Source organism: Arthrobacter sp. G119Y2 (genome assembly GCF_038069765.1).
Taxonomy (GTDB): domain Bacteria; phylum Actinomycetota; class Actinomycetes; order Actinomycetales; family Micrococcaceae; genus Arthrobacter_B.
In genome coordinates this window covers 115,344-228,756 of the sequence record NZ_JBBPFS010000005.1, presented here as the reverse complement: position 1 = coordinate 228,756, position 113,413 = coordinate 115,344, and the positions used below count along the sequence as shown (strand labels likewise).

The 113,413-nt window shown below is 65.7% G+C and carries 106 protein-coding genes, 6 tRNA genes and 1 other RNA gene (2 of these 113 only partly in view); 48 read left to right on the top strand and 65 right to left on the bottom strand.

Going from position 1 to position 113,413, the window contains the following annotated elements; genetic code table 11:
* Positions 1–285 carry the 5' portion of a DUF2087 domain-containing protein gene (locus WKB88_RS12840; RefSeq protein ID WP_341394934.1) on the bottom strand. Its footprint begins 282 nt before the window's first position, so only the first 285 of its 567 coding nucleotides appear in the window; its start codon is at positions 283–285; its stop codon lies off the left edge, out of view.
* A gap of 192 nt (positions 286–477) precedes the next feature.
* Here WKB88_RS12840 and WKB88_RS12835 point away from each other — a divergent pair, with 192 nt between their 5' ends.
* Positions 478–1,791, top strand: a complete 1,314-nt coding sequence (locus tag WKB88_RS12835) for a CoA transferase (protein WP_341394933.1) — start codon at positions 478–480, stop codon at positions 1,789–1,791.
* Positions 1,792–1,833: 42 nt separating this feature from the next.
* On the opposite strand, the gene WKB88_RS12830 is transcribed toward WKB88_RS12835, so the two are convergent.
* Together WKB88_RS12830 and WKB88_RS12825 are read right to left on the bottom strand one after the other, a co-directional pair.
* Complete coding sequence (locus WKB88_RS12830; protein WP_341394932.1) at positions 1,834–2,175, bottom strand: chorismate mutase; 342 nt, start codon at positions 2,173–2,175, stop codon at positions 1,834–1,836.
* 27 nt (positions 2,176–2,202) lie between these two features.
* Positions 2,203–4,530, bottom strand: a complete 2,328-nt coding sequence (locus WKB88_RS12825; RefSeq protein WP_341394931.1) for an MMPL family transporter — start codon at positions 4,528–4,530, stop codon at positions 2,203–2,205.
* A gap of 236 nt (positions 4,531–4,766) precedes the next feature.
* On the opposite strand from WKB88_RS12825, the gene WKB88_RS12820 reads away from it, so the two are divergent.
* Positions 4,767–5,276 (top strand): VOC family protein, encoded by a 510-nt coding sequence (locus WKB88_RS12820; RefSeq protein WP_341394930.1) that lies wholly within the window; start codon positions 4,767–4,769, stop codon positions 5,274–5,276.
* 12 nt (positions 5,277–5,288) lie between these two features.
* Here the strand turns inward: WKB88_RS12820 and WKB88_RS12815 are convergent, their stop codons facing one another.
* On the bottom strand, positions 5,289–6,098 hold the full coding sequence (locus tag WKB88_RS12815) for an SOS response-associated peptidase (protein ID WP_341394929.1): 810 nt from the start codon (positions 6,096–6,098) through the stop codon (positions 5,289–5,291).
* Positions 6,099–6,215: 117 nt separating this feature from the next.
* Between WKB88_RS12815 and WKB88_RS12810 the strand changes: the two genes are divergently transcribed.
* The 6 genes from WKB88_RS12810 to WKB88_RS12785 all read left to right on the top strand — a co-directional run bounded on the left by WKB88_RS12810 (position 6,216) and on the right by WKB88_RS12785 (position 11,773).
* The gene (locus WKB88_RS12810) at positions 6,216–6,488 is read left to right on the top strand and encodes a mycoredoxin (RefSeq protein WP_341394928.1); all 273 of its coding nucleotides are present in this window, start codon (positions 6,216–6,218) and stop codon (positions 6,486–6,488) included.
* 133 nt (positions 6,489–6,621) lie between these two features.
* A complete protein-coding gene (locus WKB88_RS12805; RefSeq protein WP_341394927.1) occupies positions 6,622–7,707 on the top strand; it encodes an S-(hydroxymethyl)mycothiol dehydrogenase in 1,086 nt (361 codons plus the stop codon).
* Positions 7,708–8,355 (top strand): MBL fold metallo-hydrolase, encoded by a 648-nt coding sequence (locus tag WKB88_RS12800; protein ID WP_341394926.1) that lies wholly within the window; start codon positions 7,708–7,710, stop codon positions 8,353–8,355.
* Positions 8,356–8,526: 171 nt separating this feature from the next.
* Positions 8,527–9,351 (top strand): DUF427 domain-containing protein, encoded by an 825-nt coding sequence (locus WKB88_RS12795; RefSeq protein ID WP_341394925.1) that lies wholly within the window; start codon positions 8,527–8,529, stop codon positions 9,349–9,351.
* Positions 9,352–9,445: 94 nt separating this feature from the next.
* Positions 9,446–10,876, top strand: a complete 1,431-nt coding sequence (locus WKB88_RS12790) for a lipase maturation factor family protein (protein WP_341394924.1) — start codon at positions 9,446–9,448, stop codon at positions 10,874–10,876.
* A gap of 93 nt (positions 10,877–10,969) precedes the next feature.
* Positions 10,970–11,773 carry an alpha/beta hydrolase gene (locus WKB88_RS12785; protein WP_341394923.1) on the top strand — a complete coding sequence of 268 codons (804 nt, stop codon included), beginning with the start codon at positions 10,970–10,972 and terminating at the stop codon, positions 11,771–11,773.
* 111 nt (positions 11,774–11,884) lie between these two features.
* Here the strand turns inward: WKB88_RS12785 and WKB88_RS12780 are convergent, their stop codons facing one another.
* From WKB88_RS12780 to WKB88_RS12770, 3 genes are all read right to left on the bottom strand, one after another.
* Positions 11,885–12,703 carry a pullulanase X25 domain-containing protein gene (locus WKB88_RS12780; protein WP_341394922.1) on the bottom strand — a complete coding sequence of 273 codons (819 nt, stop codon included), beginning with the start codon at positions 12,701–12,703 and terminating at the stop codon, positions 11,885–11,887.
* Positions 12,704–12,811: 108 nt separating this feature from the next.
* Positions 12,812–13,633 carry a lipoate--protein ligase family protein gene (locus WKB88_RS12775; protein ID WP_341394921.1) on the bottom strand — a complete coding sequence of 274 codons (822 nt, stop codon included), beginning with the start codon at positions 13,631–13,633 and terminating at the stop codon, positions 12,812–12,814.
* 11 nt (positions 13,634–13,644) lie between these two features.
* Positions 13,645–14,433, bottom strand: a complete 789-nt coding sequence (locus WKB88_RS12770) for a thioesterase family protein (RefSeq protein ID WP_341394920.1) — start codon at positions 14,431–14,433, stop codon at positions 13,645–13,647.
* 221 nt (positions 14,434–14,654) lie between these two features.
* Between WKB88_RS12770 and WKB88_RS12765 the strand changes: the two genes are divergently transcribed.
* Complete coding sequence (locus tag WKB88_RS12765; RefSeq protein ID WP_341394919.1) at positions 14,655–15,626, top strand: aldo/keto reductase; 972 nt, start codon at positions 14,655–14,657, stop codon at positions 15,624–15,626.
* Positions 15,627–15,633: 7 nt separating this feature from the next.
* On the opposite strand, the gene WKB88_RS12760 is transcribed toward WKB88_RS12765, so the two are convergent.
* Complete coding sequence (locus WKB88_RS12760) at positions 15,634–16,431, bottom strand: SOS response-associated peptidase (protein WP_341394918.1); 798 nt, start codon at positions 16,429–16,431, stop codon at positions 15,634–15,636.
* 73 nt (positions 16,432–16,504) lie between these two features.
* Between WKB88_RS12760 and WKB88_RS12755 the strand changes: the two genes are divergently transcribed.
* Together WKB88_RS12755 and WKB88_RS12750 are read left to right on the top strand one after the other, a co-directional pair.
* Positions 16,505–16,861 carry a hypothetical protein gene (locus WKB88_RS12755; protein ID WP_341394917.1) on the top strand — a complete coding sequence of 119 codons (357 nt, stop codon included), beginning with the start codon at positions 16,505–16,507 and terminating at the stop codon, positions 16,859–16,861.
* Between the two features lie 103 nt (positions 16,862–16,964).
* Entirely contained in the window at positions 16,965–17,942 is a 978-nt protein-coding gene (locus tag WKB88_RS12750) for an NAD-dependent epimerase/dehydratase family protein (RefSeq protein WP_341394916.1), read from the top strand.
* Between the two features lie 80 nt (positions 17,943–18,022).
* Here WKB88_RS12750 and WKB88_RS12745 read toward each other — a convergent pair whose 3' ends face one another.
* The 3 genes from WKB88_RS12745 to WKB88_RS12735 form a co-directional block, all read right to left on the bottom strand.
* The gene (locus WKB88_RS12745) at positions 18,023–19,411 is read right to left on the bottom strand and encodes a CAP and S-layer homology domain-containing protein (RefSeq protein ID WP_341394915.1); all 1,389 of its coding nucleotides are present in this window, start codon (positions 19,409–19,411) and stop codon (positions 18,023–18,025) included.
* 155 nt (positions 19,412–19,566) lie between these two features.
* Positions 19,567–19,713 carry a toxin-antitoxin system HicB family antitoxin gene (locus tag WKB88_RS12740; protein WP_268911418.1) on the bottom strand — a complete coding sequence of 49 codons (147 nt, stop codon included), beginning with the start codon at positions 19,711–19,713 and terminating at the stop codon, positions 19,567–19,569.
* Positions 19,714–19,861: 148 nt separating this feature from the next.
* A complete protein-coding gene (locus tag WKB88_RS12735; RefSeq protein ID WP_341394914.1) occupies positions 19,862–21,484 on the bottom strand; it encodes a GH25 family lysozyme in 1,623 nt (540 codons plus the stop codon).
* 425 nt (positions 21,485–21,909) lie between these two features.
* Here WKB88_RS12735 and WKB88_RS12730 point away from each other — a divergent pair, with 425 nt between their 5' ends.
* From WKB88_RS12730 to WKB88_RS12715, 4 genes are all read left to right on the top strand, one after another.
* The gene (locus WKB88_RS12730; RefSeq protein WP_341394913.1) at positions 21,910–22,743 is read left to right on the top strand and encodes an SDR family oxidoreductase; all 834 of its coding nucleotides are present in this window, start codon (positions 21,910–21,912) and stop codon (positions 22,741–22,743) included.
* 3 nt (positions 22,744–22,746) lie between these two features.
* Complete coding sequence (locus tag WKB88_RS12725; protein ID WP_341394912.1) at positions 22,747–23,133, top strand: serine/threonine protein phosphatase; 387 nt, start codon at positions 22,747–22,749, stop codon at positions 23,131–23,133.
* Entirely contained in the window at positions 23,130–23,417 is a 288-nt protein-coding gene (locus WKB88_RS12720) for a hypothetical protein (RefSeq protein WP_341394911.1), read from the top strand. Before WKB88_RS12725 ends, WKB88_RS12720 begins: the two co-directional genes overlap by 4 nt.
* 80 nt (positions 23,418–23,497) lie before the next feature.
* A complete protein-coding gene (locus WKB88_RS12715) occupies positions 23,498–24,049 on the top strand; it encodes a DUF1697 domain-containing protein (protein ID WP_341394910.1) in 552 nt (183 codons plus the stop codon).
* On the opposite strand, the gene WKB88_RS12710 is transcribed toward WKB88_RS12715, so the two are convergent.
* The 7 genes from WKB88_RS12710 to nrdH all read right to left on the bottom strand — a co-directional run bounded on the left by WKB88_RS12710 (position 24,046) and on the right by nrdH (position 30,278).
* Positions 24,046–24,633: a DivIVA domain-containing protein gene (locus tag WKB88_RS12710; RefSeq protein WP_341394909.1), complete on the bottom strand. Its 588-nt coding sequence runs from the start codon at positions 24,631–24,633 to the stop codon at positions 24,046–24,048. The genes WKB88_RS12715 and WKB88_RS12710 overlap by 4 nt on opposite strands.
* A gap of 138 nt (positions 24,634–24,771) precedes the next feature.
* Positions 24,772–25,377 carry a mycothiol transferase gene (locus WKB88_RS12705; protein ID WP_341394908.1) on the bottom strand — a complete coding sequence of 202 codons (606 nt, stop codon included), beginning with the start codon at positions 25,375–25,377 and terminating at the stop codon, positions 24,772–24,774.
* A 164-nt stretch (positions 25,378–25,541) separates the two neighbouring features.
* Complete coding sequence (gene nrdF, locus WKB88_RS12700) at positions 25,542–26,516, bottom strand: class 1b ribonucleoside-diphosphate reductase subunit beta (protein ID WP_341394907.1); 975 nt, start codon at positions 26,514–26,516, stop codon at positions 25,542–25,544.
* A complete protein-coding gene (locus WKB88_RS12695; protein ID WP_341394906.1) occupies positions 26,513–27,229 on the bottom strand; it encodes an NUMOD3 domain-containing DNA-binding protein in 717 nt (238 codons plus the stop codon). The genes nrdF and WKB88_RS12695 overlap by 4 nt, the downstream gene beginning before the upstream one ends.
* 97 nt (positions 27,230–27,326) lie before the next feature.
* Positions 27,327–29,465 (bottom strand): class 1b ribonucleoside-diphosphate reductase subunit alpha, encoded by a 2,139-nt coding sequence (nrdE, locus tag WKB88_RS12690; protein ID WP_341395091.1) that lies wholly within the window; start codon positions 29,463–29,465, stop codon positions 27,327–27,329.
* Positions 29,462–29,971, bottom strand: coding sequence for a class Ib ribonucleoside-diphosphate reductase assembly flavoprotein NrdI (gene nrdI, locus WKB88_RS12685; protein WP_445818917.1), 510 nt, complete (start codon positions 29,969–29,971; stop codon positions 29,462–29,464). The genes nrdE and nrdI overlap by 4 nt, the downstream gene beginning before the upstream one ends.
* 61 nt (positions 29,972–30,032) lie before the next feature.
* Positions 30,033–30,278 (bottom strand): glutaredoxin-like protein NrdH, encoded by a 246-nt coding sequence (gene nrdH / locus WKB88_RS12680; RefSeq protein WP_229965442.1) that lies wholly within the window; start codon positions 30,276–30,278, stop codon positions 30,033–30,035.
* Positions 30,279–30,650: 372 nt separating this feature from the next.
* On the opposite strand from nrdH, the gene WKB88_RS12675 reads away from it, so the two are divergent.
* From WKB88_RS12675 to WKB88_RS12660, 4 genes are all read left to right on the top strand, one after another.
* Positions 30,651–31,007 (top strand): GntR family transcriptional regulator, encoded by a 357-nt coding sequence (locus tag WKB88_RS12675; protein WP_341394905.1) that lies wholly within the window; start codon positions 30,651–30,653, stop codon positions 31,005–31,007.
* On the top strand, positions 30,997–31,992 hold the full coding sequence (locus WKB88_RS12670) for a DUF1648 domain-containing protein (protein ID WP_341394904.1): 996 nt from the start codon (positions 30,997–30,999) through the stop codon (positions 31,990–31,992). Before WKB88_RS12675 ends, WKB88_RS12670 begins: the two co-directional genes overlap by 11 nt.
* 134 nt (positions 31,993–32,126) lie before the next feature.
* The gene (locus tag WKB88_RS12665) at positions 32,127–33,059 is read left to right on the top strand and encodes a LysR family transcriptional regulator (RefSeq protein WP_341394903.1); all 933 of its coding nucleotides are present in this window, start codon (positions 32,127–32,129) and stop codon (positions 33,057–33,059) included.
* 104 nt (positions 33,060–33,163) lie between these two features.
* Positions 33,164–34,279: an FUSC family protein gene (locus tag WKB88_RS12660; RefSeq protein WP_341394902.1), complete on the top strand. Its 1,116-nt coding sequence runs from the start codon at positions 33,164–33,166 to the stop codon at positions 34,277–34,279.
* On the opposite strand, the gene WKB88_RS12655 is transcribed toward WKB88_RS12660, so the two are convergent.
* Positions 34,280–35,383, bottom strand: coding sequence for an App1 family protein (locus WKB88_RS12655; protein ID WP_445818916.1), 1,104 nt, complete (start codon positions 35,381–35,383; stop codon positions 34,280–34,282).
* A gap of 95 nt (positions 35,384–35,478) precedes the next feature.
* Complete coding sequence (locus WKB88_RS12650; protein WP_341394901.1) at positions 35,479–36,552, bottom strand: fatty acid desaturase family protein; 1,074 nt, start codon at positions 36,550–36,552, stop codon at positions 35,479–35,481.
* A gap of 229 nt (positions 36,553–36,781) precedes the next feature.
* On the opposite strand from WKB88_RS12650, the gene WKB88_RS12645 reads away from it, so the two are divergent.
* From WKB88_RS12645 to WKB88_RS12635, 3 genes are all read left to right on the top strand, one after another.
* Positions 36,782–38,050: an alanine racemase gene (locus WKB88_RS12645; RefSeq protein ID WP_341394900.1), complete on the top strand. Its 1,269-nt coding sequence runs from the start codon at positions 36,782–36,784 to the stop codon at positions 38,048–38,050.
* Positions 38,047–39,354 (top strand): D-arabinono-1,4-lactone oxidase, encoded by a 1,308-nt coding sequence (locus WKB88_RS12640; RefSeq protein ID WP_341394899.1) that lies wholly within the window; start codon positions 38,047–38,049, stop codon positions 39,352–39,354. Before WKB88_RS12645 ends, WKB88_RS12640 begins: the two co-directional genes overlap by 4 nt.
* Before the next feature lie 135 nt (positions 39,355–39,489).
* On the top strand, positions 39,490–40,191 hold the full coding sequence (locus WKB88_RS12635; protein ID WP_341394898.1) for a lysoplasmalogenase: 702 nt from the start codon (positions 39,490–39,492) through the stop codon (positions 40,189–40,191).
* Here the strand turns inward: WKB88_RS12635 and nhaA are convergent.
* The 14 genes from nhaA to WKB88_RS12565 all read right to left on the bottom strand — a co-directional run bounded on the left by nhaA (position 40,188) and on the right by WKB88_RS12565 (position 55,388).
* A complete protein-coding gene (nhaA, locus tag WKB88_RS12630) occupies positions 40,188–41,951 on the bottom strand; it encodes a Na+/H+ antiporter NhaA (protein ID WP_341394897.1) in 1,764 nt (587 codons plus the stop codon). The two genes, WKB88_RS12635 and nhaA, sit on opposite strands and share 4 nt — an antisense overlap.
* Before the next feature lie 479 nt (positions 41,952–42,430).
* A tRNA-Ala gene (locus WKB88_RS12625) sits at positions 42,431–42,503 on the bottom strand.
* Positions 42,504–42,589: 86 nt separating this feature from the next.
* Positions 42,590–42,665 (bottom strand) — tRNA-Ala (locus WKB88_RS12620).
* A 149-nt stretch (positions 42,666–42,814) separates the two neighbouring features.
* On the bottom strand, positions 42,815–43,498 hold the full coding sequence (locus WKB88_RS12615) for a histidine phosphatase family protein (protein WP_341394896.1): 684 nt from the start codon (positions 43,496–43,498) through the stop codon (positions 42,815–42,817).
* Between the two features lie 12 nt (positions 43,499–43,510).
* On the bottom strand, positions 43,511–43,927 hold the full coding sequence (gene rsfS / locus WKB88_RS12610; protein WP_341394895.1) for a ribosome silencing factor: 417 nt from the start codon (positions 43,925–43,927) through the stop codon (positions 43,511–43,513).
* A gap of 19 nt (positions 43,928–43,946) precedes the next feature.
* Complete coding sequence (locus WKB88_RS12605; protein ID WP_341394894.1) at positions 43,947–45,275, bottom strand: hypothetical protein; 1,329 nt, start codon at positions 45,273–45,275, stop codon at positions 43,947–43,949.
* Between the two features lie 25 nt (positions 45,276–45,300).
* The gene (nadD, locus tag WKB88_RS12600) at positions 45,301–45,969 is read right to left on the bottom strand and encodes a nicotinate-nucleotide adenylyltransferase (protein WP_341395088.1); all 669 of its coding nucleotides are present in this window, start codon (positions 45,967–45,969) and stop codon (positions 45,301–45,303) included.
* Between the two features lie 28 nt (positions 45,970–45,997).
* The gene (locus WKB88_RS12595) at positions 45,998–46,237 is read right to left on the bottom strand and encodes a hypothetical protein (protein ID WP_341394893.1); all 240 of its coding nucleotides are present in this window, start codon (positions 46,235–46,237) and stop codon (positions 45,998–46,000) included.
* A 138-nt stretch (positions 46,238–46,375) separates the two neighbouring features.
* On the bottom strand, positions 46,376–47,704 hold the full coding sequence (locus tag WKB88_RS12590; protein WP_341394892.1) for a glutamate-5-semialdehyde dehydrogenase: 1,329 nt from the start codon (positions 47,702–47,704) through the stop codon (positions 46,376–46,378).
* Positions 47,701–48,954, bottom strand: a complete 1,254-nt coding sequence (gene proB / locus WKB88_RS12585; protein ID WP_341394891.1) for a glutamate 5-kinase — start codon at positions 48,952–48,954, stop codon at positions 47,701–47,703. The genes WKB88_RS12590 and proB overlap by 4 nt, the downstream gene beginning before the upstream one ends.
* A 52-nt stretch (positions 48,955–49,006) precedes the next feature.
* Positions 49,007–50,581, bottom strand: coding sequence for a GTPase ObgE (gene obgE / locus WKB88_RS12580; protein WP_341394890.1), 1,575 nt, complete (start codon positions 50,579–50,581; stop codon positions 49,007–49,009).
* 105 nt (positions 50,582–50,686) lie between these two features.
* Positions 50,687–50,950: a 50S ribosomal protein L27 gene (rpmA, locus tag WKB88_RS12575; protein WP_104053918.1), complete on the bottom strand. Its 264-nt coding sequence runs from the start codon at positions 50,948–50,950 to the stop codon at positions 50,687–50,689.
* 90 nt (positions 50,951–51,040) lie between these two features.
* Positions 51,041–51,352, bottom strand: coding sequence for a 50S ribosomal protein L21 (rplU, locus tag WKB88_RS12570; protein ID WP_104053917.1), 312 nt, complete (start codon positions 51,350–51,352; stop codon positions 51,041–51,043).
* Positions 51,353–51,683: 331 nt separating this feature from the next.
* On the bottom strand, positions 51,684–55,388 hold the full coding sequence (locus WKB88_RS12565; protein ID WP_341394889.1) for an Rne/Rng family ribonuclease: 3,705 nt from the start codon (positions 55,386–55,388) through the stop codon (positions 51,684–51,686).
* 427 nt (positions 55,389–55,815) lie between these two features.
* Here WKB88_RS12565 and WKB88_RS12560 point away from each other — a divergent pair, with 427 nt between their 5' ends.
* Positions 55,816–56,439 carry a vitamin K epoxide reductase family protein gene (locus tag WKB88_RS12560; RefSeq protein ID WP_341394888.1) on the top strand — a complete coding sequence of 208 codons (624 nt, stop codon included), beginning with the start codon at positions 55,816–55,818 and terminating at the stop codon, positions 56,437–56,439.
* 67 nt (positions 56,440–56,506) lie between these two features.
* On the opposite strand, the gene WKB88_RS12555 is transcribed toward WKB88_RS12560, so the two are convergent.
* Complete coding sequence (locus WKB88_RS12555) at positions 56,507–57,142, bottom strand: CG0192-related protein (RefSeq protein WP_341394887.1); 636 nt, start codon at positions 57,140–57,142, stop codon at positions 56,507–56,509.
* 121 nt (positions 57,143–57,263) lie between these two features.
* Between WKB88_RS12555 and WKB88_RS12550 the strand changes: the two genes are divergently transcribed.
* Entirely contained in the window at positions 57,264–58,421 is a 1,158-nt protein-coding gene (locus WKB88_RS12550; protein ID WP_341394886.1) for an SDR family oxidoreductase, read from the top strand.
* Between the two features lie 331 nt (positions 58,422–58,752).
* Positions 58,753–60,111 (top strand): magnesium transporter, encoded by a 1,359-nt coding sequence (gene mgtE, locus WKB88_RS12545; RefSeq protein WP_341394885.1) that lies wholly within the window; start codon positions 58,753–58,755, stop codon positions 60,109–60,111.
* 85 nt (positions 60,112–60,196) lie between these two features.
* On the opposite strand, the gene ndk is transcribed toward mgtE, so the two are convergent.
* The 7 genes from ndk to WKB88_RS12510 all read right to left on the bottom strand — a co-directional run bounded on the left by ndk (position 60,197) and on the right by WKB88_RS12510 (position 69,000).
* Positions 60,197–60,613 carry a nucleoside-diphosphate kinase gene (gene ndk / locus WKB88_RS12540; RefSeq protein WP_341394884.1) on the bottom strand — a complete coding sequence of 139 codons (417 nt, stop codon included), beginning with the start codon at positions 60,611–60,613 and terminating at the stop codon, positions 60,197–60,199.
* A gap of 39 nt (positions 60,614–60,652) precedes the next feature.
* Positions 60,653–61,135 (bottom strand): DUF4233 domain-containing protein, encoded by a 483-nt coding sequence (locus WKB88_RS12535; RefSeq protein ID WP_341394883.1) that lies wholly within the window; start codon positions 61,133–61,135, stop codon positions 60,653–60,655.
* 5 nt (positions 61,136–61,140) lie between these two features.
* Entirely contained in the window at positions 61,141–62,520 is a 1,380-nt protein-coding gene (locus WKB88_RS12530) for a bifunctional folylpolyglutamate synthase/dihydrofolate synthase (RefSeq protein WP_341394882.1), read from the bottom strand.
* Entirely contained in the window at positions 62,520–65,828 is a 3,309-nt protein-coding gene (ileS, locus tag WKB88_RS12525) for an isoleucine--tRNA ligase (protein WP_341394881.1), read from the bottom strand. Before ileS ends, WKB88_RS12530 begins: the two co-directional genes overlap by 1 nt.
* A 334-nt stretch (positions 65,829–66,162) precedes the next feature.
* On the bottom strand, positions 66,163–66,975 hold the full coding sequence (locus tag WKB88_RS12520; protein WP_341394880.1) for an SDR family oxidoreductase: 813 nt from the start codon (positions 66,973–66,975) through the stop codon (positions 66,163–66,165).
* 550 nt (positions 66,976–67,525) lie between these two features.
* Positions 67,526–68,368, bottom strand: coding sequence for an endonuclease domain-containing protein (locus WKB88_RS12515; protein WP_341394879.1), 843 nt, complete (start codon positions 68,366–68,368; stop codon positions 67,526–67,528).
* A 248-nt stretch (positions 68,369–68,616) separates the two neighbouring features.
* Positions 68,617–69,000, bottom strand: coding sequence for a DUF488 domain-containing protein (locus WKB88_RS12510; protein ID WP_341394878.1), 384 nt, complete (start codon positions 68,998–69,000; stop codon positions 68,617–68,619).
* 80 nt (positions 69,001–69,080) lie between these two features.
* On the opposite strand from WKB88_RS12510, the gene valS reads away from it, so the two are divergent.
* On the top strand, positions 69,081–71,723 hold the full coding sequence (valS, locus tag WKB88_RS12505; RefSeq protein WP_341394877.1) for a valine--tRNA ligase: 2,643 nt from the start codon (positions 69,081–69,083) through the stop codon (positions 71,721–71,723).
* A gap of 107 nt (positions 71,724–71,830) precedes the next feature.
* On the opposite strand, the gene WKB88_RS12500 is transcribed toward valS, so the two are convergent.
* The 6 genes from WKB88_RS12500 to WKB88_RS12475 form a co-directional block, all read right to left on the bottom strand.
* Entirely contained in the window at positions 71,831–72,445 is a 615-nt protein-coding gene (locus tag WKB88_RS12500; RefSeq protein ID WP_341394876.1) for a mycothiol-dependent nitroreductase Rv2466c family protein, read from the bottom strand.
* An 84-nt stretch (positions 72,446–72,529) separates the two neighbouring features.
* Positions 72,530–73,822, bottom strand: a complete 1,293-nt coding sequence (clpX, locus tag WKB88_RS12495; protein WP_341394875.1) for an ATP-dependent Clp protease ATP-binding subunit ClpX — start codon at positions 73,820–73,822, stop codon at positions 72,530–72,532.
* A gap of 168 nt (positions 73,823–73,990) precedes the next feature.
* Complete coding sequence (locus WKB88_RS12490; RefSeq protein ID WP_341394874.1) at positions 73,991–74,662, bottom strand: ATP-dependent Clp protease proteolytic subunit; 672 nt, start codon at positions 74,660–74,662, stop codon at positions 73,991–73,993.
* Between the two features lie 47 nt (positions 74,663–74,709).
* Positions 74,710–75,330, bottom strand: a complete 621-nt coding sequence (locus WKB88_RS12485) for an ATP-dependent Clp protease proteolytic subunit (RefSeq protein WP_152218864.1) — start codon at positions 75,328–75,330, stop codon at positions 74,710–74,712.
* 320 nt (positions 75,331–75,650) lie between these two features.
* Entirely contained in the window at positions 75,651–77,021 is a 1,371-nt protein-coding gene (tig, locus tag WKB88_RS12480; protein WP_341394873.1) for a trigger factor, read from the bottom strand.
* 55 nt (positions 77,022–77,076) lie between these two features.
* Positions 77,077–77,150, bottom strand: a tRNA-Pro gene (locus WKB88_RS12475).
* Between the two features lie 140 nt (positions 77,151–77,290).
* Here WKB88_RS12475 and WKB88_RS12470 point away from each other — a divergent pair.
* From WKB88_RS12470 to WKB88_RS12460, 3 genes are all read left to right on the top strand, one after another.
* Positions 77,291–77,361 (top strand) — tRNA-Gly (locus WKB88_RS12470).
* Between the two features lie 145 nt (positions 77,362–77,506).
* Complete coding sequence (locus WKB88_RS12465; RefSeq protein WP_341394872.1) at positions 77,507–78,007, top strand: Fur family transcriptional regulator; 501 nt, start codon at positions 77,507–77,509, stop codon at positions 78,005–78,007.
* 401 nt (positions 78,008–78,408) lie between these two features.
* Positions 78,409–80,139 carry an HNH endonuclease gene (locus WKB88_RS12460; protein WP_341394871.1) on the top strand — a complete coding sequence of 577 codons (1,731 nt, stop codon included), beginning with the start codon at positions 78,409–78,411 and terminating at the stop codon, positions 80,137–80,139.
* 11 nt (positions 80,140–80,150) lie between these two features.
* Here the strand turns inward: WKB88_RS12460 and WKB88_RS12455 are convergent, their stop codons facing one another.
* On the bottom strand, positions 80,151–81,038 hold the full coding sequence (locus tag WKB88_RS12455; RefSeq protein WP_341394870.1) for an Fpg/Nei family DNA glycosylase: 888 nt from the start codon (positions 81,036–81,038) through the stop codon (positions 80,151–80,153).
* Between the two features lie 16 nt (positions 81,039–81,054).
* Complete coding sequence (locus tag WKB88_RS12450; protein WP_341394869.1) at positions 81,055–81,531, bottom strand: ribose-5-phosphate isomerase; 477 nt, start codon at positions 81,529–81,531, stop codon at positions 81,055–81,057.
* 262 nt (positions 81,532–81,793) lie between these two features.
* Here WKB88_RS12450 and pepN point away from each other — a divergent pair, with 262 nt between their 5' ends.
* Both pepN and WKB88_RS12440 read left to right on the top strand, forming a co-directional pair.
* On the top strand, positions 81,794–84,346 hold the full coding sequence (gene pepN / locus WKB88_RS12445; protein ID WP_341394868.1) for an aminopeptidase N: 2,553 nt from the start codon (positions 81,794–81,796) through the stop codon (positions 84,344–84,346).
* Between the two features lie 167 nt (positions 84,347–84,513).
* The gene (locus WKB88_RS12440) at positions 84,514–84,993 is read left to right on the top strand and encodes an OsmC family protein (protein ID WP_341394867.1); all 480 of its coding nucleotides are present in this window, start codon (positions 84,514–84,516) and stop codon (positions 84,991–84,993) included.
* 12 nt (positions 84,994–85,005) lie between these two features.
* Here WKB88_RS12440 and WKB88_RS12435 read toward each other — a convergent pair whose 3' ends face one another.
* Entirely contained in the window at positions 85,006–86,010 is a 1,005-nt protein-coding gene (locus tag WKB88_RS12435; protein WP_341394866.1) for an NAD-dependent epimerase/dehydratase family protein, read from the bottom strand.
* 96 nt (positions 86,011–86,106) lie between these two features.
* Between WKB88_RS12435 and WKB88_RS12430 the strand changes: the two genes are divergently transcribed.
* Both WKB88_RS12430 and WKB88_RS12425 read left to right on the top strand, forming a co-directional pair.
* Complete coding sequence (locus tag WKB88_RS12430) at positions 86,107–86,847, top strand: mechanosensitive ion channel family protein (protein WP_341394865.1); 741 nt, start codon at positions 86,107–86,109, stop codon at positions 86,845–86,847.
* A gap of 35 nt (positions 86,848–86,882) precedes the next feature.
* Positions 86,883–87,332 carry a globin gene (locus WKB88_RS12425; protein WP_445818924.1) on the top strand — a complete coding sequence of 150 codons (450 nt, stop codon included), beginning with the start codon at positions 86,883–86,885 and terminating at the stop codon, positions 87,330–87,332.
* 44 nt (positions 87,333–87,376) lie between these two features.
* Here the strand turns inward: WKB88_RS12425 and WKB88_RS12420 are convergent, their stop codons facing one another.
* The gene (locus WKB88_RS12420; RefSeq protein WP_341394864.1) at positions 87,377–88,084 is read right to left on the bottom strand and encodes a hypothetical protein; all 708 of its coding nucleotides are present in this window, start codon (positions 88,082–88,084) and stop codon (positions 87,377–87,379) included.
* Positions 88,081–88,620: an acyl-CoA thioesterase gene (locus WKB88_RS12415; protein ID WP_341394863.1), complete on the bottom strand. Its 540-nt coding sequence runs from the start codon at positions 88,618–88,620 to the stop codon at positions 88,081–88,083. Before WKB88_RS12415 ends, WKB88_RS12420 begins: the two co-directional genes overlap by 4 nt.
* Before the next feature lie 146 nt (positions 88,621–88,766).
* On the opposite strand from WKB88_RS12415, the gene WKB88_RS12410 reads away from it, so the two are divergent.
* Positions 88,767–89,657, top strand: a complete 891-nt coding sequence (locus tag WKB88_RS12410) for an acyl-CoA thioesterase (protein WP_341394862.1) — start codon at positions 88,767–88,769, stop codon at positions 89,655–89,657.
* Between the two features lie 118 nt (positions 89,658–89,775).
* On the opposite strand, the gene ettA is transcribed toward WKB88_RS12410, so the two are convergent.
* The 4 genes from ettA to WKB88_RS12390 all read right to left on the bottom strand — a co-directional run bounded on the left by ettA (position 89,776) and on the right by WKB88_RS12390 (position 92,937).
* Positions 89,776–91,458 (bottom strand): energy-dependent translational throttle protein EttA, encoded by a 1,683-nt coding sequence (gene ettA, locus WKB88_RS12405; protein WP_341394861.1) that lies wholly within the window; start codon positions 91,456–91,458, stop codon positions 89,776–89,778.
* 67 nt (positions 91,459–91,525) lie between these two features.
* Complete coding sequence (locus tag WKB88_RS12400; RefSeq protein WP_341394860.1) at positions 91,526–91,984, bottom strand: DUF6993 domain-containing protein; 459 nt, start codon at positions 91,982–91,984, stop codon at positions 91,526–91,528.
* Positions 91,981–92,550: a single-stranded DNA-binding protein gene (gene ssb, locus WKB88_RS12395; protein ID WP_341394859.1), complete on the bottom strand. Its 570-nt coding sequence runs from the start codon at positions 92,548–92,550 to the stop codon at positions 91,981–91,983. The genes WKB88_RS12400 and ssb overlap by 4 nt, the downstream gene beginning before the upstream one ends.
* A 314-nt stretch (positions 92,551–92,864) precedes the next feature.
* Positions 92,865–92,937, bottom strand: a tRNA-Arg gene (locus WKB88_RS12390).
* 220 nt (positions 92,938–93,157) lie between these two features.
* Between WKB88_RS12390 and WKB88_RS12385 the strand changes: the two genes are divergently transcribed.
* From WKB88_RS12385 to WKB88_RS12365, 5 genes are all read left to right on the top strand, one after another.
* The gene (locus WKB88_RS12385; RefSeq protein WP_341394858.1) at positions 93,158–93,979 is read left to right on the top strand and encodes a DUF4397 domain-containing protein; all 822 of its coding nucleotides are present in this window, start codon (positions 93,158–93,160) and stop codon (positions 93,977–93,979) included.
* Between the two features lie 135 nt (positions 93,980–94,114).
* Positions 94,115–94,801: a class F sortase gene (locus tag WKB88_RS12380; RefSeq protein ID WP_341394857.1), complete on the top strand. Its 687-nt coding sequence runs from the start codon at positions 94,115–94,117 to the stop codon at positions 94,799–94,801.
* An 80-nt stretch (positions 94,802–94,881) separates the two neighbouring features.
* On the top strand, positions 94,882–95,451 hold the full coding sequence (locus WKB88_RS12375; protein WP_341394856.1) for an RNA polymerase sigma factor: 570 nt from the start codon (positions 94,882–94,884) through the stop codon (positions 95,449–95,451).
* Positions 95,435–96,268 (top strand): anti-sigma factor domain-containing protein, encoded by an 834-nt coding sequence (locus tag WKB88_RS12370; RefSeq protein WP_341395086.1) that lies wholly within the window; start codon positions 95,435–95,437, stop codon positions 96,266–96,268. Before WKB88_RS12375 ends, WKB88_RS12370 begins: the two co-directional genes overlap by 17 nt.
* A gap of 102 nt (positions 96,269–96,370) precedes the next feature.
* Positions 96,371–97,126, top strand: a complete 756-nt coding sequence (locus tag WKB88_RS12365) for a M50 family metallopeptidase (protein WP_341394855.1) — start codon at positions 96,371–96,373, stop codon at positions 97,124–97,126.
* Positions 97,127–97,151: 25 nt separating this feature from the next.
* On the opposite strand, the gene WKB88_RS12360 is transcribed toward WKB88_RS12365, so the two are convergent.
* Positions 97,152–97,565 (bottom strand): DUF3224 domain-containing protein, encoded by a 414-nt coding sequence (locus tag WKB88_RS12360; protein ID WP_341394854.1) that lies wholly within the window; start codon positions 97,563–97,565, stop codon positions 97,152–97,154.
* A 117-nt stretch (positions 97,566–97,682) separates the two neighbouring features.
* Here WKB88_RS12360 and WKB88_RS12355 point away from each other — a divergent pair, with 117 nt between their 5' ends.
* On the top strand, positions 97,683–98,951 hold the full coding sequence (locus WKB88_RS12355) for a glycosyltransferase 87 family protein (protein WP_341394853.1): 1,269 nt from the start codon (positions 97,683–97,685) through the stop codon (positions 98,949–98,951).
* Here the strand turns inward: WKB88_RS12355 and mptB are convergent.
* The gene (gene mptB, locus WKB88_RS12350) at positions 98,914–100,452 is read right to left on the bottom strand and encodes a polyprenol phosphomannose-dependent alpha 1,6 mannosyltransferase MptB (protein ID WP_341394852.1); all 1,539 of its coding nucleotides are present in this window, start codon (positions 100,450–100,452) and stop codon (positions 98,914–98,916) included. The genes WKB88_RS12355 and mptB overlap by 38 nt on opposite strands.
* Before the next feature lie 462 nt (positions 100,453–100,914).
* On the opposite strand from mptB, the gene WKB88_RS12345 reads away from it, so the two are divergent.
* From WKB88_RS12345 to WKB88_RS12325, 5 genes are all read left to right on the top strand, one after another.
* The gene (locus WKB88_RS12345) at positions 100,915–101,715 is read left to right on the top strand and encodes a hypothetical protein (protein WP_341394851.1); all 801 of its coding nucleotides are present in this window, start codon (positions 100,915–100,917) and stop codon (positions 101,713–101,715) included.
* 27 nt (positions 101,716–101,742) lie between these two features.
* Positions 101,743–102,345: an oligoribonuclease gene (orn, locus tag WKB88_RS12340; protein ID WP_341394850.1), complete on the top strand. Its 603-nt coding sequence runs from the start codon at positions 101,743–101,745 to the stop codon at positions 102,343–102,345.
* A 142-nt stretch (positions 102,346–102,487) separates the two neighbouring features.
* Positions 102,488–102,563: transfer RNA gene (locus WKB88_RS12335), tRNA-His, on the top strand.
* Positions 102,564–102,742: 179 nt separating this feature from the next.
* Positions 102,743–103,900: an acyl-CoA dehydrogenase family protein gene (locus WKB88_RS12330; RefSeq protein WP_341394849.1), complete on the top strand. Its 1,158-nt coding sequence runs from the start codon at positions 102,743–102,745 to the stop codon at positions 103,898–103,900.
* A gap of 42 nt (positions 103,901–103,942) precedes the next feature.
* Complete coding sequence (locus WKB88_RS12325) at positions 103,943–104,515, top strand: peptide deformylase (RefSeq protein WP_341394848.1); 573 nt, start codon at positions 103,943–103,945, stop codon at positions 104,513–104,515.
* A 107-nt stretch (positions 104,516–104,622) separates the two neighbouring features.
* On the opposite strand, the gene WKB88_RS12320 is transcribed toward WKB88_RS12325, so the two are convergent.
* The 3 genes from WKB88_RS12320 to rnpB all read right to left on the bottom strand — a co-directional run bounded on the left by WKB88_RS12320 (position 104,623) and on the right by rnpB (position 108,203).
* A complete protein-coding gene (locus WKB88_RS12320; protein ID WP_341394847.1) occupies positions 104,623–106,089 on the bottom strand; it encodes a glyceraldehyde-3-phosphate dehydrogenase in 1,467 nt (488 codons plus the stop codon).
* Between the two features lie 205 nt (positions 106,090–106,294).
* Positions 106,295–107,575: an MFS transporter gene (locus WKB88_RS12315; protein ID WP_341394846.1), complete on the bottom strand. Its 1,281-nt coding sequence runs from the start codon at positions 107,573–107,575 to the stop codon at positions 106,295–106,297.
* Positions 107,576–107,795: 220 nt separating this feature from the next.
* Positions 107,796–108,203: RNase P RNA component class A (gene rnpB / locus WKB88_RS12310), an RNA gene on the bottom strand.
* A gap of 89 nt (positions 108,204–108,292) precedes the next feature.
* On the opposite strand from rnpB, the gene WKB88_RS12305 reads away from it, so the two are divergent.
* Positions 108,293–109,054 (top strand): YaaA family protein, encoded by a 762-nt coding sequence (locus WKB88_RS12305; RefSeq protein WP_341394845.1) that lies wholly within the window; start codon positions 108,293–108,295, stop codon positions 109,052–109,054.
* Here the strand turns inward: WKB88_RS12305 and WKB88_RS12300 are convergent.
* The 3 genes from WKB88_RS12300 to WKB88_RS12290 form a co-directional block, all read right to left on the bottom strand.
* Positions 109,051–110,076, bottom strand: a complete 1,026-nt coding sequence (locus WKB88_RS12300; RefSeq protein ID WP_341394844.1) for a reverse transcriptase-like protein — start codon at positions 110,074–110,076, stop codon at positions 109,051–109,053. The genes WKB88_RS12305 and WKB88_RS12300 overlap by 4 nt on opposite strands.
* A gap of 3 nt (positions 110,077–110,079) precedes the next feature.
* Positions 110,080–110,820, bottom strand: coding sequence for a zinc ribbon domain-containing protein (locus WKB88_RS12295; protein ID WP_341394843.1), 741 nt, complete (start codon positions 110,818–110,820; stop codon positions 110,080–110,082).
* 70 nt (positions 110,821–110,890) lie between these two features.
* A complete protein-coding gene (locus WKB88_RS12290) occupies positions 110,891–111,868 on the bottom strand; it encodes a Nif3-like dinuclear metal center hexameric protein (protein WP_341394842.1) in 978 nt (325 codons plus the stop codon).
* 208 nt (positions 111,869–112,076) lie between these two features.
* On the opposite strand from WKB88_RS12290, the gene msrA reads away from it, so the two are divergent.
* Together msrA and cysK are read left to right on the top strand one after the other, a co-directional pair.
* On the top strand, positions 112,077–112,601 hold the full coding sequence (msrA, locus tag WKB88_RS12285) for a peptide-methionine (S)-S-oxide reductase MsrA (protein ID WP_341394841.1): 525 nt from the start codon (positions 112,077–112,079) through the stop codon (positions 112,599–112,601).
* A gap of 108 nt (positions 112,602–112,709) precedes the next feature.
* Positions 112,710–113,413, top strand: the 5' portion of a protein-coding gene (gene cysK / locus WKB88_RS12280) for a cysteine synthase A (protein WP_341394840.1). It continues 232 nt past the right edge of the window; the window shows 704 of its 936 coding nt (coding positions 1–704); the start codon lies at positions 112,710–112,712; its stop codon lies off the right edge, out of view.

Below are 113,413 nucleotides of genomic sequence, written 5' to 3'. Positions count from 1 at the left end.
GAACCTCCCCGCCGAAGTCTCCGGCGGCTCCTTGCCGCTCGCCAGCAGCCTGGCAAACACGCCGCCCACCGGCTGCACGTCGCAGGCCCCGGAGGAGACCAGCCCGGCCTTCTGCAGGGCCGCCAGCGATTTGCGTTCCTTGGGCTCCAAATCCTGCCCGTCCAGCGGAGTGCCGCGCTCGGCGGCGGTGATCACCCGGGCGTACAGCCGCAGCCTGCGTTCGTCGGCGAGCGCCGCAGCAACGGCCCGCCACTGTTCCTGCGGCACCGGCTGTTCCTGCTCCATTTGCATACCTTGCTCTCCCCCGCACCTGTCTGCCCCGCACTCCGGGTCCGGCAGCGGCCACTGCTGTGCGAAGTCCGCCCCGGACCGTCTTCCCGTTCCTGTTCCCGTTGTTGTCCGCAGGGACAGCAGCCCCTTAGCGTGTGAGTACCGTACCCCACCGGTGCCCCGGTGGCACGCAGAAAGGAGCCGAATATGAGCATCGAGTCCGCCTTCCCCGTGCGCGCCTTTGCCGGGTGGGCGGTGGAGCAGGCAGGCGGAGCCGCCGCCGACCTGTCCCGCCGGCTGGGCGGAAGCACGGCGTCGGTGGTTGACCAGGACCTGTCCCTGGCCTGGTTCGCGGAGTCTTTCACCCCGCAGGGATGGACCGTCCCGCCGCCCTGGGATGCGCTGGCCGGAGACTACCCGTGCGCCGACGGCTGGATCCGCCTGCACACCAACGCGCCGCATCACCGGCGTGCGGCCCTGGCTGTTCTCGGGCTTCCGGCAGATATGGCGCCCAACCGCGGGACTGTGCCTAGCCGCGGGACCGTGGCGGCCGCCGTCGCCCGTTGGGAGGGCCAGGCATTGGAGACGGCCGTCATCTCCGCCGGAGGATGTGCGGCGCGGATGCGGAGTCCCGAAGAATGGGCGGAGCACCCCGCGGGAGCGGCAGTGGGGAAAGAGCCCCTGATCGGCTGGACCAATCCGGTCTCGGCGCCTCCGCTGAGCCCGCGGTCCCCGCCGGAGCGCCCGCTGGCCGGAGTCCGGGTGCTGGATCTGACCCGGATTATCGCCGGACCGGTGGCCACTCGGTTTTTGGCCGGGCTGGGGGCCGCAGTCCTGCGCATTGACCCGCCCGGCTGGGCTGAACCCGCGGCGGAGGCGGAGCTGACTCCGGGCAAGCGCTGCGCCAGGCTGGACCTGAAGTCGGCGTCCGGTGCGCAGCGCATCCGGGAACTGATCGCCGGCGCCGACATCCTCGTTTCCGGCTACCGGGCCGGGGCGCTCGCCGGGTTGGGGCTTGATTCTCCCGTGCTGCAGCAGATCCGTCCGGGCCTCGTGGAGGTTTCACTCAATGCCTACGGGTGGTCCGGGCCCTGGGCGGGCAGGCGCGGGTTCGATTCCCTCGTGCAGATGAGCACCGGGATCGCCCATGCCGGCATGGCGCATTTCGGAGCTGACATTCCCCGGCCGCTGCCGGTGCAGGCCCTGGACCATGCAACCGGATACCTCACGGCTGCGGCTGCCCTGCGGGGCTGGCAGCAGCGGCTCGACGGAAGGGTGTCCTCGGCCCGGCTCTCGCTGGCACGCGTGGCCGCTGAGCTGCAGGGCGCGGCCCCGGGCAGGACAGACCCGGGCAGGACAGCGCCGGGCAGGACACAATTTGCCCGGACAGTGGAAGAGACGTTCTGGGGTCCCGGGCTGCGCCTGGCACCTCCCGTGCGGTTCGAAGGCACGGGTCCGCAGCCGCGCCTGTACTGGGACATTCCCGCGGGCCCCCTGGGTTCAGCCGCCGCCGAGTGGTGACCGGCGCGGCAGCTGTCCCGGTACGGAATGCTCCCGGTACGGCTAACTGCGGGCGAAGGCGTCCAGCTTGGCCTGCGTTTCGGCGTCGTGCCGTACCTTGAGCTCGTACTCGATGAAGGCGTCGATCATGGCGCGGTACGTAGCCTCCACTACCGTGGGGTCCCCGTCCTGCGCTTCGGCGGCAGTGCGGACGTGCTCCAGGACCTCTTCCACCCGCTCCGGAGCCTTGACCTGGGCATCGTTGTCCTTCAGCGGCCCGGCCAGGCGCACCAGGCGCTCACGACGCCAGATCAGCGCCACAATTTCCTCGTCAATCTCGTCTATGGCGGTGCGTACGTCATCGAGCTGACAGGTCGTGGATCGTTGGTGATCATGGGTTTCCATGCCACTAGACTAGCGTCCGCGGCGCTGTCAGCCCCGCTCGCTGCGCCCGCCGCCTCCCCCGCCGTCCCGAGCGGTGAAGCCCGCACCGGCATGAGCCGGCGCACCCGGCCGGTGCTGTCCCGGCTGCGGCCGGGACAGTTTTGAAGGCCACCAGATCCTGCGGCCAATGTCATAGGAGAGGGCCGGAACCAGCAGTGAGCGCACCACGAGGGTATCCAGCAGGACGCCGAAGGCCACGATGAACGCCAGCTGCGCCAGGAACAGCACCGGAATCACCCCCAGTGCCGCGAAGGTGGCAGCCAGGACAATTCCGGCGCTGGTAATAACACTGCCGGTGATCATCAGCCCCCGGATAACTCCCTCATGGGTGCCGTGCACCAGGCTCTCCTCGCGCACGCGGGTCATGAGGAAGATGTTGTAGTCCACGCCCAGGGCCACCAGGAAGATGAATCCGTACAGCGGCACAGCCGGATCCGCCCCGGGAAAGTCGAAGACGTGGTTGAACATCAGGGCCGAGACTCCAAGGGTGGCGCCGAAGGACAGCAGCACGGTCAGGATCAGCAGCACCGGCGCCAGAACCGACCGGAGCAGGAGCATCAGCAGCAACAGGATTACTGCCAGCACCACGGGGATGATCAGGTCCCGGTCGTGGACGGCTGCGGCGTTGGTATCAATGGTGGTGGCCGTGACTCCTCCAATCAGCACGCCGTCGATGCCGGACACGTCATCGCGCATGGTCTGCACTGTCCGTTCAGCGGCGTCCGACTCCGCTGATTCATTCAGCGTGGCCTCCAGCAGGACTTTTCCCTCCACCACCTTCGGCGCGGCCGAGGAACTTCCCGGTATGGGCGGGGACTGGACGCCCCCGGCCGTGACCGGCAGGGTGCCTGCGGGGGTTCCCGTGGCGTCCACTGCCAGCGACTGAACGCCGGAGACGTTCAGGACGGCGCGCGCGACGTCGTCAAGCTCGCCTTCCGGAGCCACAATCAGCGCCGGGCTGCCTGATCCGGAGGGAAAGTGCTCCCCCAGGACCTGCTGCCCCTCCTTCGTGGACGTCTCGCCCAGGACAAAGTCGCTCTGCGGCACGCCGGAAGCGCGCAGCTGCAGCATTCCCGCCGCTGCCGCCAGCAGGATCACCGAGGGGATGACCCATACCCGCCGCGGATGGGCCTTGATGGTCCGCGCCACCCGCGGCCAGATGCCCTTGGGTGAATTGCCGTCGCGGTCCGGGTGGGGAGACCCGAACTGCGGGCGCCGGGGCCAGAACGCGGCACGTCCGGTGAGCAGCAGGAGCGCCGGCAGCAGGGTCATCGCTGCCAGGAAGGCAAAGCCGATGCCGATGGCCGCCACCGGGCCCAGCGCCTTGTTGGAGTTCAGGTCGCTGAGCAGCAGGCACAGCAAACCGGCGGTCACGGTTGCGGCCGAGGCAAGCACGGGTTCGAAGGTGCCTTTCAGAGCTGCCCGGGTGGCATCCCACCTGCCCTCGTGGTCCCGCAGCGATTCCCGGTAGCGGGAGACGTACAACAGCGAATAATCGGTGGCCGCGCCGATCCCGAGAATGAACAGGATGCCCTGCACCTGCCCGTTAAGGGTGAGGGTGCCCGCCCTGGCGAGGAAGAAAACCACCAGGATTGCAGCGGAAAGCGCCAGGATCGAGGTCAGCAGCACCAGGATCGGCAGCAGCGGGGACCGGTAGACAACCACCAGGATCACAAAAACCGCCAGCGCCGCCACCAGCAGCAGCGACGTGTCGATGCCGCCAAAGGCCTCACTGATATCCGCAAGCTGTCCGGCCGGCCCCGTGACGTATCCCGAGAGCCCGGGCGGCAGTCCCTCCACACTGACGGTACGGAGGCTGTCCACGGTGGCTGACGCGCCGTCGTCGTCCCTGACCGGAACGAAAATCTCTGCCGCTTTGCCGTCGGAGGAGGTCTGCGGGGGTGAAATCCCGCCGGCGACGCCGGCGACGTCCGAGAGCGCCGAGACGCGGCCGTCGATGAAGCTTCGGTCCTGCTGGGTGAGCCCGCCGTCGTTCACGTAGACAATCACCGCGGGAATGGCATTGCTGTCAGTAAATTTTTCCTGCAGGTTGGCCACCTGGGTGGAGGCGGAACTGGACGGCAGGTAGGACGTCTGGTCGTTGTCGGCCACTTCGCTGATTTTGCCGAAGTAGGGGCCGCCGATACCGCCGACGCCGAGCCAGAGCACAACCAGCACCACCGGAATCAGGATTCGTGCCCATCCGGTGCGCTTAGCGCTGCCCCCGCGTTCCTGCTGCCCGCCGGAAGCACCGGTCCGCCGGGGTCCCCGGTGGCTGCCGGCGGGAGGGCGGGGTGTCGAATCCGAATCGTTCATGGGCAGCTGGGCCTCTCGCCTTGAAGCCTGGCCGCAGCGCAGAGCGCCGCGGTCTCTGGCATCGGGCTCTGCGGGAACCGGCCGCGTGTGCGGCAGGAATCGTGCCCGGTGATACGTCCATGACAGCCCGCCCCGTTCAGCCGCGTCAACCGTCCGGCCGCTGCCGGGAAGCACGACGTGCGGATCACTTGCGTAAAACAAGAGCTTTTAGCTCCGTCAGTGGCAGGATCAGGAGGGTGAAGCCTTCCCTTTCCGTGATGACCGTCGGCGTGCGGGATCTCGAAGTAACCTACGCGTTCTATTCCTCCCGGCTGGGCTGGAAAGCGGCACAGTACGTGCCCGAAGAAGTCATTTTTTACCAGGTGGGCCCGGGGTTGCTGCTGGCCTTCTTCCGGCGCGACCATCTGGCCGCCGAAGCCGGGCCCATGGGCGAAGCACAGGCAGCTCCGGTGACCCTGGGACACAACGTGGGATCGCCCGCGGAGGTGGAGGAAGTCCTGGCCGAGGCCGCCGCGGCCGGAGGATCCATCTCGGCACCCGGCACGCAGATGAGCTGGGGCGGCTATTCCGGCTACTTCACCGATCCCGACGGCTACCGCTGGGAAGTTTGCTACAACCCCGGCCTGCGCATTGATGAACACGGCAACGTCGCCATTGAAGTGATTGAGTCCGTCGGCGACGGGCCGGAACCCGAAGCAGGCAGGCCCGAATCAGCCAGGCCCGAAGCAGAGAGCCAATCCCGCTAAAAAGCCGGTCCGCTAGAAAAGTGCGGGTTCGGCAACTGTTTCCGGGCCCGCTGCAGCCAGCAGCTGCGGTCCGTCGTTGCGGACGCTGCCCACTGCCGGCCCCACTTCGGCCAGGGTCCAGCAAGACGCGGCACGGTAGGCTTCGTCGACAACCCGGCGCACCAGGGCTGCAGGGTCCGGCGCTGACGGATTCAGCCAGTCCGCCATTGACTCCGGGGCCAGCGGTACCGGCATCCGGTCATGCAGCTCGCCCAGCTCCGCCAGCACCGGCGGCTGTCCGGCACCGCGGGTGTCGGCGGGATCGGGTGCGGCGGCGGTCAGGATCGTCGTGGACAGCAGCCAGCTTCCGGGATCCCCCGGTGCTTTGGCCGGGTCCCGCCACCACTCGTACAAGCCCGCAAAGAAGGTCAGTGCGCCGTCGGCCCGGCTGACATAAAACGGCCGCTTGGCCCGGCCCGGCCCGGTTTTCCACTCGTAGTAGCCCTGCACCGGAACCGCGCAGCGGCGGGCGGCGACGGCGTCTCGGAATGTCGGCTTCTCCAGGACCGTCTCACTGCGCGCGTTAAAGGCACGCGCTCCGGCGGAGGCGTCCTTTGCCCAGCCGGGTACCAGCCCCCACCTCGCCGTATGCACCTGGCGCACGGTGTGCCTGCCTGCGCCGGCCCGCGCAGATCCGCCGACGAAGCGTTCGAGCACCACCGGAACGTCCGACGTCGGCGCCACGTTCCAGGACCGGCGCAGCTCGAGGTTCGCGTCGGCCTCCGCTTCGGCCTCCGCCACCAGGTCCGCCGTCGTCTTCGCCATTACGTAACGTCCGCACATGGTTCCAGTCTGCCTTGTTCCGACCGCGGACGCTTGGGAGGCACCCGGGGAATTGAACCGTGCCGGCCGTGGTTGTACCGCACAGTCCCTGCAGTCCAGAACGATAAGGAGCCTTCCATGGCCGCCACAACAGAAGCCTTTACCCCCGACGCCGGTTCCATCACCATGTTCTCCACCACGTGGTGCGGCTACTGCCGCCGCTTGAAGTCCCAGCTGGACGCCGCCGGCATCGGCTACACCGAGGTCAATATCGAAGACGTGGACGGCACTGCGGAACTGGTCGCCGAGATCAACGGCGGAAACCAGACAGTGCCCACCGTGATCTTCCCGGACGGCTCCTCCGCCACCAATCCGTCCGCCGCCGAGGTAAAGTCCCGTCTGGGCCTCTAGCCCGCAGCAGGCGTCCGGGGTACCCTCCCCGGGACACGTCAACTTCGCGCACGGCCATCCTGCTTCATAGGATGGAACGCGGGGCGCCGGGCATCGGCGTCCCGCCCGGACATTCGAGAGGCAGCACACGCACATGGTTCACAAGGTTCAGGCAGTAGTCGTCAAGGAAAAGGACGCACCCGTTTCACTCGAAACCATTCTGGTTCCGGACCCCGGTCCCGGAGAGGCCCTGGTGGACATCCTCACCTGCGGTGTCTGCCACACCGACCTGCATTACAAGCAGGGTGCAATCAACGACGATTACCCGTTCCTGCTCGGCCACGAAGCCACGGGCGTGGTCTCCGCCGTTGGCCCCGACGTCACCGAGGTGGCCCCGGGCGACCGGGTGGTCCTGAACTGGCGTGCCGTCTGCGGCGAATGCCGGGCCTGCCGCAAGGGCGAGCCGCAGTACTGCTTCAACACGCACAACGCCACGCAGAAGATGACCCTGGAAGACGGCACCGAGCTGACGGCCGCCCTGGGCATCGGCGCCTTTGCCGAGAAGACGCTGGTGGCCGCGGGCCAGTGCACCAAGGTGGACGACGACGTCGACGCCGCCGCTGTTGGCCTGCTCGGCTGCGGCGTCATGGCCGGCATCGGTGCCGCCATTAACACCGGCGAAGTCAAGCGCGGAGAGTCCGTGGCCGTTATCGGCTGCGGCGGCGTGGGCATTGCCGCCGTCGCCGGTGCTGTGCTGGCCGGAGCCACCACCATCATTGCCGTGGACATCGACTCCAAGAAGCTGGAACTGGCCAAGGCCCAGGGCGCCACCCACGTCATCAATTCCAAGGATGAGGATCCGGTGGAAGCCATCCGCGCCCTCACCGGCGGCAACGGCGCAGACGTGGTGATTGACGCCGTCGGGCGCCCCGAAACCTACAAGCAGGCTTTTTACGCACGCGACCTCGCCGGCCGCGTGGTCCTGGTGGGCGTACCCAACCCGGAAATGAAGATCGAGCTTCCGCTGGCTGACGTTTTCGGCCGCGGCGGTTCGCTGAAGTCCTCCTGGTACGGCGACTGCCTGCCCTCGCGTGACTTCCCCATGCTGGTGGAACAGTACAAGCTCGGACGCCTGGACCTGGATGCGTTTGTGTCCGAGCGCATTGGCCTGGGCGACATTGAAGAAGCCTTCAAGAAGATGCATGACGGCTCAGTCCTGCGTTCCGTGGTGGTGCTCTAAATGGGCGTGCACATCGACAACGTCATCACTTCCGGAACGTTCTCGCTCGACGGCGAAACCTGGGATGTGGACAACAACGTCTGGATCGTCGGCGACGACGCCCAGGTCATCATCATCGACCCGGCCCACGACATTGATGCCGTGGCCGCCGCCGTCGGAGACCGCGAAGTCCAGGGGATCCTGCTCACGCACGGACACGATGATCACATCCGCGCGGTCGGAGAGGCCCGGGACCGCTTCAGCGCCCCGGTATTCCTGCATCCGGCGGACCGGATGCTCTGGGACGCCGTGTTCCCGGAGGACGGCCCCGACGACGAGATCGAGGACGGAGACATCTTTGAGGTGGCCGGCATCACCCTGCAGGCACTGCATACTCCGGGGCACTCCCCCGGATCGGTATGCTTCCTGCTGGCGTCCGGTGCGCCCGGCGACGGCGCCCCGGTTCTCTTCAGCGGTGACACGCTGTTCGCCGGCGGCCCGGGCGCCACGGGCCGCTCCTACAGCGATTTTCCGACCATCATCAAGTCCATCCGGGAACGGCTGCTGACCCTGCCGTCGGAGACCCGGGTTTACACCGGGCACGGTGACTCCACCACCATCGGCGCCGAAGCCCCGCAGCTGGAGGAATGGATCGCCCGGGGCCACTAGACCCCGCCGGCGGGAACGCCCCTTCCGCGCTGCTTTGCCGGGTTCGCCCGGCACGATAGTTGGATCTGCTCATGCGCGCCGGCTCTCCGGCGCGCATGAGCCCTTTCCGGCAGCGGAGAGCGCCGGCGCGAAAGCCTTGAATCCGGCCGGAAGCAGCCGGACACTGGTCATATGGCCCAACAGATCAGCCCTGCTTTCTGGGAATTGCTGCCCCAGCTGCGGTTTGAACCAACGCCGCGCCGGATCCGCGCCCAGCTCGGGAACAACACCGTGGTCGATTCCGACCATGCGTACCTGGTGTACGAGCCCCGGCGGGTGACACCGGTTTATGCGGTGCCGGCGCGGGACATCAGCGCCGAATTGAAGGCGCACGACGCCGGCCCGTACCCGGAAGATCCGCTGGCCCACGTACCGCCGAATGCCCTGATGGACCCGCGTTATCCGTTTACGGCCCACACGGCGCCCGGGCAGCCCCTGGACCTCCAGGCGGGGTCGCACGGGCTGCCGGGGGCCGGCTTCCGGCCCGATGATCCCGATCTGGCGGACTACGTGGTGCTGGACTTCGACGCCTTTGACCGGTGGCTGGAAGAGGACGAGGAAATCCGGGGGCACCCCCGGGATCCCTTCCACCGGGTCGACGCGCGGCAGTCCTCGCGGGCCGTGCGGGTGCATCTGGGCGGCCGGCTGCTGGCGGAGACCCGCCAGCCGCTGTTCGTTTATGAAACGATGCTCCCTCCCCGCACGTATTTTCCCCGGGAGGACGTGGACTGGGATGCCCTTGGTGCTTCCCTGACCCGGTCGGAATGCCCGTACAAGGGAACGGCAAACTACTGGTCCGTGTCCGGGCATCCGGCGGGAGCGGACCTGGCCTGGTCCTACGAGTCGGTGCTGCCCGATTCGGCGCAGCTGAAGGACCGGGTTTCATTCTTCGACGAGCGCACCGAGGTTTATGTGGATGACGCCAAACAGGAGATCAATTCCCTGTTCCGGTTTTAGTTCAATCCCTCGACAACACCGAGCGGTTCATTGACCGGAAGGTTCCTGCAGCGGGGGCAGCGCGCGCCACCGGCTTTGGCTAGTCTGATGTCCCATGGAGTGGTTCAGCGCCGAGGGGTATGAATTTGGGCGGCAGGTGCTGCAGCGCGGCATTGCCGCCGTGTATCTGCTCGCCTTTATCTCCGCCGCCAACCAGTTTCCTGCGCTGCTGGGGGAAAACGGGCTGCTGCCCGCACCGCGGTTCCTGGCCCGCATCCGGGGCCGGGGCATTCCCACCCTCTTCCGCTGGCATTACTCCGACCGGTTCCTGCTCGCCGTGGCCTGGACCGGTGCCGCCGTCGCGGCATTGCTGGTGGCCTGCGTGCCGCAGTCCGGCCCGCCCTGGCTGCCGATGGCCGCTTTTTTGCTGATCTGGTTCCTGTATCTGTCGATCGTCAACATCGGCCAGACGTTCTACGGTTTCGGCTGGGAATCCCTGCTGCTGGAGGCGGGCTTCCTCGCCGCCTTCCTGGGGTCCAACGACGTCGCGCCCCCGATCACGGTCCTGTTCCTTTTCCGCTGGCTGGTTTTCCGGCTGGAGTTCGGGGCGGGGCTGATCAAGATGCGCGGGGACCCGGTGTGGCGGGACCTCACCGCCCTGTACTACCACCACGAAACCCAGCCCATGCCCAACCCCGCCAGCTGGTACTTCCACCACCTGCCCAAACCGCTTCACAAGGCGGAAGTCCTGGGCAACCACGTCGCCCAGCTGGTGGTGCCGTTCTTCCTGTTTTTTCCGCAGCCCGTGGCCGGGATTGCCGCCGCGGTGGTCATCATCACCCAGGGCTGGCTGGTGCTCTCCGGCAACTTTGCCTGGTTGAATGTGCTCACCATCCTGATCGCCTTCAGCGCGGTGCCGGACTCCCTGGTGCAGGCGCTGCTGCCCGGGGCCGCCTTTGCCTCGCCGGAGCCCCCGGCCACCCCGCTGTGGTTCGCCGTCGTCGTCCTGGCCGTCACTGCACTGATGCTGTACTGGGCGTGGGCGCCGCTGCGGAACCTGTTCAGCAGAAACCAGCTGATGAATGCCAGCTTCAACCGCTGGCACCTGTCCAATGCCTACGGAGCCTTTGGCAGCATTACCCGGTCCCGGAACGAGGTGGTGATCGAGGGAACGCTGGATGATCCGGGTCCCGACGCTCAATGGCTGGAGTACGGGTTCAGGGGCAAGCCCGGTGATCCAGCGCGGATGCCGCGGCAGTTCGCGCCGTACCACCTGCGGCTGGACTGGATGATGTGGTTCCTGGCCCTGGGCGCGGGCGGCAGCACCTGGTTTGAGGTCCTGCTGCAAAAACTGCTCACCGGCGACCGCCGGACCCTTGCCCTGCTGCGCGATGATCCCTTCAAGGGCACGCCGCCGCGCTGGGTGCGGGCCCGGGTGTACCGGTACCGGTTTTCCACTCCGGCGGAACGCCGTGCCGACGGCGTGTGGTGGATCCGGGAACCCGCCGGGTTCCTCACACATCCGGTTCGCCTGATCGGGTCATGACATCTACCGCGCCAAGAGCCTCCAATGGCAGACTGGCCAGCAGATCCGGCCGGCGCGGATACCGGGTCCTTTCCGATGCGAGGAGCACTGACCATGACCCCTGTCGGGACCCTGCGGATTCCCTATCCCTCCACGGATTCGGATTCGGTGCGTCCCGGGGACCGGACACCCGTGGTGTTTATCCACGGACTGTGGCTGCACGCCGGCAGCTGGGATGCGTGGCTGGACCTCTTCCGTGACCACGGATATGACCCGGTGGCGCCAGGCTGGCCGGGTGAGCCCGAGGCACTGCCGGCAGCCAACGCATTCCCGGGGCCGATGGCCGGGACGGGCGCGCGCGAAGCCCTGGCCCATTACGAGAGCTTTATCAGCGAACTGCAGCGGCCCCCTGTCGTTGTGGGCCACTCGTTTGGCGGGCTGCTGGCCCAGCAGCTGCTCGCCCGCGGAGCTGCTGCCGGAGCCGCAGCCCTGGCTCCGGCCCGGTTTCGGGGCGTGCTGCGGCTGTCTCCGACCGAACTGAGGTCATCGCTGCCGGTGCTCTGGAATCCGCTGAACCGGCGCCGGGTCCTCCGCCAGTCTCCGCAGCGCTTCCATAGAACCTTCGCTAATGCGGTTTCCGAAGGCGAGTCCAATGACCTGCATGCCACATGCGTCATGCCCGCTCCGGGACGGCCGCTGTTCCAGGTTGCCGAAGCCAACGTCAACCCGCGTTCCCCGTTGCGGGTGGACACAGCGGCGAAGCGGGGCCCGCTGCTCCTGGCAGGAGCCAGCGAAGACCGGATTGTTCCGGCATCCGTGGTCCGGGCAGCGGCGCGCCGGTACCGGTCCTCGGCGTCACCGACCGAATACCTGGAGATTGCCGGCAGCGGCCACTCACTGGTGATTGACCACGGCTGACGAATTGCAGCCGACACCGTGCTGGGGTTTTTGGCCAGGCACGGCCTGGCCCCGGAAGCAGCGGACCGCTAGCCCCGGAGTGCCGGCTCCGGACTGCCGGAACGGCGGGGCCTACCCGCTGACGTCCGGCTTCGTGATGACCAGGTGTGTCGCGTGGTCGTAAAGGAAGGTCAGCGGGCCGCCGTCGTGCACCATGTCCAGGTTCGCTCCGTCCCGGTGCCCGTCCCTGCCGTAGTTCTCCTCCCAGGAACCGTTCAGCGCCACCTTGTATTCGTAGTGGCCTGCGGGAAGATCCGCGGTGAGCTTCCACAACTCGTCGCTGCGGTCGAAGGTAAGCTGCAGGTCCTTTCCGGCCGGGTCCCAGTCTGCCCCGCCCAACACGCCCAGGTTTCCGGCCACCACAACGGAGCCCGGCTGCGGAAAGGACGGTTCGGGCAGTTCCGCGCCCTGATGCGCCCCGTGCTGTTCCTGCGGGAGTTCCGGCTCCGCGACGGCCGCCTGCAGTGCCTCTTCAACGACGGCCTCGGCGGCCGCTTCGGAAGTGTCCGCAGCAGTTCCGGGGCTGTCCGCTGCCGCCGGAACCGTACCGTCCATGGCAGCCAGCAGGTCAGCCGTCTCCGGAAAATCCTTCAGGGCCTGACGCCCGTGAACCGTAATGCTCCAGCCCGCCCGGCCTTCTTTGGTGATCCATCCGGCCTTGACCAGCTTGCTGGTGGCATTGGCGAGGGCCCGCTCCCCGCGGGCCGCACCGCTGGCCAGCAGCTCGGACTCGCGGTCTTTCAGCGGCACCCGGGTAATGGCAGCGGCGAGGACTTCGCCGCGGCTGATCCGGCGCTGCGCGGACGGATCCTCCGCAGCCAGGACCTCCAGGACTGCCTTGAGCCGCAGCGCGGTGTTTTCGACGGTGTTTTTGGTGGTGTTTTTGGCCAATGGTTTTCCTTTATCCGGCGGTGTTCTTAATACGACTAAATCCTGGTGCAGCGGAGTCTTCGTGCAGCAAGGCAGGGCCTAAAGCAAGCTTACTGATCGATGCACAGATTACTGGATCCGCGCGGCGTTTTGCACGGTGGTGCCGCCGCCCAGAGACGCTGTGAGTGCGTCGAAACTTCCCGCGGCAAGCGGCCGCCGGGCACCGTAGGCCTCAAGCAGTGCCGCTTCAACGGTGTCCATCAGGGAGCTGTCGGCGGCGGCACCTCCCCCTGCGTCCTCCGCGGCGCCGGCGGTACCGGGGTCCCATTCCAGCCCCAGGGCGGAGTAGCAGGCAGTCAGAACCCGGCGCAGCGGTGCAGCGTCCCGGACCACCACCACCGAGGAGAAAAGCCAGGCACCGGAGACCACCCGCTGAGCTGTTCCAACCAACTTGATCTTCCGGCCGGCATCCGTGGTGCCGTGAACGGTGAATTCCCCCGGGCAGTATTCACCAGGGATTTCCCCCACCGCAGCGTTGATGCCGGCCCGCCGCAGCGCCGAGGCATACAACTCGCCGAAGTCCCCGAACCGCGCCCGGGACCCCGCCACTCCGTCACCGCCGGGTTCCACATGGTCCAGGACCAGGCAGCCGCGGTGGTAGGCGGCGGCGCGTCCGCCTGCCTTGCGGATCAGCGGTTCGAAGCCCTGCTGCCTGCAGGCCTCGGCCGCGGCGTCGAACCCGGGCAGCCGGGCGTCCCGCTGGCCCAGCGCCACGGTGGGCTCGGGGCGGTAGAGGCGAAGCACGGGACCAAGGGTCCCAGTGCGGGCGGCGTCCAGCATGGACAGGGCAAAATCCAGGTCACCGGCGGCACCCAGGGTGCGGTCCTGGCGCACGACGGCGAGGGGTGCCGGGCCGGGGGCGGCGGAGGCTGGGAGTGCTTCCTGCGACACGGGCTGCAGCCTTAGGACCGGCCGCCGAGACGGCGCACGGTCAGGATCTGTTCACTGCGGCCAAAGGGCCCCTCAAGGTCATGCAGCACGGAGGATGTCAGGCCGATGCCGTCGGTTCCGAACGTCACCCGGGTGTCCAGCCCCAGCCACTCGCCCCGGGGTGAACGGTGGAGGTGGATCTGCAGGTCAACATTGGGAAACATGTAGCTGTCCCCTCCCGGGGGGACCCGTGCGGCAACACCGTTGGCGGTGTCCACCAGACCCACCAGCCGCACGAGGTCACTGGAGGGTGCGCCTTCCACCATCTCGTACGGGGTCCGCACCCAAATTTGGCCGCGGCCCGGCCGCAGGCCCTCCACCGCCCGGAAGTCCAGGGAATTAATGAAGTCGCCCGGCCACTGCGTCATATCGAAGGCGGTGCCCAGGCCCTCCGGACCCGGCATCCGTGCGTCCTCCAGGGCCGCGACTTCTCCGGTGGACCCCACGGCCAGCCGCCAGGCGGTGGCCCGCACTGCCGCCCGGCCTTCCGCGATCAACTCGGCTTCGAGCAGTTCAATGGTGCGGCCCGGCCGGAGGATCTTCGTCCGCACATCGAAGGTGCCGCGGGGAATGACGCCAAGGATGTCGTAGCTAATCCGCGCCAGCCGCATATCGGCACGCGGGCTGCAGTTCTCCAGCGCGTAGGCCAGCAGGCCCGAGACCGGCGACATGTGCTGCTCGTGGTCATTCCAGGCACCCTGGGTGTGGATAGTGGACTCAAAGCTTTCCTCGCCCAGGGCGCGGTAGTACGACTCGGGCACGAAGCCTCCTTGTGATTCAGGTTTTGTGTGTTCAGGCTACCTCAGCCCGTGCGCCGCAGCCTGTGCGCGGCAGCTTAAGGGACGCCCGCCGGCGTCGGCGAGCATCCTCAGGCGCCGGGCGCCCCTAGCCGGAGCGCACCTGAGCACGCAGAATAAGTCCTGCACCGCTTGCCTCCGCCCGGCGGCACAGAAAGCGGCTTCCTACTCCAAGCGAGGGTTTCATGCAATACACCCATTTGGGCCGCTCCGGCCTGAACGTATCCCGCCTGTGCCTGGGCACCATGAACTTCGGACCCAAGACCGAAGAGGCCGATGCGCACGCCATTATGGACTCCGCACGCGAGGCCGGCATCAACTTCTTTGACACTGCCAACGTTTACGGCTGGGGCGAGCAGAAGGGCTGGACCGAAGAGATCGTTGGCCGCTGGTTCGCCAAGGGCGGCGGACGGCGGGAAGACACCGTGCTGGCCACCAAGCTGTACGGCTCCATGAGTGAGCGTCCCAATGACACGTTCCTTTCGGCACTGAATATCCGCCGCGCCCTGGACGCGAGCCTCAAGCGGCTGCAGACCGACTACATCGATCTTTACCAGTTCCACCATGTGGACCGGAACACGCCGTGGGACGAGATTTGGCAGGCCATGGAAGTTGCCGTGCAGCAGGGCAAAATCATCTACAACGGCAGTTCGAACTTTGCGGGCTGGCATATCGGCCAGGCCCAGGAAGCCGCACGCCGCAGGAACTTCAACGGGCTGGTCAGTGAGCAGTCCATCTACAACCTGATCAGCCGCACGGTTGAGCTCGAGGTTATTCCGGCAGCGCAGCATTACGGCCTGGGCTTGCTCCCGTGGTCACCGTTGGAGGGCGGCCTGCTGGGCGGCGTGCTGAAGAAAACGGAACAGGGCGGGCGCCGGGCGGAGGGCCGCGCCAAAGCGGCCCTGGAAACCCACCGGGATGCTCTGGCGCAGTATGAGGACTTCGCCGACGAACTCGGAGTTGCGCCGGGGATCCTCGCCCTGGCCTGGCTGCTGCACCAGCCGGCGGTCACCGCGCCGATCGTGGGGCCGCGGATCCAGGCGCAGCTTGACGACGCGCTGAAGGCCCTGGACGTTGAACTCGACGCTGACACACTCAGCCGGCTCGACGGCATTTTCCCCGGCCACCGCACAGCTCCTGAGGACTACGCCTGGTAGCCGGTTCCTATTCTGCGGCGCCGTCGACCGGATGGATCAGCTGGGGGCCGTTGTTGCGAACCGAGTTCACCTCGCTGGACACTACCCGGGGAGTCAGCACCGGTTCCGGCACGGCGTCCAAAAGCTGCTGGACCTCGGCCGTTTCCGTCAGCCCCGGGTCCAGCCAGTCTCCGTACAGGTCCTGCGGAACAATCAGCGGCGTCCGGTCATGGATGTGCCCCAGGGCATCACTGGCTGCGGTGGTGATGATGGTGAAGCTCACCAGCCACTTGTGCTCGTGGTCCTCGGGCAGCGAAGGGTCGGGCCAGTACTCATAGAGACCGGCGAACGCCAAAGGATCCTCCGACGGTGAATACAGGTAGGTGGGGATCTTGGCGGAACCGGATTTTTCCCACTCGTAATAACCGTCGGCCGGAACCAGCGCCCGGCGCTTCCGGGCTGCTTTCCGGAACGCCGGCTTCTCGAGGACGGTTTCCCGGCGGGCATTAATCATCCGTGCGCCGATTTTGGGATCCTTCGCCCAGACGGGCACCAGGCCCCACTTGGCCGTAGCCAGCCGCCGCACTACGGCGTCACCGCCTGCGCTCCCGCCGTCGTCGGCCGCGGAACCGTCACTTTCGGCGGAACTGTCGACGGCGGCGCTGCCGTCGCCTGCCCTGCGGCGGGCGCGCTCAGTGACAATCCGCACGTCGTCCGTTGGTGCGACGTTCCAGGAGGGAGCAATGTCCTCTCCCACAGCTTGGTCGGCGGAAAACGCCGCCACCAGGTCCGATGTTGCCTTTGCCATCACGTAACGTCCGCACATGTTCCCATTGTGCCTGCAGGAGGGGAGTACTCCCCAGCATCCGACCATTCGAATATGTGTTCTACTTTTAACCATGGATCAGGAAGCGGCGGCACGGCTCGCCGCCCGCTACGCCCGGCGCGCGGAGCCGATTGAACTCACCCCGGAAGAGCTGGATTTTGAGCATCACCCGGCAACTACCTCCGTGCCGGGCATCCCTGTCTGGGCCTGGATCCGGTTCCCGAACGCTGCGGAGCAGGTCAAGGGCGAAGCCTGCACGTGGAACGCCAGGGCGGTGCAGGTGCTGTGGACCGACGCCGGAATCCGCCGGGCCACCTGGGTCTGGGCATCGGCCGTGACCAGGCGCTCCAGCGGCGGCCGCAAGACCGGCCTTGGCGAGCGCACCGGCGAGCGCACCGGGGAGCGCACCGGGGAGCGCACCGGAGAATAACGGGACAGAATCCGGATCGTGCTGCAGAATGGGCCTGCGGACTCTCCTCCGTGCCGCGCGTGCATCCCCCGACGCGGCCCTTACGACCGGTCAGGGAACGCACATGGATATTCTTCTCATTGGCGGAACGGGAGTCATCAGTTCCGCCGTCGCCGAGCACGCAAGCCGGCTTGGACACCGCGTGACACTGCTGAACCGCGGAGTTTCCGCCACCCGGCCGGTACCGCCCGGCGTGGAAGTCCTCCACGCGGACATCCGCGATGCCGCGGCCGCGTCAAAAGCTCTCGGGGGCCGCGACTTTGACGCCGTCGCCGACTTTATTTCCTTTGTTCCCGAGCAGCTGGCCGCCGGGATGGACCTGTTCCGCGGCCGCACCGGCCACTATGTGTTCATCAGTTCCGCCTCGGCATACCAGAAGCCCCCGGCCCGGCTTCCGATCCTGGAGTCCACTCCCCTGCGCAACCCGTTCTGGCAGTACTCCCGCGACAAAATCGCCTGCGAGGACCTCCTCGTCTCCGCCTATCGGGACGAGGGGTTTCCGGGCACCGTGGTCCGGCCTTCCCACACCTATGACCGCACGATGATCCCCCTCATGGGCGGATGGACGGACCTGCACCGGATGCGTGCCGGACTTCCGGTGCTGGTGCACGGCGACGGTACCTCGCTGTGGACGCTGACCCACAGCCGGGACTTCGCCCGGGCCTTCACCGGGCTGCTCGGCCGCGGCGAGGCGGTTGGCGACAGCTACACCATTACTTCCGATGAGTTCCTGCCCTGGAACGAGGTGTACCGGATCCTGGCAGCGGCCGCCGGCGTGCCGGAACCCGAGCTGGTCCATGTCGCTTCGGAGACCATTGCCGCCCGGGACCCCGGGCGCGGGCCGGGCCTGCTGGGCGACAAGTCCCACTCGGTCATTTTCGACAACTCAAAGATCAAGGCACTGGTGCCGGGGTTCGCTGCCGAAATTCCCTTCGCGGAGGGTGCCGCCGAGATTCTGAGCTGGTACGACGCCCATCCCGACGAGCAGAAGATCGACCCGGATTTCATGGCGCTCTCGGACGCCCTGGCCGCCGGCCGCTAACCGGACCGCCCCCGGGGGGGGGTGGGGAGCGGTCCGGCCGCTGCTTCAGCAGCAGAGCCTGGCTCCTGGCTTTTGGCCCCCTATGCAGCCCAGCGCTTCATGAAAGCGGCCATGGCATCCCGGGCGACGGTTTGTCCGGGTTTGTACGCTTTGCCGTTGGCCACCGGCCAGCCGGTGGAGACACCGCTGGCAGCCAGCCAGGAAATCTGCTTGTAGAACTGATGCGAGACAGGCACATCAATAAAGGGGGAACTCTTGGGCGGCGTGTAATTCGGTGAACCGGCCAACCGGTAAAGGAAAGCTGCCATCGCATCCCGGTCGACGGCATCATGCGGCAGAAATACCTTGCTTCCGTTTTTCTGGACCCAGCCGGTGGAAATCTTTGTCGAGGCCAGCCACGCAATTTCCTTGTAATACGGATTGGATACGGAGACATCGGTAAAGGGCGATTTGGCCGGGGCCGCGAACTTCGGTGACCCCTTCAACCGGTACATGAAGGCGGCCATCGCCTCGCGGCTGACCGGCTGGAACGGCCGGTACGTCCTCGTGCCGTTCTTTTCCGCCCATCCGGTGGAAACCCCCTGCTTGTGCATCCAGTTCATCTCGGCGAGGAACTTCTGCCCGCCCACCAGGTCGCTGAACGGAGACACCACTGCGGGCTTGGTCGTTTTCGGATAGCCGGCCAAGTTGGAGACCACCAAGTGCCAGCCCTTGTACGGTCCGCTGGTCGGCACCACGTAGCCGACGCCCGTATGGGTTTCCCTCGGATCCAGCATGGCGGCCCGGTGTGCCGGGGAGTTCATCCACCAGTCCACCACCTGGGCAGCGGAGAAGTTGAAGGCAATGATTTCGCCGTACCAGTTCGCGCCGGCGGGAATCAGCGATCCGCCGGCGTCGGGGCGGTGGATGCCCGCCCAATCGAAGTTTGGATCCGCGGTGGCTACCCGAAGGTGGTTTGCCCACCCTTGGGAAACATCGGCAATGTGCTGGTTCCAGATGAGGGCGGGAACGCCGGCGGCGCTGCGTTTGGCATTCATCAGGTCAAAGACCTGTCCGGAGAAACGGTCGCTGCGGACCGATTCGGTGGAGGCATCCGGGGCAGCTGCCTGCCCGCCGCCGGCCCCTTCCGGGAGGGCTTCCGGCAAGGCCTCCGGACCGTATCCCGGGCCGGCTTCCTCGGCAGCGGCCTTCACCGAGGCGTCGGCTGCCTCCGGGGAAAGGGCTGCCGGGTCCGGTCGGGGCGTATCCGGCATGACCGGCGGAACCTCACCCGTATCGGCGATATCAGAAGTATCGGCAGTATCCGCGGTATCGGCAGTATCCGCGGTATCGGCGGTGGAGATTGTCGGGAGCATTGTCCAAGGATCAGCTGCAGCAGCTGCTCCGGGAACTGCAAGGGAGGCAAAAACAAGGGCGCAGGAAACGGGGACGGCAACGGCAACGGCCCGGAATGTAGTGTTTTTCTTCATAGCTGGAAGTATCGTAACCGCCCCGGATCGAGGATCTGTTCGACACTCCAACAAAGAGCAGCAATATCGCTTATCTGCGGCAGCTGATCTGTGTCATTTCGACAATTATCTGCTGAATTCTTTAGTCCCGCGCAGCCCTGCCCTGCGGGGAGCCGCTACGCCAGGTGGCTGCGGCGGTTGCGGTGTTCAAGGAGCAGCCTCGCGCCGTTAACCACGAGAACTTCCACGGAAACCCCCTGCTCCTTGGCGAGCTCCTCCAATTCCCGTCCCAGCTTCGGCGGAATCCGCAGTTCAATGTTCATGCGTTAAATCGTATCGGCGTCTGCGGGCGCGCCCGACCGTTCCGGCGTTCATTACGTCACCCTGACCGTGTACCTCCGAGAACGCCACAGGCAGCACACCTGGGGTGTGCTGCCTGTGGTGCGCTGCCGGTTGCCCTGAAGGGCCCCGCTAGAACTTGGCGTCGTACCGGTAAAGGAACGCCGCCATCGCATCCCGGGCAATGGGCTGGTACGGGCGGAACGTCTTGTCGCTCCAGCCGGTGGAGATGCCCTGCGCTGCCAGCCAGCTGATTTCCTTGTAGTACATGTTGCTGACCGGAACGTCCCTGAACGGGGAAACCGCCGGCGGTGTGTATCGCGGGCTGCCGGCCAAGCGGTACAGGAAGGCCGCCATGGCATCGCGGTTAATGTCTGCGCCGGGCTGGTAGGTGGTTCCGTTCCATCCGGTGGCCACTCCGCTGGCTGCCAGCCAGTGGATCTCCTTGTAGAAGAGGTTGTTCGTTGCCACATCCCGGAAGCGCGAAACCCTGGGCGCCGTGTAAGCGGGTTTGCCCTGGACGCGGTAGAGGAAAGCTGCCATCGCGTCGCGTTTGACCGGGTCCGCCGGACGGTAGGTGCCGTCGGGGTACCCCGTGGTGATCGCCTTTGCCTTCAGCCACGAGATCTCCTTGGCGAACTGGCTGTTGCCCGGAACGTCGCTGTAGGGTCCGGGCACGGGAACGGGCGCAGGGGCCGGGGCAGGGGCTGCGCCGCGGGCAAACGCCGTCAGCCCTGCGGCTGTCCCGTTCCAAACGTTGGAGTCGCCCACGAAAGGCCCGGTGCTGCTGTACTGCCACAAGCTGTAGACGCTCCAGCTCGCGGGCAGCGTGCCGGCTCCAACTTCGTTGTAACTTGCAATGTGCAGCGGATTGTCCCGGAAAGCGGCACTGTTGCCGGTGCAGGTTTTCCACCAGTCAGTGGTCGTGTAGATCATGGGCGCACGTCCGGTGCGGGCCTTGACCGTGTTGGAGAAGTCGCGGATCCAGTTGACCATCTGCCCGGCGCTCATGTTGTAGCAGGTGTTGCCCAGGGAAGTGTAGGGGTTGTACTCAATGTCCAGGAGCGGCGGCAGGGTACGTCCGTCTGCGGACCATCCCCCTCCGTTGTTCACAAAGTAGTTGGCCTGGTCAACGGCCGAAGAGACGTTGGGCAGGGCAAAGTGGTACGCGCCGCGGACCATGCCGACGTTATAGGAACCGCCGTACTGCTGGTTGAAATTGGGGTTCTTGTAGGTCATCCCCTCGGTGGCCTTGGCATAGGCAAACCGCGCCCCCTGCGCCCATGCGTGGTTCCAGTCAACGTTGCCCTGATGGCTGGAGACGTCCATGCCCTGGATCCCGGCCGGGCGCCAGTTTCCCGCGAGCGGTTCCGCCGCTTCGGGTGCCGCCGTTTCGCCTTCGGCGTCGGCGTCGGCGTCCGCGCTCCCGTCTCCGTCCGGAGTGGCACCAGCAGCGCCGTCGTCGGGCGCCGTCGTCCCGGCACCCTCCTCCGGCATAGCCGCGGCACCTTCATCCGGCGCTGGCAGCTGCGCGTCTCCGGTGACGTTCAGCCGGTGCAGGCCCTGCCCCATTGAGGCGCCGTTTTCGCCGATGATTTGCGTCTGTTCAGCTTCGCTGATGCCGCTGGCGGCGGTATCCGTGTCTGTCCCCAGGGCGGGGACAGCGGCCGCGGCCGGACCTGCGAGGCAGGAAACAGCCAGCAAGGCGGCCAGTGCAACTGATGTGAGACCAGTGGAAAGCGTCGTGGTTTTCATTTATGTCCTGGATGATGTCGTTGATATCCCGCGTATCCGCAGGAAATGAGGGATCCCCCACGGTCCCTTTTTGCCTTTTTTGCCGGGGTGCATAGAGAGCTGCACCTTCGCCGTTGGCGTTTCCCGCACCGAGTGAAAGAACTGCGGGACTTTTGCTTGATGTAACTTTTGGGTTGTTGCAGCGGCGGCAACACGATTCGGTTCCGTCGCGCTGCTTTTACCGTATGCCACGATATTTCCATGCATCAGGCCGACCTAGCGGACTCGAGTATTTTGCAGGTAAATCGTTACACACCCATTCCGGCGGTAGAACACAGCATCGACACCGTCACCTGGCCCGTATACCACCCACAGAAGGCACGGCACACGATATCCTCGGTAGCTACCGGGACTTCCCTGCCCGGACCCTGCGATATTGGAGCGTCATGGCAACTGAAGTACTGGTAGTTATCGGTTTGGGCGGAATGGGCCAGGCCGTCCTGCGCCGCTCGGGGGCGGGCCGGAAGGTACTCCTGGCCGACTTCAATGAAGACCTCCTCGAGAGTGTGGTTGCCGGGGCTGTCGGTGACGGATACGACGTCGTATCCCAACGCGTAGACGTGTCCTCCCGTGATTCGGTGGCGGCCCTGGCTGCGGCCGCGGCAGAGCTGGGGGCAGTCACGCAGGTGGTCCACACAGCAGGGCTGTCCCCCGTCCAGGCCCCTGTGGATGCCATCTGGAAGGTCGACCTGATCGGCGCCGCCCTGGTGCTGGAGGAATTCGAGAAGGTCATCGCGCCGGGCGGTGCCGGCGTCGTTATTTCGAGTATGTCCGCCTACATGTCCGGCGGCAGCATTCCCGCTGATGTGCTGGCCAGCCTGGCCACGGTGCCGGTGGATGACCTGCACCTCATTCCGTTCATCGCCGGAATCGACAACCCGGGTTACGCCTACCTCATCGCCAAGCGCGCCAACCAGGTCCGCGTGCAGACGGCCAGCCTGCGCTGGGGTGCCCGCGGGGCGCGCGTGAACAGCATCAGCCCCGGCGTCATCTCCACGCCCATGGGGCAGCAGGAACTCGCCGGTGAATCCGGTGCCCATATGCGGGCCATGATTGAAAACTCGGGGACCGGGCGGGTGGGCACTCCGGGCGACATCGCCAACGCCGTCGCCTTCCTGCTGAGCTCCGATGCCGGCTTTGTCACCGGCATGGACCTGCTGGTCGACGGCGGGGCTGTGGCCGGCGTCGATACGGGACAGCGCATTAAAGTGGCGGGCTGATCCATGAGCGGACCGATGCCCGTAGAGAACACGTTCGACCATCTGCGGAAGCTGGACGGCGAACATGTCGGTTACATCCATATGACCGACGCCGGGGAGTTCGTGCCGTTTGACCTGCTCCACCGGCGCCGGGCCGAGCCCCTGGAACTGGAGACGGCAGAGAGCCTGCTCGATGATCTCGGGCTGCGGATGTTCGTTGACAAGTGGTGGCTGGACCTCGACGGCGATCAGGTTCAGGTCCTCATCCAGGAGGTGCGGCGGGACCGGGTGCTGGTTGCGCCGTCGGTCGCCGGCGCCATCGCCAAGTCTGCGGATATGACGAAGACGATTGAAATCCTGCTGCCGACCGACCGGCTGTTCCAGGGGCCGGTGCCGCCGGTGCAACGGTGACCGATCTCCAGTGCCCGGCCGGCGCCGTGCTGCTCGGCTGCGGAGCTCCCCCGCCGCCATGGCTGGCCCGCCTGCGGGTGGCCGAGCGGTTCGAGGCCACCGGCTGGGCCAATGTTCTGTCCCTGGTTGATGAAACGGCCGACCTCTTTCGGGGCGAAACGTTTGTGGTGGCCGCTCCTCCGGCGGACGTGGTGGAAGCGTTGCGGCGGCGGGGCGTGGCGGGCCGGCCGCCTGTCCTCGTCGAGGTGGACTCCGGCGGGTGGAGATTGGTGACGGAACCCTAGGTCTTCTGCTCTCCCCGGGGTAAATTCACTGCAAGACGCCCAGACCCGCGGCTGGCGGCCGCTGATGGACGGAGAGAATTATGGAACCTACCCCGTATCTGGTCCTGCTGCGCGGCATTAATGTGGGCGGCAGGAACAAGGTCCCGATGAAGCTGCTGAAGGGACACCTGGAAGATCTGGGATACGAACACGTGATGACCTACATAGCGAGCGGAAACGTGCTGCTCGAATCCGCCGATGCTGCCGGGGAGATCGGGCCGTGTATTGAAAAAGCCCTGGCTGAGAGGTTCGAGCTCGACGACGAGCTGGTCAGGGTGCTGGTGCTCAGCCGGGGGCAGCTGCAGGACGTCGTCGCGCACAAGCCCGAAGGTTTTGGTGAGCAGCCGGGCAAGTACCATTCCGACGCGATCTTCCTCATGGGCATTGATCCGGCTGAAGCACTGTCAGCTTTCAATCCCCGGGAGGGAGTGGACGCTGTCTGGCCGGGTGAGGGCGTCATCTATTCCCAGCGCCTCAGCGCGGAACGGACCAAGAGCCGGCTGAGTGCTGTTGCGGCGTCACCGATGTACAAGTCCATGACCATCCGCAGCTGGAACACCACCCAGAAACTGTGGAACCTGTTTCAGGACTAAGAACGTACGTTTCCTGAAATCCGGGCCCTGAGTTGGTCGTTTTCCGAAGCCCAGTGCCTCAGACCCACAACAAGCTTGCCCAGGAAGTCGTCGACCTGATCCTGCGAATAACCGTCCCGGAATTTGGTGGGAGTGAATTTCTGATTCACTACCTGTTCGGGCGTAATAATTGGATCAGTAAGAGCGGCAGGGCCGTTCAAACGCTTGGCAACAATTAACTGAAGGCGTTCATTGTCGTCCTGAAGCCGGCGAAGTTCCTCAACTGCGCGACTGAGAAGCTCATCGACCTGAGGCTGTGAGTAGCCCTCTGTGAACTTCGTAGGCATGAACCGCATGGCCGCCACATCCTCAGCCGTAACCACCGCTTCGTCGGGTGCCGGCTTGTGAGGTGCCGGTGCAGCGGAAGAGGTGCCGTTCAGGTTTAACGACCCGCCCGATTTCCCGCCCGCTGTGCTCTTGGACTTAAAGGAATTCGCGATAAAGATGATCAGCAGGACCACCGCTGCAAGAGCGACCCACATAATCGGAGAGACGCCGTTGTCGCTGTCTCCTTGAGCCAGAAGTGAAAGTCTCTCCAGAGACATGGTTGTTCCAACTTTCATGTGGGCCTGGTCGCGGCAAACATCCGCCGCCGAAAACAGAAAAACGAGTTATGACTGCTTTCCGGGGCCCAATCTAACCCACAATGGTGCAATAGCTGTGCTTTTATCCATGTGCAGGAATCAATGCTGTGGCCCGCCGCTTTCGCCCGTCCCCTGCCGGGAAGGGCCCGGCCAGGACACGTCAGCCGGAGGGTCCTCCCCCACCAGGCCGTCCAGGGATTCGCGGATCAGATCCGCGTGCCCCACGTGCCGGGCATACTCCTCAATCAGGTCAATCAGCAGGCGGCGCAGGCTGCCGACCTCATCGTCGATCGGCGGCAGCAGCAGCTCCAAGCCGCCCTCCTCGAGGGCCGCTGCAAGACGCTGCCGGGAACGCCCCACGGCGTCGAACCACAACCGGTAAAGATCTTCCGGGCTGTCGTCGGCGGCTGTGCGCCAATCCCAGTCCGGATCATTATGCCAATCCACGGAATTCCAGGGGGCTCCCGGGTCTTGCCTCTTCAGCTGCCACGCAAATTTCATGTCTTCGACCCCGGCCAGATGCTTGAGCAAACCACCCAGTGTTATCGCTGATGCCCCCACCGTGGCGGACAGCGCCTGGGCATCAAGGCCGCCGGCTTTCCAGGCAAAAGTGGCCCGCTGCCGGTCCAGGGACCCCAGCAGGGTCTCGATTTCCGTACCGGCCAGCGGCGGTTCGATTCTGTACCTGCTTTTTTCTTCAGTCATGGCGCGGAGACTAGGCCAAGAGAGCAGCCACCGTCCACGGTGATCATGGCCTAAGCCTCTCGAGGAAGGGCAAAGCGCCGCTTCCTGAATACGAAAGAACCCGCTGCCCCAAAAGGGGGCAGCGGGTTCTTGCAGTGCTCAGATGCCTCGGAGTCTGTCTGGAACTAGAAGTCCCAGTCGTCGTCCTCCGTGTTTACGGCCTTGCCGATGACGTAGGAGGAACCGGATCCGGAGAAGAAGTCGTGGTTCTCATCCGCATTCGGGGAGAGCGCGGACAGGATGGCCGGGTTCACGTCCGTCAGGGCGGACGGGAACATGGCTTCGTAGCCCAGGTTCATCAGCGCCTTATTGGCGTTGTAGTGCAGGAACTTCTTGACATCCTCGGCCAGGCCGACGCCGTCGTACAGGTCGTGCGTGTACTGGACTTCGTTTTCGTACAGCTCGAAGAGCAGCTCGTACGTGTAGTCCTTCAGTTCCTGCTTGCGGGCCTCGGACACACCTTCCAGGCCCTTCTGGTACTTGTAGCCGATGTAGTAGCCGTGCACGGCCTCGTCACGGATGATCAGGCGGATCAGGTCAGCCGTGTTTGTCAGCTTGGCCCGCGAGGACCAGTACATCGGCAGGTAGAAGCCCGAGTAGAAGAGGAAGGACTCCAGCAGGGTGGAGGCCACCTTGCGCTTCAGGGGGTCATCGCCGCGGTAGTAATCCGTGACGATGTGGGCCTTCTTCTGCAGGTTCTCGTTCTCGGTGGACCAGCGGAAGGCCTCGTCGATCTCCTTGGTGGAGGCCAGCGTGGAGAAGATCGAGGAGTAGCTCTTGGCGTGCACCGACTCCATGAACGCAATGTTCGTGTAGACGGCTTCCTCGTGCGGGGTGATCGCATCGGGGATCAGCGAGACGGCGCCAACCGTGGCCTGCACGGTGTCCAGCAGTGTCAGGCCGGTGAACACGCGCATGGTCAGCTGCTGCTCGTCCGGGGTGAGCGTGTTCCACGACTGGACGTCGTTGGACAGCGGCACCTTCTCCGGCAGCCAGAAGTTGTTGACCAGGCGGTTCCAGACTTCTACGTCCTTGTCATCCTGAATCTTGTTCCAGTTGATCGCCTCAACGTGGCTGAGCAGCTTGATTTTCTCTGTCATGACTCCGATTCGCTTTCTGAAGAGAGACTTGGTGTGGCTGAGTTCTCGACGCAATACCTGCAGTCGGCTTTCTCGACGCCCTTATTGGTGTGATGTCTGGTGTGGGCACTGCGGCGACTTGAGGGCATGGGACGTCCCAATCGAGCCGCAGACATTTTTGCCCTGGTTTCTTGGCTGGCTTGTTTTTCAAAATTTGGGTTGCCCGCACCTGTCCTGGCCTTCGACAGTTCCTGCCGCGCTACTACCGTCATGGAATGTCCGAATCCGGGATGCTCGGCGCCGAACTTGCCGAAGTTGGGGTTCTCCTGACCAGCGTACTGGCCCTTTCGCTCGTCCGCCCACTTTAGGCGTTGCTCCGGACTGTGGAACTGACCGTAGAACGGGTTGTCTTCGCCGAAGCGGCTGAGTCCTTTTCGCCCAGTGGACCTGAGCCGAGCAGCTTCACGCTGCTCGGCTGTCCACAAGACACCTAAGGGGCCAAGACCGCCCTTTGAGAGGTTCAGAAGACGGTCTCCCTCCCGTTTCAGATAGGCAATCCAACGTATCTCTGCCTCGCCGAGGTCGGCGGCCGGACCCCAGACTTCCTGCAGCTGGTCCACCCGGACCGCCTGTTGGTCCTGTTTACGCAGCCAATCATAGAAAGGTGTCTTGCGTCCGTCCCGGGCAGATCTTAGATGCTGAGCGAAACGACGAGCGACGGTTTTGGTGGTCATTCCCACATAGCGGTACTCACGCTGTCCGCGGAGTCGGATGCCATATACAAATCCCGCCGGCGCCGTCGTCGTCGTTTCCATTCCGGCTAGCTAACCGCTACAGCATGCAGGAGACGCAATTTTCCACCTCGGTGCCCTCGAGCGCGAGCTGGCGCAGGCGGATGTAGTAGATGGTCTTGATGCCCTTGCGCCATGCGTAGATCTGCGCCCTGTTGATGTCGCGCGTGGTGGCGGTGTCCTTGAAGAACAGCGTCAGCGACAGGCCCTGGTCCACGTGCTGGGTAGCAGCGGCGTAGGTGTCGATGATCTTCTCGTAGCCGATTTCGTAGGCATCCTTGTAGTACTCAAGGTTGTCGTTCGTCAGGTACGGCGCTGGGTAGTACACACGCCCGAGCTTGCCTTCCTTGCGGATCTCAATCTTCGCAGCCACCGGGTGAATCGAGGAGGTGGAGTTGTTGATGTAGGAGATCGAGCCGGTCGGCGGCACAGCCTGCAGGTTCTGGTTGTAGATGCCGTGCTCCATGACCGAGGCCTTCAGCGCGGCCCAGTCAGCCTGGGTCGGGATGTGAATGCCTTCGAACAGCTCGCGCACCCGCTCCGTCTTGGGAACCCATTCGGAGTTGACGTACTTGTCGAAGAACTCGCCGGTGGCGTACTTAGACTTATCGAAGCCGGCGAACTTGCGGCCGGTTTCGATGGAGAGCAGGTTCGATGCCCGCACCGCGTGGTAAACCACGGAGTAGAAGTAAATGTTGGTGAAGTCGATGCCCTCTTCAGACCCGTAGTGCACGCGCTCACGTGCCAGGTAGCCGTGCAGGTTCATCTGGCCCAGGCCGATGGCGTGGGAAGCGTCGTTGCCCTTGGCGATGGACGGCACGGAGCCGATATGGCTCATGTCCGAAACTGCGGTCAGGGCGCGGATCGAAGTTTCGATGGTCCGGCCGAAGTCCGGGGAATCCATCGTCTTGGCGATGTTCAGCGAACCCAGGTTGCAGGAAATGTCCTTGCCGGTCTCGGCGTAGGAAAGGTCATCGTTGTACGTGGTGGGCTCGGAAACCTGGAGGATTTCGGAGCACAGGTTGGACATGATGATCTTGCCCTCGATCGGGTTTTCCCGGTTCACCGTGTCCTCGAACATGATGTACGGGTAGCCGGACTCGAACTGGATCTCGGCGAGGGTCTGGAAGAACTCGCGGGCCTTGATCTTGGTCTTCTTGATCCGGGCGTCGTCCACCATCTCGTAGTACTTCTCGGTGACCGAGATGTCGGAGAACGGCACGCCGTAGACCTTTTCGACGTCGTACGGAGAGAACAGGTACATGTCCTCGTCGCGCTTGGCCAGTTCAAAGGTGATGTCGGGAACGACGACGCCGAGGGAGAGGGTCTTGATGCGGATCTTCTCGTCGGCGTTTTCGCGCTTGGTGTCCAGGAACCGGTTGATGTCCGGGTGGTGGGCGTGCAGGTACACGGCACCTGCACCCTGGCGGGCACCGAGCTGGTTCGCGTAGGAGAAGGAATCCTCAAGGAGCTTCATGACGGGGATGACGCCGGAGGACTGGTTCTCGATCTGCTTGATCGGCGCGCCGACCTCGCGGATGTTGGTCAGCGCGAAGGCCACGCCGCCGCCGCGCTTGGACAGCTGCAGTGCGGAGTTGATGGAACGGCCGATCGACTCCATGTTGTCTTCGATGCGCAGCAGGAAGCAGGAGACCAGCTCGCCGCGCTGGGCCTTGCCGGCGTTCAGGAAGGTGGGGGTGGCGGGCTGGAAACGGCCGCCGATGATCTCGTCGACCATCTGCATGGCAAGCTTCTCGTCACCGCGGGCAAGGTGCAGGGCAACCATGCAGACGCGGTCTTCATAGCGCTCCAGGTACCGCTTGCCGTCAAACGTCTTCAGCGTGTACGAGGTGTAGAACTTGAACGCGCCCAGGAAGGTCTCGAAGCGGAACTTCTTCTTGTAGGCGCGCTGGTAGAGCTCGCGGATGAAGTCCATGGAGTACTGGTCGAGCGTTTCGCTCTCGTAGTATTCGTTCTTGACCAGGTATTCCAGCTTCTCTTCCAGGTCGTGGAAGAACACGGTGTTGTTGTTCACGTGCTGGAGGAAGTACTGGCGCGCAGCAGCGCGGTCGGCGTCGAACTGGATCTCGCCGTTCTTGCCGTACAGGTTCAGCATGGCGTTGAGCTCGTGGTAGCCCAGGTCCTTGTAGGCCTCCGGCAGCTCCTTGGAGTCCGTCATGCCGGCTTCTGCGACTGATGCGTCCAAAACTCTTCCAATCCTTCGTTTACTTTGACGACGTCCTCGGACGTGCCCATGAGTTCAAATCGATATAAAACGGGGACTTTGCATTTCACGGCGACGATGTCCGCCGCCAGGCAATAGGTGTCCCCAAAGTTGGTGTTGCCTGCGCCGATTACTCCCCGGATCAGGGAGCGGTTGTGCTCGTTATTCAGGAACTTGATGACCTGCTTGGGCACTGCGCCCCGCGCTGCAGCTCCCGGCTGCTCCGCTGTGCCGCCGTAGGTGGGCAGCAGCAGGACGTACGGGCGTTGCGCCAGCAGAGTGGGTTCTGAGGTGTGAAGCGGGATTTTTCCTGCGGCCGTGTCCAGTTTTCCGACAAAGCGGCCGGTGTATCCCGACGCCGATGAAAAATAAATCAGGGGTGCGTCAGTGACGGGCTGCGCGTCTGCTGCGGATTCCGGATCCGGGGTCATCCCGGAGCGGTGTGCTATCCCCAGTGCCATGGTTCCTGCGCTCCTGACGGTGCGGGTCTAACGGGTGTGGTGCCGGTGTGCGGAAGCCTGATTAGGCGACAGAGGAAACCGACGCCTGGGCGAGCGCATCGATCTTGTCCGGACGGAAACCCGACCAGGAATCCTGCTCGGTAACGACGACGGGAGCCTGCATGTAACCCAGTGCGCGGACGCGTTCCAGGGCCTCTGCATCCTGTGACATATCCACGATCTGGTACGTGATGCCCTTCTTGTCCAGCGCCCGGTAGGTAGCGTTGCACTGAACGCAGGAGGGCTTGGTGTAAACCGTAACGGTCATGGTTGGTCTCCCCTTGTGAAGCCTTGAAGTCTGTCCATTGATACTACATCCAGACACTACATCTAGTGCACAGCTGCAACGGGAACCCCAAGATGATGTATTACAAGTATGTCATTCGCCGGTCCCGTCGTCCACAGCTAATGCACAGGGCGGGGCGGGAAATTCCGTGAGTTCTCGCTGGTCGGACCGGGGTTCTCCACAGGCTGTGCAGAATGAACGCACACCCTGCGGGGAGTCGCCAAGGCCACAATTTCCAGCGCGTGTCGCGAAACGCTGGCGTGTCGCCGCTGCTGCCGCCGCACCGGCAGGAGCGGGGACGGCGCACCGGCAGCCAAGCTGGCAAGATTGTTATAGTTGAAGTAGAATAACCACATGCTCATGAAAGTGGATTCCTCAAGCGACCAGCCGCTGTTCGCCCAGCTGGCCGCCTCCATCCGTGCAGATGCCGCCGCCGGGCGGCTCAAGCCCGGCGAGCGCCTTCCGTCGGCACGCGAGGTGGCGGAATCCCTGGGGATCAACGTGCACACCGTGCTGCACGCCTACCAGGAGCTCCGGGCCGAAGGGCTCGTCGAGCTGCGCCGCGGACGCGGTGCAATCCTCACGGAAGCTGCCGCACCGCTGGCAGCCCTGCATCCCGATGTGCTGGCCCTGATCACCAAGGCCAAAGAACTGGGTCTCTCACCGGAAACCCTGTCCGCCTACGTAAAGGAAATTGCCCGTGAGTCCTAACTCCGCCAACCTTGCCCGCCGCCGCTTCCTGCTGGTGGCCGTGGCCGTGCCCGCCGTGGTTGTGGCCGTCGCGGTGGCGCTTCAGCTCATCGCGCTGCCGTCGCTGCCGGATCCGGTGGCCGTGAACTGGGGCAGCAACGGACCGGACGGGTTCGCTCCGCCCTGGCTTCCCCTGCTGCTGACAGTGCTGCTGGGAGCCGGCATCCCGGCCCTCATGGCGGGGAGCAGCCTCTCCGGCCTGCGCGGTGACGGCTCCGGCCACGGCTCCGGCTACCGCTTCCTGGGGGCAATAATCCCGGGCATCACCACCATGCTGTGCCTGATGCTGACCTGGGGCCAGCTGATGCAGTCCGGGCTGCCGGACGCCGCGCTGGCCCCCGGGGTAGGCCTGCCCGTGCTGTGGTCCCTGCTGGCCGGCCTGGCCGTGGGGGCCGTGTGCTGGTTGGTGCAGCCCAAGCCGGCACCGGCTCCTGCTGCCGCCCCCGGGAAACCGCTGCCCCTGGCCGAGGGAGAACGCGCTGTCTGGTTCCGCGAGACCAGCCTTGCCCTGCCCGCCCTGCTGCTCATCCTGGGCGCCGTCACAGCCGTGGCGGCCGGCGCCCTCATCGCCTGGCTCTGGGCCGACCCCGCCGTCGCCTGGACGCTCACCGCTCTCACCGCAGTACTGCTGGCGGCCGCTGCCACCACCACTGCCTACCGGGTCCGGGTGGATGAGCGCGGCCTGACCGTCACTTCCATAGCGGGCTTTCCCCGGTTCTTCATCCCCCTTGACGAAGTCCGGGACGCAGAAGCCGTGGCCGTGGTGCCGGCGGCGGAGTTCGGCGGCTGGGGCCTGCGCTGGGTGCCGGGCCGGTTCGGCGTGGTGGTCCGCACCGGCCCCGCCCTGCAGGTGAACCGCCGCAGCGGACGCCAGTTTGTGGTTACCGTGGACGACGCTGAAACCGGTGCCGCCCTGCTGCAGGCGATGGCTGCCAGGACCGCCTAGGAACCGGAGCGCCTCCACGGCCGGCCTCCGTGCCCTTCAGGCAGCCCTGGCTGCCGGACAGCCCGGGCACGGAGGCCAACCGGATACAGTGGTCGACGGCGGCAGTGAACGCAGCGTCACGGAAGGCGGCACCAGTGGTAAACCCGATCCACCTCAAGACCCTCCTGGAAGTCATCCGGGTGGGCTCCTTTGCCGCTGCGGCCCTCCGGCTGGGCTACACGGCGTCGGCGGTCTCCCAGCAGATGTCCGCCCTAGAGCGGGCTACCGGAGCGCATTTGTTTGAACGCTCCGCGCGCACGGTCGTGCCCACGGAAGCCGCCGTCGTCATGGCACGGCATGCGGCCAAGGTCCTCACCGACATGGACGCGCTGATGGCCGCCACCGCCCGGGTGGAAGCCGGCACCAGGCACGAACTGCGGCTCGGCATTTTCCCCAGCCTGGCCACCTTCGCCCTCCCCCTGCTGATCGGGTCCCCCGGCTGGCAGGACCTGGGCATCAACCTGAAAATCCACGTCGCGGAGCCCGGCCAGACCATCCAGGGCCTGCGCAGCGGCGGGGAGCTGGACGTCGCGCTCATCTACCAGGTGGGCCAGGGCGGGCTGGCCTGGCCGTCCACGATCAGCCGGCAGTGGCTGGGCGACGACGATTTCCGCGTGGTCCTGCCCCGCTCCTGGGGCATCCGGGAAGGCTCCCGGATTTCCGCCGAGCAGCTCTCCGACATGCCGTGGATCATGCATCACCCCGGAACGCCGGATGCACTCGTGATTGAACGGCTCTTTGCCGGCTGCAATCTCCACCCCCATGTGGCCGCCTACTGCGATGACTTCAACGCAAGCCTGGAAATGGCGGCGGCAGGCCTCGGCGCTGCTCTGGTTCCGGAACTGGCCATGCTCAACCGGCACGACGGCGTCGTTGTCCTGGATGTGCCCGAGATCCGGCTTGCACGGAGCATCTTTGCACTGGTCATCAACGAACGCGAGAATCCCCGGGTCCGGCTCTTCCTTGACCAGTTGGCTGAAATTCTGCGCACCCAGAGCATCGCTCCGCGCACCACTGCGGATGCTTAGGCAGGGACCGCAGGGTTTTTTCGGCATCCCGCGGAACCGGTTCGCCGCTGTGAGCGCGGGTACCGGAATCGCGTCCAGCAGCGAACACGGGTAATACTGGCAGGATGCCTACTACCGGAAACCTCTTTCGCAAAACCGGCGGGCTACTCAAGGGCACCACGCTGTCCTCAGTCTCCGGCCGGTTCATGGGCATACTGCGCTACACACGCGTCCAGCTCGCCGTTAAGGCCGCCCTGGCCGTGGCCATCGCCTGGACACTGGCTCCGCTGGTGCCCGGCGTTGCCGCCCAGTATCCCTATTACGCGCCGCTGGGCGCGCTGATCAGCATGTACCCAACCGTGTCCGGCTCGGCGAAGGTCGGCGTCCAGGTCCTGATCGGACTGGTCACCGGAATGGCCCTGGCCCTTATCGTCCTGCTCTTCGGAGGCCCCTCGGTATGGACCATCGCCCTGGTCGTGGGGCTGGGCGTACTGTTTGCCGGCATCTCCCGGCTTGGCGCCGGGCGCGAATACCTGCCCATGGCCGCCCTCTTCGTACTGGTCATGGGCGGAGACGACCCGGACGGCTACTCCATCGGCTACGCGGTACAGATGCTGGTGGGCGTGGGCGTAGGGCTGACCGTCAACGCCACCATCTTCCCTCCCCTGCACCTCAACGGTGCGGTGGACGGGCTCGCTTCCCTGCGGCTTTCCCTGGCCCGGCAGCTCAAGGAAATGGGCACCGCCATCTCGGAATCCTGGCCGCCCGAGCACGAGGACTGGTCCAAGCGACGGACCGAGCTCATCGCCTTCAGCCGGGAAGTCCGCGAGTCCGTCCAGCTGGCCGACACCAGCCGCCGCGGCAACCTGCGCCGGCACCGCCACCAGCACGATCTTGATGCGGACTACCGGGCGCTGCGGGCCATGGAGCGGGTAACCCTCTATGTGGAGGACATGACCGAGGTCCTGTCCACCGCCATCTGGACCAGCCCGGAGGATATGGCCGTTCCGGGCGAACTTGCCGAACAGCTTTCCGAGGCGATGACCGCCACCGGGGAAGCCGTGGAAGCCTGGGATGCCGGCGGCGAGGAATACGAGACCGCGCGCGAGGCCGTCCGGCAGCTCCAGATCGACATGAACTCGGCCGCATCCCCCGACAGTCCGGTGGACGTCACCGCCTCCCTGGCGATGAGCATGCGCCGGATCCTGCGCACGGTGCGGACCGAAGAGGACCAGCCGTAACTACCCGGCGTCGGGAAGCAGTCCCAGCTCGGCCAGCTGCAGCGCCATCCCGGCGCCGTCGGGCGCGTAAATCCACGGGATGTCCGACGGCGTCTGCCCCGCCCGTGACGCGGACCGGCCGCCGGCCAGCACTGCCTCGCCCGCCGACAGCTGCCGGATCGCGATGGCCCGCACATTTTGCGGATACTGCTGGGCGAAGGCAGCGTAAATGGCTTCGTCATGCTGCCCGTTGTCTCCGATGAGCAGCCACTTGATGTGGGGGAATTCCTTGGCCAAACGTTCCAGCTGCGTCTTCTTGTGCTCCGGCCCGCTGCGGAACCAGCGGTCGCGGGTGGGTCCCCAGTCCGTGAGCAGCAGCGGACCGGCCGGATAGAGGTTGCGGGTGATGAACCGCGTCAGCGTTGCGGCCACGTTCCAGGCACCCGTGGACAGGTACAGGACGGGACTGCCGGGGTTCTCCCGCGCGAGCCGGTCCATCATCACGGCCATGCCCGGGGTGGGCGTGCGCGCGTGCTCATCCAGTACGAAGGTGTTCCAGGCGGCCAGGAAGGGCCGCGGCAGCGCGGTCACCATGACCGTGTCGTCAATGTCGGAAACGACGCCGACGGCGGCCGAGGGATCCACGATGTATACGGGAGCCACGGCTGCCTCGGAATCCTCGGAGCGGAGCGTGACGGTGGTCCAGCCCGGTGCCAGCTGCACCGGAAGAACCACGTCGACAACTCCGCCGCGGTCCGCGGTCACCGGATAGCACTCGTCGCCGATCTCCACGGTAACTTCGGCCTTGTTGATCGGCGGGCTCATAAAGTTGCGCCAGCCGCGGATGCCGTCACGGATGACTTTGGCCCCGGCGGAGTTCTCCCCGGCGGCGGCGTATCCGGGCTTGGCAAGGATCACGCGGCCCAGTACCCGGACCCATTCCGTGGTGCCGTAGCCGGTGAAGGGCAGGACCGTTTGGACCTCCCCGCGCTTGCGGGCACGGCCCTCCCGGTAGCTGTGCAGGGAGTCTTCAAGCCGCATGCCGATATGGCTGGCCTGTTCCTTGACTTCCTTAACTGCGGGGCGGGTCTGACCGGACGGTGAATCGGAAGGTGTCGGCAACATGACTCCAGTCTGTCAGACGCACGGGCCCGGGCCGCAAAAAGCCGGCAGCACCGTCGGGGACGGTACTGCCGGCTTCAGCAGCCGGTAAGGTGCGGCTAGCGGCGGCGCTGGGCCGTCATGGGGCAGTCGAACGGGTCGCGGGCCGACAGCCCCACCTCGTTCAGGTACCGCACCACAATGCCGTAGGACTTGGTCAGAGTGGTTTCCGTGTAGGGAATCTTGTGCTCTGCGCAGTAAGCCTTGACGATCTCTGAGGCGCGGGCAAGGTTCGGGCGCGGCATGTTCGGGAAGAGGTGGTGCTCAATCTGGTAGTTGAGTCCGCCCATCAGCGTGTTCATTCCGGTGCCCTTGATGTTCCGCGAAGTCAGGACCTGGCGGGAAAGGAAGTCCACCTTGGAATCCTTGGGGATGATCGGCATGCCCTTGTGGTTCGGGGCAAAGGAGGCTCCCATGTAGACACCGAAGACGGCCAGCTGGACACCGATGAAGGCGAACGCCATGCCGACCGGCAGGAAGAAGAACACGGCACCCAGGTACAGACCCAGGCGCAGGAAGACCATGGCCAGCTCGCCGATGCGTCCCTTGACCTGCTTGTTGGCAAAGAGGTGCTTAATGGAGGTGGCGTGCAGGTTGATGCCTTCAAGCATCAGCAGGGGGAAGAACAGCCAGCCCTGGCGCCGGGCGAACCAGGCCATGAAGCCCTTTTGCCGCGCGGCCTGCTCCGGCAGGAACGAGATGGTGTCCATGTCAATGTCCGGATCCTTGCCCACCGTGTTGGGGTTGGCGTGGTGCCGGCTGTGCTTGTTCATCCACCACTGGTAGCTGATGCCGACGACGGCATTGGCCACGAAGCGCCCGGCGCGGTCGTTCGCGGGACCGGATTCGAAGACCTGGCGGTGCGCGGCCTCATGGGCAATGAACGCCATCTGCGTCAGCAGCACGCCCAGCGCGGCAGCGATCAGCAGCTGGAACCAGCTTTCGCCGATCAGGAAGAACCCGGTTCCGGCGGCCAGAAGGCCGGCGCAGAGAAAAATGAAGGTCGTGATGTAGAAGGAGCGGCGGCGTTTCAGCAGCCCTTCATCGCGAACGGCCTTCAGCAGCCCTGAATAGCTGCTGACGACGGAGTTGGTGCGGGTCTTCGGTGCAGCTGGTTGTGCAGTTGTGCTCATGCGGCCCTCTGGGTCTCTTCGACTTCCCAGCCGGCGTAACGAGCAATTTCTGCTCTGTAGATACTTCAGCCTAACCCCTATCTCTGGCAAAACCATGTGACCGCCCTCGCAGGTCCCGGAATTCGTGCCGCCCCGGGACGGTTTCGCCGGGTGTTCCGCGGCCCAGGAGGCTACAATCCGGGCATGCCCCGGCGGCCAAACCTGCAGCGGGAAACGGAAGGCAACCACCATGACAGTTCCCGGCAACGTGCGGCCGGCAGGCCTCCCCCTGGATCTCAGCGGCGCCGCGGTTCGGGCACCCTGGCGTCATCCCGAGTCATTCTGGACCGGGCTCAGCGCCGCGGCGGCGCATTTAAGCGCACCCGTGGCCGTGCTGAGTCTTGATGCCCTCCGCTGGAACGCGCAGGATCTTCTTCGGAGAGCCGGCGGAACCCCGCTCCGCGTGGCCAGCAAGTCGCTCCGCGTCCGCGGTGTCATCGAAGCCCTGCTGGCACTTCCGGGCTTCCGCGGCATTTTCGCCTTCACCCTCGCCGAGGCGCTCTGGCTGGCGGAGGGGTGCGACGACGTCGTGGTCGGCTACCCGAGCGCGGACCGCGCGGCGCTGGCACGCCTCCTGGCCGACGAACGGCTGGCCGCGCGGGTAACGCTGATGATCGACGACGACGCCCAGCTTGACCTTATCGACTCCCTGGCCCCGCCCGGAAGCCGCCCCGCAGTGCGGGTCTGCCTGGACGCCGATGCCTCCTGGCAGGCGCCGCTCCTCGGGTTCATCGGCACCCGCCGCTCTCCCCTGCACTCTCCGGATGACGCCGTCGGCCTTGCCCGCAGAATCGCTGCCCGCCCCGGCTTCACCCTCGTGGGCCTGATGATGTACGAAGGGCAGGTGGCGGGAGCGGCCGATGCGGTCCCGGGCGCTGCAGCGATGAACGCGCTGATGCGCCGGGTCCAGTCCCGTTCCATGGCGGAGCTGAAGCAGCGCCGCGGGAACATAACCGGCCGGCTGCGGGAACTGGCGGACCTGGAATTCGTCAACGGCGGCGGCACGGGTTCCATTGAAGCAACAGCGCAGGATCCGTCAGTCACCGAGATCACTGCAGGCTCCGGCCTCTTTGCCGGGCACCTGTTCGACACCTACCGGTCCTTCTCCCCCGCGCCGGCAGCCGCCGTCGCGTTCGATGTCGTACGCCGTCCCGGACCGGATTTCGCCACGGTCCTGGGCGGCGGCTGGATCGCCTCCGGGCCGCCTGGCGCGAACCGCGTACCGCGGGCCGTCTGGCCGCCCGGGCTGAAGCTGCTGCCGCGTGAAGGCGCCGGAGAAGTCCAGACACCGCTGGCGGGCCGTGCCGCCGCCGGCCTGGCAGCGGGTGACCGCGTCTGGTTCCGGCATGCCAAGAGCGGCGAGCTGGCGGAGCGGGTCAACAGCTTCGCCGTGGTCGACGGCGGCAGCGTGACGGCGGTGCTGCCCACCTATCGGGGCGAAGGGAAGGCCTTCCTGTGAGCGCGGACGGAGGCACCTGGCGGAACTGGGCACGCACGGTGACGGTGACGCCGCAGCGCGTTGAGCAGCCCGCCCGCATTGAAGAACTGCAGCAGTGTGTCAAGTGGGCGGCGGCCGCCGGGCTGCAGGTCAAAGCCGTGGGTGCCGGCCACAGCTTCACCGCAGTCGCGGCAGCACCGGGGGTCCTGCTGGATCTGGGCCGCCTGCAGGGAATCCTGGAGGCGGACAGCGCGCGCCGGCGGGTCCGGCTGCTCGCGGGCACCCGACTGCACCGCATCCCGGAACTGCTGGCACCGTTTCAGCTGGCCATGCCCAATCTGGGCGATATTGACCGGCAGTCGGTAGCGGGGGCCCTGTCCACAGGTACGCACGGCACCGGGGCCGGCTTCGGAGGGCTCTGCACACAGGTGGTCGGCATGACCCTTGTCCAGCCCGACGGCGGCCTGCTGGCACTGGATGAGGAGGATCCCCTGCTGCCGGCCGCCGCGCTGGGCCTTGGCGCCCTGGGGATCATCGCCGACGTCACTCTGCAATGCGTCCCGGCGTTCGCCCTGCACGCGGTGGAAGCCTCGGAACCTCTGGCCTCCGTGCTCGCCTCCCTGGAGGAGCGGGTGGGGTCCACCGACCACTTTGAGTTCTACTGGTTTCCCCACACCGACCGCGCGGCAACGAAGGCCAACACCCGGCTGCCCGGGACGGCGCCGCTGAAGCCGTTGACACCGGCTGGCCGCTGGACGGATGAAACGCTCCTGTCCAACACCGTGTTCCGTGCAACCTGCGCTGCAGGCACCGCAGTTCCGGCGGTCATTCCCGCGGTGAACCGCGCCGCAGCCCGGCTGCTGGGCGGCCGGAATTACACGGACTCCTCCGCCCGGGTTTTTACCCAGCGGCGCACCGTGCGCTTCACGGAAATGGAATACGGTCTTCCCGCCGAGCGGCTGGGATCCGCGTTCGATGCCCTCCGCCGGCTGATCGAAGACCGGGCGTGGCGCATTTCCTTTCCGGTCGAGGTCCGCTGGGCCGCCGCCGATGACCGCTGGCTCTCCACGGCCCACGGCCGGGACACGGCCTACATCGCGGTGCACCGGTACTGCCGGGAGGATCCAACGGAGTACTTCGGGGCGGTGGAGGAGATCATGCTTGCCCACGAAGGACGCCCGCACTGGGGAAAGCTGCACAATCTGGGCGCCGCCGCTCTGGCCCCCCGGTATCCGCGGTTTGCCGATTTCCTGGACCTCCGGAACCGCATGGACCCCGACCGGATGTTTGCGAACGGCTATCTGGACCACGTCCTGGGTCCGTAGCTGCTCAGGATCCTCAGGTTTCGCCGTTCAGGGTCTTGCCGTTCAGGGTCTTGCCGTTCAGGTTTCGCCGGAAGGTCCTGCCGGAAATACACAGCGGGCATCGTACGATGAGCTCCAGCCAACCAAAGGAATGCCGTGACCACCGCGCCCGCCTGTGACCTGACCGCTGCTCTGCCCCGTTCCAGGTGGTGGGGGTTTCTTCCGTTTGCCGCGGTGTCCGCGGTGCACATCGGTGCCCGCGCCGTCGGGGCTTCCGAGATCGCAGAACCGACAAAGCTTTTGCTGATGCCGCTGCTGGCCGCCGCTGCGTTGTGGGGAGGCCGCCGCTTCCTGCGGCGCCGGCCGGCAGCCCTGCTGGTTGCGGCCCTCCTCTTTTCATGGCTGGGCGACGGGGCCGGGGCGTTTTTCCCGTTTGCGCCGGAACTTCCGGTGATGCTCGGATCCTTCGGCCTCGCCCACCTCTGCTATATCTGGCTGTTCACCCGGTACACCGCCGCCGGCCCGTTCCCCCGGTGGACACTGGTCTTTGCTGCGTGGTGGGTGCTCATGCTGGTGGTGCTGTGGCCCACTCTCGGGAGCCTGACCGCCGCCGTCGCCGTCTACGGCGTTGTGCTCGCCGGAACGGCGGCCACAGCAGCCCGGTGCAGTCCGGTGGTGGCGGCCGGAGGCGTGCTCTTTCTCGCTTCGGACACCGTCCTGGCCCTGCGCATTTTTAGGCCCGATGCCATGCCGGACTGGACAAATCCACTCGTCATGCTGACCTACTGTGCCGGACAGGGGCTCATTGCGGCCGGTGTCCTCCGGACCCTGGCCGTGCGCCGTCCGGCCGAAGCCTAGCGCGCAGCCTCCTCGAGCGCGCGGATCAGGGATGGCGCATCATAGGGTCCGAAATGCCGCACGGAACCGATAAAAAAGGTAGGTGTCGAGTGCAGGTCCATGAATTCGGCGTCCAGCGCATCATCGTCAACCCTGTTCATTACCGCCCCTGAGAGCAGGTCGCTGCGGAACCTTTCGACGTCGAGTCCGAGTTCCAGCGCGTAGCGAAGGAGATCGTCGGTCTGGAGATGGTCCTGCCGCTCGAAGAGCATCCGGCCGTACTCGCGGAAGGCGCCCTGCAGGTGCGCGGCCTCGCTGGCGCGGGCCGCCCCCACCGCCTCAGGGTGCACCCGCGTCAGCGGCAGGTGGCGCCACACGTAGACCAGCCGGGGACCAAAGTGCTCCAGCACGTCATCGATGGATCCGGTGGCCCGGGAGCAGAACGGGCATTCAAAGTCCCCGTATTCAACCAGCTGGAGGGGCGCCTGCGGATTGCCGCGGTAGTGGTCGCGCTCCGGGTCAAAGTCCCGCACCAGGAATCGCCCCACGGTAGAGGCCGGCTGAAACCGGTCGACAAGACGGAACCAGGCCCAGCCCAGCAGGAAGGCCAGCACCGACGCAGCGAGGACTCCCACGCGGGCTTGCGCCTGAAGCAGTTCGTCATCCACGGCCAGGCCCACAATGAACAGGGAAATGGTGAACCCGATGCCGCACAGCGCCGCTCCCCCGCCCACCCGCGCCAGGGTCAGCCCGGGCGCCAGCCGGCCGGCGCCCGTCCGTTGCATCAGGGCGGTGGCAGCGGTGATGCCAATGGTTTTTCCGATCACCAGGGCAATGATGATTCCCCAGGTCAGCCGGGACTGCGAGGCGGCAGCGAGAGTGGGGCCGTCCAGCCGCACGCCGGCGTTGGCGAGGGCAAAAACCGGCAGGATGAGCAGCGACACGTACGGAGCGTAGGTGCCCTGCAGCCGTTCATTGATGGAGATGGATTCCTTCAGGCTCCGGGCTGTTGCCGCCGCGTACTCGGGGGTGGGTGACTGTCTGAAGGCCCGCGCCAGTTCCTCGGTGTGTTCCACATGCAGCCGCCGCGGCGGGAACACCGGAATCATCAGTGCGATCGCCACTCCGGCCAGCGTCGCGTGGACTCCGGAGGCGTAGGTCGCACCCCAGGTGAGCAGGCTGAGGACCGCGTAGGCCGGTCCCCGCCCGGTCGGCAGGAACCGGACGAGCGCCACGAGTGCCAGCAGCACAACGGCCGCGAGCAGGGGCAGCAGCTCCAGGTCGGAAGTGTAGAACACCGCGATGGCCGCCAGCGCCCCAATGTCATCCACCACGGCCAGGGTCAGCAGGAACACCCGGAGCCTGCCGGGGAACTTCGGTCCGGCGACAGCCAGCGCCCCCACCAGGAACGCCGTGTCCGTGGAGATGACGGCGCCCCACACGGCCGCATTTTCTCCGGACGGGTTCAGCAGCAGGAAGATCCCGGCCGGCACCAGCAAGCCGGCCACCGCCGCGGCCACCGGCACCACGGCCCGGGACCGGTCCGTCAGCTCGCCCACGGTGAACTCCCGCTTGACCTCCAGTCCCACGGTAAAGAAGAAGAACGCCATGAGCGCGTCGTTCACGATGTCGTGGAAGCTCATTTCCAGCTCCATACCCCCGACGCGGAGGTCCACGACCGTGTCCCAGAACTCCGCGTAGCTCGCCCCGAAGGGGAGGTTGGCCCAGAGCAGCGCCAGCACGGTAAAGGCCAGCAGCAGCCCCGCCGATGTCTTATCCATGTCCTTGCGCATATCAGAGCACGAAACGGCGCGGAAAGAGGCGGGCGCCGGGGCGGATGCGGAGATGAATGAAGGGGCGGGTTGGCTCGGCCATCCCTGCATTCTGGTGCAGGTTCCGCTCCGTTGGCTAGGGGCGGCCGGACGCAGCAGTACTACCAAGGGCGGACGACGCCGGGACAGGGTCCGGCATCCGGACGATGGCACCACCGGCCGGATCTGCAACCCTTGTGGCATGAAACCAGAACTGCCACCGGAATTCGCCGCCGGAAAGGAATCCTGATGAACCGCGCACAGAATACTGTCGGCGTCGGCCCCTGGTCATTCGACGCCGGCCCGTTCGCCGTCGTTGTCCTGATCGTCGTCGTTGCCGTTGTGATCCGCTACATCCGCAAAGACTGAGCCGTGCCCAAAGCGGGGACAGCAAAAAGGCCCGAATCCCCGCCGCTTACGCGGGAAGGATTCGAGCCTCTTCCGATGGGTGGAGCTGAGGGGATTCGAACCCCTGACCCCCTGCATGCCATGCAGGTGCGCTACCAGCTGCGCCACAGCCCCAATTCAGTTTGTTATTCCATCATCAAAATCCACCGATAATTCCGCGGCTAAAGATGACCATAAACCCTGCCTGCGCAGATGCTTATTGGTGGAGCTGAGGGGATTCGAACCCCTGACCCCCTGCATGCCATGCAGGTGCGCTACCAGCTGCGCCACAGCCCCAATAAACTGTTTCCACTATGCCTCAATCCGCGGTTTTTGTATCCCCCGGGCCGAAGCAACTCCTCTACTTTAGTACAGAAATAACGGAGTGCAAAATCGAACTACACCGGTGCAATTCCCGTCCGAGGGAGGGCCGGTTCCGCGCGGCGCTAGCCCTCCAGCGGGCCTGAGGGCAGGGCATCGAGCCCCACATTGTGCTGGGCCAGATTCCACCGGACACCGCCGGCCGCTGCATCCCGCTCTTCCAGGACGGACCAGTGGGAATTCGAGACACCGCTGATTATGGTCCAGGATTCGGTGGGCAGGCCCAGCAGGGCACAGATTCCGGCGCGGATGGCACCGCCGTGGCTGACCGCCACCAGGGTTCCGCCCGGCGGCAGCGCATCGGCGGCTTCCGTCACCGCCTGTGCCACGCGGCGGCCGACGTCCACGCGGCTTTCCCCGCCGCCGGCACGGACGTCTCCGTTGCCTGCGGCCCAGCCGGCCTGCTCCTTGGGGAAACGGGCGGCAATGTCGGCGAAGTACAGCCCTTCCCACGTACCCGCAAATGTCTCGCGAAGCCGCGCATCAGCGGTAATCGGCTTCCCGCTGGCCTCCGCCAGCGCCTGGCCGGTAGCCAGCGCGCGGCTGAGGTCCGAGGACACAATGACGTCCGGATGCAGGTGGCGCAGGACGGCGGCTGCTTCCACCGCCTGGTGGACCCCGGAAGGGTCCAGTGCGATGTCCTGCTGGCCCTGGAACCTTCCCGTGCGGTTCCACTCGGTGCGCCCGTGACGCCAAAAAACGACACGCTTGCCCGTGCGGGCGGGATCCCAGGAGGCGGAGGCAGTCACAGGCGGCAGATGCTACTCGGCGTCCGGAACAGCCGGGGCTGCAGGCGCTGCATTCTCTGCGGCAGCTGCGTTTTCAATCTGCAGGTCGACGGCCGGGCAGTCCTTCCAAAGACGCTCCAGCGCGTAGAAGACGCGGTCTTCCTCGTGCTGGACATGCACGACGACGTTGGCGTAGTCGAGCAGGACCCAGCGCCCTTCGCTGCGGCCTTCGCGGCGCACCGGCTTGAGATCCTTCTTTGCCAGCTCCTCTTCGATGCCGTCGACGATGGCGTTGACCTGGCGTTCGTTCGAGGCCGACGCAATCAGGAACACGTCAGTGATAGCGAGTCGTTCGCTGACATCGATGGCAACGATATCGTTGGCCAGCTTGCCGGAGGCTGCCTGGGCGGCCACCCGTGCAATATCGATGGATGATTCGGTGGCGCTCAAAGTGTCTCCTTGTTTAACATCAGCTGCCAAAGCCGCCGACGATCATTGCTACTGAAATGATCAGGGCAAGAATGCCCAGACCACCAATTCCCAGCGATACAAAACGCAGTCGCCGGGTTCGGCCGAGTCCGGCCGTTTTTACGTCCAACGGGTCAAGCCCGAAAGCGCTTCGTGCACCGACGGGCTTGGCGCCCTCGGCAGGATCCAGGGGCGCGTTGACCAGGGCGTCTGCCCGGGCCAGGATGCGCGAATGCCGCACGTCGGTGGAAGCCGACGGCCGGCGCACTTCGAAGCGTTTGTCACCGGCGCGGGGAGTGCCCTGCGGCGGCGGAGGGACCTCGCGGCCCGTTTGCTTCGGAGTGTTTTGCTGTTTCGGAGTGTTTTGCTGCGGGGTGTTCGAGGTCACGACGGGAACGTGCGACGTCGGCGGCCGGCGCATGACGGGCCGGTCCACTCCCGGTACCCGAACAAATTCAAGCGGCGTCACCATGGCCAGATTGTGCGCCGTGGACGGATCGCTGGACGAGGGCTTGCGCTGCTCGTTTTCCTGGGACAGCCGCTGCATGCTCTGCGTGCGGCGGTTCAGGACTGCGGCCCGCTCCGCCAGCGCCTTCTGCTGTGCCAGCAGCTCCAAGTCGACGGCGTTGGGGTCCTCCGCCTGCATCGCTTCCATGGCTGCCACTTGGTTGCGGGCCTGTGCATGCAGCGCTTCACGGGCCACGAGGGCCTGTTCCACGCTCATCCCGGCAACGTCGGCATTCGGATCGGCAGCCTTGCTGCCCGATGCCGCGGCCGGGATTCCCTCAGCGGGAGTTTCCTCCGCGCGGCGGCGCCGGTCCCGGCGGCCGCCTTCCCTCACCGGCGACAGGGCGGCGGGCGGTGCATCAACGACGGCGGCCCCGCCTGCGTCGGCACCCGCCTTCACATCCGGCCCAGCTTTCACATCTGACGCAGGCTTCACATCTGACGCCGCCTTAGCATCAGATGCAGGCTTCACATCTGACGCAGGCTTGGCAGCGGATGCACCCTTCGCGGCGGGAACTGCCGGCTTCGCGTCCGGCAGTGCCGGGGCAGCGGCCTTGGCCTCCCCCGGGGCGCCGGCAGCGGAACGCTGCTGTTGTTGCTGCTGCTGCTGCTGAAGCCTCAACTGCCGGCGGGTTGGCGGATTTGCGGCATCGTCGGAACGAGCCTGCTTATCTGCCAGCGCCTTGTACGCACGCAGGGCCTCGCGGTCCCTGGCCCGCTGCTGGGACTCCCTTTCGCGGGGCCCGGCAGGGGCGTCCACCGGTACGTCAGCCGCTCGGCGGCTGCGCCGCGGTGCGTCTGCGGACTCTGGACCGTTTGTCATTTCCTACCCATCCGGTTTCGTTTGGTTATGCTACGGGTTCTGTGGTGGCTGCCGATGGCTGCTCGGCATGCGCGGGTGCGGCTTCATACAGCCCGTGTTTGGCAATGTACTGGACCACCCCGTCCGGCACGAGGTACCAGACGGGTTCTCCGTCGGCCACCCGTTCACGGCAGTCCGTGGAGGAGATGGCCATGGCCGGCACCTCGAGCAGGCTGACATCGTCCCGGCCCATGTTCTCGAGCACGTGGCCCGGACGCGTGACGCCCACGAAGTGAGCGAGCGACCACAGTTCCTGGATGTCCTTCCAGGACAGGATCTGCGCCATGGCGTCGGCACCGGTAATGAAAAACAACTCCGCTTCCGGACGCGCTTCCCTCAGGTCCCGGAGAGTGTCAATCGTGTACGTCGGTCCCGGACGGTCGATGTCCACGCGGCTGACCGTGAACCTGGGGTTCGACGCGGTCGCAATGACCGTCATCAGGTACCGGTGCTCGGCCGGACTGACTTCCCTGGCGGATTTGTGCCACGGCTCCCCCGTGGGTACAAAAACAACTTCATCCAGGTCGAAGACCGACGCCACTTCGCTGGCGGCGACAAGGTGCCCGTGGTGAATGGGGTCAAAGGTGCCGCCCATGACGCCCAGCCGGACCCGCCGCTGATCCTGCTGGGGCCGGGGCTGGGCCGCTGCCGCCAGGAAGGTTTTTACTGATTCCACGGAGGAATCAGCCCTCGATGCCCTGGCCGTGATCGTGCTTGTTCGGGAACTGGCGCTGCGGGTCGACATGCTCCGACGTCGCTTCGTGACGGTGTCCCACGCTGGTGAAGGAGACGGTGGCGAGCATCAGGGCCAGCAGTGCGCCCATGATGATCACGGCATACATGACGGGCGGCATCGGAATCGACACGTGTGCTTCGGCCGTCTCACTGGCAGCAAGTACAGCGCTGGAAAGCTGGATCAGCATGGATCTCCCTCAGAAAGCTTGAGTAATAACCCGCCGGCCGTAGCCGGCGGCGTAGTGGTTTCCTTCAAGTCTACGCGTAAGCGTAGACGGGCTGCACCCGCGCGCCCCGGCTCCGCCCGGCGGGGAGCCGGGCGAGTCTCAGATCCGGATGTGCCCGTCACCCTGAACAATCCATTTGGTGGTGGTCAGCTCACGCAGCCCCATCGGCCCGCGCGCATGCAGCTTCTGGGTTGAAATGCCAACCTCTGCTCCCAGTCCCAGCTCTCCGCCGTCGGTAAACCGGGTGGAAGCGTTGACGATGACGGCGGCCGAGTCCGTCTCGGCAATGAAGCGTTCGGCGTTGGCCAGGTCATTGGTGATGATCGCCTCGGTATGGCCGGTGGTCCAGCGGCGAATGTGGTCCAGCGCCTCGTCCATGTCATCGACCATCGCCACGGCCAGGTCCAGGTCCATGTATTCCCGGCCCCAGTCCTCCTCCCCTGCGGGCTGCGACTCGACGCCTGCAGGCAGGGCGGCACGAACCCGTTCATCTGCGTGGAGCCGGACTCCCGCAGCGGCCAGGGCAGCCAGGACGTCGGCCGCCGCCTCCGCATCGCGGTGCACCAGGAGGGTTTCGACGGTATTGCAGACGCTGGGCCGCTGGGTCTTGGCGTTCAGCAGGATATCCACCGCCATCTCCACCGGGGCGCTGCGGTCCAGGTAAATGTGGACGTTGCCTTCGCCGGTTTCGATGACCGGCACGGCGGCGTTGGCAACAACTGTCTGGATCAGGTCCCGCCCTCCCCGCGGAATGAGGACATCCACCTTTCCCCGGGCCTTCATGAGTGCGTTGGCACCGGCGCGGCCGTACGCGTCCACGCCCTGCACCGCATCGGCAGGCAGCCCGACGGCGTCGAGCGAATCCCGGATAATGTCCACGAGCACCGCATTGGTCTGCGCCGCTGCGCTGCCGCCGCGCAGGATGACGGCGTTGCCGCTCTTCAGGGCAAGCCCGGCGATATCCACCGTGACGTTGGGCCGTGCTTCGTAAATCGCTGCCACCACGCCCAGGGGAACGTGCACCTGCCGCAGGCGAAGCCCGTTGGGCAGGGTCTGCCCTCGGGCAACGGTACCCACGGGATCCGGCAGTCCGGCCAGCTTTTCCAGTGCCTCCGCCAGGCCTTCGATTCGTTCCGGGGTCAGGGTGAGCCGGTCCAGCATCGCCGCCGAGGTTCCCTTGGCCCGGCCGGCGGCAACATCTCCGGCGTTGGCGGCCAGGATCAGGTCGCGCTTGGCGACGAGGTTCTTACCGATTTCCTGCAGGCCCAGGTCCTTCCAGGCCCGGTTGGCCCGGGCCAGGCGCCGGGAGGCAATCCGGGCCCGGTCGGCAGCTGCATGGATGCCGGCCTCGGCCTCCTGCTCCGCTGTGCCTGTTCCGGCAGCTGAGATATCGGTAAGCGATGTTTCTGTTGTCTTCACGGCGTTCATGCTCCCAGTGTATTGAGGGTCTCGGGGCGTGCAATGGAGGAGCCGGCTGCGGCAGCGGCCCCGGAGGACCCGGGATGGCCGCCGTCCTGCAGGACCACCAGGTCATTGACGTGCACCACGGCGCGCTCATAGGCACGTCCCAGTTCCTTGGACAGTTCCCGGGTGGTCCGGCCGAGCATCTGCGGCAGTTCGTCCGAGCCGTAGTTGGTCAGCCCGTGGGCAATGACCGTGCCGTCCAGGCGTGCGACGGCCACCGGGTCCCCGGGCTCAAAATGCCCGTCAACGGAGACAATGCCCGCCGGCAGCAGCGACCGGCGGCGGTCCCCGACTGCCCTGGCAGCGCCGTCGTCGACCACAAGCGTGCCCTGGAGGCGTGCCACATGGGCCAGCCACAGCAGGCGCATCGACTGGCGGCGGCCGCGGCCGGTGAACCAGGTTCCCACGTCCTCCCCCGCCAGTGCCGCGGCGGCGTTGGCGGTGCTGGTCACGAGTGCGGGGATGCCGGATTCTGCGGCAATCGTGGCGGCCTCAACCTTGGTGGCCATGCCGCCGGTCCCGACGCCGGCGCGGCCGACCTTACCGATACGCACGTCCTCAAGGTCTTTTTGCCCGGTCACTTCGGGGATGCGCACGGCGCCTTCCGAGGGCGGACCGTCGTACAGGGCATCGACGTCGGAGAGCAGGATCAGCGCGTCGGCTTTAACCAGGTGCGCCACCAGTGCGGCGAGGCGGTCGTTGTCGCCGAAGCGGATTTCGTGGCTGGCCACGGTGTCATTTTCATTGACGATGGGTACGACGCCGTAGTTCAGGAGCCGTTCCATGGCGCGGTGGGCGTTGGCATGGTGGGTTCGGCGCATCAGGTCTTCGATGGTCAAAAGGACCTGGCTGACGGTCACGCCGTGTTTGCCGAAAGCTTCCGTGTACCGGGCCATCAGGAGGCCCTGGCCCACGGAGGCGGCTGCCTGCTGCGAGGAAAGCTGAGTGGGGCGCTTGGTCAGCCCCAGTGGTGCCAGCCCGGCGGAAATGGCCCCGGAGGACACCAGGATGATCTCGGTGCCCTGCGCGCGGCGGGCGGCAAGGACGTCCGCGAGCCCGGTGAGGGCTTCATCGGAAATGCCGCCGGCAAGGGACGTCAGAGAAGACGACCCTACTTTCACGACAATCCGGTGCGCGCGGGCAAGCCCGGAGCGTGAGCGGAGCGCCCGCCTGGGTGCAGGGACAGGGTGGGGGGATGTTGTGTTCTCAGTCATGTCCCCACCACCCTATGCGTATCCCCGCACCCGGGCGGGGTGTGTTAAGCCGTTACTCGCCGTCTTTAGGCTCTGCGGGCTTGTTGTGCTTGTAGTTCACGGATTCGGTCCAGATACCTGCGCGGCGCTCTGTTTCCAGCTCGGCGCGTGCGGCCGCACGGGCATCACGGCGCTGCTGGTGGTCTTCGCGCTTTTCCTCACGCGTCGGCCGGGAGAACTCCTCGATCCGGATGTCCGAGCCGCGCGGCGAAGCTGCCAGCAGCTCGGCCCCGCCAATCATGGTCGGCTCCCAGTCGAAGACGACGCCGTCGCCCTCGCCGATCACCACGGCGTCGCCGGGCTTGGCGCCTGCCTTGAAGAGCTTGTCTTCAACACCGAGCTTGGCCAGGCGGTCGGCAAGGTAGCCAACCGCTTCATCGTTGGTGAAGTCGGTCTGCTGCACCCAGCGCACCGGCTTGTCGCCGAGGACGCGGAACAGCGGCTCGAGGTTCCGCTCTTCCTTGCGGATGGAGAACCCGCCCTTGCCGTCCACATTGCGCACGCGCAGCGTGGGGGTCTTGACCCGCGGCGGGGCAGCCTGCACGGCGGAGCGCGCATCGCGGACGATTCCGGCCATGGCGTATCCCAGTGCCTTCAGGCCCTCGTGGCTGGAGGCCGAGACCTCGAACACGCGGTAGCCGCGCTTCTCCAGTTCCGGGCGCACAAACTCGGCCATGTCGCGGCCGTCGGGTACGTCCACCTTGTTCAGTGCGACCAGGCGCGGGCGCTGGTTCAGCGGCACGACGTCGCCGTCGGTGCCGGCGAAGCTCATGTCCACGGTGTACTTCTCCAGCTCCTGCTCAATGATGTCCAGGTCGCCGAGCGGGTCGCGGTCCGTTTCCAGTGCAGCGCAGTCCAGAACGTGCACCAGGGCGGCGCAGCGCTCCACATGGCGCAGGAAGTTGTGGCCCAGGCCCTTGCCTTCGGAGGCGCCTTCGATCAGGCCCGGAACGTCGGCAACAGTGAAGCGGACGTCGCCGGCTTCAACCACGCCGAGGTTCGGGACCAGGGTGGTGAAGGGGTAGTCGGCGATCTTCGGCCGGGCTGCGGACATGGCGGCAATCAGGGAGGACTTGCCGGCGGACGGGAAGCCCACCAGGGCAATGTCGGCGATCGACTTGAGCTCCAGGACAATGTCCCGCTCGTCACCGGGCACGCCCAGCAGGGCGAAGCCGGGGGCCTTGCGCTTCTGCGAGGACAGCGAGGAGTTGCCGAGGCCGCCCTGGCCGCCGGCTGCGGCAATGTACTCGGTGCCTTCGCCCACGAGGTCGGCCAGCACTTCGCCGTCCTTGTTCTTGACCACGGTGCCGTCCGGAACCGGCAGGATCAGCGTTTCGCCGGTCTTGCCGTTTCGCCAGTCGCCCATGCCGTTGCCGCCGTTGGTGGCGTGGCGGTGCGGGAGGTGGTGGTAGTCGAGCAGGGTGGTGGCGCTGGAGTCAACGCGCAGGATGACGTCGCCGCCGTCGCCGCCGTTGCCGCCGTCGGGCCCGCCCAGGGGCTTGAACTTTTCACGCTTAACGGACACGCAACCATGGCCGCCTGTACCGCCAGAAATGTGCAGTACTACACGGTCTACAAAGCTGGCCATGGTTCTCCTTCAAGGAATTTTTGGATCATGCCAATTCTACTCGGCTTAAAAGATGACGGGGCGGGCCATCAGGCCCGCCCCGTCGGAAAAGCTATATGCCGGTGATTACTCGGCGGCTGCAGCAGCCACGATGTTCACGACGCGGCGGCCACGACGGCTGCCGAATTCAACTGCGCCTGCTTCGAGGGCGAACAGGGTGTCGTCGCCTCCGCGGCCAACGCCCTCGCCCGGGTGGAAGTGGGTGCCACGCTGGCGGACGATGATTTCGCCTGCCTTGACAACCTGGCCGCCGAAACGCTTTACGCCGAGGTACTGGGCGTTGGAGTCGCGACCGTTGCGAGTGGAACTCGCACCTTTCTTATGTGCCATTTTCTACTGCCTGCCTTTGCTAACTGATTATGAAACTCAGGGGCGGGATGCTTCCCGCGTTCCCGGCTCCTGACGGAGCCGGCACGAGAATCAGGAGTTGATGGACGTAACCTTGACCTTGGTCAGCGAGGAGCGGTAGCCCTGACGCTTCTTGTAGCCGGTCTTGTTCTTGAACTTCTGGATGACAATCTTCGGACCCCGAAAATTCTCAACGATCTCTGCCGTCACGGTGACCTTGGCCAGGTCCTGTGCGGAAGAGGTGACCTGGTCGCCATCAACCAATAGCAGGGCGGGCAGCTCAAAGGTGCTGCCGGCTCCACCGGGGACGCGGTCCAGGGTTACGAGGTCTCCGACGGAAACCTTTTCTTGGCGGCCGCCAGCGCGGACAATCGCGTACACCACTTGGGAACTCACTTCTCTCGACGTTTAATACTTGGATGCGCATTTAGCTGGGCTGAAAATTTGCCCGCCTTGCGCCATGCAGTCACGCCCTGTATCCGATAAACGGTTGGAAGGCGTTCGCACCGAAGTTCAAGGTTACGCTACGCAACCGACAACCCGCAAATGCGGGGGTTCCGTGCGTAACGCCTTTTCGGACGTCACTGCTCTCGCTCTACTTTATAGCATTTCCGGCGGTGCTGCCGCCTCCGGGCAGAAGAGGAGGCGGCCACCCCCGGTTTGGGGGATGGCCGCCTCCTCTGCGCGGTGTATTTGCTCAGTGCTGCCGGATGGGCTAGAGCTCCGAGGCCGGAACTCCGACGCCCAGAATTACGGGCGCACTGCCGGCGGGCTCGCGGCGCTTGCCCTGCTTCTCAGCAGCCGGTGCCGCAGCATGGCGGACAGCCACAGGAGCGGCAGGGGCCTGGGTGCCGCCGGTCCGGATGGCATCCGCTCCGGCGGCACCCTGCGGGCTGCCGGCGGCGCGGCGGCGGCGCGGAGTGCGCACCGGTGCCGCGGGGGCCTGCAGTGCCCGGTCAGGGGCTGCAGAACGCACCGGTGCAGCGGGCTCCTTCGGCTCTGCCGCAGGTGCAGGTGCCGCGGCCGGAGTTTCCCGGGTCTGCGCAGGGGCTGTCTGCACGTTCCGGGCAGCGGCACTGCTTCGGCGTGAACGCCGGGGCGCGGTCCTGCCGGCCGGCTGCCCGTGAGCAGGGTCATCGGCCTTCTGCTGCTCCTTCAGGCCTTCCGCGCTCCTGCCCTGCGGGGCGCCGGCGGCGGCAACCTCGTTGAAGGCCTCGGTAAGGCTCTCCAGGGTGAAGCGTGATTCCTCCTGCGCCGGCTGGCGGCGTTCCCGGCGCGGGACAACGACGGTCTCGCCCTGGATCTGCAAGACGGCACCGGCATCAGCCGCGGCGTCGCCGGCGGAAGGCGTCTCGGCGGAAACCGTCTTCGGCTCCTCGGCCTGCCTGCCGCCGTCGGTGCGCTCCCCCGGCCCGTCGGCGTCGTGTGCCGTTGACGCGGCGGCGGCAGTTGCGGCCGCTATGGTGGCCAGCGCCGCACGGGCGGCTTCGGCCTTGGCCTTTGCCTGGCGCTCCGCCTCGGCGTTGCCGGCGTCCTCCGTCTTTACCGGCTCGTCGGCGGCCGCTGCCGCCGCCTGCTGCGGAGTGCCCTGTCCGCGGCTGCGGCTGCGCTTGCGGTCTCCGCGGGACTGCTTTTCCTGCCGGAGGTGCTGCTGGTGGTTGTCCTCGGACACGGCGTGTGCAACCGCGCCGGTCCCGCTGCTGTTGTGGCTGGTGCTGCGGCGGTGCTCAACGGGGATGTCATGGGTAATGACACCACGGCCGTCGCAGTGCTCGCAGTTTTCACCGAAGACCTCGAGCAGGCCGGTGCCCATCCGCTTGCGGGTCATCTGGACCAGGCCCAGGGACGTTACTTCGGCAACCTGGTGCTTGGTCCGGTCACGGCCCAGGCACTCGACGAGGCGGCGCAGAACCAGGTCGCGGTTGGCTTCAAGGACCATGTCGATGAAGTCGATGACGATGATGCCGCCGATGTCCCGCAGCCGCAGCTGGCGGACCACTTCCTCGGCCGCCTCCAGGTTGTTTTTGGTGACCGTCTCTTCGAGGTTTCCGCCGCTGCCGGTGAACTTGCCGGTGTTGACGTCCACCACGGTCATGGCTTCGGTGCGGTCAATGACGAGCGAACCGCCCGAGGGCAGGAAGACCTTGCGGTCCAGCGCCTTGGCGATCTGCTCGTCAATGCGGCTGGCGGCGAAGATGTCCTCGTCCTTGGTCCACTTTTCCAGGCGTCCCACCAGGTCCGGTGCCACGTAGGTGACGTAGGCCTCGATGGTGTCCCAGGCTTCCTCACCGGAGACGATCAGCTTGGAGAAGTCCTCGTTGAAGACGTCGCGGACCACCTTGATGGTCAGGTCCGGTTCGCCGTAGAGCAGTTCCGGCGCCAGGGTCTTGGTGGACTTGGCCTTGGCTTCAATCGTTTCCCACTGCGCGCGGAGCCGGTTGATGTCATTCATCAGCTCCTCTTCGGAGGCGCCCTCGGCCGCGGTGCGGACGATCACGCCTGCGTTCTCCGGCAGGTGGTCCTTGAGGATTTTCTTGAGCCGGTTGCGCTCGACGTCGGGCAGCTTGCGGGAGATGCCCGTCATGGAACCGCCCGGCACGTACACCAGGTAGCGGCCCGGCAGCGAAATCTGGCTGGTGAGGCGGGCACCCTTGTGGCCCACCGGGTCCTTGGTGACCTGCACCAGGACGGAGTCCCCGGACTTCAGGGCCAGTTCGATGCGGCGCGGCTGGCCGTCGAGCCCGGCCGCGTCCCAATTGACTTCACCGGCGTACAGCACGGCGTTGCGGCCGCGTCCGATGTCCACGAAGGCTGCTTCCATGCTCGGCAGCACGTTCTGGACCTTGCCGACATAGACATTGCCGATCAGCGAGTCCTGCTGGGTATTGGAAACAAAGTGCTCGGCCAGGACTCCGTCTTCGAGCACCCCGATCTGGATCCGCTCATCGCGCTGGCGGACGATCATCTGCCGGTCCACCGACTCGCGGCGGGCGAGGAATTCGGCCTCGGTGATGACGTGGCGGCGGCGTCCCGACTCGCGGGATTCGCGGCGGCGCTGCTTCTTGGCTTCAAGGCGCGTGGATCCCTTGACGCTGGTGACGCGGTCGGAGACGGGCGCATCGGCGTGGGCACGCGGTGCACGGACCCGGGTCACCGTGTTGGGCGGATCATCGTCGGCTCCGCCGGTGAGTTCGAGGTCGGCGTCACCGCGGCGGCGGCGGCGGCGACGGCGGGAAGTTACGCCCTCGGCGGTGTCCGGGCCGGCTGCGCCGTCTGCGGGGGAAGCCTCCTGCTCGGACTCCGTACCCTCTGCACCGGCAGTTTCGCTGCGTGCGGGGGCTTCGCTGCGCGCCCGGTTACGCCCGCGGCGGCTGCGGCGGCGGCTGCGGTTGCCGTCGGCTGAATCGTCATCCTCGTCGGTGTCGTCTGCGGTCTCGTGTGCGGGGACCGTGCGAACGGCGGTCAGATCCGGTGCGTGGAAGAGCGGCAGGGCGGGTACGGCGAAGGGGTTCAGGCTGGAAGCGGCGTCTGTTTCCGTTTCCTCCTGCGCAGTCTCGTCTGCTTCGGGAACGACCTCGGCGGCAGCGGCCGATCCGGCGGCAGCCACGGTGTCATCTGCTGCGGCTTCGGCGGCAGCTTCGGCAGCGGGAATCTCCGTGACCGGCGTCTCCGGTGTCTCCGGCGTCTTTTCGGCAGCCTTGGCAGGGCGCCGGCGGGTGCGCTTCGGTGCAGCCTTGGCTTCGGCCGCCTCTGGGAGCTCTTCGGCTGCAGGCTGCGGGGCTTCAGGCTCCGCGGCCGGGGCTTCCGGCGTTTCCGCTGCTGCATCCGGTGTTTGCGCAGCGGCCGGCGTTTCCACGGCGTCCGCTGCCTTCTTGGCAGGTGCACGGCGACGGCGCACAGCCTTCACCGGTGCGGGAGTCTCGGGCGCTTCGTTGCCGGAGGCTGCTGCAGCTTCCGGGGTTGCGGCTTCAGGCGTTGCTGCGTCGGCTTCAGGCGTTGCTGCTCCGACTGCCTCGGGGGCTGCTTCGGCTGAGCCTGCCGGAACGGTCTTGCGGCGGGAGGCCCGCACGCGCTTCGGCTTTTCGGCGGCCGCACCTTCAGCAGGCGCTTCGGCCTCCTGCTCAGCAGGTGCAGCAGGTCCGGCGTCTTTTGCAGCCGGCGCCTTGCGGGCCGGCCGGCGGGCTGCGGTTTCAGGAGCAGCCGGGGCATCGCCGGCCTCCGGAGTTCCTGCCGGTGCAGAAGCAGCCACCGACTTGCGGCGGCTGCGGGTGGCCCGTTTTACGGGTTCTTTGGCCTGGGCAGAATCGCTCCGGGCGGAATCACTCTGGGCGGAATCCGACGCCGTGTCGCCTGCTGTTAGGTTGTCAGCGGCTGTTAGGCCGCTGTTGGCTGCTAGATCATTATTCAGTGCATCACTCATAAAAGGCTACGCTCCGGCCCCTGCGGCACTGGCCACATTCCAATGCCCAGCGGGCAATGTGTCGGCTGTACGGGGGGCATCAGTTGCCTGCCGCCAGCCGGAAGTCGTCTGGATGTCATCCGAGGTCGTGCCAGCTGTAGGGCGCGGTATCACTCGAAGACCAGCGGCGCTTTTCCTGCTACCTGTCGGCACGTTCACGACGTTGCCGTTACGGGTAGGTCTGATCGGCGGATTCCCTGGTTCCCATCCGGGTTGATGGGCGAACTGCTTGGGAAGCGTCACCGACAGAACCGGAAGCCTGTCGCTGGACCGGCGACGGAATGTGGTTCCGCCGTCAGCCACAGTCATTATCTCACACGCCCGTCTTTTTGACCTCCAGCAGCGCATAGACTCGACACGTATCGCCACCTGCCGAAGGAGATCCCCCGTGCCGTCCAGCGCCGCCAATCCGCAAGCCACCCGCCGGCCAGCCGAGCAGCAGGCGCCCGAACGAGGTTTTGCCTGGATTCTGCTGGTCACCGGCATCGTAGGCTGGCTGGCCTCCGGCGTCCTGGTCCTGGAGCGGCTGCGCGTCTATGCGGATGCCAACTACATCACCAGCTGCGATATCAATCCCTGGGTTTCCTGCGGCACGGTCTTCCAAACCCCGCAGGCCGCCATCTTCGGCTTCCCCAACCCGCTGATCGGGATCGTGGCGTTCGCCGTCGTCATTACCACCGCCGTCGCCATGCTGGCCGGAGCTGCATTCAAGCGCTGGTACTGGCTGGGACTCCAGGCCGGAGTCACGCTGGGCATGGTGTTTGTCGTCTGGCTGTGGAGCCAGGCACTCTTCGACATTTACGTCCTCTGCATTTACTGCATCGTGGTGTGGGCGGCCATGATTCCGATGTTTGTATTCACCACCGTCCGCAACTTGGCGCACGGCGTGCTGCCGGCGCCGGCAGGCCTGGTGAAGTTCACCTCCGAGTGGGCCTGGGTGATCGTCGCCCTGCTGTGGGTGGCCACCGCTGCTTCCATCTTCTTCCGGTTCATCAATTCCTTCCTCGGCTGACCACCCGCCGCCTCCCCTTCTTTCGATCACCCTTTCGATCACCCGGGTTGCCGAGCACCCGCGATCGTCAGTCCATCGGCAGGGCCCAGGCGAGAAGGACCGGGACATCCTGTCCGTTCCAGGTTGCAGTCAGGGCAGGATCCGCCGTGGCCTCTCCCCCCAGGTCCAGCACTCTCACGACGCACAGCTCCCAGTCTCCGGTCCGAAGCCGGACGACCGGCAGGTCCGATGGCCCCGCCTGGGGACCCTCCGCCAGTTCCTCGCCGTCGGGCAGGCCGCTGGCCTGGATGCCGAGCGTCGCCGGGATCTCTTCCCGGACGCCGTCGTTCTCGAAGTACTGGTCCGCCTGCCCCTGGCCGGACAGGATGGACGCGGCCAGTGCCTGTGCGTAGACCGGGTCACCGGTGGCGTCGTAAACCCACCGCCGCCCCAGCACGGAGTGTTCCATGGTGGTGATGAAGAACTTGTCCCCGCCTTCCAGGGGCGCACCGCGGTAGGTCAGCGGAATCTGGAGGACGTTCGCCCCTGCCGCCACGAGGTGGGTTTCAATGCCCACCTCGCCGTCGGGGTCATCGAAGCGGAAGGATCCCACGTGTTCAACGGCCAGCCGGCCGGTGCCCGGAAACCAGTCGGTGGAGGGGAGCCAGCCGGAGATGAGTTCCATTTTGCCGGGCTGCAGGTCTGCTTGGTAAATGTGTGCCATGCGCCCAGCCTAAGGGGCAGCGGCCGCAGCGGGCAGGAATTTCCCCGGAGGGTCCCGGGTTACCGCCTTCACCGGCCTTTATGCGTCCGACGCCGGTCCAGTCTTTCCCGCCAGGAGAACCATGCTTCGAAATCCCCCCGCACATCATCCCGCAGCGTCCGACCGCACCGCCCTCGTGGCAGGTGCCACCGGCATAGCCGGTGCCGCTCTCGTGGATCTTCTCTCCCGGCAGGGGTGGACAGTCCTTGCCCTGTCCCGAAAGGGAATGCCTTCCTCCGGCGCTCCCGGAACCGCCGCTGAATCCCGGTCCGGAATCATCCCACTCGCCGCCGACCTGACGTCGCCGGACAGCCTCGCGGCCGCACTGGAAAACGTGCACCCGACACATGTCTTCTTCACATCCTGGTCCCGGCAGGAGACCGAGGCGGAGAACATCGCGGTCAACTCGGCCATGGTCCGCAATCTGCTCACCGCCCTGACACACGCGCCGGTGGAACACGTTGCCCTGATGACCGGCCTGAAGCACTACATGGGTCCGTTCGAGGCATACGGCGAGGGTCCCATGCCGGACACTCCCTTCTCCGAGGACGAGCCCCGGCTGCCGGTGGACAACTTCTACTATGCGCAGGAAGACGAGCTGATGGCCGCCGTCGCCAGGCAGGGCTTCGCCTGGTCGGTGCACCGGGCGCACACCGTGATCGGCCATGCCGTCGGCAACGCCATGAACATGGGACAAACACTGGCTGCCCAGGCCGCTCTGTGCCGCGAACTCGGGCTGCCCTTTGTCTTCCCCGGTTCCGAGACCCAGTGGAATTCAGTCACGGACATGACGGATGCCGGTCTGCTGGCCGAACACATGCTGTGGGCCGCAACGGACGGGAAGACCGCCAACGAGGCCTTTAACGTCGTCAACGGCGATGTCTTCCGCTGGCGTTCCCTGTGGCCGCGGCTGGCAGCCTGGTTCGGCGTCGAGCCCGAGGGCTTTGACACCGTTCCCCGGCCGCTGGAGCAGCAAATGGCGGATACCTCCGAGGTCTGGGAGAAGCTGGCTGCACGTTATGGGCTGGCCGAACCCGACCTCGGCCGGCTGGCCTCGTGGTGGCACACCGACGCGGACCTGGGGCGGAACATTGAGGTGCTGACCGACATGAGCAAGAGCCGGCTCGCCGGTTTCACCGGGTACCGCCGCACGGAAGACGCCTTCACCGAGCTCTTTGCGCGGCTGCAGGCCGAGCGCCTGATTCCTGAGATGAAGGGTGCCGGGCGGGTTGGGAAGTAAAGTGTTCCCGCACACCACCGGCCCAGGCCGATCGCTTGGGTGGAGTACGATCGGAGCATAATCCGGGCCAGGTGCGCCGCTTCGGCGCGCCCGGCCGCGAAACTCTAGAGCGGCAGGAGGTGAACCGCACGCATGGACGACGGACATAGTCGATATACCGCCCCGCGTGAGCCTCGCCTTCGACCCCAGGTCCCCTAAAGTACTTTCGGACCTTCCTCGTACGGGCCTGAGCTTGTGCGGCAGCGGTATTCCGCATTCCCGCTCATTTTCCGCACACACCACGGCCGCGCCGCTGGTCTGTTGTGTGCGCCCCACCGGAGGAAACCGGATCATGATCAAGTCCCCCACCCTGACTTTCGATGCCCGCGCACAGCTGCTGGCCGACGCCCTGGACAGCAACAGCCTGGCCGGGGTTGCCCGTGCCCTGGAGCCGCTGACTGTTGCCGAAACCATGGAGCAGCTGGAACGGCTGAACACCATCGACCGGGCTCTGGCTTTCCGCACCTTGTCCAAGGACCGGGCGCTGGAGGTCTTCGAGCGGCTTGATGCCCTGCTGCAGGCGGACCTGGTGGCCGGGCTGCAGGATGCGCAGGTGGCTGAGGTCTTTGCCGGGCTGAGCCCGGATGACCGGGTGGCCCTGCTCGATGAGCTGCCGGCATCGGTGGCCAACCGCCTGCTCCTGGGCCTCGATGCCAAGGAACGTGCGCTCACCAACACCGTTCTCGGCTACCCCCAGGGCGCCGTCGGCCGCTATATGAGCCCGCAGTTCGTCACTGCGCACCCCTGGTTCACCGCTGCCGAGGCCATGGCCCGGGTACGGACCCGGCTGGACGACGCCGAGAGCGTCTACACCATTCCCGTTGTTGACGGGACCCATCACTTGGTGGGCGTCGTGTCGCTGCGGGATCTGCTGCGTGCGGCGGACTCAGATCCCGTCTCGTCGCTGAAGAAGGACCCGCTTTCCGCTCCGGCCACGCTGGATGCAGAGGAGGCGGCACGGTACTGCGCCGACGCGAAGGTGCTGGTGCTGCCGATCGTCGACGCCGAAAGCAGGCTGGTCGGAATCCTGACCGTTGACGATGCACTGGGAATCCTCGAGGACGCCGAAAGCGAGGACGCGGCACGGTCGGGCGGCGCTGAACCGCTGCGCCGGCCCTACCTGGCCACGCCGGTGCGCAGCATCGTGCGCGCCCGCGTGGTGTGGCTGCTGGTGCTGGCCCTGGGCGCCACGCTCACGGTCAAGGTCATGGGTGCCTTCGAGGCCACCCTCGCCGAGCAGGTGGTGCTGTCCCTCTTCATTCCCCTGCTCATAGGCACCGGCGGCAACACCGGCAACCAGGCTGCGACCACCATCACCCGCGCTCTGGCCCTGGGCGACGTGCGGCCGCGGGACGTCTTCAGGGTCTTTGCCCGGGAAGTACGGGTTGGCGCCTGGCTGGGCGTGCTGCTGGGCAGCTTGGGGTTTGCCGTTGCCTCCATCATCTTCACCGTGCCCCTGGGCGTGGTGATCGGCCTGACCCTGCTGGGGGTCTGCACCATGGCAGCCAGCGTCGGCGCCCTGATGCCGTTGCTGGGGAAGGCGCTCAAGGCGGACCCGGCAGTCTTTTCCAACCCCTTCATTTCCACGTTTGTCGATGCCGCGGGGCTGATCATCTACTTCCTGATCGCCTCGGCGGTCCTGGGGCTCTAGCCGTCCCCGAAAACCAGTGAGGGCCCAAGCCCGGTTCACCACCGGGCTTGGGCCCTCGCGGGCTCGCTTGGTTCAGGACGCGGTATTAGCCGAACCAGATACCGATCTCACGGGCGGCGGACTCCGGGGAATCCGAGCCGTGGACCAGGTTCTGCTGCACGGCCGTGCCCCAGTCGCGGCCAAAGTCGCCGCGGATGGTGCCCGGGGCCGCCTTCGTCGGATCCGTGGTTCCGGCCAGGGAACGGAAGCCTTCGATGACCCGTTCGCCTTCGAAGATGGCGGCAACGACGGGACCGCTGAGCATGAACTCCACCAGCGGCTCGTAGAACGGCTTGCCCTCATGCTCGGCGTAGTGCTCCTCGAGCACCGCGCGGGTGGCATCCACCTTCTTCAGCTCGGCCAGCGTGTAGCCTTTGGCTTCCACGCGCGCCAGGATGGCGCCGGAGAGGTTGCGCTCCACTCCGTCGGGTTTGATCAGTACAAGTGTGCGCTCGGTGCTCACGGTAAATCTCCTTGCCAAGTAGCGGTTTCCCGTCCAAGCCTAGTCTGTGGCGGCTTCCCCGGCAGCGCCGGGAGCCCCTGAACCCCCGGTTTCCTCCGGATGGGCCTTTTCCCATTCCGCCTGTTCCCGGTCCCGCTGCCGGTTCTCCCGGTCCAGGCGCATGCCTGTTTTCAGCGCATACCACCAGGTGGCGGCGAAGATTGCTCCCACCAGGAACATTTCCGGCTGCAGGAACCCGGTGGCGATAATGGCCAGCTGCAGGATCCAGCCAATGATCGGGCCCGCCGGTTTGGACAGGAAGGCACAGGTTCCGATCAGCGCCGCAGAGAGCGCCAGTCCGACGCCGAAGATGAGAACCGGGGATAGCTCGTCACGCTGCAGGCCAAACACAGCGAGGGTTGCGAAGAGCACCAGGAACGCTTCCAGCGTCAGGACTACGGAGGCGAACATGACGCGGATGGAGCGCCGCTTCTTGGGCATGCCCGGACGCCACTCGCGCTGGGCTTTGGTCAGCTTTGCCATATCTCTTACTTTCCGAGGAGGGTGCGCGCTTCGGCCACCACCGTGATGGAACCAATGATCAGGACCCCGCCGGCCAGGTCGTTGTTCTCCTCGGCCTTGGCGACTGCCCATTCAATGGCGTTGTCCAGGCCCGGCTCAACCTGCAGGTCTTCGTCGGCAAACCCGGCGTCGACCGCGTCCTGGACCAGGTCCTCGGCGGAGAGCGCCCGCGGCGAGCTGGACTGTGTAAGGCACACTCCGGTGATCTGGTCGCCGAGCGTCTCACGCAGTTCGGTGAGGATACCGACGGCGTCCTTCTCGGCCAGGATTCCCACTACCAGGACCAGCGAGGTGAAGCTGAAGGCTTCCAGCACGGCTTCGGCGGCCGCCTTGGCCCCGGCGGGGTTGTGGGCGGCATCAACCACGATGGTGGGTGCGGTGCGCACGACTTCCAGGCGTCCGGGCGAGCTCACGGTGGAGAAACCGGTGCGCAGCAGTTCCACGTCCAGTTCCTTCGTGCCGCCGCCGATGAAGGCCTCCAGCGCGGCCACGGCGACGGCGGCGTTTTCCGCCTGGTGCTTGCCGTGCAGCGGAAGCAGCAGGTCCTCGTAACGCCCGGCCAGGCCGGCGATGGTGAGCATCTGTCCGCCCACTGCCATGACCCGGGATTCGACGCCGAACTCCACGCCCTCGAAGCGGTACGGGATGCCCACTTCATGGGCCTTCTCCAGCAGCACCTGCGCCGCTTCCATCGGCTGCGCGGCGCTGATCAGGAAGCCGTGTTCCTTGATGATCCCGGCCTTCTCCGCCGCAATGTCGGCAACGTCGTCGCCGAGCAGTTCGGTGTGGTCCAGCGAGATGGGCGTGACCACGGAAACCGAGCCGTCGCCCACGTTGGTGGCGTCGGTGATGCCGCCCAGGCCCACCTCAATGACGGCAACGTCCACGGGTTCGTCGGCAAAGACGGCGAACGCCAGGATGGTCACCGCCTCGAAGTAGGTCAGCCGCGGTTCACCGGCGGCCGTGAGTTCGCCGTCGACGATATCCAGGTACGGGTGAATTTCGTCCCAGATGCGGACAAACGTCTCATCGGAGACGGGTTCGCCGTCAATGCTGATCCGCTCGGTGACCTTGCTCAGGTGCGGGCTGGTGTACCGGCCGGTGCGCAGCCCGTAGGCCCGAAGTCCGGCTTCGATCATCCGGGCGGTGGAGGTCTTGCCGTTGGTTCCGGTGATGTGGACGATCGGGAACGCCTTGTTCGGCTCCCCCAGCACCTCCATCGCCCGGAACAGCGGAGCCATGCGCGGCTCCATCTTGTTTTCGGGGGCGCGGCTCAGCAGCTCCGCGTAGACGCTTTCCACGGAGAATCCGTCGATTGCGCCTGAGGGTCCGTCGGACATGCTCATTAAATCTTCTCCAGTGTGACGGTGAATTCTTCAGCGTCGTCGGCAACGTCCACGGCGGTCAGAACCAGCTCGTCGGTCAGGGTTTCGGACTTGATCAGTTCCGCGTTCGCCTCAAGGGCGGCAACGGACGACGCCGAGGTGGCCACCTCGGTGCGGATATGGTCGCTGATGTGCAGGTCCGCGTCGCGGCGGGCCTGCTGGATGGCGCGGATACCGTCGCGGGCAGTGCCCTCGGCGGCCAGTTCGGGGGTGACTTCGGTGTTCAGCACCAGGAAGCCGCCGCCGGGCAGTACGGAAACGGCCTTGGACGATTCGCCGTCGGCGCTTTCCACCACCGTTTCCAGCGTGTATTCCTGCGGCTGCAGTTCCAGGCCGCCGGCGGTGACCGTACCGGCGTCGTCCACTGACCAGTCCCCCGATTTGGAAGCCTTGATGGCGGTCTGGACGTTCTTGCCCAGGCGCGGGCCGGCGGCACGGGCGTTCACCACGAGCTTCTGCGTGATGCCGAATTCGGCCGGATCAGCGTCCGCGGCCTCCATCAGGCGGACCGACTTCAAGTTCAGCTCATCGGCGATGATCGCCGCAAACTGGCCCTGCAGGGCCTGGGCATCGGGCGCGACGACGGTCATTTCCGACAGCGGCAGGCGCACCCGCAGGTTCGCGGCCTTGCGCAGCGAGGAGCCCACGGAAGCGATCCGGCGCGTGCGGTCCATCCGGTCCACCAGTGCCTCGTCCTCCGGGAACAGGGAGGCGTCCGGCCAGTCGGTCAGGTGCACGGAGCGCCCGCCCGTCAGGCCGCGCCAGATCTCTTCGGAGATCAGCGGCAGCAGCGGAGCGGCAACCCGGCACACCGTTTCTAGGCAGGTGTAGAGCACGTCGAAGGCCTGGGTGTCTTCGTCGAAGAACCGGTTGCGGCTGCGGCGGATGTACCAGTTGGTCAGCGTGTCCATGTACTGGCGCAGGGTTTCGCAGGCCTCGGACACGTCATAGTTGTCCAGCTGGCTGGTCATGGTCCGGACCAGGTCGCCGGTGGCAGCCAGCATGTAGTTGTCCAGCGGTTCGCCGGACTCGTAGCGCGGCTTCGCCTCGTAGCCGTTGCCGCCGTTAGCGGCGTTGGTGTAAAGCGTGAAGAAGTGCCAGACGTTCCACAGCGGCAGGATGACCTGGCGCACTGCTTCGCGGATGGCCTGCTCGGTGACCACCAGGTTTCCGCCGCGCAGGATCGGCGACGCCATCAGGAACCAGCGCATGGCGTCGGATCCGTCGCGGTCCAGGACCTCGGAAACGTCCGGGTAGTTGCGCAGGGACTTGGACATCTTCTGCCCGTCCGAGCCCAGGACAATGCCGTGGCTGACCACGTTGCGGAAGGCCGGCCGGTCAAACAGTGCGGTGGCCAGGACATGCAGCGTGTAGAACCAACCGCGGGTCTGCCCGATGTACTCCACAATGAAGTCGCCCGGGTTGTGGTTCTCGAACCACTCGGCGTTCTCATGCGGGTAGTGGACCTGGGCGTAGGGCATGGAACCGGAGTCGAACCACACGTCCAGGACGTCCTCGACGCGGCGCATGGTGGACTGGCCTTCTTCGGGCGTGCGCGGATCGTCCGGGTTCGGGCGGGTCAGCTCATCGATGAAGGGACGGTGCAGGTCCGGCTCGCCGGCCTTGTTTACCGGCAGGCGGCCGAAGTCGGCCTTCATTTCTTCCAGCGAACCGTAGACGTCGGTGCGCGGGTAGTTGGGGTCGTCGGAGACCCAGACCGGGATGGGGCTGCCCCAGTAGCGGTTGCGGCTGATGGACCAGTCGCGGGCGTTTTCCAGCCATTTGCCGAACTGGCCGTCCTTGACGTTCTCCGGGATCCAGTTGATCTGCTGGTTCAGCTCGACCATGCGGTCCTTGATCTTGGTGACCTCCACGAACCACGAGGAGACCGCCTTGTAGATCAGCGGGTTCCGGCAGCGCCAGCAGTGCGGGTAGCTGTGCTCGTAGCTGGCCTGGCGCAGCAGCCGGCCGTCGGCGCGCAGCACCTTGGTGATGGGCTTGTTGGCGTCGAAGACCTGCAGCCCGGCGATTTCGGACAGTTCGCCCTCGCTGAACATGGGCAGGAACTTGCCGCCCTCATCCACGGAAAGGATGACGGGGATGCCGTACTGCTCGCAGACCTTCTGGTCGTCTTCACCGTAGGCCGGAGCCTGGTGGACGATGCCGGTGCCGTCGGTGGTGGTCACGTAATCGGCAGTAACGATCTGCCAGGCGTTGGCCGTACCCCACTTTTCGGTGTCCGTGTAGTAGTTCCACAGCGGTGCGTAACGCAGTCCGGCGAGTTCCTTGCCCGTGTGCACGGAGGTGACGGCCGCGCGGGCGGCGTCGGCGTCGTCGTACCCCAGGTCCTTGGCGTACGCGCCCACCAGGTCTTCGGCCAGCAGGTAACGCGCATCGGGGTTTTCCTGGGGCGTTCCGTTGGGGCCCGAGGGCACCACGGCGTAACGGACGGAGGGCCCGACGGCGAGGGCCATGTTGGTGGGCAGGGTCCACGGCGTGGTGGTCCAGGCGATGGCGAGGACGCCGTCGAGCTCCGCGGAGAGCACGTTGTCGCCGGCGGTGATCGGGAAGGTCACCGTAACGGTCTGGTCCTGGCGGTCCTTGTAGACGTCGTCGTCCATGCGCAGCTCATGGTTGGACAGCGGCGTCTCGTCCTTCCAGCAGTACGGCAGAACGCGGAAGCCGCTGTAGGTCAGGCCCTTCTCATGCAGCGTTTTGAACGCCCAGATGACCGATTCCATGTAGTCGACGTTGAGCGTCTTGTAGTCGTTCTCGAAGTCCACCCAGCGGGCCTGGCGGGTGACGTAGTCCCGCCACTCACCGGCATACTCCATCACGGAGGCGCGGCAGGCATCGTTGAACTTGTCGATGCCCATCTTCTCGATCTGGACCTTGTCGCTCATGCCCAGCTGCTTCATGGCCTCGAGCTCGGCGGGCAGGCCGTGGGTGTCCCAGCCGAACCGGCGCTCCACGCGGCGGCCGCGCTGGGTCTGGTAGCGGGCCACCAGGTCCTTGGCATAGCCGGTCAGCAGGTGCCCGTAGTGGGGCAGGCCGTTGGCGAAGGGCGGGCCGTCGTAGAAGACAAACTCGTTGGCGCCGTTTTTGCCGGCCGGGCGCGCGTCGATGGACGCCTGGAAGGTGCCGTCTTCATCCCAGTACTTCAGAACGAGTTCTTCAAGTTCCGGAAACCGAGGGGAGGACGGGGCGGCATTTTCTGCCGGTGCGGCGGCCGTGGTGGCCTTGGGATAGATAGAAGGCATATTCGTCATCCTGATAGCGGCAAGTAGTTCTGGTGAATTACAGGATGCGAGGGCGGAATCGCTGCCGGCACAAAGCCTGCGGTGATCCGCGGTACCACCTCGCTTGCCGCCGTCGTCGTCCACGCCGTGCCCTGCAGAACCTGCAGTGCACTGTGCCGCCGAACCGGGCTGCCGCTCGTTGACTGCTGTGACGGGCTTACCCGTCCGGTTCTACTGGGCCCCGGTACTTATAGTCCAGGGCTGTTCTTCCGGAAGCTCACCGGTGATGGCCGGGTCAAAGCTGCTTCCGCCAGTTTAGGCCACGGCCCCGGCGATGTCGAAGTTCCTTCCTGCCGGGACGCGGCTAGCGCCGGATCACCTTGTGGTTGGCCGCCTGAGCCACCGGCCGCAGCACCACTTTGTCCAGGTTGACGTGGTGCGGGAGGTTCAGGGAGTACGCCATGACGTCGGCAACGTCTTCGGCGGTCAGCGGCTTCTCGACGCCTGCATAGACCTTCTCCGCTGCATCCTTGTCGCCGAGGCGGTTCAGGGAGAACTCCTCCGTCTTGACCATGCCCGGGAGGATTTCGATGACGCGTACGTTGTTCTCCGCCTCCTCCAGCCGGAGGGTTTCGGCGAGCGCCTGTTCGGCGGACTTCGCGGCGCAGTAGCCCGCTCCCCCCTCATAGGCTGCGAGCGCCGCAGTGGAAGTCAGCATGAGGATGGATCCCTGTCCGGACTCCCGCAGTGCGGGCAGGAACGCCTGGGTGACGCGCAGTGCGCCCAGGACGTTCACGTTGTACATGGCCTCCCAGTCGCTGATCCTGCCGGTACCCACCGGGTCCACGCCCCATGCGCCGCCGGCGTTGTTGATCACGGCGTCCACTCCCCCGCCGGCCAGGACTTCTGCGGCCATCCGCGCCACCGAGTCGTCGCTGGTGACGTCGGCGGCGAGCGCCACGGCTCCGGTTTCTTCAGCGAGCGCCTGCAGTTTCTCTTCCCGGCGCGCGACGGCCACGACATCCCATCCGGAAGCCCTCAGCGCCCGGACGGCTGCCGCGCCGATTCCCGAGCTGGCTCCGGTGACGACCGCGCGCCTGGGACGGCTGGCGCGGCTGGCCGGGCTGGCCGGGGTGGCCGGGGTGGATGCGGACTCTGAGGGCACGGGAGAAGTCATGCAGCCACTGTAGCCATTGGGCCGTCCCGTGCCACAGCTTCGGACCCTGTATTACTCCGCGGTATTGTGCTGCCTTCTCCGGCCGCCGTTACACCCATGGCCTGTCACCCGGACTGGATCCCCCGGCCTGCGTCACCAGGGCAACCCGGACTGGTTCCCCCGGGGATCCCCCAGCCTGCGTCACCAGGGCAACCCGGACTGGATCCCCCGGGGATCCCCCAGCCTGCGTCGCCAGGGCAACCCGGACTGGTTCCCCCGGCCTGCCTCGCCCAAGTAGTCCTGCCCCGCCCCAAAGGGTCCCGGCCAAACCCCTGCGCACAGGTTCCCACTCTTCGTTACTGATGTGGCCTCCGTGGCACCACAAGCCACAGGAGGGATCAGACAGTGGGAGCCAGTGCGCGCCAGTGGTGCAAGTTGGTACGAACCGGACAAAGCGGGCAGGGAGCAGGAGACGTGTACGGGCCAGACCGGCAGTCTGGGGCAGCAGCCACGGCCGCTTGGTTTCCCTTAGGGTTCAGGTTTAGCCGTCATGCGCTGCGGCAGCGCCGGTTCAGCGCAGAGCACTCCGAACAAGCCGTGCACTCCGAACAAGCAGAGCACTCCGAACAAGCAGCACAAATCCGTCGGGGTCGTGAAGCACCATTTCCGTGGTGATGCGCAGGGTTCTCCATCCTGCTGCCGTCGCCGCATTCCAACGACTTCTGTCCCTCCGATAGTGCTCTCTGCCGCTGTGAAACTCGTAGCCGTCGATTTCCACCAGCAGCCGCCCTTCGACAACCAGGTCCACTCTGCCGACTCCCGCTATCTGGACCTCGGTCTCGACCGACAGCCCCGCCGCCTGGAGGTGGAAGCGTGCACAGACCTCCAGCGGCGATGCTGTCCCGGGTCGGATGTCCCGGATGAGCTGCCTAATTCTCCAGTCCTTGGGACCGGAAAAGTGCAGCTCGAGGGTCCGCACCCCCACATAGTGTCTGCTAACGGCATACTCCGCGAGGACCAGTGCGGCCAGGGGCGGCAGACAGCGGAAAGCCGAATCGATAATCTGCAGCGGAGGCGAGATCAGGCGTTTCGCCGTCCGGGGGCCTCGGTGAATTACGGCACCCGGCAGCCTCGTTGCCCGGTCTGCCGCCACGTGCACCAGCGGCGCGCCGGGAAGCACCCACCATCCCAGCAATCGTGCAGCGCTTTCGCACGTGAGTGACACCCCGTGTTCCGCCGCAAACAGCAGCTCTGCAGGAGCATCGGGCAGGGCATAGGTTCCCGGGCGGGGCCGGTGCACTGCTCCGCCCGCGACCGCCCGTTCGATTTGCGTCCGGCTAAAGCCGTTGGCCGTCAAGGTGCTGAACCGAGCGGCGCCATGGTGAACCCTCAGGAAGACTTCGATGCTCTGCATATCCCGAGAATCGTTCCGCGGAAGTGTCCGCGCCACGGCAGGGCAGGAAAATGTGGATACCGCTGCAAGCTGCTGGACCTGTGGGGGACCCGGTGATGCTGCTAGCCCCGCACTGGTTCCCACCCTTCGTGAAAGGTGTGGCTGCTGTGACATCAGAGGCCTCGGCAGGCGACAAAGAGTGGGAACCAATGCGCTGCGGCTTCGGCCCGCCGGTGACACCAGGCGAGGCCACGACGACGCCGAAGGCCTTACGGGCCGCTGCCGGAACCGCCGTCGAGCAGGTAGTCGCGCAGCACCACGGCCTCATTCTCCGTCTCGCTGCGCGCACCGTAGAGCAGGACGGTGTCCTCACGGTCGCGGCAGGCCCGGGAAAAGTCCTCCACCCCGGGATTCTCCGCCAGCTCCTGCCGGTACCGCTCCTCAAACCCCGCCCAGCGGTCCTCCCGGTGCGCAAACCACTTCCGCAGCTCGGTGCTTGGCGCCAGGTCCTTCAGCCACTCGTCCAGGTCGGCTTTCTCCTTGGACACCCCGCGCGGCCACAGCCGGTCCACCAGGACCCGGTATCCGCCGTCGGGCTCCTCGTAAATGCGCCGGGTGCGGATCCTTTCCGGCTGTTCCCTATCTGTCGCCATATCCGGATGCTACGGCGGCCCGGTGGTGAAAGGACAGGCACGTGCCGCAGGCCATACCTCCCGCGTGGAAGAATGGAACCATGGCTGAAAACTTTCCGGGCACAGACACGCCCGACAACGCACCCAAGACCGTATCCGTCCCCGACAAGCCCGCCCTCGAGGGCCTTGAAGCAACCCTGAGCCGCCGCTGGCGCGAAGAGGGAACGTACGCGTTCAACGAAGACACGGTCCGCGAGGACGTCTACTCCATCGACACTCCCCCGCCCACGGCCTCCGGCTCACTGCACGTGGGACACATGTTCTCCTACACCCAGACCGACGTGATGGCCCGCTATCAGCGGATGACCGGCAAGAACGTGTTCTACCCGATGGGCTGGGACGACAACGGCCTGCCCACCGAGCGCCGGGTGCAGAACTACTACGGCGTCCGCTGCGATCCCACCAAGCCGTATGATCCCGACTACCGCCCGCCGGCCACCGCGCCCAAGAACCAGCGCGACTTCGACGTCATCTCCCGCCGGAACTTTATCGAGCTGTGCGAAGAACTGGCTGTGGAGGATGAGAAGGTCTTTGAGGACCTCTTCTCCACGCTCGGTCTGTCCGTGGACTGGACCCGCACGTACCGCACCATCGATGACAACTCGCGCGCCGTCAGCCAGCGCGCCTTCCTGGAGAACCTCAAGGCCGGCGACGCCTACATGTCGGAGGCTCCCACTCTCTGGGACGTCACCTTCCGCACCGCCGTGGCCCAGGCCGAGGTTGAGGACCGCGAGCAGGCCGGCGCCTACCACCGGATCAGCTTCCACGCCCCCGACGGCGAGAAGATCTTCATCGAGACCACCCGCCCGGAACTGCTGCCTGCCTGCGTGGCCCTGGTGGCACACCCCGACGACGAGCGCTACCAGCGCCTCTTCGGCACCACGGTGAAGTCCCCCCTGTTCGACGTCGAGGTCGAGGTCCGCGCGCATCCGCTGGCCAAGCCGGACAAGGGCTCGGGCATCGCCATGATCTGCACCTTCGGCGACCAGACCGACGTCACCTGGTGGCGGGAACTGAACCTGCCCACCCGCGCCGTCGTCGGCCGTGACGGCCGCCTGCTCGCGGACACCCCGGAGTGGATCACCACGGAAAAGGCCAAGGAAAACTACGCCGCCGTGGCCGCGAAGACTGTGTTCAGCGCCAAGGAAGCCGTCGTCGGGATGCTGCGCGAAAGCGGAGACCTCGAAGGCGAGCCGAAGAAGATCACCCACCCGGTGAACTTCTTTGAAAAGGGTGACAAGCCGCTTGAGGTTGTCACCAGCCGCCAGTGGTACATCCGCAACGGCGGACGCGACGAGGACCGCCGCGGACGCCTGATCGCCCGCGGCAAGGAGATCGATTTCCACCCCGCGTTCATGCGTTCACGCTACGAAAACTGGATTGAAGGGCTGAACGGTGACTGGCTCGTTTCGCGCCAGCGTTTCTTCGGCGTCCCCGTTCCGGTCTGGTACCCGCTGGATGCCTCCGGCAACCCGGACTACGACAACCCGGTGCTGCCGGCATCCGAGTCCCTGCCCGTAGACCCCGCTGCCGAGCCGGCTCCGGGCTACGAAGAGTCCCAGCGCAACCAGCCGGGCGGCTTTGTGGGTGACGCCGACGTGCTGGACACCTGGGCCACCTCCTCCCTGACGCCGCAGATTGTGGGCGGCTGGAGCCGCGACGAGGACCTCTTCGCCAAGGTGTTCCCGTTTGACCTGCGCCCGCAGGGACACGACATCATCCGGACCTGGCTGTTCTCCTCCGTGGTCCGCGCTGATGCGCTGAACCACGCCGCGCCGTGGAAGCACGCAGCAATCTCCGGCTGGATCCTGGACCCGGACCGCAAGAAGATGTCCAAGTCCAAGGGCAACGTGGTGGTCCCCACCGACGTGCTCAACGACTACGGCTCCGACGCGGTCCGTTACTGGGCCGCATCGGCCAAGCTGGGTGCCGACACGGCCTACGAGATTGCGCAGATGAAGATCGGCCGCCGCCTGGCGATCAAGCTGCTCAACGCCTCCAAGTTCGTGCTGAACCTGGGCGCCACGGAGGCCAACGTGGTCACCGCGGACACCTCGGTGATCACCAACGACCTGGACTCCGCGCTGCTCAAGCAGCTGGCCGAAGTGGTGAAGACCTCCACCAAGGCCTTCGAAAGCTACGACTACGCCAAGGCGCTGCAGCTGACCGAGTCCTTCTTCTGGTCCTTCACCGATGACTACGTGGAGCTGATCAAGGACCGCGCCTACGGTGCCTCCGGCCCCGAGGAGCAGGCCTCCGTGCTGGCCACACTGGCCACCACGCTGGATGCCCTCCTGCGTCTGTTCGCTCCGTTCCTGCCCTTCGCCACCGAAGAGGTGTGGGGCTGGTGGCGCCACGGCTCGGTGCACCGCGCGCCGTGGCCGAACGTCGATGCGCTGTCCGCAGCCGTGGCGGAGGCCGACGCCGGCATCCTGGCCACGGTTGCCACCGCACTGGGCGGCATCCGCAAGGCGAAGTCCGAAGCCAAGGTCAAGCAGCGCACCGAGGTCCTCACCGCAACTGTCACGGCGTCAGCTGCCCAGGTGGCACAGCTGCAGGCCGGGCTCGCCGACCTGAAGGCAGCCGGCAACGTGCGTGAGCTCTCCCTGGCAGCGGGCGACGGCGAACTCACTGTCTCCGGCGTTGAGCTGGCACCCGTGGAGCCGGTTCCGGCCGCTGAGTAACTAGCCGAAGGCAGCAGGTAAGGGAGAACGCCCGGCCGGATTCCGGCCGGGCGTTCTCCCTGTTAACAACTGTGATTATTTGAATTATCGGCGCCTGGCGGTGCCGCTTAGTCGAACTGGGGGCTCTCCGTGCGGCTGCGCTTGATTTCGAAGAAGGCGGGGTTCGAGGCCAGCATGAGTGCGCCGTCGAACATCCGGCCTGCTTCCTCTCCCCGCGGGATCCGCGTCAGCACCGGCCCAAAGAAGGCGGTACCGTTGAAGGCCACCACGGGGGTTCCGACGTCGTCGCCCACCTTGGAGATGCCTTCCTGGTGCGAGGCACGGAGCTGGACGTCGTACTCGTCCGTGTCTGCATACTTGGCGAGCTCGGCGGGCAGGCCAACCTCTTCCAGCGCCTCGCGGATGACGACGGCGAAATCCTCGTATCCGCCGATGTGAATCCGGGTGCCCATCGCGTCGTACAGCTTCTTGATGTACTCGTCCCCGTGCAGTTCGGCGGCAGCGGTGATGACACGAACCGGGCCCCAGGCAGCCTTCATCCGTTCCTGGTAGGCCTCCGGCAGGTCGCGGCCTTCATTCAGGACGGACAGGCTCATGACGTGCCAGTCTGTGCTGACATCGCGTACCGTCTCCACTTCGTCCATCCAGCGCGACGTGACCCAGGCAAACGGGCACATCGGATCGAACCAGAAATCGGCTTTCGCAGCGTCGGGTGAGGTCAAGGCATACTCCTTCAAGGGTTATGCGGGCCGCAGCCCGCCGCGGGCTTGCCGGTGCAAGCAGCAGTTACCGGAGCCAACCGCGGTCTAGGCTGATTTGTTCCGCCGTTTTGTGGCGACGGCCTGGGAGATCAGCGTGGGCTCGGCCTTCTGCGTGACAACTTCCTCGGTGATGACCACGGTGGCTACGTCGTCACGGCTGGGCAGGTCGAACATGACCGGCAGCAGCACTTCTTCGAGGATGGCTCGCAGCCCGCGGGCGCCGGTGCCGCGGGACAGCGCGGCGTCGGCGATGGCGTCCAGGGCGGCAGGCTCAAAGGTGAGCTCAACGCCGTCGAGTTGGAACATCTTCTGGAACTGCTTGACCAGCGCGTTCTTCGGCTCGGTCAGGATCCGGATCAGCGCGGTCCGGTCCAGGCTGGAAACGGTGGTGATGACGGGAAGGCGGCCGATGAATTCCGGGATCAGGCCGAACTTCAGCAGGTCTTCGGGCATAACGTCGGCGTAGGAATCGGCTTCCTTGGCGTTCTCGTTCAGCGGGGCGCCGAAACCGATGCCCTTGCGGCCGGACCGGGAGCCGATGATTTCTTCCAGCCCCGCAAAGGCGCCGGCCACGATGAACAGCACGTTGGTGGTGTCGATCTGGATAAATTCCTGGTGCGGATGCTTGCGGCCGCCCTGCGGCGGAACGGAGGCCACCGTGCCTTCAAGGATCTTCAGCAGGGCCTGCTGCACGCCTTCACCGGAGACGTCGCGGGTGATGGACGGGTTTTCACTCTTGCGCGAGATCTTGTCGATCTCGTCGATGTAGATGATGCCCTGCTCAGCCTTCTTGACGTCGTAGTCGGCGGCCTGGATGAGCTTGAGCAGGATGTTCTCCACGTCCTCACCGACGTAGCCGGCTTCCGTGAGAGCAGTGGCATCCGCGACGGCGAAGGGTACGTTCAGCCGGCGGGCCAGGGTCTGGGCGAGGTAGGTCTTTCCGCAGCCCGTGGGACCGATCAGCAGGATGTTGGACTTGCCGATCTCCACTTCATCCGACATGACGGCGTCGGAGAGGTTTCCGGTGTTGCGCGGGGCGTGGCCGGCCTGGATGCGCTTGTAATGGTTATAGACGGCGACGGCGAGGGAACGCTTGGCAGGTTCCTGGCCGATCACGTATTCCTGCAGGGAATCAAAGATCTCCCGCGGCTTGGGCAGCTCAAACGTGCCCAGATCCGCTACTTCGGAGAGCTCCTCTTCGATGATCTCGTTGCACAGGTCAATGCACTCGTCGCAGATGTAGACTCCGGGGCCGGCAATGAGCTTGCGGACCTGCTTCTGGCTTTTTCCACAGAAAGAGCACTTGAGCAGATCGGTGCTCTCACCAATGCGAGCCATAATTCAGTCCCCTTAAATGGTCCATCGTTCCAACAGCGCCGGCATCCGTCCCGTGCGGGACGAACTGATGCCAGTCAGCCATGCTCCACTCTAGGACAATTGGCCCGGCGATTCAGCCACCGAAAGGCCCGTGGTGCGTATTTCCGCGCCACGGGCCTTTCGAAAGCGTCACATCCGGTTGATCGCCGGTGTCTTGATCTTGCGGGAGTCAAGGACCTGGTCGATCAGTCCGTACTCCAGGGCACTGGCAGCGGTGAGGATCTTGTCGCGTTCGATGTCCCGGTTCACTTCCTCGGACGTGTGGTTCGAGTGCAGTGCCAGCGTGTCTTCCAGCCAGGTGCGCATGCGCATGACCTCGGCGGCCTGGATTTCCAGGTCCGATGCCTGTCCACGCTCGCCGCCGCCGAGGGCGGGCTGGTGGATCAGGACGCGGGCGTTCGGCAGGGCCAGGCGCTTGCCCGGCGTACCTGCGGCCAGCAGCACGGCTGCGGCACTGGCAGCCTGGCCCAGGCAGACCGTCTGGATTTCGGGACGGATGTACTGCATGGTGTCGTAAATGGCCGTCATGGCCGTGAACGAGCCGCCCGGGGAGTTGATGTACAGGGTGATGTCGCGGTCCGGGTCACTGGACTCAAGCACCAGCAGCTGGGCCATCACATCGTCTGCCGAGGCGTCGTCAACCTGGACACCCAGGAAGATGATGCGGTCCTCGAACAGCTTGGTGTAGGGGTCCTGGCGCTTGAAGCCGTAGGGCGTGCGCTCCTCGAACTGCGGCAGCACGTACCGGCTGGACGGCATCTGCGGCGCGGATCCGCCTGCGGTTCCGAAATTGGTGTTCATTGAATACTCCTGAAGTCTAAAAAGGTGCGCTGGCTTGGGAGGAAGCGTTAGTCCTCGACCGGGGCTGCGCCCTTGTCCTGGTCAGTTCCGCCGCCGCCGGTGACGCCGCCGGCGTGTGCGGAGATCTTGTCAAAGAAGCCGTACTCCAGTGCTTCCTGGGCCGTGAACCACTTGTCGCGGTCGTTGTCCTTCAGGATGGTCTCGACAGTCTGGCCGGTCTGCTCAGCCGTCAGTTCGGCCATGACCTGCTTCATGTGAAGAATCAGTTCTGCCTGGATGCGGATATCGGAAGCGGTGCCGCCGATGCCGCCGGAAGGCTGGTGCATGAGGATGCGGGCGTGGGGCGTTGCGTAGCGCTTGCCCTTGGTGCCGGAGGAGAGCAGGAACTGTCCCATGGAGGCGGCCAGGCCCGTTGCCACGGTGACGACGTCGTTCGGGATGAACTGCATCGTGTCGTAGATGGCCATGCCGGCCGTCACGGATCCGCCGGGAGAGTTGATGTACAGGAAGATATCCTTGTCGGGATCCTCTGCGGAGAGCAGCAGCAGCTGAGAGCAGATGGCGTTGGCGTTGTCGTCACGCACTTCCGAGCCCAACCAAATGATCCGCTCGCGCAGCAGACGATTGTAGATGTAGTCGTCCCGGCTCGCCGGGTCCACCGTTGCCATTGTGGGTGTGTTGGGTGCAATTGCCATACTGAGTGACCTCTCGCTCTGGCGGGGTACAGAACCGCTAACCGCGTCAGCTGGTCCCGCCGTTTATCTCTCCTAGGACACTAACCTGTCAGGGCAGCGATCTGCTCCCGATTTGCGGGCTGTTCGCTGACGGCGCACGATGCCCGTCACAGCCTGCAGAAGGGCAAATCACAGGGCCAGCGGCAGCCGGTGCCTCGCGTGCACTCCGTTCAGCACCGGTTAAACGACGGCGCCGCCCGCCCTTTCGGGCAAGCGGCGCACATCGGTGAATCAGTTTTCTCCCGGAGGGGAAATTATGCCTTGTCGCCCTTGGACTCTTCGGCAACCTCGGCCTCGGGGGCTTCGGCTTCCGCAGCGGGTGCTTCTTCGCCGGCGGGGCGGACGAAGTCGCTGAGGTCGATCTCAACGCCTGCGGTGTCGGTGACCTTGGCCTGCTCGAGGACCTTGGCAAGGGCCTTGCGGCGGCGGACTTCGCCAACCATCATCGGGACCTGGCCGCTCTGGTCAATCAGCTGGGCGAACTGGTTCGGATCCATGCCGTACTGGCCGGCAGCGGAGACGATGTAGTCGATCAGCTCGTTCTGGCTGACACCTACCTCTTCCTTGTCGGCAACAGCGTCAAGGATGATTTCGTTCTTGAAGGCAGCTGCGGTGTTCTCGCGAACTTCGGCGCGGTGCTCTTCGGTGTCGTGGTCTTCGCCCTGGGACTGCGCGCTCTCCGAGCTGAAGTGCTGCTCCAGCTGCTCTTCGATGACGGACTCCGGAACCGGAACCTCGATCATTTCCAGCAGCTTCTCCAGGACCTTGTCGCGGGCCTCGACGCCCTGCTCCATCAGCTTGGACTCTGCTGCGCGCTTGGTCAGGTCTTCGCGAAGTTCTTCGATGGTGTCGAATTCGCTGGCCAGCTGGGCGAAGTCGTCGTCGGCCTCGGGAAGCTCGCGCTCCTTGACAGCCTTGACGGTCACCGTGACGGTGGCGTCTTCGCCGGCGTGCTCGCCGCCGGCCAGCTTCGTCTCGAAGGTTGCCGATTCGTCAGCGGACAGGCCGGTGACTGCTTCGTCCATACCCTCGAGCATGGTGCCTGCGCCTACCTGGTAGGAAAGGTCTGCAGCGGAATCGATTTCCTCGTCGCCAACCTTGGCAACGAGATCCATGGTGAGGAAGTCGCCGTCGGCGGCGGGACGGTCAACGCTCTTGAGCGTGCCGAAGCGGCCGCGCAGTTCGTCCAGTGCCTTGGTGACGTCGTCGTCGGAGGCTTCAGCCGGCTCGACGGTGACCTCGAGGCCGGAGTAGTCCGGGAGTTCGATTTCCGGGCGGATGTCCAGCTCGACGTTGAAGACCAGCTGGCCCTCGTCGGTTGCCGGGTCCGGAACTTCGCTGATTTCAACCTCGGGGCGGCTCATCGGACGGATACCCGTTTCCGATACAGCTTCCTGGTAAAAACCGTTCAGGCCGTCATTGATGGCGGTTTCCAGAACGTAGCCGCGGCCGACGCGCTGGTCGATGAGCCTGTTGGGGACCTTGCCCTTGCGGAAGCCAGGCACCTGCACCTGGGTGGCGATGGTCTTGTAGGCCTCTTCGATGCTCGGCTTCAATTCCTCAAACGGAACTTCGACAACGAGCTTTACCCGCGTGGGTGTGAGGTTTTCTACAGCGCTCTTCACAGCGTAGTTCTCCTGAGGGTTCTGGGATTGGGTCTGCACCATGTGTACTACAGAGTCGGGGTGACAGGATTTGAACCTGCGACTTCCTGCTCCCAAAGCAGGCGCTCTTCCAAGCTGAGCTACACCCCGTCAGTGCACCTGACAGCCTACCGGCATGCAGGGCCTTGTGCACAATTGAGTGTGGCCCGGCCCTCCCTCAGGTGTGGTTCGGGATTGGATTACCGAACCGCTGATTTCCCGTGCTAAGGTAAAACCTGCCTTAGGGCGCCGGGGATGTAGCTCAATGGTAGAGCCTCAGTTTTCCAAACTGATCACGCGGGTTCGATTCCCGTCATCCCCTCTGCAAAATATAACCGGCAGCAGCCGGCTTCGAAAGGGTCCTCCGCTTCTGCGGGGGGCCTTTTTCTTTGCCCGGCCTTGTCCACTCTTGTTTGCACCCCCTGCGCCTTCCGCTTCCCGCTCCCCCGGGACCGTTAGACTTTTCCATGATCCAGCCCACCAGCTCCGCGGAGGTGAACGAGATGCCCCAGCCCGAAGCTCCAACAAGCTCCACCGGGTTGCCGCTGACCGCGGACCAGGTGAGTGCGGCACTGCGCCGGGAAGGCCTCCGCGCCACCATTCCCCGTCTGGACGTCTACCGGGCCCTCGCAGCGTCTGGCGGCCACAGGTCGGCGGACGATCTGGCGGGAATGCTGGCAGTGGACGGCGGGGGTGTTCAGCGCACAAGTGTCTACAACGCCCTGCGGGCGCTGGTGGACGCGGGACTCGTCCAGGTGGTGCAGGCCGGACCCGGAACCACCCTGTACGAGCTGAACGGCGGAGACCACCACCATTTCCTCTGCCGGGAGTGCGGGACCATTACCGACGTTCCCTCAGGCAGCGAAGTACCGCCGCTGCTGGATATCGAAATCCCCGGAGCGCGCGTGGATTCCGCACAGGTGGTGCTGCGGGGAACCTGTGCCGGCTGCCTGAAGCTGCCGGCCTAAAGCGAAGCTGTCGGCCTAAAGCGCTTTCTCTTCGCACAACTCTTCCCTGACGCAGAACGGCTGTATCGGCTCTTGTGGTCCGGTTCGTCTGGCTTAGACATACGACGGCGTCCCGTAACCTCCTCCTCTTTCGCCTCCCTGAACCGGCGCTGAGCCCTGAACCGGCACTGAGCCCTCCCCTGTCGCACTCCCCTGTCGCATTCCCCTGTCCAAGGCGGTTCTGAGACCAGACGACCGCCAGCTTCCCGCCGCCGCTCCAAGCAACCCGGGTCGCTCCAAGCAACCCGGACAGCCCCGAATCCATACGAATCGATGCGGGAGTATTTTCTCGGACAAGTCGAGTAGGTGACCGGTAGGCTGATTCCCCGAAAACAGTGGTCTATCTCACTAAAATGGAAGATATGTACTACTCCCCAGCTGTTGAGGACGAAGTCACCCGAAGCGAAGCGGCCACTACTGCCGGCTCTCCGGCAACAGCGGGATCGGCGAAAGCTTCGGAACCCGCCAAGTGCCCGGCAGCGTTCGAACCGGCAGGGAACCCTGCGGCGCTGGAGACGGCGGAGCGGGTGCGGCTGATCGATGAGATCCGTGCTCTGGAGGACCTCAAGAATGTCATCACGGCTGCGCAGGCCCGTGCCGCGGCTGCCTTTGATGCTTCCATCCGCACCGCCCAGGCCGCCGCCGGGCTGAAGGCTGATCAGCTGGGGAAGGGTGTTGCCGCGCAGATCGCCCTGGCCCGGCGGGAGTCCCCGCACAACGGGGCGAAGCTGCTGGGCCTGGCCCGGATCCTCACCACGGAAATGCCCCATACCCTGCACGCGCTGACTATCGGGGTGATCAGTGAGTGGCGGGCCACGGTCCTGGTCCGGGAGACCGCCTGCCTGTCCCTGGCCGACCGGCAAAGGGTTGATGAACTGGTGGCCGGGGATCCGGGTGAGTTGGAGCAGCTCGGGGACCGGCAGCTGATCGCGAGGATCAAGTCCCTGTCCTACGGTCTGGATCCGCATGCGGTGGTGAAGCGTGCTGCGCATGCGGTCTCGGAGCGGTTTGTGTCCTGCCGGCCGGCGCCGGACACCATGACGTGGGTGACGGCCCTGCTGCCGGTATCCCAGGGAGTGGGCGTGTATGCGGCCCTGACGCGGGAAGCGGACCGGCTCCGGGCAACCGGGGACCCCCGGTCGAAGGGCCAGATCATGGCCGACACGTTCGTGGAACGCACCACCGGGCAGGCTCGGGCGGAGGATGTCCGGGTTGAGGTGCAGCTGATCATGACGGATCAGGCTCTGCTGCACGGAATCCTGCCGCCGGAAGACGGAATCCTGCCGCAGGAAGACAAGGCCCAGCGGAAACACGAACGGCACCAGGAAAAGGCGCAGCAACAGGAACGCGAGCAGCAACAGGAACGCGAGCAGGAACAGGGGCAAAGCCGGGACCGAGAGTCAGTGGAAGCCGCAGGCTCCTTTGTCCCGGCCGGGGCGGAACCGGCGATTCTGGCCGGTTACGGGATCGTTCCGGCGCAGTGGGCCAGGGACTTGATCCGCGGACCAAACCCGGAATCGGAATCGGAACCGGGTCGTAGGGATGACACGAATAGCCCGGGAAGCCCGGGAAGTCCGGGAGGCCGGGGAGATCCGGGACGCCCGGCTGGCAGACCTGATGGCCATCCAGCCGAAAGTACAGGCACCTGTTGGGGTACGCCTCCGGCCCGCCCGGATCCGCGGACCGAAGTCTGGCTCCGCCGCCTCTACGTCACACCGGACACCGGACAGCTCACCGCGATGGATTCCCGAGCCCGGCTGGTACCCCGCGGCCTGGCCCGACTGATCGCCGCACGGGACCAGGTTTGCCGGACCCCGTGGTGCGGAGCACCCATCCGACACTACGACCACGTTCAGCCCGTCCGCGAAGGCGGGCCCACCAGCGCGGAGAACATCCAGGGCCTGTGCCAGGCCTGCAACCAGGCCAAGGAAGCACCAGGCTGGGAAGCACACGTTGAAGTTGCCGCTGCCTGGACACCGCCGCCGGAACGGCACACAGTTCTCACCAGGACACCCACCGGACACACCTACCGCTCCACTGCGCCGAAGCTCCGTTCAGCAACGCCGAATCTGCCGAATTTGCCGGCATCCTAAGAATGCTTGGATCAGCGCGCCTGGCAGACGGGGCACCAGTAGAGCTTCCGGGCCCCCATTTCAGTGCCGGCAACCGTCGTTCCGCATTTCCTGCAGGGCAGGCCCGTGCGCTGGTAAACGTAATGGGCGTCCTCCCGGGGTACGGGCTCGTCGTCGCTCTGCCGATCAGCGGGAAGAGTCGTGATGATCCGGCCCTGCGCCACGCCGTCGTTCATGACCTTAACTATGTCCGCCCACAGTGCTGCCGCCTCGTCTTCACCCACGGCTTTGCCCAGCCGCCAGGGAGAGAGCCGCTGCCGGAAAAGCACTTCGGCACGGTAAACATTCCCCACTCCGGCCAGGATCTCCTGATTCATCAGCAGCAGGCCCACCGGCGAACCGCGCCGCCGCAACCGGGCGGAGAACTCCGCAGAATCCGCGCCGTCCTGCAACGGATCCGGCCCGAGGCGCGCAACGACGGCAGACTTCTCGGCCTCGGTTATTACTTCGCACGCCGTGGGTCCGCGAAGGTCCGCCCACCCGTTCGGCGAAACCATCCTTACGCGGACAGCACCTTTGGGGACGGGCGGACCGGCATACGCGACGCCGTCGTCGTCGGAGGCAATCTCCCGCTCCCCCACTTTCCGGGGCGCACCAATGCTGGAAGCACCGAGGAAGCTCGAGTCGCCGCCAAAATCGAAGGCTCCGTACAGCCCAAGGTGGATGCGCAGGAACAGATCGTTGTCGAAGGCAAGAAAAAGCTGCTTGCCATGTGCCTCAGCGTTGACGAGGACGTGCCCGTCCAGCCGCGCAGCTCCGGCAGCGAAGCGCCCCTGCGGGCTGGATACTTCAAGCCGCCGGCCGGAAAACACCGAGTTGAACTGCCGGGCCAGCCGGTGAATCGAATGCCCTTCCGGCATCAGTACACCTCGGGCATCACGGGACCGCGATGGTTCCGGTGGTTTCGTATTCGGCGATCTTCGCGATCCGGCGGTTGTGGCGCTCGGCGTTGCTGTAAGGCTCGGCCAGGAAAGCCTCGATAATCTCCGTGGCTTCTTCGACAGTGTGCTGGCGGCCGCCAACGGCGACTACGTTGGCGTTGTTATGCTCACGGGCCAGCTTCGCGGTCGACAGATTCCAGGCCAGTGCCGCACGGACGCCGCGAACCTTGTTGGCAGCAATCTGCTCCCCGTTGCCGGAGCCTCCCAGCACAATGCCCAAAGCCTCGACGCCGCTCTGCTGATCGACCACCACTGCCTCGGCAGCCGCGATGCAGAATGCGGGATAGTCATCCTCTGCGTCGTAGACCTGCGGACCGTGGTCCACCATGTCGTAGCCCTTGTTGCGGAGGTGGGCCAGAAGGTGGGCACTGAGTTCCATGCCCGCGTGGTCGGTAGCAATGTGGACGCGCATGTTCCATCCGTTTCGTGTGGTGGGGAAATCCTGCGGTTCCAGCCTAGCCGGTGTCCGGTAGGCACAAATAATGCGTCACACAGCTGCCTGGACCGGCCGGCCACAGGAGAAGGCCCTATTTTTCTCCCGCAAATCTGCCGTTCCTTTCTTTCCTAAGCACCAACCAGTGAGACAATGTTGCAATTGTTATAAGTCGTCAAGCCGATTTCCACGGGACGGCAGACACCCCTTCGCATATTGGAAAGGCAACACCTTGCCAGGTATGAATCTCACGCGCTCAGAAGCCCGTGAACGCGCAGAACTGATCAGTGTCGATTCCTATGACGTGAATCTTGACCTCACGCGCGGAGACGAGGTCTTCGGAAGCACCACCGTGGTTCGGTTCTCCGCGCGGCAGGGCGCTTCCACCTTCATCGACGCCGTCACCGCGTCCATACACCGCATCACGCTGAACGGCGTAGATCTGAATGTCGGGGAAGTGTCCGACGGCGTACGCATCCAGCTGCCCAACCTCGCCGCTTCCAACGAACTCGTTGTCGAGGCCGAAGCCTTCTACATGAACACGGGCGAGGGCCTGCACCGCTTTGTGGACCCGGTGGACAACGAGGTGTACCTCTACTCCCAGTTCGAGGTCCCTGACTCCCGCCGCATGTTCGCTGTCTTTGAACAGCCCGATCTGAAGGCCGCCTTCCGGTTCACGGTGACGGCGCCGTCGCACTGGGACGTCATTTCCAACTCCCCCACCCCGGAACCGGTTCCGGCCGGATCCTTGGAAGAAGCCGGAAAGAACGCCACCTGGTCCTTCGACCCGACACCGCGGATCTCCTCCTACATCACGGCGCTGATCGCCGGACCGTACCAGTCCGTCCGCAGCGAACTCACCAGCTCTGACGGCCGCGTCATCCCGCTGGGCGTTTTCGCCCGCAAGTCGCTGATGCAGCACCTGGACGCGGAGAATGTATTCGAACTGACCCGGCAGGGCTTCGAGTTCTACGAAAAGCAGTTCGGCACGCCGTACCCGTTCGAGAAGTATGACCAGCTCTTCGTCCCCGAGTTCAACGCCGGAGCCATGGAAAACGCCGGAGCGGTGACGTTCCTCGAAAGCTACGTCTTCCGTTCCCGCGTTCCCGACGCCACCGTGGAACGCCGCGCCGTCACCATCCTGCACGAGCTGGCCCACATGTGGTTCGGCGACCTCGTCACCATGCGCTGGTGGAACGACCTGTGGCTGAACGAGTCCTTCGCCGAATTCATGTCCACGCTCGCCGCAGCCGACGCCACCGAATTCAAGCAGTCCTGGACCACCTTCGCCTCCATGGAAAAGGCCTGGGCCTACCGCCAGGATCAGCTGCCCACGACCCACCCCATCGTCGCCGAAATCCGCGACTTGGAAGACGTGCAGGTCAACTTCGACGGCATTACCTACGCCAAGGGCGCCTCGGTCCTCAAGCAGCTTGTCGCCTGGGTAGGCCAGGACCAGTTCATGGCCGGCGTGCGCGAGTACTTCGGTAAGCATGCCTGGGGCAACACCGAGCTCAAGGACCTGCTCTCGGAACTGGAAGCGGCCAGCGGACGCGATCTGAAGGAATGGTCCGAGCTGTGGCTGGAGACCGCCGGCGTGAACACGCTGCGCCCCGAGCTGGAAGTGGACGACGACGGCGCCATCACCTCGTTCGCCGTGCTCCAGAGCGCCGTGGCCGAGTACCCGACGCTTCGCCCGCACCGCCTCGCCATTGGCTTCTATGACAGCGGCGACGACGGCAAGCTGCACCGCACGCACCGGGTGGAGCTGGATATTGACGGCGAACGGACCGAGGTCGCCGAGCTCGTGGGCCGGCAGCGTCCGGACCTGCTGCTGCTGAACGACGATGACCTGGCCTACGCCAAGATCCGTCTGGACGACAAGTCGGAGCATACGGCCGTCCGCCGCCTGCGCGACATCTCCGAGTCCCTGCCCCGTACGCTGGTCTGGGCCTCCGCCTGGGACGCAACGCGCGACGGCGAGATCCCGGCCCGCAACTATGTGGAACTGGTGCTGCAGAACATCGGCTCGGAGTCCGACTCCTCGGTGGTCCAGGTCCTGCTGCGCCAGCTCGCAACCACCCTGGCCTTCTACGTTGCACCGGCCGACCGGGAGCCCATGACCGCCGCTGCGGCGGACAGCCTGTGGGAACTGGCCAGCGCGGCAGCACCCGGATCCGATTCGCAGCTGCAGTTTGTGAAGTCCTTCGCCGGCCACGCCGTCTCGGATGAACATCTGGACGCGCTGGCCGGGCTGCTGTCCGGGGACCAGACGCTGGAAGGCCTGAACATCGACGCGGACCTCCGGTGGGAGCTGCTGACAGGCCTAGTGGCCGGCGGTCGCATGGATGAAGCCGACATCGCTGCCGAGCTGGACAAGGATGCCACGGCCACCGGCCAGCTCGCCGCCGCCATGGCACGTGCTGCCCTTCCCTCCGCCGATGCCAAGGCAGCTGCCTGGGAAGCTATTGTGGAGCGCACCGATATGCCCAACGCCGCCCAGCGTTCGGCAATCGTGGGCTTCAGCCGGGTCCATGACACGTCACTGCTCGAGCCCTACGCCGAGAAGTACTTCGCTGCCGTACGCGATGTGTGGAGCACACGGACCCACGAGATCGCGCAGCAGATCGTCACCGGCCTCTACCCGTCCCGGCTGACGACTCAGGCCACAGTGGATGCCACGGACGCCTTCCTGGATTCCCTGGGCGACGAAGCGCCCTCGCTGCGCCGGCTCATTCTGGAAAGCCGCGACGGCGTGGTCCGCGCCCTGAAGGCCCAGGCCGCCGACAAGTAGGCCGGACCGGCAAACCACAGTCCCGTGCTCCGCGGCATGCAGCATGCACACCGCGGAGCACAGGACCGAACGGTTGAACAGGTCCTCCAGTCAGCAGGTCCTTCAGCCGGCAGGTCCATCAGTGAGCGCCGGCACGAACGCAAACACAGGAAAGAGGGTCAGCCGCCATGAATCTCTCCGAACACAGCTACGCCGTTTCCCTGGAATGGACGGGCAACCGCGGAACCGGCACTTCCGGCTACCGAAGCTACGGCCGCGACCACATTGTGCGGGCGGACGGGCTGCCGGATCTCGCCGGAACGGCTGACCCCACGTTCCACGGCGACCGCGACCGCTGGAACCCGGAACAGCTGCTGCTCACTGCGCTCTCCCAGTGCCACATGCTCTCCTACCTGCATGTCGCAGTGAAGAACGGCATCACCGTCCTGGCCTATACAGACGACGCCGAGGGCACCCTTCGGCTGAACCGGGACGGCAGCGGCGAGTTCACCGGCGCCGTGCTTCGCCCAAAGGTGACGGTTGCAGCGGGGAACCCGGCAACTACGGCGGATGAGCTGCACGCGGAGGCCAACCGGATGTGCTTCATTGCGCGCAGCGTGAACTTCCCGGTGCTGCACAAGCCTGAAATTATCGTGGCCGGGAGCTGACTGCAGCAGGAACTACACCGTGTCCAGGGCCTGCAGGAGGACTGTTTCCCGGGCCGCCGACAGTCCTGACTTCCGCTCACGGAACAGCCCGCGTTCCTGTTCGTCCTCCAGCAGGTCGCGGACCGTCTGTTCCACCGGGCGCAGGGTAAGCCCGGCCGCCAGCGCTGCCTCATTCGACCGCGTGGAAAACCCGTCGTAACCGTCTTCCGGCAGCCACAGCGGCAGGGAGTCATTCCCGGCCCAGTACGCCACCCCCTGCTCATGGAGCCACTGGGGATCGGCACTGCGGTAACTGCCGTGGAAGCCGGATGCGTCGGCAGACAGTGTCAGCAACTCACCAAAGGGCACGGACGGCCCCATGGTGTTGAAGCTGCCGGTTCGGGCCTCCTCGGCTCCGGTGACGAGCCACAACGCCAGGTCGCGCACGTCAATGGTCTGGGTCATGACTTCGGCGGTGGAGGGGATCAGCACCGGGCTGCGTTCCTGGGCCAGCCGCGCCGGCCAGTACCCGAAGCGGTCACTGTCATCTTCCGGTCCTGCAATCAGGCCCGGGCGGGTCACCAGGACCTTCGCCGGGCCCAGCTCCTTGACCAGGTTCTCGCAGGCGACCTTCGCCTCGCCGTACTCGCTGTCCGCCGGATCCGGGTAAACGCCGTCGACGGCCTCCAGCGGTGCCAGCAAACCAGCGCTTTCGTCGGCACCCGGGACATCGTGGGCGGCGTAGACGGAGGCACTGGATACGAAGGACCAGTGGCTGCTCTGACCTGCCAGCGCCTGCAGCGCCTCCCGTACCTGCTGCGGCCTGCGGGCGACGTCGATCACTGCGTCCCAGCCGCCGTCGAGCTGTTCGTAGGCGCCGGGCCCGGCGTCGCGGTCGGCAGTTACGAAAGCGGCACCGGTCACGGGCGGGCCTGATTCCCCCCGCGCCAGACAGGTGACGTCGTGGCCCCGGGCAACGGCCTGCCGGGCGACCTCACGGGAGAGAAAGACGGTTCCGCCAAGAATAAGGATGCGCATGTTCGGAGCCTATCCCGGTAGCCTTGTCTGTGCCCGCAGCTTGCTTCCCAACACGGCAGCTCGCTTCCCAAAAACGAAAGGGACGGTATCCGTCCGTTGCTGACCGCCGCTGAAATTGACACGTCGTCCATTACGATCGAGGACTTTGACTGGTCGGGCCTGATCCAGGCCGGCATCATCATTGTTGTTGGCATGCTCGTCTGGACGGCCGCGAGATTCCTGATCAACCGCGTTGTTCAGCGCGCGCAGAAGGGGTACGCCCTCTTCAGCTCCTCGAAGCTGAAATGGGCCCAGCCAGTCATGCGCAACCTGGACAAGAAGCGCCGTGCCCAGCGTGCTGACACCATCGGCGCGCTCCTGCGCAGTGCCGTGAGCCTGTGCATCTGGACCGTGGTCATCATCATGGTGCTCGGAGCCGTTGGCCTGGATATTGCTCCGCTGATCGCCAGTGTGGGGATCGTCGGCATTACCCTCGGTTTCGGTGCACGCGAGCTCATCCGTGACGCCCTGGCCGGGTTCTTCATCACCATCGAGGACCAGTACGGCATCGGCGACGTGATTGAAGTGGGCGACACCATTGGAACCGTCCAGTCGGTCGGCATCCGGATCACGCGAATCGTCGATGCCCGGGGCGTCATTTGGTACATCCGCAACGGTGAGCTGGCAAAGGTTGGCAACCGGTCGCAGGGCAACTTCCACGAGTCGGCCGGAGAGCCGGAGCAGGGTCCGGCCGCCGACGCCGACGCCGGTTCGGCACCTGCCGCTGCCGCGCCCGCGGCAGCGCCGGCCGCCCCGGTTTCCCAGTCCGCAGCCTCCAGCAAGGGAGAATCACGGTGACCACACCGGCAACACCTTCCGAGAACCGGCCTCCGCTGCCGGTATCATCCGTAGCGCCGGCAGCGTCCCGGCTGCCGCTTTCCGGCCAGCCCGGATTTGCCCAGCCGGCCTACACCGAGAACTTTTACGAGGCGGTCGGAGGGCACGAGACGTTCGTCAAGCTCGTCAACGTCTTTTACGACGGCGTCGCCGAGGACCCCCTCATGCGTCCCATGTACCCGGAGGAAGACCTCACGGATGCCAAGGAGCGCCTGCTGCTGTTCCTGGAGCAGTACTGGGGCGGTCCGCGGACGTACTCGGAGCAGCGCGGGCATCCGAGGCTGCGGATGCGTCACATGCCTTTCACCGTCAGCCCCCAGGCCCGCGATGCCTGGCTGCATCACATGCGCGCCGCCGTCGATTCCCTGGAGCTGTCCCCGCTGCACGAAGCAACCCTCTGGGACTATCTGGAACGGGCGGCCCACTCCATGGTGAACTCCGCCTGAACCACGCCGGAATCCCCAGATTAAACCGGATCCCCTGGATCGAGTCAGAAGCCCAGCACGGACGCCGAGCGGACCAATACGTGTCCGCGCGGCATGCTCAGGCGGGTCCACCGCCCTGAACGGAAGGTGGCGGCGTTCCCGCCGAATTCGCTGTCGTCCGCCGTGGGGAGGAAGCCAAGCGTCAGTGCCGCGAATGCCGCCCCCGCCGGTATGACCGCTTCCGTGTCCGGCAGCCGCTGGCCCCAGACGGCCCCCCGCGCGGTGCTGACTACGGGTGCACCGGAACTGGTCGGAACCAGCGCCGCCACTTCCCGGATGCCCCGGTGGGCCGCCTGCTCCAGCAGTTTGAAGGGAACATCTGCTCCCCGCTCCCATCCGCTGCGGGGAGCGCCCACCCCCGTCCAGCTCTCGGTGACCGTCATGGGCGGCACCGGGAGCACGGTATCGGCCGCCTCCATGCGGGCCAGCCGGTCGGCAACGGAGGCGAGGGAGACCACGGTGTCGAGCTGCGCCGGCTCCGCCAACGGCATGGTACGCATGCCCAGAACGGTGGGGATGTCCTCCCCCAGCGCACGCGGCCGCAGCACGCACACGTAGGCAGCGAGCACGGAGCCGACAGCCTGCAGCCGCACAGCTCCGTCATCTGCCGCCCGGGCGCGGATCACGAACGTGCGCAGGTCCGCTGTGACCTGCGGGTCGGCCAGAGCGAGCCCGGCGGGAGCTGCAGGAACCCCTTCGATCCCGGCGGTCATCGGCCTGCTCCGCTCGGCTCGGCGGCAGCAGTTGCCTCCGCGGCAGCAGTTGGCCGGGTGTGCCCCGCGGCGCCGCTCCGGAACGGAACCGCCTCGCCGCGCCAGCTTTCCAGAACCTTGACCTGCAGATCGGACAACGGCAGCGGACGGCCGCTCTGCGCGTCGGCCATCACCAATGTGCTCTGCGCAAGGGCATAAACCCGCCCGCCGTCGTCGTCGGCGATCCGGAAGCCGTAGGTGAGGCTGGAGCTGCCGATGCCGGTGACCCAAATCTCAACCCAAACGGGTGCCTGCCGGTAAACCAGCGGCGCCAGGTACTCGATTTCCTGCCGTGCCACGACGGCCATCCCGGACTGCGCAGTGAGAGAACGGAAGTTTTGCTCTCCGTCACCGGGCGACAGCAGATCCCCCAGCGGCATCAGGCCGAGCCGCACACGCGCCTCCTCCAGGAACTGGACAAAGCGCACGTTGTTCACATGTCCGTTGGAATCCTCGTCGCCGAAGCGCAGCTGGACCGGAAAACGATTGATAGGCATGAGCCCATCCTCTCAAACCCGCGGGCCAACCGCGTAAACCTCCGGCTTGGGGGTTCCCTGCGGGTGCGTCTAATCTCGAAGAGGGGCCCGGCACGCAGCCGGCGTCCTTCCCCACCGCTGAGTTTGCCCGAGGAGACTAACCACTCATGGCCCTAGACGACACCGTCGACCCCACCACGTCACTGCTGAACCTGCTGAACCTCAGCCCTGCGGACGGTGCCCAGACGGACGAGGACATCTTCGTTGGCGGTTCGCAGCCGGAACCGCAGAAGCGGGTCTTCGGCGGCCAGGTCCTGGGACAGTCGCTCGTCGCTGCGGCAAACACTGTGGAGCCCGGCCGTCTGATGCACTCCATGCACGGATATTTCCTCCGTCCCGGAGACACCGAGGTTCCCATCACCTTCGGTGTCCAGCGGTTGCGGGACGGCCGCTCATTTTCTGCCCGCAGGACCCATGCCTACCAGAACGGCGTCCCCATCCTGTCGATGATCGCGTCCTTCCAGGAGCCAGGCGAGGGCTTGGACCACCAGGTCGAGATGCCCGAGGGCATTCCCGATCCCGAATCCCTGCCAACCACCGCGGAGCTGCTCCGGGGAATTGACCATCCGGTCGCCAAGGCCTGGTCGCACCGGCGGCCGATGGACATCCGGCACGTCGAAAAGCCGGTGTACTTTGAGGCCGGACCGGACAAGGTTGCCCGCAACGCCGTCTGGATGAAGTCCTTCGGTCCGCTGCCCGATGACCAGAACCTGCAGCGTGCCGCGCTGGCCTATGCCAGCGATTACACCCTGCTCGAATCGGTGCTGCGCCGCCACGGGCTGGCCTGGTCTACCCGCGGCATGTCCGTCGCCAGCCTTGACCACGCCATGTGGTGGCACCGGCCCCTGCGGGTGGACGACTGGCTGCTGTACGTCCAGGAGTCCCCCAGCGCTTCGGGAGCCCGCGGCCTGGCCAGCGGCCGGATCTTCAACCGCGCCGGCGAGCTCGTTGCCACCGTGGCCCAGGAAGGCATGGTGCGGGTTCCGGACCTGCCGTAGGCACCCCCGGCACCCCGGCTTTCGCCGGACGCCCCCGCTCACCCCATACAAAAGAACCCGCTCCGGTGCACGGAGCGGGTTCTTTTGCGTGATGCGGCAAAGAGAGCCGCAGTATTTCCTAGTCGCGCGTCAGACGGCGGTGGGTCACCCGGTGCGGCTTAGCTGCATCCGGTCCCAGGCGCTCGATCTTGTTCTGCTCGTACGCCTCGAAGTTGCCTTCAAACCAGTACCAGTTTGCCGGGTTCTCCTCGGTGCCCTCATAGGCCAGGATGTGCGTGGACACCCGGTCCAGGAACCACCGGTCGTGCGAGACCACCACGGCGCAGCCGGGGAATTCCAGCAGCGCATTCTCCAGGCTGGAGAGGGTTTCGACGTCGAGGTCGTTAGTGGGCTCATCGAGCAGGAGCAGGTTGCCACCCTGCTTCAGGGTCATGGCGAGGTTCAGGCGGTTGCGCTCACCACCGGAGAGCACACCGGCCTTCTTCTGCTGGTCCGGTCCCTTGAAGCCGAAGGCGGAAACATAGGCACGCGAGGGCATTTCGACCTGGCCGACCTGGATCCAGTCATGTCCTTCGGACACGACTTCCCACAGGCTCTTCTCCGGATCAATGCCGCCGCGGGACTGGTCCACGTAGGAGATCTTGACGGAGTCACCGATCTTCAGGTCACCGCCGTCGAGCTCTTCCAAACCGACAATGGTCTTGAACAGCGTGGACTTACCCACACCGTTCGGGCCGATCACTCCGACGATGCCGTTGCGCGGCAGCGAGAAGGACAGACCCTCGATGAGCTGGCGGTCGCCGAAGCCCTTCTGCAGGTCCTTGGCCTCCAGCACGAGCGAACCCAGGCGCGGGCCCGGCGGGATCTGGATTTCTTCGAAGTCCAGCTTCCGCGTGCGGTCAGCCTCGGCAGCCATTTCCTCGTAGCGGGCCAGACGGGCCTTCGACTTGGTCTGGCGGCCCTTGGCGTTGGAACGGACCCAGTCCAGTTCCTCCGTCAGGCGCTTGGCCAGCTTCTGGTCCTTTTTGCCCTGAACCTCCAGGCGTGCCCGCTTCTTTTCCAGGTACGTGGAGTAGTTGCCTTCGTACGGGTAGAGGTGTCCGCGGTCCACTTCGGCGATCCACTGGGCCACATGGTCCAGGAAGTACCGGTCGTGGGTTACGGCCAGAACGGCACCGTGGTACGCCGACAGGTGCTGCTCGAGCCACAGCACGCTCTCAGCATCCAAGTGGTTAGTGGGCTCGTCGAGGAGCAGCAGGTCAGGCTTCTGCAGCAGCAGCTTGCACAGTGCTACGCGGCGCCGCTCACCACCTGAAAGCAGCGTGACATCCGCTTCGGGCGGCGGGCAGCGCAGTGCGTCCATGGCCTGCTCGAGCTGGGAGTCAATATCCCAGGCGTCGGCGGCGTCAATGGCCTCCTGCAGCTTGCCCATTTCGTCGAGCAGGCTGTCAAAGTCAGCGTCCGGCTCGGACATTGCTTCTGAAATTTCATTGAACCGCTGGATTTTTGCATAAATCTCGCCAACGCCCTCCTGGACGTTGCCGAGTACGGTTTTCTCCTCATTCAGCGGCGGTTCCTGGAGCAGGATGCCCACGGTGTAGCCGGCGCTGAGCCGGGCCTCACCGTTGGAAGGGGTATCCAGTCCGGCCATGATCTTGAGGATGGTGGACTTACCCGCACCGTTGGGACCCACCACGCCGATCTTGGCACCGGGGTAGAAGGACATGCTTACGTCGTCGAGGATAACTTTGTCGCCAACGGCCTTGCGGGCCTTGGTCATCGTGTAGATAAATTCCGCCATATAACTAAGGCTAGTGCGTCAACTGCGATAAGTGCCATTTGGCACGGGGCCCGCCGGGCCGGGGGGTCTACCGCTGGTCCCCCACAAAGCAGTATCCCGACTCGAGCACCGGAAGGGCGGACACCGACACCTGACCCTCACGCACTTCCCCGAAGAGGCAGGTGTCCCCTTGTGCGGCCGCTCCCCGGATGGAGTCCACGGCCAGCCCGGTGGGTGTACGGTCCAGTGAGACTTCCACCGAGCCGGCAGTGAAACCCGCGTCGGTGAAGGCCCGGCTGATCTCATCGCGGTTGGGGCTGGGCTTCGATGCGGCGAGCGCCGTCAGGGTGGTTGTCAGTGCGTCAGCACTCACCTCCGCTGCCACCGGAACGGGCGGGAGGGCAGGCACCGCAAGCGCGGCAGCCTCCACCGGCGTTGACGTGCCCGAAGTTGCCGGCACCGCCGCCGGGGCAAGCAGCGCCGCTGATCCAGCCAACAGAACGGTCAGGGTCAGCAGGGGCCGGCGGCTGCGCGGTGCACGAATCATCCGCCCATTGTGCCATGCCCCCGCCCGGATGCCTCGGCGGCGGCAGCCGCAGCGGCAAATGGATCGTCGGTACTGTCGCGCGTGTCCGTGAGGGTTTCCCCGCTGCTGTCCGTGCCGACCAGCTCACCGGTCTCCAGGTCCACATCCGCCGGGAGATCATCGGCCGCAGATTCTTCCCCACCGGAGACGCCGGTGGAAGCACGGTCCTGGACGTTGCGCCGGTAATTGGCGGTGCCCCACATCAGGTCGTGCCCTACGGTCTCCGCATCGATGTCAACGGAGGTACCGCTGCGCCCGTCGTCCAGTGCCCACTGGCGAACTTTCAGCCGTCCGGCCACGATGACCCGATCGCCCTTGTGGATGCTGAAGGCCGCGTTGGTGGCCAGTTGCCGGAACAGGCTGACCGAGTACCAGTTGGTCTGGCCGTCCACCCAGCTTCCGGCTTCCCTGTCATAGCGCCTCTCTGTGGAGCACATCCGGAAACTGGCAATGGCCAGTCCGCTGTCTGCAGTGGTGCTCCGGACTTCCGTGGCCACATACCCCCGCACGGTGATGGTGTCGCTCATAGTGCTGCCCGCCTGCCTCGTTTTCTCGTTGTGGGTGGTTTTCTCGTTGGTGTGCTGAGCCCGCCGGTATATGCGGACACGAGAAAGTCTGGCTGCGCGGGGACACCGGCGGGCGGCGGCAGTGCAAACTGTGGATAGACGGCGCGGTCCCGGGAGCTGTGGAGGAGCGCGGACATGGGCTTTGAGCAGTCCTGTGGGATCCGGTCCCAAAGGACGCTCGTTTTACTACAAAAAGCTTCTCCGTTTAAGCGAAAAAAGACCGATGTCCCAACCCCAAGCGTTTTCGCTGCGAGTTGGAACCTCAGTCATTTGCGTGCCCCCGGCAGGATTCGAACCTGCGACCAAGAGATTAGAAGGCTCCTGCTCTATCCCCTGAGCTACGGAGGCGACCTGTCGATAATACTACGCAGCGGCCCCAACTCATCCACAAGGGACCCCTGCCCGGCAGCAACTTGGCTGCAGCGGCGGTGGGCAGGCACCACAAAGGCCCCGCAAACAAATATTTTCGCCGCAGCTGCATCCAAACCCGGGCCGCCGGAAGTAGAGGGGGTGTAAGCAACACCACATTTTCACCGGCCGGTGGAGATGCGACCAGCAAGGAGACATCATGCGCAAGACCGTCACCGCCCTCGCAGCAGCTGCAGGCTTGACCGCCGGAGTCGGGTTCCTCACCCCGGCGGCAGCCGCAGACACGGCCCAGCTCTCCGTCCTTCACGCCGTGCCTGACACCACGGTTGATGTGTACGTCAACGGAGCACTGACCCTGGACGATTTCACGCCCGGAACGCTTGCCGGACCGCTTGACCTGCCGGCGGGCAGCTACGAGCTGGCCATCACCGCTCCGGACGCCGCGGATGCCTCCGCACCGATCATCGGCCCGGTCACCGTGGAAATGGCTGCAGGAGGCAACTACACCGCCGTGGCGAATCTCGATGCCGCCGGTGCACCCACCGCAAACTTCTACACCAACGACCTCTCCACCGTGGCTCCGGGCAAGTCGCACCTGACCGTGCGGCACACTGCGGCGGCTCCCGCCGTCGACGTCCTGGCCGGGGGCACACCGGTGATCACCGGACTGGAGAACCCCGGCGAGGAGACTCTTGCTGTCGACGCCGGCACCGTGTCCGCCTCGGTGGCGGCAGCGGGAACCACCGAGCCGGTCATCGGCCCGGCCGATCTCACCCTGCCGGAAGGCACCCATACCTTCGTTTACGCGTGGGGCTCACTCGAGGCCGGAAACCTCGCGCTGGCCACCCAAACCATCGAAGGCATGGAATCGGCACCGAATGCCGTGCCCGGCGCCCTGGTTTCCTCACAGGAGGACAACGGGCAGGTACTGGCAGCCGGAGCCGGTCTTGCGGTAATGCTCCTGACCGGTGCTGCAGTAGCGGTGCGCCGCAACAGCGCCGCCGCCGCTTCCCGCCGGTAGGTCCGGACTAAGTCCGAATCCCGGTCCGGACTTACCGGCAGCGGGGCCGCCTTCCCGAGCATCTGCTCCGAAGGGCGGCCCCGCTGCGCCGGCGAACTGCAAAATCCAAACTGCACTACCTGAAAGGCCCACCGCATGTTCCGCCCAGCCCCTGCCCGCCGCCTGCTGGCCGCCGCTGTTCTGGCGGGCGCCCTGGTCACCGGTTCCACTGCCTGCGGGCAGGAAAACGGGAACGGATCCGTTCCGCCCGGCGCCGTCGGTCCCGCAGCCACTTCCGCCGTCCCCGCCCCGTCTCCGGCGGCTGCCGTCCCCGGCCCCGCTCCGGATCCCGCTGCCATCCCCCTCCGTCCCGCAGTACAGGAAGCCGCTGCCGTCATCCCACAGCCGGTGCGGGTCCAGGTCGAGGGAACCGGAATCGACCTTGAAGTGATCCCGGAAGGAGTCGAAGCCAACGGTGCGATGGCCCTGCCGGACAACCACTATCAGGCGGCCTGGTACCGCTACGGTCCGGCCCCCGGCGCCGGGGAAGGTTCCAGCGTGCTGGCCGCCCACGTGGATTCGCGCACCGAAAAGCTGCCGATTGCCCGGCTCAAGGATGTAACCCCGGGAACCGTCCTGACCGTTACCCGGGAGGACGGCTCCGTCCTGCGGTATGCAACGGAAGGGGTGGAGAACATCGCCAAGAGAAGTTTGGACGGGCACCGCCTGTTCGACCGTACGGGATCACCGCGGCTAAAACTCGTCACCTGCGGCGGGGAATGGCTGGAGGCGCAGGACGACTACGAAGATAACGTCGTCCTGACGGCGGCACCGCTATCATAGGGAAAACCGCCGACCCCGCGGGCGGGCCGGCCGGCCGCGCCCTCAACGGCCGGCGCCCCGAGATGAGGAGACCGCACCCGATGCCACCCGGTTCCGTGGAGCAGGACACGGTCCTTGACCGTGACTTCGCTGCGGGCAGCGAGACGGCCCTCGCGGAGGCGTACCGGCGGTTTGCTCCCCTGATCCGGTCGCTGGCTCTGCGGCGGCTGTTTGATCCGGCTGCCGCAGACGACGTCGTACAGGAAGTCTTCATCCGGGCCTGGAAATACCGGGCGAGCTATGCTCCGGAACAGTCCGGTCTGTTGTCCTGGCTGGTCGGGATCACCCGCAATGTCGCGTCCGGGATGGGTGCCTCCCGCGGCCGCGAAGTGAGTGTCTGGGAAACCGCCGCTTCCCAGCGGAGGGATGAGGCCGACGACGGCGCGGGCAATCCCGACCGGGTCGCCGACAGGGTGGTAATCGAGGCGGAACTCGATCGGCTCGGTGAACCGCAGGGGTCAATCCTCCGGCTGGCCTTCCACGATGACCTGACCCACCAACAGATTGCCGACCGGCTCGAAATGCCGCTCGGAACCGTTAAAAGCCATATACGCCGAAGCCTCGTTCACCTGAGGCAAAGATTGGAGGTAAGTGATGCAGCACCTGCATGATGACGCGCTCACTCTCCTGGCGTTGGGCGAAACAGCCACCGATGACGAAGCCGCCCACTTGGAGCAGTGTCCCCGCTGCCGTGCGGACCTCGGATCCTTTTCCCGGGTTGTCACTGCCGCCCGGCGGGCAGGCGCCGGGGAGTACGACGACGCCGGGCCGGCGGGCACCGCCGCTCCGGAGCGGAGCAGCCCTGCTTCTCGCCTGCCGGCTCCCGCCCCGTCGGTCTGGGCGGGCATCCACCGCGAACTGAACCTGGGCGATGACGTTCGGCAGGACCCGCTGACAGCAGGCGCTCCCGCCACCCCCTCAGCTGCAACTTCATCTGCAGCCGATAAGCACGCTGCCTCCGGCGCTTCCGTGGTCTCCCTTGCGGCTGCCCGCCGCAGGAGGACCCGAACCTGGCTGGCCGCCGCGGCAGCCGCCGTCGTTGTCGCCGGAGCCGGCACATGGGGAGCGCTGCGCGCCGTGGATCCGGTTCCCGGCCCGGAGCTGGTGGCGTCGGCGGAGCTGGCTCCCCTGGCGTCGTACTCGGATACCGGGAGCGCCGTCATCGATCAGCTGCCGGACGGCAGCCGTGAACTCGTGGTGAGATCCAGCAGCGATGCCGCCCAAGGGTTCCGTGAGGTGTGGCTTTTGGCCCCGGATGCAGCGTCCATGGTCAGCCTAGGCACAATGGAAGGTACCGAGGCACGCTTTGAGCTGCCCGCGGACCTGGATCTGAGCCGGTATCCCGTTGTGGATATTTCCGACGAGCCGTACGACGGCGATCCCGCGCACTCAGGCGACTCGATCCTGCGCGGACAGCTGGATCTGTGACCCCGGCAGGTGCCCCGCCCCGCGGCGTCGATTGCGGCATCGACTGTCCAAACGATTTAGCGCTTTAGTGGAATTTGGTTATTTAGTGAACGTGGTTTCGTAGTGGACGCCGGCAGTGTCGGCGCCGTCATATCGCAGTGGTGGTCCAAGGTCCTCGAGGGTTTTTCGCGCGGCACTCCTGTGGAGACCTCCTGGCCTGTCTTGCTGCTGATTGCACTCGCAGCCGCCGCACTTACCGTTCCGCGGCCCGTGTGGCGGTGGTTCGGGCTCTTCGTCACCTTTGTCCATGAGCTCGGGCACGCATTTGCCGCGCTCACGACGGGGCAGGTGGTAAAAGGGATCCAGCTGAGGTTTGATCATTCCGGGCAGATGCGCAGCATGGGGCGCAGCCGGTTTGCTGCGGCGTGGACAGGTTTCTGGGGTTATCCCGTTCCGGCTGTGACCGGCGCCGTCCTGGTGTGGGCGGCCTTCTCCGGCTGGGCCGGAGCCGCGCTGTCCGCCGGGGCGCTGGTTCTGCTGGCGGCACTGCTCTTCATCCGCAATCTGCAGGGACTCGTTATCGCCTGCGGCTGTGCCGCCGTTTCGGTGCTGCTGGTGTGGTTCGCGTCGCCCGTTGCCGTCTCATGGGCCACGCTGGCGGTGGGAACGGCGCTGCTCGCCGGGGCGGTCCGGGACTGGCTGAAGGTCCTGGGCGTGCATACCCGGCGCCGGCGGTCCCTGCAGAGCTCTGACGCCTACATCCTGTACCAGCGGACGGGTGTTCCGTCGGGGCTGTGGCTGGCAGCCTTTGCCGCGGTCATTGCGGCGTCTGTGGCTGCTGCCCTGTGGCTGGCATTTCCCGCCGGGCGGGGCGCCTGAGCCGGCAGGTCAGTCTTCCGGCGGATCAGTCTTCCGGCAGGGTCACGCGCAGTTCGAGCCGGTGCTGTCCGTCGGGTTCCTGCGTGAAAATCGCTTTGCCGGAAATCCCGGCAAGTCCGTCGGTGCCGGAGCCGGGAATGATGTGGCCGGAGCTCGCGGTCGCCGTTCCTTCGGCCACGCCCCAGTGCTGGATGACCATGGTCCCCTCCCGTCCGGCGATTGAACCGGCGAACACCTCGGAGCAGACATACCCTGCACCAACGGCATTTCCAGCCATGATGAGGTCAGCGACGCTGGTGCCGACGATGTCCCCCTCGAAGATTTTTATGGCGCGGACGGTGGAAAGTTCGCTGTTGGTCCCTTCCACTTGATAAGGGGTCGGTTCCCATTCCGAGACATCAAAATCTGCCGTGATTACGTGTTCTGTTCCGTCGGTCATTTCACCAGTATCCCGTGTCCGACGGCGGATTGCATGCCGCGGCACGGCCGCCGGTAGCCTTATCGCTGTGTCCGAACGGGGCACAGCACCTGCATTACCTAAGGAGAACCACCCGGAATGTCGCAGAAACTGGCCCCTTTGCAGGAGCGCTTCATGCGCCGGAAATCGTTATGGATTTGCTTCGCTCTGGTCCATCTGGTGTTCTTCGCGGCACTGTCATCGCTTATTTTCTCCGGCGGGGTCCTGAGCGACATCAACTTCTACCGGCAGTGGGCTTTTGAGGGGATTAACGACGGCGTCTGGCAGGGAATCAGCAATGACTGGGTTTACCCGATCGGGGCCCTCGTTCCCATGCTGCTGGCTGCGGTGCTGGGCTGGGGCCCGTACCAGCTCGTCTGGTTCCTTCTCTTCACGGCCCTGAACGGTGCCGCCGTCGCCGTCATGAGCAAGCCGGGCACCCCGGCCCGGTACGCCGCGTCCTACTGGTGGCTGGTTGTCACCGGGCTGCTGGGCCCGGTGGCGGTGGGCCGGATCGACGGGCTCACTGCGCCCCTGGTCATCGTCGCCCTGCTCCTGCTGGCCAGCCGCCCTGTGATCGCCTCCGCCCTGCTGGCCTTCGCCACGTGGATGAAGGTCTGGCCGGCCGCCGTCATCCTGGCGGTCCTGGTCACCTGGCGCCGCCGCGCCACCCTGCTGCTGACAGGTGCAGCGGTGTCGGCGGTCATGGCCGGAATCGTCGTTGCCGGCGGAGGCCTCTCCCATCTGCTGTCATTCGTCGGCGCCCAGGGCGCGCGCGGAATGCAGATGGAAGCTCCGTTCACGACGCCGGGCCTGTGGCAGGCGATCCTGGGCGGATCCGATGCCTTTATCTTCGAGGACAAGGTCATCAACACGCGCGAAGTCCGCGGCGCCCTCGGCGAGCCGGTGGCCGCGCTGATGATGCCGCTGCTGGCGCTGGCGGCCCTCGCCGTCGTCGTCCTGCTGTTCTGGGCGATGCGCCGGGGCGCCGACGCCGGGCAGCTGCTGATTGCCGGGTCGCTGGCCCTGGTTTCGGCGTTCATCGTTTTCAACAAGGTGGGCTCGCCGCAGTTCATGCTGTGGCTCGGTGCCGTGGTTGCTGTCGGCGTGGCGTGGGAGGGCCGCAGCTGGCTGGTTCCGGCAATCCTGATGCTGGTGATTGCGCCGCTGACCACCCTGGTGTACCCGATGTTCTATGCCGCCCTGTACAACGACCTGAACGTGGTTGTTGCCCTGCTGCTGACGGTCCGCAACATCCTGCTGCTGGTGCTTTTTGCCTGGTCGCTGCAGCGGATTGTGCGCCTGACGAAGGCCGGCGGCAGCGCCCGCCTCAGCGCACCCGGAGTTCGCCCGGAGACGGCTCTGTAAGCTTCTTGCGGAACAGGACCTTCGTCTTGGGGTCAAGGAAAATCAGGTACATCGCAAAGCCCAGTGCCGTCACGGCAGCAATCTGCCGGGCGGCGCTGAGGCTGAAGTCAAAGTAGGGCCAGATATCCAGCTGGTCGCTGATCGCGTAGACCATGAAGAACGAGACGACCAGGTACAGCGTCTTGACCTGCCAGTCGTTGCGGATACCGGTGACGGCGAACAGCGGAATCAGCCACACCACGTACCAGGACTGGATCATCGGCGCGAGGAGGACGACGGCGGCAAACGCCAGCGTCAGGCGGCGCACCAGCTTGCTGTACTCGCCCACGAACATCTGCCAGAGCACGATGATGATCGAGGTGACGCGGCCCAGCGTGTGCACGATGTCCGCAAACGTCCAGCCGGGAAGGCCCAGGGCGTTGCCCAGCGTGGCGACGAGCATGCCGAGGAACCCGATGGGGGCATACCAGATCCACACGCTGCCCGGGGTGCTCAGCGCACCTACCCAGCCGAAGCCGAATCCGTTGATGATGCCCATGATCCACAGGAGGCCCAGGGCGATCCCGGCGGTCATGAACCAGTAGAGGAACTTGCGCGGCCAGGAGGCCCCCTTGCCGGCCCACATGAGGCCTACGAAGGGCAGCAGAATCAGTGTGATCGGCTTGATGCCCACGGAGAGCGTAATGAGCAGGATGCCCGGAATCGCGCGCTTGGTGGCGGCCAGGTACAAACCGGCCAGTGCCAGCCCGATCATCAGTGCGTCATTGTGGATGCTGGCAATGAAGGTGGTCAGGAACAGCGGGTTGGCTGCGGTGAGCCACAGGGCGCGGTTGGGATTAATGTTGTGCAGTTCGGCGAGTTTGGGCACGTAATACACGCACAGTGCCACCCCGATCAGGGAAATCAGCCGGAAGAGCAGGATGGAGTATTCGGGCTGGCCGTCCGTGACCCGGATGACCAGTTCCTCCATCCACAGAAAGACCGGACCGTACGGCGTCGGGCTCTGTGCCCAGAGGTCGTCGGCGCCGATCTGCAGGTAGTTGGAAATCTGCGAATAGCCGTCCTTGTACGGATTCAACCCGCTGACCATGACCAGCCCCTGCGCAATGTAGGCAAAGACGTCGCGGCTGAAGAGCGGCAGGGCGACGCACATGGGGGCCGCCCACGCAATGATCGCTTTCAGCACCACCGGCCGGCTTTCCGGCCCCCAGGACGTGATGCGCTGGCCCAGCCGCAGCCATGACCTAACGAGGAGCATGCCGCCCAGCGCCAGCAGGAAGACCGAGAGCACTGAGCCCTCGGGTTCAAAGCGCAGCCACATGATGACCGGATTGCGGCGCAGGTCGTAGGAGGCCAGTGACAGCCACCCGACTCCAAGCGAACCTGCGAGCATCATGAGGGAACCAACAAGCCCCTGGATAATCGCGACGTTGGGGTTCTGGGCTTTCGCTGACTCCGTACCCGGAGGCGAAGGCTCGGTCGCGGGGACCTGGGCGGCCATCTGCGTGGTTCCAATCTTTGGTTTCGTACAGTTGCCCGACGGCGTGGCGGCACGGGCCGGGTTACGGCGCAGCCGAATTCACGAGCTGCGGCACGCAGCGGCGACGACCGTCAGTTAGCCCAAATATTAGCACCGCAGGCAGCCCGCGGCCTGGACGGCGGCAGGGACCGCACGGACGCGCCGAAGCCGGAGCACGGGGATGCGGGGAGCGTCACATAGACTGAAATCGGTTTGGATCATCAAGGCAAGGCGGTATGGGCTGTGGGGCGCCACCGGGCAGACAGTGAAGACAGACAACGGCACGACGACGGGCCGCGCCTTACGGCGCCGCAGCCGTCCCCGCTGACGGACAACGCGGCGGCAGACGGAGCCGGAGAAGTTTCCGGAGACAGCGTCAAAGAAGCCGTTCCGGCCGTGGCCGAGCCTGAGCTGCGGCCGCGCCGGAATTCCGGAGGACGCGCAGTGCCGGCAGGTGCAAAACTCCAGGCGCCAAAGCCGTCCCCCAGGAACAATGACCTGCTCGGCTGGGGCCTTTTCCTTGCCGTCACGGCAGCCGGGACCATGATCTGGGCCGGCATCGCCTGGCCGGTTACCGCAGCCTGCGGGTTCCTGCTCCTGCTCTCCTTCGCGGCTGTCTGGTATGTCTCATCCTCTTCCCCTGCTTCGGCAAAAACACCGGACACGCCGGCTGTCCCCCGGGAGTCCTCCCCTGAACCCGCCGGCGAGGCACCCTCGGCTGCGGTCCCCGCGGCTGCGCTCACCCCGGCTGTAATCTCCCCCGCATCAGCCAGTACAGCAGCGCCAATGACCCGCAAGCAGATGCGTGCAGCCGACCCCACAACAGGGGTCCTGCCGGTGGTTTCCGTCTTCGCACGCAAACCCGCTGCGGCCTCCGGAGCAGCTCCGGCCCGGACAACTTCCTCGCCGCCCGAGGTCTCTGCCGTTCCGCAGGCCCCTCCAGGTCAGGTCCTGCAGGGCATCGACACCGGAACCGCCCTGCCCGAAAGCCGCCGGGCACGCCGCGCGGCAGGCGCCGGCGCGGGTTCCGGCGCGGGTTCCGGTGCGGGCACCGGCACCGCAGCCGACAGCAGCATGCCCGAGGGCGCCGTGGAAAGCCGGTGGACCCGGGTCTTCGGCCCTCCCGAGACAGGCCAGTTCCCGGTTCAGCGATATGTCGCCGCCTCCGCCGTCGACACCGCCGGGACCGCCGGCGCATCCGGCACATCCTCAGAGCGGCAGCAGCACAGCCACTCGAGCCTCTGAGCTGAACCCAAGCGGTACATTGGTTCTGTGCCAATAACTAATGAACGCATTGTATGGATCGACTGTGAAATGACCGGCCTGGACATCAAGAATGATGCCCTGATCGAGGTTGCGGTCCTGGTGACCGACTCCGAGCTGAATATCCTCGGTGACGGCGTGGACGTGGTGATCCGCCCCGATGATGCCGCGCTGGCCCAGATGGGCGACTTCGTGCGGAACATGCATACCGCTTCGAAGCTGCTGGACGAACTGCCGCACGGCATGTCCATGGCGGAGGCTGAAGCCCAGGTCATCGAATACATCACCAAGTGGGTCCCGGAGCCCAAGAAGGCCCAGCTCGCCGGAAACTCGGTGGGCACGGACAAAATGTTCCTGGCCCGCGATATGCCCGAGGTCATTGACTACCTGCACTACCGCATCATTGATGTCTCCACCATCAAGGAGCTGGCACGCCGCTGGTACCCCCGTGCGTACTTCCAGGCCCCTGCCAAGACGGGCAACCACCGTGCGCTGGGCGACATCGTGGACTCCATTAACGAGCTGCGCTACTACCGCGAGGCCGTTTTCGTTCCCGCACCGGGCCCGGATTCAGCCACGGCCAAGAAGATTGCGGAGGGCATGAAAGGTTAGCTCGGTCACATTCGGGCCCCTCGAACCGAAGTTGGTCAGGACCACCCGAAAAACCGTGTAAGCTTGATTCCGCTGCCTCAGATAAATGAGTTCGCAAAGACCACTCGCCTGGACTTTGCGAATATGTTATCCGAGGCACATGGTGGGTATAGCTCAGTTGGCAGAGCGCCTGGTTGTGGTCCAGGAGGTCGCGGGTTCAACCCCCGTTACTCACCCCAATGAGGTTGGCAGGTCCAGCTTCCCAAAGGCCGCTCCGGATAATTCGGGGCGGCCTTTGCTGTGTTTGACTTGTAACCGGTGCTGTTCAGGCTTGTGTGGACACCCGCAGCGCAAACACAGCCACTGAGACACCACAGCCACTAAACGTTGTGTGGCCAGCAAATGAGGAGACGCCGCCGTGGAGCGCAGACTGTTCGAAGAAGACCATGAGCTTTTCCGCGACCTCGCCCGGGAGTTCAACTCCCGCGAGGTTGCTCCCGGGTATCCGCAGTGGGACGCCGAGCACATGATGCCCCGGCAGCTGTGGAAGGCCGCCGGCGAACAGGGCCTGCTGGGCCTTGCGATTCCGGAGGAATTCGGCGGTGCGGGCATGCCCGATTACCGTTTCCGCGCCGTCCTGGACGAGGAATTCGCCAAGGCCAACCATCTCGCCGTCGGCCTGGCCTTCCACCTGCACGATGACATGGTCCTCCCCCACCTGCTGGCCTACGGCTCCGATGACCTGAAGCAGCGTTTCCTGCCGGACATGGTCAGCGGCGACAAAGTCACCTCCGTGGCCTGGACCGAACCGGGCGCCGGCAGCGACCTGCGCGGCATCCGCACCAAGGCAGTGCGCGACGACGACGGCGGGTGGCGCCTGAGCGGCCAGAAGACTTTTATCGGCAACGGCATCAGCGGCGACGCTTCGCTGGTCCTGGCCCGCACGGACGGAAGCTCCGGCCGCGGCGGCAGGGACTCTTTCAGCATGTTCATGGTGGAAAAGACCGAGGGGTACTCCACCGGCGGCCAACTGGACAAGATGGGCCTGAAGGCCTCCGACACCGCCGAGCTCTTTTTCGACAACGTCCACGTCCCCGAGGGCAACCTGGTGGGCGAAATGGGCCGGGGCCTGGAGTACGCCGCAGGCCAGCTCCCGCAGGGCCGCCTGGCCATCGCCGTCGCCTCCTCCGCCGTCGCCCGGCAGATCTACGAAGCCACAGTGCAGTACACCAAGGAACGCAACGCCTTCGGTGAACGCATTGCCGACTTCCAGAACAGCAGGTTTGTCCTGGCCGACATCCTCACCGAGGTCGAGGTGACCGAGGCTTACGTGGACTCGGCCATTCTGGCGTTCAACGAGGGCAAGCTGGACGCCGTTTCCGCTGCCAAGGCCAAGCTGTGGGCCAGCGAACGCGTCAAGTCCATCACCGACCGCTGCCTGCAGCTGCACGGCGGTTACGGCTACATCCTGGAGTACCCGGTGGCCCAGGCGTTTCTCGCCGCCCGGCTGTTGACCATTTTCGGCGGTACCTCCGAAATTATGCGCGAAGTCATCGGCCGGCAGATCACCGCCTAGCTGACTGCGCCCAACTCCATCCGTCCTAGAGAAAGACCAGCAATGACCGTCCGTCCCATAGTCATCCACGGTGAACCCGTACTGCACCGCCGGGCCCTTCCGGTGGAAAAGTTCGACGACGAACTGCGCACTCTCGTGGCCGACATGTACGAAACCATGGATGTGGCGAACGGCGTGGGGCTGGCAGCCACGCAGGTTGGCGTGGGACTGCGGCTGTTCACCTTTGCGTACCAGAACGACGACGACGCACCGGACCGCGGCGTCGTCGTCAATCCCGTCCTCATCACTTCCAAGGTGCCCGGTTCCGCCCCGGATCCGGAAGAAGACGCTGAAGGCTGCCTCTCGGTGCCCGGGGAGAACTTCCCCGTCAACCGGGCCGAGTGGGTCAAGATTTCCGGTTTTGACGAGTTCGGGAAGCCGCTGGAATTCGAGGCCACCGGCTGGTTCGCCCGCGTCCTGCAGCACGAGTACGACCACCTGGACGGCAAGCTCTACGTGGACAAGCTCAACGACCGGTGGAGCCGCAAGGCCCGCAAGGCGATCAAAGCCAACGGCTGGAACGTTCCGGGACTGACCTGGATGCCGGGCGTGGACCCCGATCCGTTCGGCCACTAGACAGCAGCTCAGGCAAGCACCGGCACCTCACAGCCGGTAAGAGGCCGCAACGGCAGAAGGTGCGCTCCCCCACCGGGAAGCGCACCTTCTGCCGTAACAGCCCCCGCTTAGAGCGAGGCCGCCAGTTCCTCAACCCGCGGGAAGGCCGGCGGGTTCACATGCGCCATTTCCTCCAGCACACGGATGACCTGGCAGCTGTAGCCGAACTCGTTGTCGTACCAAACATAGAGAACGGCGTTCTTGCCGTTGGAGATCGTGGCCAGGCCGTCCACGATGCCTGCGCGCTTGGAACCAACGAAGTCGGTGGAGACAACCTCGGGCGAATCGATGTAGTCGATCTGCTTGTGCAGGTCAGAGTTCAGCGACGTTTCCCGCAGGAAGGCGTTGATTTCTTCCTTGGTGGTGGACGTCTCGAAGTTCAGGTTCAGGATCGCCATCGACACGTCGGGGGTGGGCACGCGGATGGCGTTGCCGCTGAGCTTGCCCGCCAGTTCCGGAAGCGCCTTGGCCACGGCCTTGGCGGCACCGGTTTCGGTGATGACCATGTTCAGTGCGGCGGAACGGCCGCGGCGGTCACCCTTGTGGAAGTTGTCAATGAGGTTCTGGTCATTCGTGAACGAGTGCACCGTCTCCACATGCCCGTGGATAATCCCGTACTTGTCGTTGAGGACTTTCAGCACCGGGGTGATGGCGTTGGTGGTGCAGGAAGCCGCGGTGACGATTTTGTCGTCGTCGCTGATGGCTTCGTGGTTGATCCCGTGCACGATGTTCTTCAGGTTGCCCTTGCCCGGAGCCGTGAGCAGCACGCGGGCTACACCCTTTGCGGCCAGGTGCTGGGACAGTCCTTCTTCGTCGCGCCAGCGGCCGGTGTTGTCCACGACGACGGCGTTGTTGATGCCGTAGGCCGTGTAGTCCACGCTGGCGGGATCGTTGGAGTAAATGACCTGGATCAGGGTGCCGTTGGCGAGGATGGTGTTGTTTTCCTCGTCCACGGTGATGGTTCCGTCGAACGCACCGTGCACGGAGTCGCGGCGCAGCAGCGACGCGCGCTTGACCAGGTCGTTGTCGGAGCCCCGGCGCACCACAATGGCGCGCAGGCGGAGTCCCTGTCCGCCGCCGGCGTGGTCAATGAGGATGCGGGCGAGCAGCCTTCCGATCCGGCCGAAGCCGTAGAGGACGACGTCGGTGCTGGTGCGGTCGTCGGCGCCGTGCTTCCCGGCCACCCCGGCCAGCTCCGTGCGGAGGAATTCGACGAGGTCGGTTCCGTTGCCCTCGGACTTGTACTTCAGGCTCAGGCGGGCCAGGTCAATGGACGCCGCACCGAGTTCGAGCTCCGCCAGTGCCTGCAGCAGCGGGAAGGTGTCGGAGACGGGCAGCTCCACTTCGTCAATCTGCCGCGCGAAGCGGTGCGCCTTGAGGATATCGATGACGGACCGGTTGACCAGCGGCCGGCCGTAGACCGAAGTGACCACGCTGTTTTCCCGGTACAGCCGCCCGATCAGCGGAATCATTGCCTCGGCAATGGCCTCACGGTCCATCCACGTATCAAGGCACGTATCGGAGAACTGGCTCAAAGATCTTCACATCCTTATCTCAGCCGGCACTGCTCTGTGCCGGTTGGTCAGGCCGCTGCGCCCCGGGGTGCTGCTGCTGGTCGCTGCAGGGCCGCGGCGTGCGACGTGTGTCCCGTGGCTGCGGATATCCCGCGCCACGGTCCCTCCAAGTGTATTAGGACACAGGTGACCCATTCGCATGTTGCAGGAGATGTTTGTCACACTGCTAGCGGCTCTCGGCGGCGGTTTCCAGCGGGACGGGCTCCAGCTCCTCCAGGTGCCTGATGCTGCGGAGCGGACCGAAGGCGGCTACCAGCGGAGCCAGGACGGCGACTGCGAGACCGGCGGCGATGGCTCCCCGGACACCCAGCGGGCCCACGAGCGCTCCGCCGATGACGCCGGCAACGGCGAGCATTCCCCACGTCACCATCCGCGAAGCCGACCCAAGCCGGCCCAGCATCTGCGGCGGGCACACCCGCTGGCGGAAGCTCGTGGCGACCACCACGTTCATCGCGATGGCGAATCCGGCCAGGAACAGGCCGGCAAAGCCCGGAAGCAGACCCCAGCCGGGGGTCATCAGCAGCAGCGACGAATAGCCCAGCACTGCGGGGACCATGGAGAAACGCCAGACGGTTCCCGATCCCCAGCGGTGAGTGGCCCGTTTGACCGTGAGCCCGCCGAGGGTGCCGCCCAGGGCGGTGGAGGCCGTCAGGAACCCCAGCACCGCTCCGGACTCCCCCAGTGTGCGAACCACGAGGATCACCATCAGTGATACGACGATGGCGCCCCCCAGGTTCCACAGCGCACCGGCCAGAAGGATGGTCCGCAGTGGTGCGGTGCTGAAGCTGTAGCGCAGCCCGTCGCCCATGTCGCGGAAAATCCGGTTTCGGGAGTTCGGTGCGGTCGCCGGTTCGGAAACCTTCAGCGTTGCCACGGATACCAGTGACGCACCGGAGGCCGCAACCTGCAGCAGGAGCGAATTAGAGGCTCCCCAGGCTCCCGTCAGCCAGCCGCCCAAGCTGCGCCCGACGGCATCGGCCGAGGCCGCGGAACCGGTCATCAGCCCGTTGCCTTCAATGAGTTCTTCCCGCGGTACGGCCCGCGGGAGCAGGGCCGACTCCGCCAGCATGGAGAAGACGGCAGCCAGTCCTGAGAGGAAGGAAACCACAAACAACTGGGTTACGGACAGGCGGTCCATCCAGAACGCCACCGGCAGGGACAGGAGAACAATGATCCTCAGCACCAGTGCGGCCAGCACTACCGGTTTGCGCCGGTAGCGGTCCACCAGGGCGCCGATCGGCAGTCCAAACAGCAGCCACGGGAGGAAACCCATGCCGGAGAGGGCTGCCACGGCAAAGTCGGATGCGTCGAGCTCCACGGCCGCTATCAGGGGAAGGGCCACTGCTGCCACCGATGTGCCGAAAATTCCCGCGGTTGATGAAACCCACAAGGCACGGAAATTCGCGTTGCGGACCACCAGCGGTCTGCGTTTTGTCGGTCTGGACATGAGCACAGACTAGTCCGGGCGCCTGCTGCGATCCGTTAATTGCGACAGTCTTTCGCTAATCCTGTGGAAAAACCGGTCCCAACGGGACGGCACTGTTGCCCTGAAGGAATCTGCGGGCAATATCGGCGCTTTGCAGGTACCGCGTGTCGGTGAACAGCGTGCCTGTACACAGACTGCTGGTATATGGCTCGTTGTGTAGGGCGCGCTTAGCGCAAGTTTAGGGACGGGCTGGCCGATAAGCCGGGTTTTGTGTCCCCGGACCGTTACCGGACCGGAGGCGGCAATCATCCATCTAGGAACGCCGTTGCCGGCGCCCTCAAGCGGCCTACCCGAACACATCGGGCGAGCAGCCCTCAAACGTGTTCTGTATGGCCTTGCTCCGGGTGGGGTTTACCTAGCCGTTCCGGTCACCCGGAACGCTGGTGGTCTCTTACACCACCTTTTCACCCTTACCGAAAGACAGTGTTCCCGCAAAAGGAACACTGCCGACGGCGGTTTCTTTTCTGTGGCACTGGCCTGCGGGTTTCCCCGAGTGGGCGTTACCCACCACCCTGCTCTGCGGAGCCCGGACTTTCCTCGGCGGAATCTTTTCGAAAAAAGGAACCGACGCGATCGCCTGGCCAACCCGTCCAGCCTCAATGCTACCGCCTCCGCACCGGTCCCCCGGTTCCGCGGACTCCGGCCGGCGGCTGCCCCGTCCTCGCGTAGGATTAATCGGTGCTGATTCTGCTACCGCCCTCCGAAGGAAAAACGCCGGCGATCACCGGTTCCGCCTTTGATCCCGACAAGCTGCATTTCCCCGGGCTTACGGATGCCCGAAAGCAGGTGCTCGCCGCCCTGGCCGATGCCAGCAGCGCCGACGACGCCCACGGCGTCCTGGGGGTCGGCCCCTCGCTGGCGGCGGAAGTCCGGCGAAACACTGTGCTTCACGCGGAGCCGTGCGCGCCGGCCCACAGCATCTACACCGGTGTTCTGTACGACGCCCTGGGGTACGCGGACCTGACACCGGACCAGCAGCGCAGGGCCGACGCCGCCGTCGTCGTCATCTCCGGGCTGTGGGGCGCCCTCGGCTTCAGCGACCCGATTCCGGCGTACCGGCTTTCCATGGCCGTGAAACTGCCGGAGACCGGCAAACTGGCATCTTTCTGGAAGAAGCACTTGGGCGAAGCCCTGGGCGACTATGCCGCCGGACATCTGGTGGTGGACTGCCGGTCCAGTACCTATGCGGCAGCCTGGGCGCCGGAACCGGCCAAAGCCGCGGCGGTCAACGTTTTCCAGGTCCGCAACGGCAAACGCACCGTGGTGTCACACTTCGCCAAACACACCCGCGGCGAGCTCGCACGGCATCTGCTCACCCGCAGCGGCAGCGATCCCGCCACCCCCGAAGAGCTGCTGGCTGCAGCCCGGGAAAAGTGGGAGGCGGAACTGGTGCCGGCGACGGCCCGCAAGCCGTATCAGCTGAACATCATCCTGCCCTAGCTGTTTGGGTCCTGGTCCGCCACCAGCTCCACTTCGAAACCTTCGGCGTTTTCCAGATAGGCGGCGTAGTGGTTCTGCCCGCCCGCGTGCGGATGCTGGTCGGCAAAGAGCAGCGTCCAACCGTGGCTGGCTGCCCGGCGGACCAGCAGGTCCACCTCGGCCGGGGCCCCGGCCCGGAACGCGAGGTGATTGACGCCGGGACGCCTGCGCTCATGCGCGGCCTCCAGCACGTCAGGTCCGGCTTCCACGACGACGTAGCTGTCAGCGCCCTGCCACTTCGCTCCGCTGTCCCAGGCGTCGGTCCGCCGGTAGCCCAGCCGTTCCAGCAGCCAGCCCAGCGACGCTTCGGCTGCGGGAAAGTCCCGGACCCAGATTTCGGTGTGGTGAAGCCGGCCGGTTGGCACCGGAGCTTCCCCGGCTGCTTCTTGTGCTGTTGTCTCAGCAACTGCGGCACCGGCGGATCCGTTCGGAGCGCCGGCGAAGGCCGCCCCGCCGTCCAGCGCCAGCCCGCCCTTGTGGACCCAGGGGACTCCCGCCATGCCGGCGTCCATGGCCTCATTGGAGAGCCGGTCGGCGTCCTTGTTCAGTTCGCGCGGGATCCACTGGTACTTCACCCGGCGCGGGTTGACGATCCCGCGTGCCTTGGCAGCCAGGCGCTGCATGTCCTCATGCTTGATCTTCCAGCGCCCGCTCATCTGCTCCACAACGAGCTTGGAGTCCATCTTGGCGAGGATCCAGCAGTCGGGATCGATCTGGTGGGCCATTTCCAGCGCGGCCAGCAGGCCGGAGTACTCGGCCACGTTGTTCGAGGCCTTTCCGATGTACTCGGCCTTTTCGGCCAGGATGGCTCCGGTGTCCGGATCCCGCACCAGTGCGCCGTAGCCGGCATGTCCCGGGTTGCCGCGGGAGCCGCCGTCGGCCTCCACAATCAGGGTTCGCCGCGGCTTTCCGGCGCCCGGGCCGGCCGAACCGGTGTCTTCAGGCGCGTCAACAGCAGCGTCGGACGGGTCAAACAGGGTCACGGATCAGCTGCCCCACTCGGCGGAACGCACCAGGATGCAGCCGGAGTCCGGGCAGAACACAATGTCGTCCTCGGCGGCGCGGCGGATGTCGGCGAGGTCTCCGGGGCTCAGCTGCATGCCTGAACCTTCGGAGGTTCCGTTGAACAGCCGGGCAGCGCCGATGCCGTTCTTGGCCAGGGTCTTCTCGTAGACCGCCAGCAGTGCGGGGTCAAAGGTGTCAGCCAGTTCAGCACGTTCGGCGACGGCGGCAACACGCTCGGCTTCGATTTCCGCCAGCTCGGCGTCGCGGGCTTCCTCCAGTACGGCAACCTCGGCGTCCAGGGCCCGGGCCGCCTGCCGGAACTGTTCCTCGGCGGCCTTCGCCGCCTCCAGGCGTTCCATGACTTCCAGCTCCACGTCTTCCAGATCGGAACGCCGGCGCTTCAGCGACTCCATTTCGCTCTGCAGCGCGGTGAGCTCCTTGGAGCTGCCCTTGCCGCTGTCCAAGTGGTTCTGGTTGCGGTCGATCCGGGCCACCACGGAGGCGACGTCGGCTTCGGCACGGGTGAGTTCACGGGTGACATCCGCTGCCTCGGTGGATGCGGCCACAAGCTTGCTCTGTGCCGCAGCCCGCTGCAGCCCGAGGTCCGCAATGGCCGAGTTGTCGCTGACGCTGCGAGCCCGATTCCGGAGTTTGCGAATGTTACTGTCCAGAGCCTGCAAATCGAGCAGCCGCAGCTGCTCCGCCGACGATGCTTTTGCCACCGAAAAACCTCCACCTATGACCGGACCAACCTGGCCGGTTCTTCCCCCTAGCCTATGCCAAGGGCGCAGGTCAGTTCAGCCCGGGGGTCAGCACAAAGTCCCAGGGATCGGTGTTGGTGCCGCTGATCCGGATCTCGGCGGCGAAGCCCTGATCGTTGAGGACATTCTCCAGGGCATTGGCTGCGGGGGTCAGCCACAGCCATTCACTGCCGAAATGGGAAACGTCAATGAGGTAGGGCCGTCCGTTCACGGCGGCTTCACGGGCCTCCGATGCCGGGTGGTGTCGAAGGTCGGCTGTGACGTAAACGTCAGCCTGGTGCCGCCGAACGGCGTCGAAAAGGCTGTCACCGGCGCCGCCGCAGACAGCAACCCGGCGGACGAGGCCGTGCGGATCGCCGGCCACGCGGACACCGCCGGCAACGGCGGGCATGATGCTGAAGACCAGTTTGGCGAAGTCCGCGAGGGTGGTGGCGTCGCTCAGGTCGCCCACGCGGCCAATGCCCTCCTCGGGCAGGCCGTCCTCGGCCGGAACCAGGGGTTCGACGTTTCCGAGGCCGAAGGCGTCCGCCAGTACGTCGGACACTCCGCCGACGGCGCTGTCACCGTTGGTGTGCACGGTCAGCAGGGCGCAGCCGCCTTCGATCAGGCGGTGGACGGCGTCGCCCTTGAAGCCCGTCCCTGCCACCGAGTGAACCGGCTTCAGGAAGAGAGGGTGATGGGTCAGCAGCAGGTCCGCGCCCCACTCGAGGGCCTCATCGATCACCTCGGTGGTGGGATCCACCGCAAACAGAATGCGCTGCACGGGGCGGGAAGGCCGTCCTGCCACCAGACCGACGGCGTCCCAGCCCTCGGCCAGGGATTCGGGCCAGAGTTCTTCGGCCGCCAGCAGGACGTCGCCCAGTGTCGGAACGGCGTGGAGCGCTGCTGCTCCGGGTTCCCCCGGAGTCTCCGACGCCGGTGCGGTGTCCGGTGCTGCCGTGGCCGTTACTGCCGGGTCCGTTCCCGGTGCCGCCGGTTCGCTGCCTTCGGCGGGCTTGTCTGTTTCCATAGTTTCAGTTGTACCCGCTCGGCTATCCCTGCTCAATTCGGCCGCGCCGTACGCCCGGCCTTCCCTTCCCCGCCGCTCCCCCGCTGCTCCCCCGCTGCTGCCCCGCTGCTGCCCGGCTGCTGCCGGCTGCTCCGCCGCCTGCCGGACCGGCCGGTCATGCATTGACGGGCCGGGAATTCTTCCGGGCGCGCATGCATTGATAGAGGGTATGAAGACCTATGTACTTGGCGGAGGCTGCTTCTGGTGCCTCGATGCCCTCTATCAGAAAACCCGCGGTGTCACCGAAGTGGTGTCCGGCTACACCGGAGGGCACACCGCCCGCCCGGACTATTACAGCGTCTGCTCGGGAACCACGGGCCACGCCGAGGTTGTTGCCGTCACGTTTGACGAAGACATCATTCCGGCTGAAGTGATCCTGGACATGTTCTTCATCTCGCACGATCCGACCACTCTGAACCGTCAGGGCTACGACGTCGGCACCCAGTACCGGTCCTCGATGTTCTACTCCGACGAAACCCAGCGGGAGGAATTCGAGAAGGCCCGGGACCGTGCCAGCGAGCACTGGGACAATCCGATCGTGACGGAAATCTCCCCGCTGCCTGAGTTCCACGTAGCGGAAGCGGAACACCAGGATTTCTATGCCAAGCACCCGGAGCAGGGGTACTGCCAGGTGATCATCAACCCCAAGCTGGCCAAGGCGCGGAAATATTACGCCGAATGGCTTGACAACTGACACTCCCCCGTGGTGGGCGATAGGCTGGAGCGGGCACTGCTGCAGGTATTTTCCACCGGCGTTCGAGCCGCAAGACTTCCAGACACTCCAACGGATTGAGGACAAACCATGGCACGGATTTACGACGACGTGACGCAGCTGGTCGGCGGCACGCCGCTGGTGCGGCTGAATCGGCTGACGAAGGGCCTTGACGCTGAGGTTGCCGTCAAGCTGGAGTTCTACAACCCCGCCAACAGCGTGAAGGACCGCATCGGCGTGGCCATTGTGGATGCCGCTGAAAAGGCCGGCGCCCTGAAGCCCGGCGGCACCATCGTGGAAGGCACCTCCGGCAACACCGGAATCGCCCTCGCCATGGTTGGCGCAGCCCGCGGCTACAAGGTCATCCTGACCATGCCGGAGACCATGTCGACCGAACGCCGCGTCATGCTCCGCGCCTACGGTGCCGAGATTGTCCTGACGCCCGGTTCTGAAGGCATGCGCGGCGCCGTGGACAAGGCCAAGGAAATTGTTGCGACCACGGAGAACGCCATCTGGGCCCAGCAGTTCGCCAACGCCGCCAACCCCGAGGTGCACCGCCAGACCACTGCAGAGGAAATCTGGGAAGACACCGACGGCAAGGTGGACATCTTTGTTGCCGGCGTCGGCACCGGCGGAACCGTCACCGGCGTCGGGCAGGTCCTGAAGAAGCGCAAGCCGGGCGTTCAGATCGTGGCTGTGGAGCCCAAGGACTCGGCCATCCTCAACGGCGGCTCCCCCGGACCGCACAAGATCCAGGGCCTGGGCGCCAACTTCGTCCCCGAGGTGCTGGACAC

Bases quoted from the DNA above. Each gene is read 5' to 3' on its own strand.
- WKB88_RS12835 (WP_341394933.1), top strand. From the start codon at position 478: ATGAGCATCGAGTCCGCCTTCCCCGTGCGCGCCTTTGCCGGGTGGGCG.
- WKB88_RS12830 (WP_341394932.1), bottom strand. From the start codon at position 2,175: ATGGAAACCCATGATCACCAACGATCCACGACCTGTCAGCTCGATGAC.
- WKB88_RS12825 (WP_341394931.1), bottom strand. From the start codon at position 4,530: ATGAACGATTCGGATTCGACACCCCGCCCTCCCGCCGGCAGCCACCGG.
- WKB88_RS12815 (WP_341394929.1), bottom strand. From the start codon at position 6,098: ATGTGCGGACGTTACGTAATGGCGAAGACGACGGCGGACCTGGTGGCG.
- WKB88_RS12810 (WP_341394928.1), top strand. From the start codon at position 6,216: ATGGCCGCCACAACAGAAGCCTTTACCCCCGACGCCGGTTCCATCACC.
- WKB88_RS12805 (WP_341394927.1), top strand. From the start codon at position 6,622: ATGGTTCACAAGGTTCAGGCAGTAGTCGTCAAGGAAAAGGACGCACCC.
- WKB88_RS12800 (WP_341394926.1), top strand. From the start codon at position 7,708: ATGGGCGTGCACATCGACAACGTCATCACTTCCGGAACGTTCTCGCTC.
- WKB88_RS12795 (WP_341394925.1), top strand. From the start codon at position 8,527: ATGGCCCAACAGATCAGCCCTGCTTTCTGGGAATTGCTGCCCCAGCTG.
- WKB88_RS12790 (WP_341394924.1), top strand. From the start codon at position 9,446: ATGGAGTGGTTCAGCGCCGAGGGGTATGAATTTGGGCGGCAGGTGCTG.
- WKB88_RS12785 (WP_341394923.1), top strand. From the start codon at position 10,970: ATGACCCCTGTCGGGACCCTGCGGATTCCCTATCCCTCCACGGATTCG.
- WKB88_RS12765 (WP_341394919.1), top strand. From the start codon at position 14,655: ATGCAATACACCCATTTGGGCCGCTCCGGCCTGAACGTATCCCGCCTG.
- WKB88_RS12760 (WP_341394918.1), bottom strand. From the start codon at position 16,431: ATGTGCGGACGTTACGTGATGGCAAAGGCAACATCGGACCTGGTGGCG.
- WKB88_RS12755 (WP_341394917.1), top strand. From the start codon at position 16,505: ATGGATCAGGAAGCGGCGGCACGGCTCGCCGCCCGCTACGCCCGGCGC.
- WKB88_RS12750 (WP_341394916.1), top strand. From the start codon at position 16,965: ATGGATATTCTTCTCATTGGCGGAACGGGAGTCATCAGTTCCGCCGTC.
- WKB88_RS12745 (WP_341394915.1), bottom strand. From the start codon at position 19,411: ATGAAGAAAAACACTACATTCCGGGCCGTTGCCGTTGCCGTCCCCGTT.
- WKB88_RS12740 (WP_268911418.1), bottom strand. From the start codon at position 19,713: ATGAACATTGAACTGCGGATTCCGCCGAAGCTGGGACGGGAATTGGAG.
- WKB88_RS12735 (WP_341394914.1), bottom strand. From the start codon at position 21,484: ATGAAAACCACGACGCTTTCCACTGGTCTCACATCAGTTGCACTGGCC.
- WKB88_RS12730 (WP_341394913.1), top strand. From the start codon at position 21,910: ATGGCAACTGAAGTACTGGTAGTTATCGGTTTGGGCGGAATGGGCCAG.
- WKB88_RS12725 (WP_341394912.1), top strand. From the start codon at position 22,747: ATGAGCGGACCGATGCCCGTAGAGAACACGTTCGACCATCTGCGGAAG.
- WKB88_RS12715 (WP_341394910.1), top strand. From the start codon at position 23,498: ATGGAACCTACCCCGTATCTGGTCCTGCTGCGCGGCATTAATGTGGGC.
- WKB88_RS12710 (WP_341394909.1), bottom strand. From the start codon at position 24,633: ATGTCTCTGGAGAGACTTTCACTTCTGGCTCAAGGAGACAGCGACAAC.
- WKB88_RS12705 (WP_341394908.1), bottom strand. From the start codon at position 25,377: ATGACTGAAGAAAAAAGCAGGTACAGAATCGAACCGCCGCTGGCCGGT.
- nrdF (WP_341394907.1), bottom strand. From the start codon at position 26,516: ATGACAGAGAAAATCAAGCTGCTCAGCCACGTTGAGGCGATCAACTGG.
- WKB88_RS12695 (WP_341394906.1), bottom strand. From the start codon at position 27,229: ATGACCACCAAAACCGTCGCTCGTCGTTTCGCTCAGCATCTAAGATCT.
- nrdE (WP_341395091.1), bottom strand. From the start codon at position 29,465: ATGACGGACTCCAAGGAGCTGCCGGAGGCCTACAAGGACCTGGGCTAC.
- nrdI (WP_445818917.1), bottom strand. From the start codon at position 29,971: ATGGCACTGGGGATAGCACACCGCTCCGGGATGACCCCGGATCCGGAA.
- nrdH (WP_229965442.1), bottom strand. From the start codon at position 30,278: ATGACCGTTACGGTTTACACCAAGCCCTCCTGCGTTCAGTGCAACGCT.
- WKB88_RS12675 (WP_341394905.1), top strand. From the start codon at position 30,651: ATGCTCATGAAAGTGGATTCCTCAAGCGACCAGCCGCTGTTCGCCCAG.
- WKB88_RS12660 (WP_341394902.1), top strand. From the start codon at position 33,164: ATGCCTACTACCGGAAACCTCTTTCGCAAAACCGGCGGGCTACTCAAG.
- WKB88_RS12655 (WP_445818916.1), bottom strand. From the start codon at position 35,383: ATGTTGCCGACACCTTCCGATTCACCGTCCGGTCAGACCCGCCCCGCA.
- WKB88_RS12650 (WP_341394901.1), bottom strand. From the start codon at position 36,552: ATGAGCACAACTGCACAACCAGCTGCACCGAAGACCCGCACCAACTCC.
- WKB88_RS12645 (WP_341394900.1), top strand. From the start codon at position 36,782: ATGACAGTTCCCGGCAACGTGCGGCCGGCAGGCCTCCCCCTGGATCTC.
- nhaA (WP_341394897.1), bottom strand. From the start codon at position 41,951: ATGGATAAGACATCGGCGGGGCTGCTGCTGGCCTTTACCGTGCTGGCG.
- WKB88_RS12605 (WP_341394894.1), bottom strand. From the start codon at position 45,275: ATGACAAACGGTCCAGAGTCCGCAGACGCACCGCGGCGCAGCCGCCGA.
- WKB88_RS12595 (WP_341394893.1), bottom strand. From the start codon at position 46,237: ATGCTGATCCAGCTTTCCAGCGCTGTACTTGCTGCCAGTGAGACGGCC.
- WKB88_RS12590 (WP_341394892.1), bottom strand. From the start codon at position 47,704: ATGAACGCCGTGAAGACAACAGAAACATCGCTTACCGATATCTCAGCT.
- proB (WP_341394891.1), bottom strand. From the start codon at position 48,954: ATGACTGAGAACACAACATCCCCCCACCCTGTCCCTGCACCCAGGCGG.
- obgE (WP_341394890.1), bottom strand. From the start codon at position 50,581: ATGGCCAGCTTTGTAGACCGTGTAGTACTGCACATTTCTGGCGGTACA.
- rpmA (WP_104053918.1), bottom strand. From the start codon at position 50,950: ATGGCACATAAGAAAGGTGCGAGTTCCACTCGCAACGGTCGCGACTCC.
- WKB88_RS12565 (WP_341394889.1), bottom strand. From the start codon at position 55,388: ATGAGTGATGCACTGAATAATGATCTAGCAGCCAACAGCGGCCTAACA.
- WKB88_RS12555 (WP_341394887.1), bottom strand. From the start codon at position 57,142: ATGGCACACATTTACCAAGCAGACCTGCAGCCCGGCAAAATGGAACTC.
- WKB88_RS12550 (WP_341394886.1), top strand. From the start codon at position 57,264: ATGCTTCGAAATCCCCCCGCACATCATCCCGCAGCGTCCGACCGCACC.
- mgtE (WP_341394885.1), top strand. From the start codon at position 58,753: ATGATCAAGTCCCCCACCCTGACTTTCGATGCCCGCGCACAGCTGCTG.
- WKB88_RS12535 (WP_341394883.1), bottom strand. From the start codon at position 61,135: ATGGCAAAGCTGACCAAAGCCCAGCGCGAGTGGCGTCCGGGCATGCCC.
- WKB88_RS12530 (WP_341394882.1), bottom strand. From the start codon at position 62,520: ATGAGCATGTCCGACGGACCCTCAGGCGCAATCGACGGATTCTCCGTG.
- ileS (WP_341394881.1), bottom strand. From the start codon at position 65,828: ATGACGAATATGCCTTCTATCTATCCCAAGGCCACCACGGCCGCCGCA.
- WKB88_RS12520 (WP_341394880.1), bottom strand. From the start codon at position 66,975: ATGACTTCTCCCGTGCCCTCAGAGTCCGCATCCACCCCGGCCACCCCG.
- WKB88_RS12515 (WP_341394879.1), bottom strand. From the start codon at position 68,368: ATGCAGAGCATCGAAGTCTTCCTGAGGGTTCACCATGGCGCCGCTCGG.
- WKB88_RS12510 (WP_341394878.1), bottom strand. From the start codon at position 69,000: ATGGCGACAGATAGGGAACAGCCGGAAAGGATCCGCACCCGGCGCATT.
- valS (WP_341394877.1), top strand. From the start codon at position 69,081: ATGGCTGAAAACTTTCCGGGCACAGACACGCCCGACAACGCACCCAAG.
- clpX (WP_341394875.1), bottom strand. From the start codon at position 73,822: ATGGCTCGCATTGGTGAGAGCACCGATCTGCTCAAGTGCTCTTTCTGT.
- WKB88_RS12490 (WP_341394874.1), bottom strand. From the start codon at position 74,662: ATGAACACCAATTTCGGAACCGCAGGCGGATCCGCGCCGCAGATGCCG.
- WKB88_RS12485 (WP_152218864.1), bottom strand. From the start codon at position 75,330: ATGGCAACGGTGGACCCGGCGAGCCGGGACGACTACATCTACAATCGT.
- WKB88_RS12465 (WP_341394872.1), top strand. From the start codon at position 77,507: ATGATCCAGCCCACCAGCTCCGCGGAGGTGAACGAGATGCCCCAGCCC.
- WKB88_RS12460 (WP_341394871.1), top strand. From the start codon at position 78,409: ATGTACTACTCCCCAGCTGTTGAGGACGAAGTCACCCGAAGCGAAGCG.
- WKB88_RS12455 (WP_341394870.1), bottom strand. From the start codon at position 81,038: ATGCCGGAAGGGCATTCGATTCACCGGCTGGCCCGGCAGTTCAACTCG.
- WKB88_RS12450 (WP_341394869.1), bottom strand. From the start codon at position 81,531: ATGCGCGTCCACATTGCTACCGACCACGCGGGCATGGAACTCAGTGCC.
- pepN (WP_341394868.1), top strand. From the start codon at position 81,794: ATGAATCTCACGCGCTCAGAAGCCCGTGAACGCGCAGAACTGATCAGT.
- WKB88_RS12440 (WP_341394867.1), top strand. From the start codon at position 84,514: ATGAATCTCTCCGAACACAGCTACGCCGTTTCCCTGGAATGGACGGGC.
- WKB88_RS12435 (WP_341394866.1), bottom strand. From the start codon at position 86,010: ATGCGCATCCTTATTCTTGGCGGAACCGTCTTTCTCTCCCGTGAGGTC.
- WKB88_RS12420 (WP_341394864.1), bottom strand. From the start codon at position 88,084: ATGACCGCCGGGATCGAAGGGGTTCCTGCAGCTCCCGCCGGGCTCGCT.
- WKB88_RS12415 (WP_341394863.1), bottom strand. From the start codon at position 88,620: ATGCCTATCAATCGTTTTCCGGTCCAGCTGCGCTTCGGCGACGAGGAT.
- WKB88_RS12410 (WP_341394862.1), top strand. From the start codon at position 88,767: ATGGCCCTAGACGACACCGTCGACCCCACCACGTCACTGCTGAACCTG.
- ettA (WP_341394861.1), bottom strand. From the start codon at position 91,458: ATGGCGGAATTTATCTACACGATGACCAAGGCCCGCAAGGCCGTTGGC.
- WKB88_RS12400 (WP_341394860.1), bottom strand. From the start codon at position 91,984: ATGATTCGTGCACCGCGCAGCCGCCGGCCCCTGCTGACCCTGACCGTT.
- ssb (WP_341394859.1), bottom strand. From the start codon at position 92,550: ATGAGCGACACCATCACCGTGCGGGGGTATGTGGCCACGGAAGTCCGG.
- WKB88_RS12385 (WP_341394858.1), top strand. From the start codon at position 93,158: ATGCGCAAGACCGTCACCGCCCTCGCAGCAGCTGCAGGCTTGACCGCC.
- WKB88_RS12380 (WP_341394857.1), top strand. From the start codon at position 94,115: ATGTTCCGCCCAGCCCCTGCCCGCCGCCTGCTGGCCGCCGCTGTTCTG.
- WKB88_RS12375 (WP_341394856.1), top strand. From the start codon at position 94,882: ATGCCACCCGGTTCCGTGGAGCAGGACACGGTCCTTGACCGTGACTTC.
- WKB88_RS12370 (WP_341395086.1), top strand. From the start codon at position 95,435: ATGCAGCACCTGCATGATGACGCGCTCACTCTCCTGGCGTTGGGCGAA.
- WKB88_RS12360 (WP_341394854.1), bottom strand. From the start codon at position 97,565: ATGACCGACGGAACAGAACACGTAATCACGGCAGATTTTGATGTCTCG.
- WKB88_RS12355 (WP_341394853.1), top strand. From the start codon at position 97,683: ATGTCGCAGAAACTGGCCCCTTTGCAGGAGCGCTTCATGCGCCGGAAA.
- mptB (WP_341394852.1), bottom strand. From the start codon at position 100,452: ATGGCCGCCCAGGTCCCCGCGACCGAGCCTTCGCCTCCGGGTACGGAG.
- WKB88_RS12325 (WP_341394848.1), top strand. From the start codon at position 103,943: ATGACCGTCCGTCCCATAGTCATCCACGGTGAACCCGTACTGCACCGC.
- WKB88_RS12315 (WP_341394846.1), bottom strand. From the start codon at position 107,575: ATGTCCAGACCGACAAAACGCAGACCGCTGGTGGTCCGCAACGCGAAT.
- WKB88_RS12290 (WP_341394842.1), bottom strand. From the start codon at position 111,868: ATGGAAACAGACAAGCCCGCCGAAGGCAGCGAACCGGCGGCACCGGGA.
- msrA (WP_341394841.1), top strand. From the start codon at position 112,077: ATGAAGACCTATGTACTTGGCGGAGGCTGCTTCTGGTGCCTCGATGCC.